This is a genomic window from Vibrio sp. 1978 (assembly GCF_033344345.1).
In genome coordinates, this window is sequence record NZ_JAWPOP010000008.1 from 57672 (window position 1) to 173014 (window position 115343).

The 115343-nt window shown below is 45.2% G+C and carries 121 protein-coding genes, 1 pseudogene and 1 riboswitch (1 of these 123 only partly in view); of the genes and pseudogenes, 76 read left to right on the forward strand and 46 right to left on the reverse strand.

Features of this window, described 5'->3' with window-relative positions; translation table 11 throughout:
• Positions 1-527 precede the first annotated feature (527 nt).
• The 6 genes and pseudogenes from R8N49_RS10045 to galU all read left to right on the forward strand — a co-directional run bounded on the left by R8N49_RS10045 (position 528) and on the right by galU (position 7465).
• Positions 528-698: a hypothetical protein gene (locus R8N49_RS10045; RefSeq protein WP_005397970.1), complete on the forward strand. Its 171-nt coding sequence runs from the start codon at positions 528-530 to the stop codon at positions 696-698.
• Positions 698-1093 (forward strand): type II toxin-antitoxin system death-on-curing family toxin, encoded by a 396-nt coding sequence (locus R8N49_RS10050; protein ID WP_213916540.1) that lies wholly within the window; start codon positions 698-700, stop codon positions 1091-1093. The genes R8N49_RS10045 and R8N49_RS10050 overlap by 1 nt, the downstream gene beginning before the upstream one ends.
• A gap of 721 nt (positions 1094-1814) precedes the next feature.
• Positions 1815-2234, forward strand: a pseudogene (locus R8N49_RS10055) (IS110 family transposase); the annotation flags it as partial.
• Between the two features lie 920 nt (positions 2235-3154).
• Entirely contained in the window at positions 3155-5254 is a 2100-nt protein-coding gene (locus R8N49_RS10060) for a YjbH domain-containing protein (protein ID WP_412034901.1), read from the forward strand.
• A 97-nt stretch (positions 5255-5351) separates the two neighbouring features.
• The gene (locus R8N49_RS10065; protein WP_005397963.1) at positions 5352-6518 is read left to right on the forward strand and encodes a nucleotide sugar dehydrogenase; all 1167 of its coding nucleotides are present in this window, start codon (positions 5352-5354) and stop codon (positions 6516-6518) included.
• Positions 6519-6586: 68 nt separating this feature from the next.
• Entirely contained in the window at positions 6587-7465 is an 879-nt protein-coding gene (galU, locus tag R8N49_RS10070; protein WP_203346702.1) for a UTP--glucose-1-phosphate uridylyltransferase GalU, read from the forward strand.
• A 97-nt stretch (positions 7466-7562) separates the two neighbouring features.
• Here galU and tpiA read toward each other — a convergent pair whose 3' ends face one another.
• Positions 7563-8333 carry a triose-phosphate isomerase gene (gene tpiA / locus R8N49_RS10075; protein WP_005384863.1) on the reverse strand — a complete coding sequence of 257 codons (771 nt, stop codon included), beginning with the start codon at positions 8331-8333 and terminating at the stop codon, positions 7563-7565.
• Between the two features lie 269 nt (positions 8334-8602).
• Between tpiA and R8N49_RS10080 the strand changes: the two genes are divergently transcribed.
• Complete coding sequence (locus R8N49_RS10080) at positions 8603-8950, forward strand: 5-carboxymethyl-2-hydroxymuconate Delta-isomerase (protein WP_005397960.1); 348 nt, start codon at positions 8603-8605, stop codon at positions 8948-8950.
• A gap of 217 nt (positions 8951-9167) precedes the next feature.
• Complete coding sequence (locus R8N49_RS10085) at positions 9168-9590, forward strand: DUF805 domain-containing protein (RefSeq protein ID WP_005397959.1); 423 nt, start codon at positions 9168-9170, stop codon at positions 9588-9590.
• Between the two features lie 314 nt (positions 9591-9904).
• On the opposite strand, the gene R8N49_RS10090 is transcribed toward R8N49_RS10085, so the two are convergent.
• Entirely contained in the window at positions 9905-11047 is a 1143-nt protein-coding gene (locus tag R8N49_RS10090) for an RNA-guided endonuclease TnpB family protein (protein ID WP_065274108.1), read from the reverse strand.
• Positions 11048-11103: 56 nt separating this feature from the next.
• Between R8N49_RS10090 and tnpA the strand changes: the two genes are divergently transcribed.
• Both tnpA and R8N49_RS31010 read left to right on the forward strand, forming a co-directional pair.
• On the forward strand, positions 11104-11532 hold the full coding sequence (tnpA, locus tag R8N49_RS10095) for an IS200/IS605 family transposase (RefSeq protein ID WP_065274109.1): 429 nt from the start codon (positions 11104-11106) through the stop codon (positions 11530-11532).
• Positions 11533-11592: 60 nt separating this feature from the next.
• Positions 11593-11763, forward strand: a complete 171-nt coding sequence (locus R8N49_RS31010; RefSeq protein WP_335673593.1) for a hypothetical protein — start codon at positions 11593-11595, stop codon at positions 11761-11763.
• Here the strand turns inward: R8N49_RS31010 and R8N49_RS10100 are convergent.
• From R8N49_RS10100 to glpX, 3 genes are all read right to left on the reverse strand, one after another.
• Positions 11757-12107: a DUF3135 domain-containing protein gene (locus R8N49_RS10100; protein ID WP_065274110.1), complete on the reverse strand. Its 351-nt coding sequence runs from the start codon at positions 12105-12107 to the stop codon at positions 11757-11759. The two genes, R8N49_RS31010 and R8N49_RS10100, sit on opposite strands and share 7 nt — an antisense overlap.
• 160 nt (positions 12108-12267) lie before the next feature.
• A complete protein-coding gene (locus R8N49_RS10105; RefSeq protein WP_065274111.1) occupies positions 12268-12888 on the reverse strand; it encodes a helix-turn-helix transcriptional regulator in 621 nt (206 codons plus the stop codon).
• A gap of 534 nt (positions 12889-13422) precedes the next feature.
• Entirely contained in the window at positions 13423-14430 is a 1008-nt protein-coding gene (gene glpX, locus R8N49_RS10110; protein WP_005397956.1) for a class II fructose-bisphosphatase, read from the reverse strand.
• Positions 14431-14778: 348 nt separating this feature from the next.
• Between glpX and zapB the strand changes: the two genes are divergently transcribed.
• Positions 14779-15021, forward strand: a complete 243-nt coding sequence (zapB, locus tag R8N49_RS10115) for a cell division protein ZapB (protein ID WP_005379536.1) — start codon at positions 14779-14781, stop codon at positions 15019-15021.
• A gap of 135 nt (positions 15022-15156) precedes the next feature.
• Here zapB and rraA read toward each other — a convergent pair whose 3' ends face one another.
• The 7 genes from rraA to priA all read right to left on the reverse strand — a co-directional run bounded on the left by rraA (position 15157) and on the right by priA (position 23462).
• Positions 15157-15663: a ribonuclease E activity regulator RraA gene (rraA, locus tag R8N49_RS10120; protein ID WP_182019201.1), complete on the reverse strand. Its 507-nt coding sequence runs from the start codon at positions 15661-15663 to the stop codon at positions 15157-15159.
• 76 nt (positions 15664-15739) lie between these two features.
• Positions 15740-16657, reverse strand: coding sequence for a 1,4-dihydroxy-2-naphthoate polyprenyltransferase (locus R8N49_RS10125; protein ID WP_005397953.1), 918 nt, complete (start codon positions 16655-16657; stop codon positions 15740-15742).
• 472 nt (positions 16658-17129) lie between these two features.
• Positions 17130-18461 carry an HslU--HslV peptidase ATPase subunit gene (gene hslU / locus R8N49_RS10130; RefSeq protein WP_005397950.1) on the reverse strand — a complete coding sequence of 444 codons (1332 nt, stop codon included), beginning with the start codon at positions 18459-18461 and terminating at the stop codon, positions 17130-17132.
• A 23-nt stretch (positions 18462-18484) separates the two neighbouring features.
• Entirely contained in the window at positions 18485-19036 is a 552-nt protein-coding gene (hslV, locus tag R8N49_RS10135; RefSeq protein ID WP_005383176.1) for an ATP-dependent protease subunit HslV, read from the reverse strand.
• A gap of 115 nt (positions 19037-19151) precedes the next feature.
• The gene (ftsN, locus tag R8N49_RS10140; protein WP_017820300.1) at positions 19152-19700 is read right to left on the reverse strand and encodes a cell division protein FtsN; all 549 of its coding nucleotides are present in this window, start codon (positions 19698-19700) and stop codon (positions 19152-19154) included.
• A gap of 225 nt (positions 19701-19925) precedes the next feature.
• The gene (gene cytR, locus R8N49_RS10145) at positions 19926-20954 is read right to left on the reverse strand and encodes a DNA-binding transcriptional regulator CytR (RefSeq protein WP_254901949.1); all 1029 of its coding nucleotides are present in this window, start codon (positions 20952-20954) and stop codon (positions 19926-19928) included.
• A 303-nt stretch (positions 20955-21257) separates the two neighbouring features.
• On the reverse strand, positions 21258-23462 hold the full coding sequence (priA, locus tag R8N49_RS10150; protein ID WP_169628328.1) for a primosomal protein N': 2205 nt from the start codon (positions 23460-23462) through the stop codon (positions 21258-21260).
• A gap of 296 nt (positions 23463-23758) precedes the next feature.
• Here priA and rpmE point away from each other — a divergent pair, with 296 nt between their 5' ends.
• From rpmE to rplQ, 29 genes are all read left to right on the forward strand, one after another.
• The gene (gene rpmE / locus R8N49_RS10155) at positions 23759-23980 is read left to right on the forward strand and encodes a 50S ribosomal protein L31 (protein ID WP_005379546.1); all 222 of its coding nucleotides are present in this window, start codon (positions 23759-23761) and stop codon (positions 23978-23980) included.
• 455 nt (positions 23981-24435) lie between these two features.
• Positions 24436-24747: a 30S ribosomal protein S10 gene (gene rpsJ / locus R8N49_RS10160; RefSeq protein WP_004410492.1), complete on the forward strand. Its 312-nt coding sequence runs from the start codon at positions 24436-24438 to the stop codon at positions 24745-24747.
• Positions 24748-24761: 14 nt separating this feature from the next.
• Entirely contained in the window at positions 24762-25391 is a 630-nt protein-coding gene (rplC, locus tag R8N49_RS10165) for a 50S ribosomal protein L3 (RefSeq protein WP_005379555.1), read from the forward strand.
• A gap of 17 nt (positions 25392-25408) precedes the next feature.
• Positions 25409-26011 (forward strand): 50S ribosomal protein L4, encoded by a 603-nt coding sequence (gene rplD, locus R8N49_RS10170; protein WP_005379556.1) that lies wholly within the window; start codon positions 25409-25411, stop codon positions 26009-26011.
• A complete protein-coding gene (gene rplW, locus R8N49_RS10175; protein WP_004398471.1) occupies positions 26008-26310 on the forward strand; it encodes a 50S ribosomal protein L23 in 303 nt (100 codons plus the stop codon). Before rplD ends, rplW begins: the two co-directional genes overlap by 4 nt.
• A gap of 15 nt (positions 26311-26325) precedes the next feature.
• A complete protein-coding gene (rplB, locus tag R8N49_RS10180) occupies positions 26326-27150 on the forward strand; it encodes a 50S ribosomal protein L2 (RefSeq protein WP_005383168.1) in 825 nt (274 codons plus the stop codon).
• Positions 27151-27171: 21 nt separating this feature from the next.
• Positions 27172-27450: a 30S ribosomal protein S19 gene (gene rpsS, locus R8N49_RS10185; protein WP_004394525.1), complete on the forward strand. Its 279-nt coding sequence runs from the start codon at positions 27172-27174 to the stop codon at positions 27448-27450.
• 10 nt (positions 27451-27460) lie between these two features.
• Entirely contained in the window at positions 27461-27793 is a 333-nt protein-coding gene (rplV, locus tag R8N49_RS10190; protein WP_005383164.1) for a 50S ribosomal protein L22, read from the forward strand.
• An 18-nt stretch (positions 27794-27811) separates the two neighbouring features.
• A complete protein-coding gene (gene rpsC, locus R8N49_RS10195; RefSeq protein ID WP_005383161.1) occupies positions 27812-28510 on the forward strand; it encodes a 30S ribosomal protein S3 in 699 nt (232 codons plus the stop codon).
• 11 nt (positions 28511-28521) lie between these two features.
• On the forward strand, positions 28522-28932 hold the full coding sequence (gene rplP, locus R8N49_RS10200) for a 50S ribosomal protein L16 (protein WP_005379577.1): 411 nt from the start codon (positions 28522-28524) through the stop codon (positions 28930-28932).
• Entirely contained in the window at positions 28932-29123 is a 192-nt protein-coding gene (gene rpmC / locus R8N49_RS10205; protein WP_005379576.1) for a 50S ribosomal protein L29, read from the forward strand. Before rplP ends, rpmC begins: the two co-directional genes overlap by 1 nt.
• Complete coding sequence (gene rpsQ, locus R8N49_RS10210; protein WP_005379575.1) at positions 29123-29377, forward strand: 30S ribosomal protein S17; 255 nt, start codon at positions 29123-29125, stop codon at positions 29375-29377. Before rpmC ends, rpsQ begins: the two co-directional genes overlap by 1 nt.
• Before the next feature lie 162 nt (positions 29378-29539).
• A complete protein-coding gene (rplN, locus tag R8N49_RS10215) occupies positions 29540-29911 on the forward strand; it encodes a 50S ribosomal protein L14 (protein WP_004410450.1) in 372 nt (123 codons plus the stop codon).
• Positions 29912-29924: 13 nt separating this feature from the next.
• Positions 29925-30242 carry a 50S ribosomal protein L24 gene (gene rplX, locus R8N49_RS10220; RefSeq protein ID WP_005379574.1) on the forward strand — a complete coding sequence of 106 codons (318 nt, stop codon included), beginning with the start codon at positions 29925-29927 and terminating at the stop codon, positions 30240-30242.
• A 23-nt stretch (positions 30243-30265) separates the two neighbouring features.
• Positions 30266-30805 carry a 50S ribosomal protein L5 gene (gene rplE / locus R8N49_RS10225; RefSeq protein ID WP_005379573.1) on the forward strand — a complete coding sequence of 180 codons (540 nt, stop codon included), beginning with the start codon at positions 30266-30268 and terminating at the stop codon, positions 30803-30805.
• A gap of 17 nt (positions 30806-30822) precedes the next feature.
• Positions 30823-31128 carry a 30S ribosomal protein S14 gene (rpsN, locus tag R8N49_RS10230; protein ID WP_004410442.1) on the forward strand — a complete coding sequence of 102 codons (306 nt, stop codon included), beginning with the start codon at positions 30823-30825 and terminating at the stop codon, positions 31126-31128.
• A gap of 29 nt (positions 31129-31157) precedes the next feature.
• Positions 31158-31550 (forward strand): 30S ribosomal protein S8, encoded by a 393-nt coding sequence (gene rpsH / locus R8N49_RS10235; protein WP_005379572.1) that lies wholly within the window; start codon positions 31158-31160, stop codon positions 31548-31550.
• A 13-nt stretch (positions 31551-31563) separates the two neighbouring features.
• Entirely contained in the window at positions 31564-32097 is a 534-nt protein-coding gene (rplF, locus tag R8N49_RS10240; RefSeq protein WP_005379570.1) for a 50S ribosomal protein L6, read from the forward strand.
• A 9-nt stretch (positions 32098-32106) separates the two neighbouring features.
• On the forward strand, positions 32107-32460 hold the full coding sequence (gene rplR, locus R8N49_RS10245; RefSeq protein ID WP_005379568.1) for a 50S ribosomal protein L18: 354 nt from the start codon (positions 32107-32109) through the stop codon (positions 32458-32460).
• Positions 32461-32474: 14 nt separating this feature from the next.
• Entirely contained in the window at positions 32475-32978 is a 504-nt protein-coding gene (gene rpsE, locus R8N49_RS10250) for a 30S ribosomal protein S5 (protein WP_004745894.1), read from the forward strand.
• A gap of 7 nt (positions 32979-32985) precedes the next feature.
• Complete coding sequence (rpmD, locus tag R8N49_RS10255) at positions 32986-33162, forward strand: 50S ribosomal protein L30 (protein WP_005379565.1); 177 nt, start codon at positions 32986-32988, stop codon at positions 33160-33162.
• 5 nt (positions 33163-33167) lie between these two features.
• Complete coding sequence (gene rplO / locus R8N49_RS10260; protein WP_005383155.1) at positions 33168-33602, forward strand: 50S ribosomal protein L15; 435 nt, start codon at positions 33168-33170, stop codon at positions 33600-33602.
• Between the two features lie 20 nt (positions 33603-33622).
• Positions 33623-34957: a preprotein translocase subunit SecY gene (gene secY, locus R8N49_RS10265; protein WP_005379562.1), complete on the forward strand. Its 1335-nt coding sequence runs from the start codon at positions 33623-33625 to the stop codon at positions 34955-34957.
• 38 nt (positions 34958-34995) lie between these two features.
• A complete protein-coding gene (gene rpmJ, locus R8N49_RS10270; RefSeq protein ID WP_000868186.1) occupies positions 34996-35109 on the forward strand; it encodes a 50S ribosomal protein L36 in 114 nt (37 codons plus the stop codon).
• Positions 35110-35258: 149 nt separating this feature from the next.
• Positions 35259-35615 carry a 30S ribosomal protein S13 gene (gene rpsM, locus R8N49_RS10275; RefSeq protein ID WP_005383154.1) on the forward strand — a complete coding sequence of 119 codons (357 nt, stop codon included), beginning with the start codon at positions 35259-35261 and terminating at the stop codon, positions 35613-35615.
• A gap of 18 nt (positions 35616-35633) precedes the next feature.
• Positions 35634-36023 carry a 30S ribosomal protein S11 gene (gene rpsK, locus R8N49_RS10280; protein ID WP_001118870.1) on the forward strand — a complete coding sequence of 130 codons (390 nt, stop codon included), beginning with the start codon at positions 35634-35636 and terminating at the stop codon, positions 36021-36023.
• 27 nt (positions 36024-36050) lie between these two features.
• Positions 36051-36671: a 30S ribosomal protein S4 gene (rpsD, locus tag R8N49_RS10285; protein WP_005383146.1), complete on the forward strand. Its 621-nt coding sequence runs from the start codon at positions 36051-36053 to the stop codon at positions 36669-36671.
• A gap of 24 nt (positions 36672-36695) precedes the next feature.
• On the forward strand, positions 36696-37688 hold the full coding sequence (locus R8N49_RS10290; RefSeq protein ID WP_005383143.1) for a DNA-directed RNA polymerase subunit alpha: 993 nt from the start codon (positions 36696-36698) through the stop codon (positions 37686-37688).
• A 26-nt stretch (positions 37689-37714) separates the two neighbouring features.
• The gene (rplQ, locus tag R8N49_RS10295; RefSeq protein ID WP_005383141.1) at positions 37715-38095 is read left to right on the forward strand and encodes a 50S ribosomal protein L17; all 381 of its coding nucleotides are present in this window, start codon (positions 37715-37717) and stop codon (positions 38093-38095) included.
• Between the two features lie 135 nt (positions 38096-38230).
• On the opposite strand, the gene R8N49_RS10300 is transcribed toward rplQ, so the two are convergent.
• Together R8N49_RS10300 and R8N49_RS10305 are read right to left on the reverse strand one after the other, a co-directional pair.
• Complete coding sequence (locus R8N49_RS10300; protein ID WP_017820297.1) at positions 38231-38710, reverse strand: DUF2780 domain-containing protein; 480 nt, start codon at positions 38708-38710, stop codon at positions 38231-38233.
• A gap of 153 nt (positions 38711-38863) precedes the next feature.
• On the reverse strand, positions 38864-39484 hold the full coding sequence (locus R8N49_RS10305) for an FKBP-type peptidyl-prolyl cis-trans isomerase (RefSeq protein ID WP_005383137.1): 621 nt from the start codon (positions 39482-39484) through the stop codon (positions 38864-38866).
• Positions 39485-39716: 232 nt separating this feature from the next.
• Here R8N49_RS10305 and R8N49_RS10310 point away from each other — a divergent pair, with 232 nt between their 5' ends.
• Positions 39717-40313 carry a LysM-like peptidoglycan-binding domain-containing protein gene (locus tag R8N49_RS10310; protein WP_017820296.1) on the forward strand — a complete coding sequence of 199 codons (597 nt, stop codon included), beginning with the start codon at positions 39717-39719 and terminating at the stop codon, positions 40311-40313.
• A gap of 91 nt (positions 40314-40404) precedes the next feature.
• Here the strand turns inward: R8N49_RS10310 and R8N49_RS10315 are convergent, their stop codons facing one another.
• Positions 40405-40866, reverse strand: coding sequence for a GNAT family N-acetyltransferase (locus tag R8N49_RS10315; protein WP_017820295.1), 462 nt, complete (start codon positions 40864-40866; stop codon positions 40405-40407).
• 142 nt (positions 40867-41008) lie between these two features.
• On the opposite strand from R8N49_RS10315, the gene dbpA reads away from it, so the two are divergent.
• Positions 41009-42388: an ATP-dependent RNA helicase DbpA gene (gene dbpA, locus R8N49_RS10320; protein ID WP_318189961.1), complete on the forward strand. Its 1380-nt coding sequence runs from the start codon at positions 41009-41011 to the stop codon at positions 42386-42388.
• Between the two features lie 54 nt (positions 42389-42442).
• Here the strand turns inward: dbpA and R8N49_RS10325 are convergent, their stop codons facing one another.
• Together R8N49_RS10325 and cpdB are read right to left on the reverse strand one after the other, a co-directional pair.
• The gene (locus tag R8N49_RS10325; RefSeq protein ID WP_213961923.1) at positions 42443-43021 is read right to left on the reverse strand and encodes a Crp/Fnr family transcriptional regulator; all 579 of its coding nucleotides are present in this window, start codon (positions 43019-43021) and stop codon (positions 42443-42445) included.
• Positions 43022-43118: 97 nt separating this feature from the next.
• A complete protein-coding gene (gene cpdB, locus R8N49_RS10330) occupies positions 43119-45080 on the reverse strand; it encodes a 2',3'-cyclic-nucleotide 2'-phosphodiesterase (RefSeq protein WP_213961922.1) in 1962 nt (653 codons plus the stop codon).
• A 275-nt stretch (positions 45081-45355) separates the two neighbouring features.
• On the opposite strand from cpdB, the gene cobA reads away from it, so the two are divergent.
• The 5 genes from cobA to cysC all read left to right on the forward strand — a co-directional run bounded on the left by cobA (position 45356) and on the right by cysC (position 51266).
• Positions 45356-46231 (forward strand): uroporphyrinogen-III C-methyltransferase, encoded by an 876-nt coding sequence (gene cobA / locus R8N49_RS10335; protein ID WP_031780800.1) that lies wholly within the window; start codon positions 45356-45358, stop codon positions 46229-46231.
• Positions 46232-46290: 59 nt separating this feature from the next.
• Entirely contained in the window at positions 46291-47199 is a 909-nt protein-coding gene (cysD, locus tag R8N49_RS10340) for a sulfate adenylyltransferase subunit CysD (protein WP_005379592.1), read from the forward strand.
• Positions 47200-47217: 18 nt separating this feature from the next.
• Positions 47218-48648, forward strand: a complete 1431-nt coding sequence (cysN, locus tag R8N49_RS10345; RefSeq protein WP_005379594.1) for a sulfate adenylyltransferase subunit CysN — start codon at positions 47218-47220, stop codon at positions 48646-48648.
• A 251-nt stretch (positions 48649-48899) separates the two neighbouring features.
• Positions 48900-50624 (forward strand): SLC13 family permease, encoded by a 1725-nt coding sequence (locus tag R8N49_RS10350; RefSeq protein WP_005379596.1) that lies wholly within the window; start codon positions 48900-48902, stop codon positions 50622-50624.
• 24 nt (positions 50625-50648) lie between these two features.
• A complete protein-coding gene (gene cysC, locus R8N49_RS10355) occupies positions 50649-51266 on the forward strand; it encodes an adenylyl-sulfate kinase (protein WP_005379598.1) in 618 nt (205 codons plus the stop codon).
• Between the two features lie 89 nt (positions 51267-51355).
• On the opposite strand, the gene R8N49_RS10360 is transcribed toward cysC, so the two are convergent.
• The 7 genes from R8N49_RS10360 to R8N49_RS10390 form a co-directional block, all read right to left on the reverse strand.
• Positions 51356-52261, reverse strand: a complete 906-nt coding sequence (locus R8N49_RS10360; RefSeq protein WP_005379599.1) for a TIGR03899 family protein — start codon at positions 52259-52261, stop codon at positions 51356-51358.
• A 322-nt stretch (positions 52262-52583) separates the two neighbouring features.
• Positions 52584-53078, reverse strand: coding sequence for a DUF3299 domain-containing protein (locus R8N49_RS10365; protein WP_005379600.1), 495 nt, complete (start codon positions 53076-53078; stop codon positions 52584-52586).
• 4 nt (positions 53079-53082) lie between these two features.
• Complete coding sequence (locus tag R8N49_RS10370; RefSeq protein ID WP_318189962.1) at positions 53083-54342, reverse strand: ABC transporter permease; 1260 nt, start codon at positions 54340-54342, stop codon at positions 53083-53085.
• Positions 54339-55067: an ABC transporter ATP-binding protein gene (locus tag R8N49_RS10375; RefSeq protein ID WP_033906015.1), complete on the reverse strand. Its 729-nt coding sequence runs from the start codon at positions 55065-55067 to the stop codon at positions 54339-54341. The genes R8N49_RS10370 and R8N49_RS10375 overlap by 4 nt, the downstream gene beginning before the upstream one ends.
• A gap of 52 nt (positions 55068-55119) precedes the next feature.
• A complete protein-coding gene (gene zrgA, locus R8N49_RS10380) occupies positions 55120-55773 on the reverse strand; it encodes a zinc uptake protein ZrgA (protein WP_017633449.1) in 654 nt (217 codons plus the stop codon).
• A gap of 134 nt (positions 55774-55907) precedes the next feature.
• The gene (locus R8N49_RS10385; RefSeq protein WP_171342796.1) at positions 55908-56207 is read right to left on the reverse strand and encodes a DUF2607 family protein; all 300 of its coding nucleotides are present in this window, start codon (positions 56205-56207) and stop codon (positions 55908-55910) included.
• A 226-nt stretch (positions 56208-56433) separates the two neighbouring features.
• The gene (locus R8N49_RS10390; protein WP_005383122.1) at positions 56434-56985 is read right to left on the reverse strand and encodes a YtfJ family protein; all 552 of its coding nucleotides are present in this window, start codon (positions 56983-56985) and stop codon (positions 56434-56436) included.
• Positions 56986-57200: 215 nt separating this feature from the next.
• On the opposite strand from R8N49_RS10390, the gene R8N49_RS10395 reads away from it, so the two are divergent.
• A complete protein-coding gene (locus R8N49_RS10395; protein ID WP_005379612.1) occupies positions 57201-57401 on the forward strand; it encodes a DUF1107 domain-containing protein in 201 nt (66 codons plus the stop codon).
• Positions 57402-57471: 70 nt separating this feature from the next.
• On the opposite strand, the gene msrA is transcribed toward R8N49_RS10395, so the two are convergent.
• Positions 57472-58110 (reverse strand): peptide-methionine (S)-S-oxide reductase MsrA, encoded by a 639-nt coding sequence (gene msrA / locus R8N49_RS10400; protein ID WP_017820282.1) that lies wholly within the window; start codon positions 58108-58110, stop codon positions 57472-57474.
• A gap of 167 nt (positions 58111-58277) precedes the next feature.
• Here msrA and R8N49_RS10405 point away from each other — a divergent pair, with 167 nt between their 5' ends.
• From R8N49_RS10405 to R8N49_RS10420, 4 genes are read left to right on the forward strand one after another with little or no spacing between them, the layout of a single operon-like run.
• The gene (locus R8N49_RS10405) at positions 58278-59990 is read left to right on the forward strand and encodes an autotransporter assembly complex protein TamA (protein ID WP_005383121.1); all 1713 of its coding nucleotides are present in this window, start codon (positions 58278-58280) and stop codon (positions 59988-59990) included.
• Entirely contained in the window at positions 59987-63751 is a 3765-nt protein-coding gene (locus tag R8N49_RS10410) for a translocation/assembly module TamB domain-containing protein (protein ID WP_318189963.1), read from the forward strand. Before R8N49_RS10405 ends, R8N49_RS10410 begins: the two co-directional genes overlap by 4 nt.
• Positions 63752-63795: 44 nt before the next feature.
• On the forward strand, positions 63796-64143 hold the full coding sequence (locus R8N49_RS10415) for a gamma-glutamylcyclotransferase (protein ID WP_005379626.1): 348 nt from the start codon (positions 63796-63798) through the stop codon (positions 64141-64143).
• 49 nt (positions 64144-64192) lie between these two features.
• Positions 64193-64555 carry a DUF2799 domain-containing protein gene (locus R8N49_RS10420; RefSeq protein WP_005379633.1) on the forward strand — a complete coding sequence of 121 codons (363 nt, stop codon included), beginning with the start codon at positions 64193-64195 and terminating at the stop codon, positions 64553-64555.
• Between the two features lie 73 nt (positions 64556-64628).
• Here the strand turns inward: R8N49_RS10420 and ppa are convergent, their stop codons facing one another.
• Both ppa and fbp read right to left on the reverse strand, forming a co-directional pair.
• Entirely contained in the window at positions 64629-65159 is a 531-nt protein-coding gene (ppa, locus tag R8N49_RS10425; RefSeq protein ID WP_005379635.1) for an inorganic diphosphatase, read from the reverse strand.
• A 127-nt stretch (positions 65160-65286) separates the two neighbouring features.
• Entirely contained in the window at positions 65287-66303 is a 1017-nt protein-coding gene (gene fbp / locus R8N49_RS10430) for a class 1 fructose-bisphosphatase (protein WP_005383114.1), read from the reverse strand.
• 312 nt (positions 66304-66615) lie between these two features.
• Between fbp and mpl the strand changes: the two genes are divergently transcribed.
• From mpl to thiQ, 5 genes are all read left to right on the forward strand, one after another.
• A complete protein-coding gene (mpl, locus tag R8N49_RS10435) occupies positions 66616-67974 on the forward strand; it encodes a UDP-N-acetylmuramate:L-alanyl-gamma-D-glutamyl-meso-diaminopimelate ligase (RefSeq protein ID WP_017820280.1) in 1359 nt (452 codons plus the stop codon).
• Between the two features lie 5 nt (positions 67975-67979).
• Positions 67980-68618 (forward strand): flavin prenyltransferase UbiX, encoded by a 639-nt coding sequence (locus R8N49_RS10440; protein ID WP_017820279.1) that lies wholly within the window; start codon positions 67980-67982, stop codon positions 68616-68618.
• A 37-nt stretch (positions 68619-68655) separates the two neighbouring features.
• Positions 68656-68792, forward strand: a riboswitch (TPP riboswitch).
• Positions 68793-68864: 72 nt separating this feature from the next.
• Positions 68865-69857: a thiamine ABC transporter substrate binding subunit gene (gene thiB / locus R8N49_RS10445; RefSeq protein ID WP_213869771.1), complete on the forward strand. Its 993-nt coding sequence runs from the start codon at positions 68865-68867 to the stop codon at positions 69855-69857.
• Between the two features lie 41 nt (positions 69858-69898).
• Positions 69899-71485, forward strand: coding sequence for a thiamine/thiamine pyrophosphate ABC transporter permease ThiP (gene thiP, locus R8N49_RS10450; RefSeq protein ID WP_017820277.1), 1587 nt, complete (start codon positions 69899-69901; stop codon positions 71483-71485).
• On the forward strand, positions 71485-72189 hold the full coding sequence (gene thiQ / locus R8N49_RS10455; RefSeq protein WP_005379648.1) for a thiamine ABC transporter ATP-binding protein: 705 nt from the start codon (positions 71485-71487) through the stop codon (positions 72187-72189). Before thiP ends, thiQ begins: the two co-directional genes overlap by 1 nt.
• 18 nt (positions 72190-72207) lie before the next feature.
• Here thiQ and R8N49_RS10460 read toward each other — a convergent pair whose 3' ends face one another.
• Complete coding sequence (locus R8N49_RS10460; RefSeq protein WP_005379650.1) at positions 72208-73155, reverse strand: LysR family transcriptional regulator; 948 nt, start codon at positions 73153-73155, stop codon at positions 72208-72210.
• Between the two features lie 92 nt (positions 73156-73247).
• Here R8N49_RS10460 and R8N49_RS10465 point away from each other — a divergent pair, with 92 nt between their 5' ends.
• Entirely contained in the window at positions 73248-74324 is a 1077-nt protein-coding gene (locus R8N49_RS10465; RefSeq protein WP_054579269.1) for an alkene reductase, read from the forward strand.
• Positions 74325-74387: 63 nt separating this feature from the next.
• On the opposite strand, the gene R8N49_RS10470 is transcribed toward R8N49_RS10465, so the two are convergent.
• From R8N49_RS10470 to argR, 4 genes are all read right to left on the reverse strand, one after another.
• Positions 74388-74825, reverse strand: coding sequence for a universal stress protein (locus R8N49_RS10470; protein WP_005379654.1), 438 nt, complete (start codon positions 74823-74825; stop codon positions 74388-74390).
• A gap of 45 nt (positions 74826-74870) precedes the next feature.
• The gene (locus R8N49_RS10475) at positions 74871-77450 is read right to left on the reverse strand and encodes a TRAP transporter permease (RefSeq protein ID WP_318189964.1); all 2580 of its coding nucleotides are present in this window, start codon (positions 77448-77450) and stop codon (positions 74871-74873) included.
• 291 nt (positions 77451-77741) lie between these two features.
• Positions 77742-78710, reverse strand: a complete 969-nt coding sequence (locus R8N49_RS10480; protein ID WP_005379657.1) for a TAXI family TRAP transporter solute-binding subunit — start codon at positions 78708-78710, stop codon at positions 77742-77744.
• Between the two features lie 405 nt (positions 78711-79115).
• Complete coding sequence (argR, locus tag R8N49_RS10485; protein ID WP_005379659.1) at positions 79116-79586, reverse strand: transcriptional regulator ArgR; 471 nt, start codon at positions 79584-79586, stop codon at positions 79116-79118.
• Between the two features lie 359 nt (positions 79587-79945).
• Between argR and mdh the strand changes: the two genes are divergently transcribed.
• Both mdh and R8N49_RS10495 read left to right on the forward strand, forming a co-directional pair.
• Positions 79946-80881 (forward strand): malate dehydrogenase, encoded by a 936-nt coding sequence (gene mdh / locus R8N49_RS10490; protein ID WP_005379660.1) that lies wholly within the window; start codon positions 79946-79948, stop codon positions 80879-80881.
• Positions 80882-80994: 113 nt separating this feature from the next.
• Positions 80995-81186 (forward strand): hypothetical protein, encoded by a 192-nt coding sequence (locus tag R8N49_RS10495; protein ID WP_005379661.1) that lies wholly within the window; start codon positions 80995-80997, stop codon positions 81184-81186.
• Between the two features lie 93 nt (positions 81187-81279).
• Here R8N49_RS10495 and ispB read toward each other — a convergent pair whose 3' ends face one another.
• On the reverse strand, positions 81280-82251 hold the full coding sequence (gene ispB, locus R8N49_RS10500; protein WP_064353590.1) for an octaprenyl diphosphate synthase: 972 nt from the start codon (positions 82249-82251) through the stop codon (positions 81280-81282).
• 256 nt (positions 82252-82507) lie between these two features.
• Here ispB and rplU point away from each other — a divergent pair, with 256 nt between their 5' ends.
• The 6 genes from rplU (at position 82508) to folA (ending at position 86444) form a co-directional block, all read left to right on the forward strand.
• Positions 82508-82819: a 50S ribosomal protein L21 gene (gene rplU / locus R8N49_RS10505; protein WP_005383096.1), complete on the forward strand. Its 312-nt coding sequence runs from the start codon at positions 82508-82510 to the stop codon at positions 82817-82819.
• A 20-nt stretch (positions 82820-82839) separates the two neighbouring features.
• Positions 82840-83097 carry a 50S ribosomal protein L27 gene (gene rpmA, locus R8N49_RS10510; protein WP_005383095.1) on the forward strand — a complete coding sequence of 86 codons (258 nt, stop codon included), beginning with the start codon at positions 82840-82842 and terminating at the stop codon, positions 83095-83097.
• A 212-nt stretch (positions 83098-83309) separates the two neighbouring features.
• Positions 83310-84485: an Obg family GTPase CgtA gene (cgtA, locus tag R8N49_RS10515; RefSeq protein WP_005383091.1), complete on the forward strand. Its 1176-nt coding sequence runs from the start codon at positions 83310-83312 to the stop codon at positions 84483-84485.
• 196 nt (positions 84486-84681) lie between these two features.
• Positions 84682-85482, forward strand: a complete 801-nt coding sequence (locus R8N49_RS10520) for a threonine/serine exporter family protein (protein WP_005379664.1) — start codon at positions 84682-84684, stop codon at positions 85480-85482.
• Positions 85482-85955 (forward strand): threonine/serine exporter family protein, encoded by a 474-nt coding sequence (locus R8N49_RS10525; RefSeq protein WP_005379665.1) that lies wholly within the window; start codon positions 85482-85484, stop codon positions 85953-85955. The genes R8N49_RS10520 and R8N49_RS10525 overlap by 1 nt, the downstream gene beginning before the upstream one ends.
• 9 nt (positions 85956-85964) lie before the next feature.
• The gene (folA, locus tag R8N49_RS10530; protein WP_025768369.1) at positions 85965-86444 is read left to right on the forward strand and encodes a type 3 dihydrofolate reductase; all 480 of its coding nucleotides are present in this window, start codon (positions 85965-85967) and stop codon (positions 86442-86444) included.
• 257 nt (positions 86445-86701) lie between these two features.
• Here folA and apaH read toward each other — a convergent pair whose 3' ends face one another.
• From apaH to lptD, 6 genes are all read right to left on the reverse strand, one after another.
• The gene (gene apaH, locus R8N49_RS10535; RefSeq protein WP_025768370.1) at positions 86702-87508 is read right to left on the reverse strand and encodes a bis(5'-nucleosyl)-tetraphosphatase (symmetrical) ApaH; all 807 of its coding nucleotides are present in this window, start codon (positions 87506-87508) and stop codon (positions 86702-86704) included.
• A 15-nt stretch (positions 87509-87523) separates the two neighbouring features.
• Positions 87524-87904: a Co2+/Mg2+ efflux protein ApaG gene (apaG, locus tag R8N49_RS10540; RefSeq protein ID WP_318189965.1), complete on the reverse strand. Its 381-nt coding sequence runs from the start codon at positions 87902-87904 to the stop codon at positions 87524-87526.
• Between the two features lie 75 nt (positions 87905-87979).
• Positions 87980-88789 (reverse strand): 16S rRNA (adenine(1518)-N(6)/adenine(1519)-N(6))-dimethyltransferase RsmA, encoded by an 810-nt coding sequence (gene rsmA / locus R8N49_RS10545; protein ID WP_005379669.1) that lies wholly within the window; start codon positions 88787-88789, stop codon positions 87980-87982.
• Positions 88786-89784 carry a 4-hydroxythreonine-4-phosphate dehydrogenase PdxA gene (gene pdxA / locus R8N49_RS10550; RefSeq protein ID WP_005379670.1) on the reverse strand — a complete coding sequence of 333 codons (999 nt, stop codon included), beginning with the start codon at positions 89782-89784 and terminating at the stop codon, positions 88786-88788. Before pdxA ends, rsmA begins: the two co-directional genes overlap by 4 nt.
• Entirely contained in the window at positions 89774-91057 is a 1284-nt protein-coding gene (gene surA / locus R8N49_RS10555; protein ID WP_005379672.1) for a peptidylprolyl isomerase SurA, read from the reverse strand. Before surA ends, pdxA begins: the two co-directional genes overlap by 11 nt.
• Before the next feature lie 59 nt (positions 91058-91116).
• Complete coding sequence (gene lptD / locus R8N49_RS10560) at positions 91117-93462, reverse strand: LPS assembly protein LptD (protein WP_213904793.1); 2346 nt, start codon at positions 93460-93462, stop codon at positions 91117-91119.
• 266 nt (positions 93463-93728) lie between these two features.
• On the opposite strand from lptD, the gene djlA reads away from it, so the two are divergent.
• Positions 93729-94583, forward strand: a complete 855-nt coding sequence (gene djlA / locus R8N49_RS10565; RefSeq protein ID WP_005383076.1) for a co-chaperone DjlA — start codon at positions 93729-93731, stop codon at positions 94581-94583.
• 142 nt (positions 94584-94725) lie between these two features.
• On the opposite strand, the gene R8N49_RS10570 is transcribed toward djlA, so the two are convergent.
• From R8N49_RS10570 to leuA, 5 genes are all read right to left on the reverse strand, one after another.
• The gene (locus R8N49_RS10570; protein ID WP_005383074.1) at positions 94726-95508 is read right to left on the reverse strand and encodes a DUF547 domain-containing protein; all 783 of its coding nucleotides are present in this window, start codon (positions 95506-95508) and stop codon (positions 94726-94728) included.
• Between the two features lie 335 nt (positions 95509-95843).
• Positions 95844-96446, reverse strand: coding sequence for a 3-isopropylmalate dehydratase small subunit (leuD, locus tag R8N49_RS10575; protein ID WP_005383071.1), 603 nt, complete (start codon positions 96444-96446; stop codon positions 95844-95846).
• Positions 96447-96457: 11 nt separating this feature from the next.
• Positions 96458-97858 carry a 3-isopropylmalate dehydratase large subunit gene (gene leuC, locus R8N49_RS10580; RefSeq protein ID WP_213915181.1) on the reverse strand — a complete coding sequence of 467 codons (1401 nt, stop codon included), beginning with the start codon at positions 97856-97858 and terminating at the stop codon, positions 96458-96460.
• Between the two features lie 185 nt (positions 97859-98043).
• Complete coding sequence (leuB, locus tag R8N49_RS10585) at positions 98044-99135, reverse strand: 3-isopropylmalate dehydrogenase (protein WP_054574254.1); 1092 nt, start codon at positions 99133-99135, stop codon at positions 98044-98046.
• Between the two features lie 82 nt (positions 99136-99217).
• A complete protein-coding gene (gene leuA / locus R8N49_RS10590) occupies positions 99218-100765 on the reverse strand; it encodes a 2-isopropylmalate synthase (protein WP_005379685.1) in 1548 nt (515 codons plus the stop codon).
• A 519-nt stretch (positions 100766-101284) separates the two neighbouring features.
• Here leuA and R8N49_RS10595 point away from each other — a divergent pair.
• The 8 genes from R8N49_RS10595 (at position 101285) to R8N49_RS10630 (ending at position 112111) form a co-directional block, all read left to right on the forward strand.
• Positions 101285-102082 carry an SH3 domain-containing protein gene (locus R8N49_RS10595; RefSeq protein ID WP_054574255.1) on the forward strand — a complete coding sequence of 266 codons (798 nt, stop codon included), beginning with the start codon at positions 101285-101287 and terminating at the stop codon, positions 102080-102082.
• A gap of 152 nt (positions 102083-102234) precedes the next feature.
• Complete coding sequence (locus tag R8N49_RS10600; RefSeq protein WP_005379690.1) at positions 102235-102783, forward strand: phosphatase PAP2 family protein; 549 nt, start codon at positions 102235-102237, stop codon at positions 102781-102783.
• A 3-nt stretch (positions 102784-102786) separates the two neighbouring features.
• Positions 102787-103833: an MJ1255/VC2487 family glycosyltransferase gene (locus R8N49_RS10605; protein WP_318189966.1), complete on the forward strand. Its 1047-nt coding sequence runs from the start codon at positions 102787-102789 to the stop codon at positions 103831-103833.
• 555 nt (positions 103834-104388) lie between these two features.
• On the forward strand, positions 104389-105348 hold the full coding sequence (calR, locus tag R8N49_RS10610; RefSeq protein ID WP_005379693.1) for a LysR family transcriptional regulator CalR: 960 nt from the start codon (positions 104389-104391) through the stop codon (positions 105346-105348).
• 293 nt (positions 105349-105641) lie between these two features.
• Positions 105642-107450, forward strand: coding sequence for an AMP-dependent synthetase/ligase (locus R8N49_RS10615; RefSeq protein WP_005379694.1), 1809 nt, complete (start codon positions 105642-105644; stop codon positions 107448-107450).
• Between the two features lie 449 nt (positions 107451-107899).
• Entirely contained in the window at positions 107900-109624 is a 1725-nt protein-coding gene (locus R8N49_RS10620) for an acetolactate synthase 3 large subunit (protein ID WP_005379695.1), read from the forward strand.
• A 1-nt stretch (position 109625) separates the two neighbouring features.
• Entirely contained in the window at positions 109626-110120 is a 495-nt protein-coding gene (gene ilvN / locus R8N49_RS10625; protein ID WP_005379697.1) for an acetolactate synthase small subunit, read from the forward strand.
• Between the two features lie 110 nt (positions 110121-110230).
• Positions 110231-112111 carry a GGDEF domain-containing protein gene (locus tag R8N49_RS10630; RefSeq protein ID WP_005379698.1) on the forward strand — a complete coding sequence of 627 codons (1881 nt, stop codon included), beginning with the start codon at positions 110231-110233 and terminating at the stop codon, positions 112109-112111.
• A gap of 54 nt (positions 112112-112165) precedes the next feature.
• On the opposite strand, the gene R8N49_RS10635 is transcribed toward R8N49_RS10630, so the two are convergent.
• Positions 112166-112852, reverse strand: a complete 687-nt coding sequence (locus R8N49_RS10635) for a GntR family transcriptional regulator (RefSeq protein WP_318189967.1) — start codon at positions 112850-112852, stop codon at positions 112166-112168.
• A gap of 160 nt (positions 112853-113012) precedes the next feature.
• Positions 113013-114425: a pyruvate kinase PykF gene (gene pykF, locus R8N49_RS10640; RefSeq protein ID WP_005392243.1), complete on the reverse strand. Its 1413-nt coding sequence runs from the start codon at positions 114423-114425 to the stop codon at positions 113013-113015.
• A 433-nt stretch (positions 114426-114858) separates the two neighbouring features.
• Between pykF and R8N49_RS10645 the strand changes: the two genes are divergently transcribed.
• Positions 114859-115343, forward strand: the 5' portion of a protein-coding gene (locus R8N49_RS10645) for a DeoR/GlpR family DNA-binding transcription regulator (protein WP_005379701.1). The gene runs 277 nt beyond the window's last position; 485 of the gene's 762 nt are visible here — the first part of the coding sequence; its start codon is at positions 114859-114861; the stop codon falls past the right edge of the window.

Below are 115343 nucleotides of genomic sequence, written 5' to 3' on the forward strand. Positions count from 1 at the left end.
GTGAACGATGGACACAGGAAATGCGTTGGAAGGCGCAGACTCAGAAGAGCCATATTTTCCCATGTAACCGAAATTAAGGGGGTAGTAAATACAGTTATACGCCATATAACTATCCACTAACTTTATCGGCAACGGCCCCACTCCTCAGCTTAGCAGTGACAAAAGACACGCGGCCACCTCAGTCATTTCATGGCACAACGGTCTCATTTGGCCGCTGTTAGACAACATCCCATCTCAGGCGAAACAGGATTGAGTGGGTAATGATTTGATTTTTATTGGTTTTCAGGTTTTATCGTAACTATTCCAATAGACCGCACTCTTTTTATTTTAATTTAAGTTCCTGTTTCTATAGATTTTAATTTGATCGAAAACGTCTCATTTTCGTGATCCTTTCGATCAACTGTCTCAGGTGATTTTTTATACCATGCTATCTTGGCGATGGTTAAGTAGGGTTAAAAAGCCTTAGGGCATCGAAGGAAAAACGGTAGTATAATGAAGAGATAGAAGTCGTATGGAGAGAAGGTTTCATGAGCAAAGACTTGTCAGCCTATGGAGTGCCACAGGTAAAAAGACCGAAAGTAAAAGCGACCAAGCAGTTAGACTTGAGTGGGATGCAGGGGCGTCAAATTGTGCGTTCTGAAGCCAAGTTAGCGCTAAGAACGCATCGTAAGACATTCACGAAATTAGCGGATATGTGATGGATATCATCTGTTTTCCATTCGAGCGAGTGATTGAAATAAATTCGTTTATTTTAGCGACTGAGCCAGGTATGCAGGGAGAGGTGGATATACCAAAGCTGCAAGGTGCATTGGGTCGAATTGACAATGCGATCGCGTATGATGGTCTGGAAGATGTCTTTGATATTGCATCAAAGTATGCGGCAAGTATTGCCATCGCTCACGCCCTACCTGATGCAAATAAACGCACGGGGCTGATGGTCGCGCTTGAATACTTATCACTTAATGAGTTTGAAATTGTCATCGACAACGCCTTACTTGCTGATGCCGTCAGAGATCTTTTGCTTGGTGTATTAACCGAAGCGGATTTCGCGGATATTTTGTATGCACAATACGCGGCGGGGCTTGAGTGTTGAGTCAGAATTGATCCTGAGGAGATCGTTGATATTGAACTTCATCGCAGGAGCAAGGCAGATATTTTTTAGTTCACTCCCAATAACGGCACAATCGGTGCCCATCGCCTCTGAGCCCAGGCCATCCCTGATCTTAGCCTGAGCACGTGCCGACCTCATCGCATCGGTGGCAAGGTGAACCCAAAATAGGGGCTGACTTTGCGTTTTGGCAAACCGAACCCAAAATAAGGCCTGACTCTGCGGTCTGACAAACTGAACCCAAAAATAGGGCGGACTTTCACTCTCTAGAGGTATTCGTCTCTACCAAATTTCACTCTTTATTGGGGTTAACGTATACATTGTTGATATTTTGCTCGTATTTTTTGCTGGCGATCCGTGGCGAAACGTCGTGTGAGAACTCTATCCTCGGAAAAGGGGGCGATACGGGAACCGAACTTTGGCGCCAATATCCCTTGAAACATCAGCGTATGGGAACTGCACATTGCGCTCACTATCGATCGACGGTACAGGAAATGCGGGCTAATTAAGTTTGTCGTGACGAAGACTGTAGCAACAAGTTGTCAAGATCCCCCTCTGTTTACCCAGGATGGTAATGAATATCGTCAGGGGGACAGTAAAGCGAACAGTGGCGATAACCTAAGGCTTTGATGTGATGGACGCACCTCCCTTCTAGCACCGTTGTATCAAACTAATGGTGCAACCAGTAAGAGCAGGAGTAATCATCATGTCTATTAAAGTTGTCGGTATCGATATAGCCAAAAACCTCTTTCAAGTATGCGTGTTGAGTTCTGATGGACAAATCTTGTCAAACCGAAAGGTAAAGCGTGACAAGCTTCTTGATACAGTCCGGCAATTACCAGAGAAAACGGCTATTGCGATGGAATCATGCGCAACTTCGCATCATTGGGGCAGAATATTTCAAGAGCTTGGACATAGCGTAGCTCTTATCCCAGCTCAGCATGTAAAGCCATTTGTTGGGCGGCAAAAGAACGATGCTAATGATGCGAGAGCAATTTGCGAAGCATTTTCTAGGCCTGATATTCATTTTGTTCCTGTTAAGTCTGTTGAACAACAAGACCTCAAAGCTATACGCAGTGTCCGTAAACGCTTGGTGGAGAACAGAACTGCCTTGTCGAAACAGATCGGAACGCTCCGCAATCGGGATGAAAATATCGGGTGACATTGCTTGATTAGGTTCTGATGGTGTCAACCGAGGAGAGCCTCACACGCGAGCTATCGCTCGGTTTTAACGTCGAACTCGGGGGAAACCAGCTTAAACTCATCACGACGCAAAGAGTAGCGAAGTTGTGATGAAAGTGTCCGTTGTTGCAGTGCTTGGTTGAGGGACGAGGTATAGAACTCATAACGGTTCCGTCTCGCTTTCTTCGCTTGCTACATCGCGGTATCGGCATTTTTAATAGAGCCTCTTTGTTGCCGCCGTAGTGCGGATAGATACTGATGCCAACGCTGGCCGTGAGAAATACATCTTCATGGCAGAGGGCAAGGCTTTGGCGAAACGTTCGAACTACTTTATTTGCAACGATGTGAACGTCGTCCGTGCATTAGAACCCGTGCTGCTCCCAACAAATTGAACCTTCAAGTCTTAAGCGGTGTTACGAAAAATGAGGTATTCACATACTTATTTAGCATCCTCAATGGAGATGGAGTGAGAAGAAAGTTCGTAATTTGTGATGAGGCGCCGAATTGAAATTCTAACTGATCTAGTAAAGATAGGTTAGCATGACATCGATATCACTTGAGTTTGCTCCATATCATCTGATCTAACGCACTCAGTTCACGGTGAGCGAACATCAAAGCCGCTCTCAGCATAAAATAATGTAGCAATATGTGTATTGGAAGAGCTAGGTTTAGTAGGTAAATATGTCTCTTTCGAGGCTATTTGTGTGGAAGTTTTTATTCAAGCTTGGTTGTTAGCTTTGGGTAGACGGCGCATTAATTAAAATGAAACTTGATGCAAATGTAAAGTTAATGAAAAATAAGTAGTTTAATAGAGGTGCTTAGGCTCCTTGTTACGTATTTGAAACTTCAGTAGTGGCATGATCAATGATAAAAATGATAACTGTGGGGGCTGTGGCGTGTTCATTGCCTTTTTATGTAGGGGCAGCAAAGGGAACTGAACAGTTAGAGCGCTTACCCTCTAATCAGAGCTTTACTGGGTTAACGTTGACACCTAATGCTCAGTCGTTAAATTTCGGTGACTTTTCTTTCACCTATGCACAAGGTTTACCATGGCGAGAGCGGATCAACGAGCTAGATTCACTTAAGTTCTCGCTTGGGGTACTCGAGGGCTTGGAAGCACATGCACGTATAGTGACTGAAACTTATCACTGTAGAGGTTTTTTGGAAGCGGGATGTGGGATCCGCGACCTATCGATGTCATTTAAATATCAGTTACCCAATTGGTTGAATGTCGATAGTTTTAACCTTGCCGTTGGTGTTCAGGATCTAGGAGGAGCGGCCAACCATTTCCAGACGAATTATGTGGTTGGTGATTATACAACCCATTTTGCTCCATTACGTTTTTCTGCTGGTTATAGTATTTCAGATATCGAGCTAGGAGTCATGGATGGGGTATTTGGCGGTGTGGAATATCAGCCATTTCGTTTCATGCAACTCACAGCGGAATATGATGCTGTCGAGTTTAACTCTTCAGTGAAATTTTTTACACCAAAAGGAGTGTTGCCACATGACATAGCTGCTTCACTCAGCTATCAGCTGTATTCAGGGCATGATTCTGACGAGGCGACGGTGTGGAATGCCGCTTTTTCAATCCCTCTCATATCTGATTACACACGCTCAGTTAGCTTTTATGAAAATGATATGTCTTTGATGGATAAGCTGTTTGTCGAGCAGAAGAAGTTTCAAGATGCTTCAATCTCCACTTTGGTGAGTGCGTTAAAAAATGAAGGCTTCGTTAATGTTCAAGTTGGCGTATCAAATGACAAAGTTGTGGTGGCTTTAGAGAACCGTCGATACAACCATAATCAAGTTGACGGACTAGGTGTGGCTCTGGGGATTGTGTCGAGTCATTTAGGTCAAAATGCGGCGCAAGATATTGGCGCTGCATCGGATCAATTTGAACTTGTGATGCTTGCCAACCAAAAACCAGTGGTCAGTGTTTTATCTAACTCTAACTGTTACCAAAGTTTTGTCAATGGCAGCGCAGTTTGTGATGACATTCAGTTTATCACGCGCGATTTGCCGGAAAGATTAGACATGGTTGATTGGAAAACAGAGCGAGTTAATTCAGGCACTTTAGATTCGCAGATCGTACTTTCTCCTATGGTAAGGCATGGTTTTGCAACCGAGTACGGTGTGTATGATTACTCTTTTGCTATGTCTAGCAACTTATACACCTACCTATGGTCTGGCGCCGCAATTGATGTTCGTCATATTTTACCTTTAGCAGAAAGTGATGATTTTGAAGAGGGTGGGTATTTCGAAGACAGCGTATACGAGAACGAGATTGAGCGTGCAATGGTACATCAGTTCTTCCGTTTGCCATATGTCGATATAGCTAACCAGGTCTCTCTAGGCTTGGTTAAATCGGACTATATCGGTGCGCGTAGTGAATCAGCTTGGTTCTCTCAATCGGGCAACCATTGGTTGGGATTAGAGATGAGCTATTTCCAACATCAAGACGAAAAAGACAAAAATGGTTATGCGAACCTAGATCGCCAAACCTTTTTAACTCGTTACACATTCTCTATGCCAGAGTGGGATTGGCAGTTTAACGCAACTGCTGGCGAGTTTTGGAAAGGGGATGTTGGCGCAAAATTCACGACATCACATTGGTTTGAAGACATAGAAATATCCGCAAGTTATCAGGTGACAAAGTTTAACGATACAGACGAAGAGCAGTTTGTCACTGTGTCGGTAAAGCTGCCATTAACGCCATGGCGTGATATGTCGCCGGGAGTGATACAAGTTCGTGGTAACGAGGCTTATGATTTCAACGTTACGACACGGGTTGGTAATGATGCTAACCATTTAGCGGCAGGCCAGGGTGATGAACTCGTAATGGATAATAGTATGCTTCGTCGCTACTTTAACCGAGGCCGTTATGGTCAAGAGTACTTTGAGCAGAACAAGCTGCGTATCCGCAACGCTTATTTGCGTTACTTGGGTACTCAATTGAATTAAGTTGTGTTGCTAGTTAGGCTTTGAGTTAATCACTGTACTCTACCGAGAGTGCAGGTGTTTTGATATGCTAGCGTCAGTTAAATAATAGGAAATAAAAATGAAAATTGCTGTAGCAGGCACGGGCTACGTCGGTTTGTCCAATGCCATGTTATTGTCACAAAACCATGAGGTTGTGGCGGTTGATATTATCCAAGAAAAAGTGGACTTGTTGAACGACAAGAAGTCTCCAATTGTTGATGCGGAAATCGAACATTTTCTTGCAAACAAAGAGCTCAACTTTGTCGCGACGCTAGATAAAGAGCTGGCTTACAAAGGCGCAGAGTTTGTTGTTATTGCCACACCAACGGATTATGACCCTCAAACGAACTACTTTAATACTTCTTCAGTTGAAGCAGTGATTAAAGATGTGATGGCAATTAATCCAGATGCGGTTATGGTGATTAAGTCGACTGTACCTGTGGGTTATACTGCGCGTATTAAAGAGGAGCTCGGTTGTCAGAATGTTATGTTCTCTCCAGAGTTTCTTCGTGAAGGTAAAGCTCTTTACGATAACCTACACCCGTCTCGCATTATCGTTGGTGAGCGTAGCGAACGTGCAGAGAAGTTCGCTAATCTTTTAGTTGAAGGTGCGGTAAAAGAAGACATCTCGGTTTTGTTTACTGACTCTACAGAAGCCGAAGCGGTTAAGTTGTTCTCAAACACATATCTTGCGATGCGCGTGGCTTACTTCAATGAACTGGATTCTTATGCTGAAGCACATAACCTTGATGCGCGCCAAATTATTGAAGGTGTAGGCTTAGACCCTCGTATTGGCAATCACTACAACAATCCGTCATTCGGTTATGGTGGTTACTGCTTACCAAAAGATACAAAGCAATTGTTAGCAAACTACCAAGAAGTTCCTAATAACATTATTGGTGCAATCGTTGATGCGAACCGCACTCGTAAAGATTTTGTCGCAGAGTCTATTCTCAAGCGAGAACCAAAAGTTGTGGGCATTTACCGCTTAATTATGAAGGCTGGCTCAGACAATTTCCGCGCTTCGTCTATTCAAGGCATTATGAAGCGTATTAAGGCAAAAGGTATCGAAGTCGTGGTGTATGAGCCAGTACTTAAGGAAGATGAGTTCTTCCACTCTGCCGTTATCCGCGATATTGAAGAGTTCAAACAAATGTCAGATGTCATTGTTTCTAACCGCATGGTTGAGGAACTTGCTGATGTGGCTGATAAAGTTTACACCCGTGACCTGTTTGGTAGCGATTAATTAGTCTTTATATTCAAAATAATGTAATAGGCTCCCTCAGAGGAGCCTTTTTTTAGTTGGTAATGGTTATGATTAAAAAATGTTTATTCCCTGCAGCGGGTTACGGCACACGTTTCCTTCCTGCAACTAAGTCGATGCCGAAAGAAATGATGCCAGTGGTGAACAAGCCATTGATTGAATACGGTGTTGAAGAAGCGATTGAAGCCGGCATGGACGGGATGTGCATCGTCACCGGTCGTGGTAAGCACTCGTTAATGGATCACTTTGATAAAAACTACGAGCTAGAGCATCAAATTAGCGGTACAAGTAAAGAAGCGCTGCTTGATGATATTCGTTCTTTGATTGATTCTGCGAGTTACACTTACATCCGTCAGCGCGAAATGAAAGGCTTAGGTCACGCTATTCTTACGGGACGTGAACTGGTCGGTGATGAACCGTTTGCAGTTGTGCTCGCGGATGACCTTTGTGTGAATGAGGACCAAGGCGTTCTAGCGCAAATGGTTGAGCTGTACAAACAGTTCCGCTGTTCAATCGTTGCGGTACAAGAAGTGCCGGAATCAGAAACGCATAAATACGGTGTGATTGCTGGCGAGATGATCAAAGATGATATCTTCCGCATTGATAACATGGTTGAAAAGCCAGAACCAGGCACTGCACCTAGCAATCTAGCGATTATTGGTCGCTACATTCTGACACCTGATATCTTTGAACTGATTGAAAATACAGTGCCAGGTAAAGGTGGTGAGATTCAAATCACCGATGCGCTGATGCAACAAGCTCAATCTGGTTGTGTTTTGGCATACAAATTTAAAGGTCAGCGCTTTGATTGCGGTAGCGTAGAAGGCTACATTGAAGCCACAAATTACTGCTACGAGAACCTTTATAAGAAAGATTCCAGTGCGGAGCTCGCGAAAAAGCCAACCGTGAAAATTGCTGAGCCAGCGTAAATCGGAACTTCCTATTAGGTACTCCGACGGTACAACACAAACAAAAAGGGATGCATGATGCATCCCTTTGTTATTTCGACTCTGAGTTAAAACGAGATTAAGCTTTTGCTTTAGCCGCTGCTTTAGCGATTGCTGCGAAGCTTTTCGCGTCTAGAGAAGCGCCGCCAACTAGAGCACCGTCGATGTCTGGTTGTGAGAAGTAAGCTTCAGCGTTTTCTGGCTTAACAGAGCCGCCGTATTGGATGATTACTTGTGCTGCAACTGCTTCGTCTTTCGCTGCGATTAGTGCGCGGATAGAAGCGTGGATGCGTTGTGCATCTTCAGCTGTTGCTGCTTTACCAGTACCGATAGCCCAGATTGGTTCGTAAGCGATGATTGCGCCGTTTAGAGCTTCAACACCGTAAGTGTCGATAACTGCGTTGATTTGACGTGCACATACAGCTTCAGTTTCGCCAGCTTCGTTTTGCGCTTCAGATTCACCGATACAGAAAACAGGAGTTAGGCCGTTTTCTTTTAGGAAGTTGAATTTCTTCGCGATGAACTCGTCAGATTCGTTGTGGTATTCACGACGCTCTGAGTGACCGATGATGATGTGAGTAGCACCGAAATCTTTCAGCATTTCTGGAGACATATCGCCAGTGAACGCACCGCTGTTGTTTAGGTCAGTGTTTTGAGCACCTAGGATGATCTTGTTACCGCCTTCAGCGATTACGCGCTCTGCTAGGTCGATGTAAAGTGCTGGTGGAGCGACTGCTACGTCAACACCTTCAACGCCTTCAAGCTCAGCGTTAAGACCAGTTAGCAGCTCAGTTACCATTGCTTTGCTACCGTTTAGTTTCCAGTTACCCATCACTACAGGACGACGCATAGGAATATCTCCCTTATCTTTAATGTAAATAGTCAATTAATGTAAAAAATCTACGTAGGAATATAACAGAATAATGTGAACAGATCATGATTGGCGTCATGTCTTGTCCGGCTTTCTTTACTGATTCGACCAAGCAGCGATCCTGTTCTTTTTGTCAAAAGCAATCGATTGGTGATCACGTAGACAGAATGATAGTTCATTCCTCGGAAATTGCTGCTGAGATTGGTATTACTACGCGCTGGAATTAATTGTTGTAGAAAGGAATCAAAATGCCAAATCTCGTTTTAGAGTATTCAAACTCGGTGGAAGAACGCGTCAATGTTCAGGGATTGCTGGAGGATTTACATAAAACGGCGTTAGAGAGTGGTCTTTTTGAACTCGCGTCAGTGAAATCTAGAACGCTCCGGTGCCACAATTGGTTAATTGGGGAAGAGGGCGATAGCCTCGACTTTATCCATATCAACTTTGATTTGTTATCTGGTCGTTCCCAAGAGCAGAAGCGAGAACTGTCACGAGCCTTGATGGCGACTCTTCAAGAGCAAGCCAGTCACGTGCACAGCTTAACGGTCAACATCCGAGACATGGATGTAGACAGTTTCCAGAAGGTAGTGAATTAGGTTGAACAGAGTTTCTTGAGAATAACGAGTAGGGTTACGCATCGTGAGGTACAAGGAAACTGAAAGCTAATAGGCCTTATCGAGTGTTTGTCGTTGCTTCAGCTTAGCCTCGCTCTGCTTGTTGTAACGCCGCTGTTGGCGCTTACACTGCAGGTGTACTTTCCAAACCATATCGACTCGGCTAATCTATAACCTTTCTATTTTGGGGTAAAATTTGATGTCGACTAAAGAGTTACTGTTTTCTTTTCAAGGACGTATAAACCGTAAAACCTACTGGATTTGGAACGTCATTTACTATGTCTCTATTCTAGGTTTTGGTGCTGGAATCAGTAAGCTATTTCCTACTTTCTCCTATTTACTTCTCCCTATTTTCTTGGTGATTTTGTTAATCCCTGATTTGGCGATCACCACCAAGCGTTGGCATGACCGCAACAAATCAATCTATTGGCTAGCACTGAATATTCCGCTGATTATCGGACGAATCGCTACGCCAATGACTAGCCCTGTTGCACAAGAGCCGTCGACACCGCAAATGTTCGTTGCATCCATTTCTCTGATTTGTGGTTTATGGATTCTAGTTGAATGTGGCTTATTAAAAGGAACATCAGGACCAAACCAATATGGCCCTGAGCCGGAGTAATCGCTTTAAGTAACGTGCTCGCTGAAAGTAGATTCTGAGTCTCGCTAAGGCTCGCTAGAATGACTAACTCCTTTGCTCTAGAGCTTGTTATAGTGACGGTCATTCTGAACAACGAGGTACGAGTGTGATTCAGAATCTACGCACAGAGCGGTCCGAGTTTGGACTGAGCGAGTGAATTACAATGGAAAAGTAACAGCGAATCATGAAGGAGAATGAATCATCGATAGGACACCTTGCGTTTATATCGTGACTTCTCACCGCCTTATCAGGCGATGCTTCTTATTTCGTTAGCCGTTGCTCGATAGTATCGAGACTTACGCAGCTTCCATAAGCAGAAACGACCGTCCAGCCGCCTTTAATTCTAGAATGCCTTTATCACGAATATTGAGGGCGGCATTTAAGTCGCGATCAATATCCGTTGTACCGCAAGATGGGCAATCCCATTTGCGAACCGATAAGGGCATGTCTTCCATTTTATGACCGCAACAGTGGCATGTCTTAGAACTGGCGTACCACTGGTCTAGCTTTACTAGGTGCTTACCTTGCTCTTTCAGTTTGTATTCCAGTTTCGCAACAAAGCTATGCCATGAGGCATCAGCGATATGTTTCGCTAGTTTGCGGCTTTTCATCATATTTGCTGATTTCAATGTCTCAACTATCACCGCTTGGTTTTCGTCAACGAGAGTTCGAGAGAGTTTGTGTTGAAAATCAGCGCGAGCATTCGCTACCTTTTCATGGCATTTAGCTACAAGTATTCGAGCTTTTGCGCGATTAGCACTGCCTTTTGCTTTTCTGGATAGCTGACGCTGCTTACGTCTGAGATTCTTCTCTGCGCGTTTTACAAATCTTGGGTTAGCTGTCTTTCTGCCGTTTGACTCAATCGCAAAATGAGACAATCCCAGATCGACACCTGTCACTGTTCTTACCGTGTGGAGTGGTGTTAAGGCTTCTACTCCATCATCCGCAAGGATTGATGCGTAGAACTTGCCTGTCTTGCTCAGGCTCACTGTGATGCTTTTAACCACACCTTCAATCTCACGGTGAACATTCGCCTCGATAGGTTTCATTTTGGGAAGCTTAATTGATCCATCAAGTACCTTTACACCCACACAGTGATAGCTCGACTGCTTGCCATGTCTACGTTTGAATTGTGGATACTTGGCTTTCAACTTCGGATTAAAGAAGTTATCGAAGGCTTGGTGAAGATTGATCACTGATTGCTGTAAGGCGATTGAATCATATTCCTTCAACCATTGATATTTGCGGGATTTCTTGGCAACGGCAAGCAGTGGTTTTATATCCTTTTTTGGATTCAGTGTGACACCATGCTTGCGGTACATGTGCGATTTTAAATGCAGAGCTTTGTTATACGCAAAACGCACGGCGCCAAACTGAGCGATTAAAAACTCAGCTTGTTCTTGCGTTGGGTAAATGCGTATTTTTGTTGCTCTTAACATTTCAGTGCTCACATGTATAATTTATTTATATTATTGTCTTATGCGGATATTGTAAAGTGAGTGCGCACAACAAAGAGTTACTTCAAGACTACCTCAGAAAAAGGCACAGCGTGAGCAAATTGGTTGTTCATCTGGTATTTACAACGAAGTACAGACGCAAGTTGTTTACTGGAGTTATGATTGAACAGTTAAGGGAAGCTTTTGAGTCAGCGTGTGTAAAACTCGAATGTGAATTGATAGAAATGGATGGTGAACAGGATCATGTTCATTTACTGATCTCATACCCTCCAAAACTTTCAATCAGCGTAATGGTTAACAACTTAAAAGCAGTTTCATCTCGTATGCTACGACTACAAAACACACACCTTACAAGGCAGAGTAAAACCTCCGCCCTATGGTCTCGTTCATACTTTGCTTGTACTGCTGGCGGTGCGACTATTGAAACATTAAAAGCTTATGTGGAAAGTCAGTCCACCCCAGATTAAGACGCTATCGCGTCTTACGCCTTATATCCCCGCCCTCATCGGGCGAGGGTTTACGGCGAAATTGCTAAGAAATACAACGTTCATAAGCTCGTTTACTTTGAGTTATTCGAAGATATGGCAACTGCCATAACCCGAGAAAAGCAGCTCAAGCAGTGGAAGCGTGAGTGGAAGTTAGACCTGGTAAGAGAAACGAACCCTAACTTTCTCGATCTATCTACAGAGTATCAGTAAAAATCATCCCTACCTTTAAATGCCTCTAAGCTAACCACATCCGCTTTTTGAGTCGGTGCCGTTTCCCCTTGTAGCGCCGCTCTGAACTTCACGACCTGTTTTTGTAATTCGTTCATCAATACCACATTGGTGTGGTGAGGGTTTTTACACGCACTGATGACCCTATCGATGTGGCTTTGCTGAGCCCACAGTCTTTCTTGCATGTTTTCTGATGCACTTTCGATCATCTCTTTTGCCATTTCATGACGAAATTGCTCAAAAGCTTCTGGGTCTCGCTCAGCCATTCGAACCATTTCATCGAATGGCGGAAGCGTTTGAGAAGGGGAGTGACGTAGAGTAGACATCGATGCTCTCCAAATCCTTATGGAAATTGCCTTTAGTTACTAAAAGCCTATACCACTAGAAAGAGGTGAGAGGATGAATTCTTCAGCCGTCTCACTTATAAGAGAAGCTTTCAGGCGTTAGATTGAATAAGTGCGGCATGTCGATGTTTGGTTGTGGTGGTTACTGCAGTTGTTGGATGCGGTAAACGCAGCGTCTTTGGCCACTAATGATGTGTTCGGTACGCTCTACTTTGGTGTCACGTCCAAGTAAAGACTGAAAGACACTTAATTCTGATTGGCACAAGCTTGGGCAGCGAGTTGCGGCTTTACAAATCGGACAGTGATTTTCGATCAAGATAAATCCGTTCTCATCTTGCTCAAGCTCGGTCATATAGCCTTCTTGTTCTCTGAGTGTCACAAGAGTTTCTAGTTTGCTTTGCAGAGAGTTGCATTGCTCAAGGTGCTGACGATAACTTTGTAACGTGAGTTTTTCTCTTTCCGATGTGACTTTGTCCAGTCCATCTTTGCCAAAAATGTGTTCGACAGCTTCTATAAATTGAATGGTCAACTCACCGTGACGGTCAGCAAATTGCTCATGACCTTTTTGAGTGAGAGACCAATGACGAGCAGGGCGACCTACTTTGACTTTGACGTCATGAATAGACAGGATGCCATCATCTTCTAAACTCTGCAGGTGCTGACGCGCCCCCATGGTTGTCATACCTAGCTCAGAAGAGAGTTGTTTTGCAGTGACGGAACCATCACGCTTAACGATTTGCAATATCCTATCTACGGTCTTCATATACCCACCATTTATACGTCAGTACATATTATGCGCGACAGGGTTAGTAAAGAAAAGTGTTGACTTAGTTTGAGTGGGGATCTGTTGGGTCTATGTTCATGCGAACCAATATATATCGCCACTCTGAACAGCGAGAAACGAGTGTGCTTCAGAATCTATCGTTCGGTTGTGCAATGGTTATGGTTATGGTGAGAGGGAGAGAATAGGAGTTTGCTGTTATTAGATTCTTAGTCTCGCTGGAGCTCGCTAGAATGACGAGTTCTTTTGATTTAGAGCTTATTAAAGTCACCGTCATTCTAAACAACGAGGAACGAGTGTGATTCAGAATCTATCGTCCGGCTGTGTAGGAGTTATGGTGAGAGGGAGAGAATAGGAGTTTGCTTGTTACTGGATTTTTTAGTCTCGCTGGAGCTCGCGAGAGTGACGAACTCTTTTGATTTAGCGCTTGCTGTGGTAACCGTCATTTTGAACAGCGAGGAACGAGTGTGAGAAAGAAAGGCTCCAACTCAGATTGGCTAGAGCCTCGAGAAATGCTTAAAGAATAATATCACGCACTTCTGGATCTTTACGATCTAGGTAGTGAGTCGACTTAATGCGACGAATAGTACGGCATCGACCACGCACGAGCAGCGTTTCTGTGGTTGCGATATTGCCTTGGCGAGAGATGCCTTCCAGCAAGTCACCTTTAGTGATGCCTGTAGCTGAAAATACCACATTGTCGCTACGAGCCATGTCTTCCATTTTGAGGACAACATTCGCTTTTACGCCCATTTCATCGCAGCGTTTTAGTTCGTCTGCGCCGTAAATGCGGTTTTCTTCAGTATCGCCTTTTACTTCGTGACGCGGAAGTAGACGACCGTGCATGTCACCGTCTAGCGCTCGAATCACCGCGGCTGATACGACCCCTTCTGGCGCGCCGCCAATACAGTACATCATGTCCACTTCACTGTCTGGCATACAAGTCAGAATAGAGGCAGCCACGTCACCATCAGGCACCGCAAAGACACGTACGCCCATTGCTTGCATTTCTGCAATAACGTCATCGTGGCGAGGTTTCGCAAGGGTAATAACGACTAAGGTATCAAGTGGTTTGTTCAGGGCTTTTGCTACGTTCTCTAGGTTCTCTTTTAACGGCTTTTCTAAATCAATTGCGCCTTTTGCACCAGGGCCAACAACCAGTTTTTCCATGTACATATCTGGCGCTTTAAGAAAGCTGCCTTTCTCACCTGCGGCAAGTACGGCTAGTGCGTTGGATTGCCCCATTGCGGTCATGCGAGTCCCTTCAATCGGGTCGACTGCAATATCCACTTCATCACCACCAATACCCACTTGCTCACCAATGTATAGCATTGGCGCATCATCGATTTCACCCTCACCAATGACAATTTCACCACTGATATCTGTTTTGTTCAGTAGGATGCGCATAACTTCAACAGCTGCGCCATCGGCTGCATTTTTATCGCCACGGCCAAGCCATTTGTAACCAGCCAAAGCTGCACCTTCAGTCACACGGGAAAATGCCATTGCTAAATCGCGTTTCATGATGTCTCCAAGTAAGCAAGAGGGAAGAAGAATTTGCGCGGCGATTCTATCACAACGTAGGGTAAACGTTTGCCTTTTTGCGGAGCTTTTACTTTATCTAACTTGAATTTGATCAATACTTAGGGCGATTTTCAGCGTGGGGAGAGGCAAAATCCTTGCTCAAAAATGCTTCGGCGATAAGAAAAGTCAGCGTTTAGTGAGATTGCGCCGATTTTTTGACCGAATGATGCGAAATATCGAATATAGTGAGTGTTTCTCATCGCGACGCTGAGTAGAATGAACCTTATATAGGTTAGGTGTGCATCAATCTCGCACATCGTCCCAACGGAATAACATAGGTAGGCCAAGATGTCTTTTGAAGTACTAGAACAACTAGAATCTAAAATTCAAACTGCAGTTGACACAATCACTCTTCTTCAGATGGAAGTCGAAGAGCTGAAAGAAGATAAAGCAAAACTTGCGGAAGAAGCGAACGAGCTTCGCTCTCAACGTGAAGAGCTAGAGCAAAAAGCACAGCAAGCACAACAAGAGCACGCGCAATGGCAAGAGCGCATTCGTGCACTACTTGGCAAAATGGACGAAGTGGAATAATTCGGCTTCTTCATTCCAAATTAAAAACACCCGCGTTAAGCGGGTGTTTGTGTTTTGGGCAAGTTGAAAATCGTTAGGACAAGCTCGATGCTGATAGCCAAGACAAGGTCCTATAACTTAGGTACCTAAGACCCGTTATTCTTCTTCATCCAACTCTAAATCAATATTCAATGGCTCAGGCGACAGGATAATTCCGGTGCTATCGGCATAAATATAATCTTCAGGTAAAAAGCTGACGCCGCCAAAGTTGACTGGTACATCCAATTCGCCATTACCCTGGCTGGTCGCTCCAACAGGAATAGAGGCGAGGGCTTGAATGCCTAAGTTCATATCTTCAAGTTCATCTACTTCACGAACACAGCCGTAAACGACAATGCCTTCCCACTCGTTTTCTTCCGCAATAGTTGCGATTTCTGCATCGATAAGGGCTTTACGTAGGGAACCGCCACCGTCAATTAACAAAACGCGACCAAGTCCATCTTGCTCTAATGTCTCGCGGATCAACGAATTATCTTCAAAACACTTGATGGTGGTGATTTGCCCGGCAAATGAAGCGCGACCGCCAAAATTACTGAACATTGGTTCAACCACATCTACCTGATCGAGGTAGATATCACAGAGTGCTGAGGTATTGTATTCCATAGCGTACCTTTCTAAACAGAAATTGGTTGTCTTTGAGTATATCTAGGCATTAAGTCAATGCAATGACAATCCTTTTTTAACTTACTAGAGTTTGAGCTACCACAATTGTTGCAAACAAAACGTTGGTGACTAAAGAGCATTTCACGATGACTGGCATCATTGGTGCTATCTGAGCGGGCTTTTGTGTATGCCAAACCGCTTTGCCATGATCGGCCACGAAATAAATACTAAGTAAAAATGGCAAGCTAATCCAAACGGGTTTGTCTTGAATTAACAAGTAAGCCGCAAAGGCAAGAATAGCACCGCCAAGTAAAACAAAGTGGTACTGCTTGGCTTTGCGTTGACCCAATCGCACTGCGACTGTGCGTTTACCACACTCTCGGTCGTTCTCGATATCACGCATATTGTTGATGTTGAGTACTGCAACAGCGAGTAAACCGCAGCCTAAAGCAGGTAAGAATAGCGTGGTGTCTACGTGACCGGTATGCAAGAAGTAGGTACCGGATACGCCGAGTAAACCAAAAAACAAGAAAACTGAAATATCGCCAAGCCCCACGTAACCGTATGGCTTGCTACCCATGGTGTAAGCAATCGCCGCTAGGATGGCTAAAATTCCCAGTCCGATAAACGTCACAATGCTTTCCAGTGAGCTTAGTGAATAAAAAACTAACACTAAGCCAGAAATGGCGGTCAGAACGATGTTAAAGATAATCGCCTGTTTCATCTGTTTCGCACTTACCGCGCCAGACTGCATCGCTCGTAATGGGCCAAGGCGTTTGTCGTTATCTGTACCTTGAACGGCATCGCCATAGTCGTTTGCCAGGTTGGACAGAATTTGCAGTAACGTCGCGGTTACGAAAGCCATGATGGCAATTGTCAGTGAAAAATGACCCGCCGAGTAGGCGAGTACACTACCCGTTAAGATAGAGACTAATGCCAGAGGTAGTGTTTTTGGGCGAGCGGCTTCAAGCCAGATCTGTAAAGATTGTTTCATGGAAATTTCGTGCTAGTAACCAATGTGCCCAGTATAAGCACAAAGAGGCAGATACGCTATTGACCTAAAACAACTCAACTAGAAGTCAAAGGGTGAAGTAGAAGGAAAGCAGTTTCGATATTTGAGGCAATAAAATAGCCCTCTTTTTGGAAAGTGAAGGGTACGGAGAACACTGCTATTAGATTCTTAGTCTCGCTTGAGCTCGCTAGAATGACCAGGCCTTTGATTTAGCTGTTGTCAAAGTAACCGTCATTCTGAATAACGAGGAACGAGGTGGTTCAGAATCTATCATCCGATTGTGTGGTGGTTAAGGTTAGTGGGAAAGAATAGGGTGTGCTGTTACTAGATTCTTAGTCTCGCTTGAGCTCGCTAGAATGACGAGATCTTTTGATTTAGGCGTAGTCAAAGTCACCGCCATTCTAAACAAAAAGCCCAGAAACAAGGCTCTGGGCTTTGGTGGGATAGATTACGATTAAAGAATAAAGCGGCTTAGATCTTCATCTTCAATCGTGTCGCCTAGGCGCTCTTTCACATAAGCGGAATCAATAACGAATTTAGCGCCAGATTGCTCTGCTGCATCGTAAGAGATTTCATCCATTAAGCGTTCCATAACGGTGTGTAAGCGACGAGCACCGATGTTTTCTGTGCTTTCGTTGACCGTCCATGCCGCTTCCGCGATTTGCGTGATGCCGTCTTCTGTGAATTCGATGTCCACATCTTCCGTTTTCATCAATGCAACGTACTGCTCTGTTAGAGAGGCTTTTGGTTCTGTCAGAATGCGTTTGAAGTCGTTGCTGCTTAGTGCTTCTAGCTCAACACGAATTGGTAGACGGCCTTGCAATTCTGGGATCAAGTCAGATGGTTTTGCCACTTGGAATGCACCAGATGCAACAAACAGAATGTGGTCTGTTTTTACCATGCCGTGCTTGGTTGATACCGTGCTGCCTTCAATCAATGGAAGTAGGTCGCGCTGAACACCTTCGCGTGAAACGTCTGGGCCTGAGCTCTCGCCGCGTTTACAGATCTTGTCGATCTCATCGATAAATACGATGCCGTTGTTTTCAACGTTGAAAATCGCTGCTTCTTTTAGCTCTTCTTGGTTTACCAGTTTCGCCGCTTCTTCTTCCGCTAACGCTTTCATTGCGTCTTTGATTTTCAGCTTACGTTTTTTCTTAGTGTCGCCTGCCAGGTTTTGGAACATGCCTTGCAGCTGGTTAGTCATCTCTTCCATACCAGGAGGCGCCATGATCTCTACGCCCATCTGCGGTGCGGCTACGTCGATTTCAATTTCTTTATCGTCTAGTTGGCCTTCACGCAGTTTCTTACGGAAGATCTGGCGAGTGTGAGAAGACTCTTCCGTTTGCTCTGCTTGACCCCAGCTATCACGTGCTGGTGGCAGTAGCGCATCAAGAATGCGTTCTTCCGCTTGCTCTTCTGCGCGGAATTTCACTTTCTCCATCGCTTGTTGATGCGTCATTTTCACAGCGACATCGGTTAGGTCACGGATGATGGTTTCAACTTCTTTACCAACGTAACCCACTTCGGTGAATTTTGTCGCTTCAACTTTGATGAAAGGGGCATTTGCCAGTTTTGCTAGGCGTCGTGCGATTTCAGTCTTACCAACACCAGTAGGGCCAATCATCAAGATGTTTTTTGGCGTCACTTCGGCACGCAAGCTTTCTTCAAGCTGCATGCGGCGCCAGCGGTTACGCAGTGCAATCGCAACCGAACGTTTGGCTTTTTCTTGACCGATAATGTGGCGGTTCAATTCATGAACGATTTCGCGAGGCGTCATTTCAGACATATTCTTTCCTTACTTCGTTACGATTACGCGGTTGGTTTTTCAGGCTCTACTGTTGAGTCTAGCTCTTCTACCGTGTGGTGATGGTTAGTGAAGACACAAATATCACCCGCGATATTGAGAGCTTTTTCCGCGATCTCACGAGCATCTAGATCTGTGTTTTCTAGTAGGGCGGTTGCGGCAGCTTGTGCGTAAGCACCACCAGAGCCAATCGCAATCAGGTCATGTTCTGGCTGTACGACATCACCATTACCGGTAATGATTAACGATGCGGTTTCGTCGGCAACGGCAAGTAAGGCTTCGAGCTTGCGCAAAGCACGATCGCTACGCCAGTCTTTAGCTAGCTCAACTGCCGCTTTGGTTAGGTGACCTTGGTGCATTTGCAGTTTGCTTTCGAAGCGCTCAAAAAGGGTGAAGGCATCCGCAGTACCGCCGGCAAAGCCCGCTAGTACTTGGTTGTTGTACAGGCGGCGAACTTTGCGCGCATTACCTTTCATTACGGTATTGCCTAGAGATACTTGGCCATCACCCGCGATGACGACTTTATTATTTCGACGTACAGATACAATGGTAGTCACAGTCGACCTCTTGATTATTTCTCTTTGGATTTAATTCAGTATATGGGGGAGGAGAAATGGGGATTCAAGGGGGCAAAAAGAAAGGCCCTAGGATCTTAGCTCCTAGGGCCTGAGTTTAAAGATTTTCTTTCCAAATCGCACACGGCTCGATTTTCGCGCGTTGCAGTTTATGACGGTCACGTTCTGCATCACGTTTGAACTTATACGGACCTAGCACCACGCGATACCATGAACTGCCTTCTTTCTTACGAATCTTGCTCGACATCCCTTGGAACGCGATTGCAAGCTTACGCTCTTCGGCTTGTGCCTGGGTTTTGTACGCGCCACACTGCATGATGTAAGGAATTTTAGAAACTTCAATTTCTTTGGCCACAACTTCAACTTCACGTTTCGGTAGTGACTCAACATATTCCCATTTTTCTTCTGGTGGTGGCGGCAAGTCTTTTTTCGGCTTTGGTTTGCTTACAGTGGTTGTTGGCTGCTTCACGACTGGTTGTTTAGGTTCTGGGTCGCTACTCAAAAGGTAAAGACCATAGCCAAAACCGCCCACGAGCAAGATAGCGAGCAGGCCACTGCGCCAAGGTTTTTTTCTTCTCGGCGGCTGTTTTTTTGTCGACTTTTTTGGGGCGCCTCGCCCCCGTCTTACATAATCTCTATTTGCCACGGTTATTTCTGGTCATCAAGGATTCTTGCAAATATGTTAATCCAGAACGAGTTGAGAAAACACCCTATTGATAGAATCTTGATAGCTAAAGCGCGACAACGCCCGAGTGTAGGAGTGTGTTTCCGTTCTCGCTTACATTTATTCAGGGATACACAAAAAGCAGGAGGGGTAAATAAAAAAGCGGCGCCTTAGCACCGCTTTGGGGATGAATACCTAATCTTTAGGTTAAGGGCGCTGTGGTGGCGCTGCACTTCCACGAATGACGAGATTAGTTTCAAGCAGACGCGAGCCTGAATGCACGTCGTGGCCTTTTAACATCTCGAGCATCATTAGCATCGCTTGTCGACCAATCTCATAGCGAGGTTGAGAGATGGTGGTCAACGGTGGATCGCAGTACTGAGCGAAGTTAATGTCATCAAAGCCCACAACAGAGAGATCTTGCGGTACTCGTAAGCCAAGCTTTTTCGCTTCTTGAATTGCGCCGATGGCCATTGTGTCACAGTGACAGAAAATAGCCGTTGGTGGTTCTGGCAATTCGAGCAGTTTACGAACGGCTTTTGCTCCGCCATCAAAAGAGAACTCAGTAATGACACTATATTGTGGATCTTTATTGATGCCGGCACGGCGCAGGGCTTGTTGGTAGCCTTGCTGGCGGAACTGACACAATATTGCTGTATCTGGTCCAGAGATTTGAGCAATGCGTTTATGACCTAATTGGGTCAGGTAATTCACCGCTTCAAATGCAGAGGTCAGGTTATCAATATGTACTGTCGGAAGCTCGAGTTCAGGCGCAAATTCACACGCCATTACCATCGGAGGTAAGTTCTTTTGCTCTGGCTTACTGACATCGAATGGTAGATCTGTACCAAGCAGTAGCATTCCATCTGCCTGCTTAGTAAATACGAGGTTAACGAAAGAGCTTTCGCGTTTCTTCTGTTGTCCGCTATCGCCCAGCAGGACTAGATAGCCATGTTCCATGGCTGCATCTTCAATACCGCGAATAATTTCAGAAAAATAAGGATCACAGATGTCGGGAACGATAGTAACAATGGTTTTTGATTCGTTTCTACGTAAGTTACGCGCTAATGAGTTTGGAGAATAACCCGCTTCAAGTACGGCATCTTCTACTCTCTTTCTTGTAGAAGAAGAGACTTTCTCTGGATTCATTAAGGCTCGAGATACCGTAGCCGTAGACACTCCCGCAAGCTGGGCAACATCCTTCATTGTCGCCATAGTTTTTAACCTCTCATTTATTTTTTGCCAAGATGACGTTATTCCGGTTTGAAATCAGAGTAATCAAACCGAGTTAGAGCTGTATTTGCTCTTCGCTCAGTTCGTGTTAACGAGTGGGAAAATGGATTCTTCACCGCGATATCAATTTGTGGGAATAGTCATTGTTTTAATCTAAGCCTGTGCAAACAAGTCACTTTAGACTTTTCTAATTTGGATAGTCTATTCATTTCTAAAGTGAAAGTTACGGTCTGTTTAACAAAAATTGTAATCTTGGTGTGATTCTGGTCACATTAAATGGTAATTCATTACATAGTTAAACGTTTGCTAGCTGAGATCTTGTGGTTCTATGTCTAAATTCCAGCGTACTTTCTTAGCATTTGGCAACAACTCAATAGCAGGTTTGGCACTGGTTAATAACTTTTGCATCAATGAACGATGCTGAGTTTGCAGTAATAGTTGCCAACGGTATTTACCAGCCCGCTTGGCCAAAGGTGAAGGAGTAGGGCCTAACACCATGCAGGAATCATCGAACAGAGGGTGTGACTCTAACGTAAAGCGAACCTGACGCAGGAAGTCTTCAACTACCTCACTTTGGTTCGCCTCTGCTTTAAACAGAGTCAAGAAACTATAAGGCGGAAGCTGAGCCAGTTTGCGTTCTTCCAGAGCAGTCATAGCAAAGTGGCGATAGTCTTTTTGAAGCAGGGCCTGCAGCAAGCTGTGCTCAGGATGGTGGGTTTGTAGGATAACCTCGCCAGGTTTACTTGCGCGGCCGGCACGACCTGCGACCTGAATAAACAACTGCGCTAGTCGCTCGGAAGCGCGGAAGTCACTACTATAGAGAGAGCCATCAACATCCAAAAGAGCAACGAGCGTTACATTTGGAAAATGGTGCCCCTTAGCCAGCATTTGGGTGCCAATCAGAATTTGATGTTCACCTTTGCGAATCGATTCAAGGGCATCTTCCAAACTACCTTTGCGACGTGTGCTGTCTCTGTCGATGCGAATGGCGTTGTATTCTGGAAATAACTGAGCCAATTGTTGTTCGAGTTGTTCCGTTCCTACGCCGACGGTAACCAATTGGGTTGAACCACACCCCTGACATTGATGAATCACCGGTTGTTGTGAGCCGCAGTGATGGCAGCGTATTTCGTTGCTGTAATGGTGGAACGTATAGTACGCATCACAGCGTTTACATTCTGCAATCCAACCGCATTCATGGCACATCAAAGCGGGCGAAAAGCCTCGACGGTTAAGAAACAACATTACTTGATTGCCCGCTTTTAAATGCTTGCGCATCTCGGCAATCAGTTGGGCAGATAAGCCACTTTCTAAATACTGACCTTTTACATCTAACACTTTATTAGTGGTTGGCACGGCAGAGCCAGCTCGTTGGGTTAGTGTTAAATGGTGATATTTGCCTGACAAGGCATTGTGCAATGTCTCCAGTGCAGGTGTGGCTGAGCCCAGAACAATCGGAACTTGTTCTTTATGAGCGCGCATTACAGCAACATCGCGTGCATGATAACGCAAGCTATCTTGCTGTTTGTAAGAGGTGTCATGTTCCTCGTCCACAATGATAATCCCGAGATCAGCAAAAGGCGCGAGTAGGGCAGAGCGTGTGCCGATAATGATTCCGGCCGCTTTGTCGCGTGCAGAAAGCCACGCATTCAGACGCTCCGTCTCGTTTAACCCGGAGTGGATGACGTCAACTGGCACATTAAAACGGCGTTTAAAGCGGTTGATGGTTTGGGGCGTTAAGCCAATCTCTGGTACTAAAACCAAGGCTTGTTTACCTTTCTCTAAGACCGGCTTGATCAGGTTGAGGTACACTTCTGTCTTACCTGAGCCCGTGACGCCTTCTAATAAATAGGAGGCAAAACCTGTTTGGCTATTTACACTCGCAATAGCCAGCGCTTGTTCGTGGTTGAGCTTTGGCTTTTCGACGTCGCATTCAACGTGCTGTCCCCACTGGGTGATTACAGGCTTTTTCTCGATACGTTCAATCCAGCCTTTCTCTTCTAAAGACTTTAGTACTGTTGAGGCTATCTCTTGGTCGACAAATTCCTGGTGAGGCAAAGCGCCGTTAACCAACATTTGCAAGACCTTCTGTTGTTTGACCGCTCGACGATCAAGCCCTTGCATCAGCTTGTCTTTACCGGATTCGGTAATTTGCCACTCTTGTAGCGTCGCAAAATCTGCAGGCTTTCCTTTACGTAGAGCTGCTGGCATCGCATTGTGTAGCGTATCTCCAAGTGGGTATTGGTAGAACTGGCTGCACCAAGTCAGCAACGAATAAAGCTTTTCAGACCATATCGGCTGAGAATCAAGAACTGCTTTGATTGGCTTGAGTTGATCTTTGGGAAAGTCCGAGTGATTAACCATCGCGGTGACGATGCCAACTAACGTTTGGCGTCCAAAAGGTACGGAAACGCGTCCACCAATGATCGGAAACAGGTGCCCCGGAATGGCGTAATCAAATTGTTTGTCGAGCGGAACGGGTAATGCCACTCTAGCAATGGTTGGACGCATAAATTCTTAGCTATTAAAAAAGAGGGAAAGGAAATGAGAGTCTATTAAAATCGGTATGGAAATTCGAGTAAAGCAATGCGATTCAGCGTGAATCGTGCCTCTATGATTAGTCTGGCTAAAAAAGTGGCGAAAAAGTTGCCAAATGTGTTGATCCGAGCAATGTGATTCTTTACTATATCGCGCCTTGAGATATGGCTTCGGCAATTAGTTGATGCGGTATCCCATTTTATTATTAATTGCGTGTGGTGTGCGGCTTAGATTCGTATAGCGACACGGCCTACTATTGAGGTTATCCCATGAAAGCTGGTATCCACCCAGAATACAAAGCAGTAAAAGCGACTTGTTCTTGCGGCAACTCTTTTGAGTTCAACTCTACTCTAGGTAAAGAGTCTATCCACCTAGACGTATGTGACAAGTGTCACCCATTCTACACTGGTAAGCAACGTATCGTTGATACAGGCGGCCGTGTTGATCGCTTCAACAAGCGTTTCGGTGCACTATCAAGCGGTAAGAAATAATAGCAGCCGCTATTACGATTACAGTTTAGAAAAGGGCGCTTCGGCGTCCTTTTTGTTTAATGGCTACCAAGCGAAGAGGGATGTATGGGGTTTGGAATATTCCCGATTATTTTTCACTCAGCGCTTGCAACCTAAAGTGTGATCTGTATAATGCAGCGCACTGGTTAAGCCAGTTGTGAACCAATGAGCAGTGAGGAGCGAGCAAATCTAAGGATTTGCAAGGTAATGTATACTCAGCTTATGTTCGCGGTTAATACAATTAGCTATCTTTTCTTCGGAAAAACTATCCTCAAAGGTGACTTTGGCATATAGGGATAGTTAATCGAAAATTAACTGACAATGCGTCCTAATCTTGGATGCTACGGTTTCACATAAATCAATCGGCATTCTCTCGTCTTGACGAGTTTGAGTGGCGATATTGTTTGTGTAATTTATTAAATTTGGAGCTCTGTCTCATGCAGAACCAACGTATCCGTATCCGCCTAAAAGCTTTCGATTACAAACTAATCGATGCTTCTACAGCGGAAATCGTTGAAACAGCTAAGCGCACTGGCGCACAGGTTCGTGGTCCAATCCCACTGCCAACTCGTAAAGAGCGTTTCACAGTTCTTATCTCTCCACACGTTAACAAGAAAGCACGTGACCAGTACGAAATCCGTACTCACAAGCGTCTAATCGACATCGTTGAGCCAACAGACAAGACTGTTGATGCTCTAATGCGTCTAGACCTTGCTGCGGGCGTTGACGTTCAAATTAGCCTAGGTTAAGGGAGATTAGAAGTATGATTGGTCTAATCGGTCGTAAAGTGGGCATGACCCGCGTATTTACTGAAGAAGGCGTTTCTATCCCAGTAACAGTTGTTGAGGTTGAAGCTAACCGTGTTTCTCAAGTGAAAACTCTTGAAACTGACGGCTACGCAGCAATCCAGGTTACAGCTGGTTCTAAGAAAGCTAACCGTGTAAACAAAGCTGAAGCAGGTCACTTTGCTAAAGCTGGCGTTGAAGCTGGTCGCGGTCTTTGGGAATTCCGTTTAGAAAACGGCGAAGAGTTCGAAGTTGGTTCAGAACTAACTGTTGAACTATTCAACGAAACTAAGAAAGTAGACGTTACTGGTACATCTAAGGGTAAAGGTTTCCAAGGCGCTGTTAAGCGTTGGAACTTCCGTACTCAAGATATGACTCACGGTAACTCATTGTCTCACCGTGCTCCTGGTTCTATCGGTCAATGTCAGACTCCAGGTCGCGTATTTAAAGGCAAGAAAATGGCAGGTCACATGGGTGCTGAGCGTGTAACGACTCAAAACCTAGAGATCGTACGTGTTGACGCTGAGCGCAACCTGCTTCTTATTAAAGGTGCAGTCCCAGGCGCAACTGGCGGCAACGTGATCGTTAAACCAGCTGTTAAAGCATAACGTCTCAGGAGTAAGTAATGGAACTAATGGTTAAAGGTGCCGATGCACTAACTGTTTCCGAAACTACTTTCGGACGTGAGTTTAACGAAGCTCTTGTACACCAAGTAGTTGTTGCGTACGCAGCAGGTGCTCGTCAAGGTACTCGTGCTCAAAAAACACGTTCAGAAGTTTCTGGCGGTGGCGCTAAGCCATGGCGTCAAAAAGGTACTGGCCGTGCGCGTGCTGGTACAATCCGTAGCCCAATCTGGCGTACAGGTGGTGTTACTTTTGCTGCGAAACCACAAGATCACAGCCAAAAAGTAAACAAAAAAATGTACCGTGGTGCTATGAAGAGCATTCTTTCTGAGCTTGTTCGTCAAGAGCGTCTAATCGTTGTTGATAACTTCTCAGTTGAAGCACCAAAGACTAAAGAGCTAGTTGCTAAGCTTAAAGAGCTTGAGCTAACTGACGCTCTAATCGTGACTAGCGAAGTAGATGAGAATCTATTCCTAGCTGCTCGTAACCTATACAAAGTTGACGCACGTGATGTTGCTGGTATCGATCCAGTATCTCTAATCGCGTTTGACAAAGTTGTAATGACTGCAGAAGCAGTTAAGCAAGTAGAGGAAATGCTAGCATGATCACTGAAGAGCGTATCCTAAAAGTTCTACGTGCACCGCACATCTCTGAAAAAGCAACTATGGCAGCTGAGAAAGCGAACACTATCGTTTTCAAAGTAGCTAAAGATGCGACTAAAAAAGAGATCAAAGCAGCTGTAGAAAAGCTATTTGAAGTTGAAGTTAAGTCTGTAAATACTCTTATCACTAAGGGTAAGACCAAACGTCAAGGTCTACGCCAAGGTCGCCGCAGCGACGTTAAGAAAGCGTACGTTACTTTGAAAGAAGGTCAAGATCTTGACTTCGTTGGCGGCGCGGAATAACAGGAGTAGTTAAAAATGGCTATTGTTAAATGTAAGCCGACTTCCCCTGGTCGTCGTCACGTTGTTAAAGTTGTTAACGCTGACCTACACAAGGGCAAGCCATACGCACCTCTTCTAGAGAAAAACTCTAAGAACGGTGGTCGTAACAACAAGGGTCGTATCACAGTACGTCACATCGGCGGTGGTCACAAGCATCACTACCGTGTAGTTGACTTCAAACGTACTAAAGATGGTATTCCAGCGACAGTTGAGCGTCTTGAATACGATCCAAACCGTAGCGCAAACATTGCTCTAGTTCTTTACAAAGACGGTGAGCGTCGCTACATCCTAGCACCTAAAGGTGTTGTAGCTGGTGATGTTATTCAGTCTGGTGTTGATGCACCAATCAAAGCTGGTAACACTCTACCAATGCGTAATATCCCAGTAGGTTCAACAGTACATAACGTTGAACTTAAGCCTGGTAAAGGTGGTCAGCTAGCTCGTTCGGCTGGTGCTTACGCTCAAATCGTTGCTCGCGACGGTGCGTACGTAACTATCCGTCTACGTTCTGGCGAGATGCGCAAAGTTCTTTCTGAAGGCCGTGCAACAATCGGTGAAGTTGGTAACTCTGAGCACATGCTACGTGAACTTGGTAAAGCAGGTGCATCACGCCATCGCGGTATCCGTCCAACGGTTCGTGGTGTTGTAATGAACCCGATTGACCACCCACATGGTGGTGGTGAAGGCCGTACTTCTGGTGGTCGTCACCCAGTATCTCCTTGGGGTATGCCTACTAAAGGCTTCAAGACTCGTAAGAACAAACGCACTGACAAGTACATCGTACGTCGTCGTAACAAGTAATCTATATAAAGAGGAATCGCCATGCCACGTTCTCTCAAGAAAGGTCCTTTTATTGACCTACACTTGCTGAAGAAGGTAGAGAAAGCGGTGGAAAGCGGAGACAAAAAGCCTATTAAGACTTGGTCCCGTCGTTCAATGATCATCCCTACGATGATCGGTTTGACCATCGCTGTCCATAATGGTCGTCAGCACGTACCAGTATTTGTAACTGATGAAATGATCGGTCACAAACTGGGTGAATTCGCACCAACACGCACTTACCGCGGTCACGCTGCGGATAAGAAAGCTAAGAAGCGCTAAGGAGTAGATAATGGAAGCAATTGCTAAACATAACTTTGCTCGCATTTCGCCTCAGAAAGCTCGCTTAGTTGCGGATCTAATCCGTGGTAAATCTGTTGACCAAGCTCTAGAAATCCTAACGTTCAGCAACAAAAAAGCTGCTGCACTAGTTAAGAAAGTTCTAGAGTCTGCTATCGCTAACGCGGAGCACAACGAAGGTGCAGATATTGACGATCTGAATGTCGCAAAAATCTTTGTAGATGAAGGCCCAACCATGAAGCGTATTATGCCTCGTGCTAAAGGTCGTGCGGATCGTATCTTGAAGCGTTCAAGCCACATCACTGTTGTTGTAGCAGATCGCTAGAGACTAGGAGAGTAAGCAATGGGTCAAAAAGTACATCCAAATGGTATTCGTCTAGGCATCGTTAAGCCTTGGAATGCTACATGGTTTGCTAACACCAAAGATTTCGCTGACAACCTAGACGGCGACTTCAAGGTACGTCAGTTCCTTACAAGTGAACTGAAAAAAGCGTCTCTATCACGTATCGTTATCGAGCGTCCTGCTAAGAGCATCCGTGTGACTATTCACACTGCTCGTCCAGGCGTTGTTATCGGTAAGAAAGGTGAAGACGTTGAGAAGCTACGCGCAGCTGTAGCTAAAATTGCAGGTGTACCAGCGCAAATTAACATCGCTGAAGTACGTAAGCCTGAACTAGATGCGCAACTTGTTGGTGATAGCATCGCGTCTCAGCTAGAGCGTCGTGTTATGTTCCGTCGTGCTATGAAGCGCGCAGTACAAAACGCAATGCGCCTAGGCGCTAAAGGTATCAAAGTGGAAGTAAGCGGTCGTCTAGGCGGCGCTGAAATCGCACGTTCAGAGTGGTACCGTGAAGGCCGTGTGCCTCTACACACTCTACGTGCTGACATTGATTACGCAACTTCTTCGGCTCACACTCAATACGGTGTGATCGGCATTAAAACTTGGATCTTCAAAGGTGAAATCCTAGGTGGTATGCCAGCAGCTAACGCTGTAGAGCCTAAAGGCGACAAGCCTAAGAAGCAGCGTAAAGGCCGTAAGTAAGGAGTCGACAGATGCTACAACCTAAACGTACTAAGTTCCGTAAGGTTCAGACTGGTCGTAACCGTGGTCTAGCTAAAGGTACTGATGTAAGCTTCGGCGAATTCGGTCTTAAAGCTGTTGGCCGTGGTCGTCTAACTGCTCGTCAAATCGAAGCGGCACGTCGTGCAATGACACGTCACGTTAAGCGTCAAGGTAAAATCTGGATCCGTGTGTTCCCAGACAAACCAATCACAGAAAAACCACTTGAAGTTCGTCAAGGTAAGGGTAAAGGTAACGTTGAGTACTGGGTAGCCCAAATCCAACCTGGTAAGGTTATGTACGAAATGGGTGGTGTACCTGAAGAATTGGCACGTGAAGCGTTCCGTCTTGCGGCACGTAAACTGCCTTTCAAAACTACATTTGTAACTAAGCAGGTGATGTGATGAAAGCACAAGATCTACGCGAGAAAAGCGTTGAAGAGCTTAACGCTGAGCTAATGAATTTGCTACGCGAACAGTTCAACTTGCGCATGCAAGCTGCGACTGGTCAACTACAGCAAACTCATACTCTGAAAGCTGTACGCCGTGATATCGCACGTGTGAAAACTGTTTTGACTGAGAAGGCAGGCGCATAATGAGCGAAGTAAAACGTACTCAACAAGGTCGTGTTGTTAGCGACAAGATGGACAAGTCTATCACTGTTGCTATCGAACGTTTCGTAAAACACCCAATCTACGGTAAATACGTAAAACGTACGACTAAAGTACACGCACATGACGAGAACAACGAGTGTGGCCTAGGCGACACAGTTGAAATCGCAGAGTGTCGTCCACTGTCTAAGACTAAGTCTTGGACTTTGGTAAAAGTTCTAGAAAAGGCGAAGATTTAATCTCGTTAATTCTATGAAACTAAAGCGGCTCCAAAATATTTTTGGAGCCGTTTATTTTTTGACTACCCAATCACAAAAAAGGGTGGTACAATTCGCGTCCCTTTTAAAGAGGCAGCCCGACCCGTGATGGGTCTAGTTATTAATATTTAGCGGAGCACTAACATGATCCAAATGCAAAGTATGCTGGACGCAGCTGATAACTCAGGCGCACGCAGCGTAATGTGTATTAAGGTTCTGGGTGGCTCTCACCGCCGTTATGCACATATCGGTGACGTCATCAAAGTTACTGTGAAGGAAGCAATCCCTCGCGGTAAAGTTAAAAAAGGTGATGTTCTGAAGGCGGTGGTAGTGCGCACCCGTAAAGGCGTACGTCGTCCTGACGGTTCTGTCATTCGCTTCGACCGAAATGCTTGCGTATTGCTAAACGACAATACTGAGCAACCAATCGGTACACGTATCTTTGGTCCTGTGACACGCGAACTTCGTGGCGATAAGTTCATGAAGATCGTTTCACTGGCTCCAGAAGTTCTGTAAGGAGCACGTAGAAATGGCAGCTAAAATCCGTCGTAATGACGAAGTAATCGTTCTTGCTGGTAAAGACAAAGGCAAGAAAGGTAAAGTAACTAAGGTTCTAGCAACTGGTAAAGTTATCGTTGAAGGTATCAACCTAGTTAAGAAACATCAGAAACCTGTTCCAGCTATGGGTATCCAAGGCGGTATCGTAGAGCAAGAAGCAGCTATCGACGTTTCTAACGTGGCTATCTTTAACGCAGCTACTGGTAAAGCTGACCGTATCGGTTTCCGTTTTGAAGACGGCAAAAAAGTTCGTTTCTTCAAGTCTAACGGCGAAACCGTTTCTAACTAATAGAAGTAATTTGGAGTTCTACTATGGCGAAACTGCATGATTACTACAAGTCGTCTGTAGTCGCTGAACTGACCAAACAGTTCGGTTACACAAGCGTCATGCAAGTCCCTAGAATCGAGAAAATCACCCTAAACATGGGTGTTGGTGAAGCAATCAACGATAAGAAACTGCTAGAAAATGCAGCGTCTGATATGGCAACGATCTCTGGTCAAAAGCCACTTATCACAAAAGCGCGCAAATCTGTTGCAGGTTTCAAAATCCGTGAAGGCTACCCTATCGGTTGTAAAGTAACCTTGCGTGGCGAACGTATGTGGGATTTTCTTGAGCGTTTAATTAACATCGCTCTTCCACGTGTACGTGACTTCCGTGGTGTTAGCGCTAAGTCTTTTGACGGTCGCGGTAACTACAGCATGGGCGTTCGCGAGCAAATCATCTTCCCGGAAATCGACTTTGATAAAGTTGATCGAGTACGCGGTCTAGACATCACTATTACGACGTCTGCTGGTACTGATGAGGAAGGCCGTGCTCTGCTGGCTGCCTTTAACTTCCCATTCCGTAAGTAAGGTGAAGGGTTACTGTTATGGCTAAAAATTCAATGAAAGCACGTGAAGCAAAACGTGCGAAGCTAGTAGCTAAGTTCGCTGAAAAGCGTGCTGCGCTAAAAGCTATCATCAGCGATGTAAACGCATCTGAAGAAGATCGTTGGAACGCGGTTCTTACACTGCAATCTCTTCCACGTGATTCAAGTGCATCACGTCAGCGCAACCGTTGCAACCAAACTGGTCGTCCACACGGTTACCTACGTAAGTTCGGTCTAAGCCGTATTAAGGTTCGTGAAGCTTGCATGAAAGGCGAGATTCCGGGTCTTCGTAAGGCTAGCTGGTAATTGCCACTTAATCATTTGGAGTAAATCATATGAGCATGCAAGATCCGATTTCGGATATGCTGACCCGTGTTCGTAACGGTCAGGCAGCAAACAAAGTTGCTGTAAAAATGCCTTCTTCAAAGCTTAAAGTTGCAATTGCTGCACTACTAAAAGCTGAAGGTTACATCGTTGACTTCGCTGTTGAAGGCGAAGCAAAACCTGAGCTAGAAGTTACACTTAAGTACTTCCAAGCTAAACCAGTAATCGAGCAACTTAAACGTGTTTCTCGTCCAGGTCTACGTGTTTACAAGAAGAAAGATGAACTTCCTTCTGTAATGGGTGGTCTTGGTATTGCTATCGTTTCTACTTCCAAGGGTCTTATGTCAGACCGCGCTGCACGTAAAGCAGGTCTTGGTGGTGAAATCATCGCTTACGTAGCTTAATAAGGAGTAGACTATGTCTCGTGTTGCAAAAGCACCTGTCGCTATTCCAGCTGGCGTAGAGGTGAAACTAAACGGCCAAGAAATCACTGTAAAAGGTGCGAAAGGCGAACTAACTCGCGTTCTTAACAACGCAGTTGTAATCGCTCAGGAAGAAAATAACCTGACTTTCGGTCCTAAAGAAGGTGTTGCTAACGCATGGGCTCAAGCAGGTACTGCTCGCGCTCTAGTTAACAACATGGTTGTTGGTGTTACTGAAGGCTTTACTAAGAAGCTAACTCTTAAAGGTGTAGGTTACCGTGCTGCTATCAAAGGCAACGCTGTAGGTCTAACACTAGGCTTCTCACACCCAGTTGAGCACGAGTTGCCAGCGGGTATTAAAGCTGAATGTCCAAGCCAAACTGAAATCGTGATCACTGGTGCTGACAAGCAACTAGTTGGTCAAGTTGCGGCTGACATTCGTTCTTACCGTGAGCCTGAGCCATACAAAGGCAAAGGTGTTCGTTACGCAGATGAAAATGTGCGTACTAAAGAAGCTAAGAAGAAGTAAGGTAACACTATGGATAAGAAAGCATCTCGCATCCGTCGTGCTACACGTGCACGTCGTAAGATTGCAGAACTGGGTGCGACTCGCCTAGTTGTACACCGTACTCCTCGTCACGTGTACGCACAGGTTATCGCGGCTAACGGCTCTGAGGTTATCGCAGCAGCTTCTACTGTAGAAAAAGCGATCCGTGAGCAAGTGAAATACACTGGTAACGTTGATGCAGCTAAAGCAGTGGGTAAAGCTATTGCTGAGCGCGCTCTAGAGAAGGGCGTAACTGCAGTTGCATTTGATCGTTCTGGTTTCCAATACCACGGTCGAGTAGCGGCGCTAGCAGAATCTGCTCGCGAAGCTGGTCTGAAATTCTAAGGTAGGGTTGGAAGATGGCTAAAGAACAACAAGTTCAAGCGAATGATTTGCAAGAAAAGCTAATCGCAGTTAACCGTGTTTCTAAAACGGTTAAAGGTGGTCGAATCATGAGCTTCACTGCACTAACAGTAGTTGGTGACGGTAACGGTCGTGTAGGTTTCGGTTACGGCAAAGCTCGTGAAGTACCTGCAGCGATTCAAAAAGCAATGGAAAAAGCGCGTCGTAACATGACTACGATCGCTCTAAACGAAGGCACTCTTCACCACCCAGTGAAAGGTCGCCATTCGGGCTCTAAAGTTTACATGCAGCCTGCTGCAGAAGGTACTGGTGTTATCGCAGGTGGTGCGATGCGTGCAGTACTAGAAGTTGCTGGTGTACACAACGTACTATCTAAAGCGTACGGTTCTACGAACCCTATCAACATCGTTCGTGCAACGATCGATGCACTAGGTAGCATGAAGTCACCAGAAATGGTTGCTGCTAAACGTGGTCTAACTGTTGAATCTATTTCGGAGTAAGAACACCATGGCAACTATTAAAGTAACTCAAACTAAAAGCTCAATTGGTCGTCTGCCAAAGCACAAAGCTACTTTGCGCGGTCTAGGTCTTCGTAAAATCAACCACACAGTAGAACTTGAAGATACTCCGTGTATTCGCGGTATGATCAACAAGGTTTACTACATGGTTAAAGTTGAGGAGTAATCAGAATGCGTTTGAATACTCTAGCACCGGCTGCTGGCGCGAAAACTTCTGCGAAGCGAGTAGGTCGTGGTATCGGTTCAGGCCTAGGTAAAACTGGTGGCCGTGGTCACAAAGGTCAAAAATCACGTTCTGGCGGCAGTGTTCGTCCAGGTTTCGAAGGCGGTCAGATGCCTCTGAAACAACGTCTACCAAAATTCGGTTTCACTTCTCGTAAGAGCCTAGTGTCTGCTGAAGTTCGTCTAGCTGAGCTAGCGAAAGTTTCTGGTGACGTAGTTGATCTAAACAGTCTTAAAGCTGCTAACATCATCACTAAGAACATCGAATTTGTAAAAGTTGTTCTTTCTGGTGAAATCAACAAAGCAGTGACTGTTAAAGGTCTACGTGTGACTAAAGGCGCTAAAGCTGCAATCGAAGCTGCAGGCGGTAAAATCGAGGAATAATCTCGAGGAACGAGGTACAGATGGCTAAGAAACCAGGACAAGATTTTCGTAGTGCTCAGAGCGGCTTAAGTGAACTAAAGTCGCGCTTGTTATTCGTAATTGGTGCACTTTTAGTATTCCGAGCCGGCTCTTTTGTGCCGATTCCTGGTATTGACGCTGCTGTACTTGCCGATTTGTTCGAACAGCAAAAAGGTACCATCGTTGAAATGTTTAACATGTTCTCCGGTGGTGCTCTTGAGCGTGCATCTATATTAGCATTGGGCATCATGCCGTATATTTCGGCATCTATTGTTGTCCAATTGCTAACTGTAGTTCATCCAGCGTTAGCTGAACTCAAAAAAGAGGGTGAAGCAGGCCGTCGTAAGATAAGCCAATACACACGCTACGGCACGCTTGTACTTGCAACCTTCCAAGCTATAGGTATTGCAACTGGCCTACCAAACATGGTCGACAATCTGGTTGTTATCAACCAAACCATGTTTACGCTAATTGCTACCGTAAGTTTAGTAACCGGTACCATGTTCTTGATGTGGTTAGGTGAACAAATTACAGAGCGCGGAATTGGTAACGGTATTTCGATACTGATTTTTGCAGGTATTGTTGCTGGATTGCCTTCTGCAATCGGTCAAACAATCGAGCAAGCGCGTCAAGGTGAATTGCATGTACTTCTTCTGTTGCTAATCGCGGTATTAGCTTTTGCAGTAATTTACTTCGTTGTTTTCATGGAACGTGGTCAACGCCGAATCGTCGTTAACTATGCGAAACGTCAACAAGGTCGTAAAGTATTTGCTGCGCAAAGCTCGCATTTGCCTCTTAAAATTAACATGGCAGGTGTAATTCCAGCGATTTTTGCATCAAGTATTATCTTGTTCCCAGGAACATTGGCTCAGTGGTTTGGTCAAAACGGTGAGAGCAGCGCGTTCGGTTGGTTAACTGACGTGTCTTTGGCTCTTAGCCCAGGTCAACCGTTGTATGTAATGCTTTATGCAGCAGCAATTATCTTCTTCTGTTTCTTCTACACGGCGTTGGTTTTCAACCCGCGTGAAACAGCAGATAACTTGAAGAAGTCTGGTGCATTCGTACCCGGTATCCGCCCAGGTGAGCAGACAGCGAAATACATTGATAAAGTAATGACACGTTTAACCCTTGCTGGTGCACTGTACATTACCTTTATCTGTCTGATTCCCGAGTTCATGATGGTCGCGTGGAACGTACGTTTCTACTTCGGCGGTACATCGCTACTAATCGTAGTTGTTGTAATTATGGACTTTATGGCACAGGTACAGACTCATCTGATGTCTCAACAGTATGATTCTGTGTTGAAGAAAGCGAATCTGAAAGGCTACGGCCGTTAATCCGGCGGTAGACTCAGTTTCATTTACGGAGTTTAGCAATGAAAGTTCGTGCTTCCGTTAAAAAAATCTGCCGTAACTGTAAAGTAATCAAGCGTAACGGTGTCGTTCGCGTGATTTGCAGTGAGCCAAAGCACAAACAGCGCCAAGGCTAATTAGCAGAAATTTTTACTTGAAAATGAAGGTTGGGTCGAGTATATTCCTCGGCCTACCTTTTGCGTGCAAAAGAAGTAGTATTCCGCAGCGTATCCATAACGGGCTTTGCTGCGGCTAATTCTTTTATAGAAACACTTAGGAGTGAATAATGGCCCGTATAGCAGGCATTAACATTCCTGATCAGAAACATGCAGTAATCGCTCTAACAGCGATCTACGGCATCGGTAAGACTCGCTCTCAAGCTATCCTAGCTGAAGTGGGTATTGCTGAAAATGTTAAGATCAGTGAACTAACTGAAGAGCAGATCGATCAACTGCGTGATGGTGTAGCTAAGTACACTGTAGAAGGTGATCTACGTCGTGAAGTATCTATGAACATCAAGCGTCTTATGGACCTTGGCTGTTACCGTGGTCTTCGTCATCGTCGCAGTCTACCACTACGTGGACAGCGTACTAAAACCAACGCTCGCACCCGTAAGGGTCCGCGTAAGCCGATCAAGAAATAATCGGGAAGGTAGAGTACAATGGCTAAACAACCAACTCGCGCTCGTAAGCGCGTACGCAAGCAAGTTGCAGATGGCGTTGCGCACATCCATGCTTCTTTCAATAACACAATCGTAACCATTACTGACCGTCAAGGTAACGCTCTTGCATGGGCTACTGCAGGTGGTTCTGGTTTCCGTGGTTCTCGTAAGTCTACTCCGTTCGCTGCACAGGTTGCTGCTGAGCGTTGTGCTGAAATGGCTAAAGAATACGGCCTAAAGAACTTGGAAGTTATGGTTAAGGGTCCTGGTCCAGGTCGCGAATCTACTGTTCGTGCACTAAACGCCGCTGGTTTCCGCATCACAAACATCGTTGATGCTACACCAATCCCTCATAACGGTTGTCGTCCACCTAAGAAACGTCGCGTATAACGTTTCTAGGACAATTGGAGAAGAATCATGGCAAGATATTTGGGTCCTAAGCTGAAGCTTAGCCGTCGTGAAGGCACTGACTTATTCCTTAAGTCTGGTGTTCGCGCGATCGATACCAAGTGTAAAATTGATAACGCACCAGGTGTACACGGCGCTCGTCGCGGTCGTCTATCTGAGTATGGCGTTCAGCTTCGTGAGAAGCAAAAAGTACGTCGTATGTACGGCGTTCTAGAAAAGCAATTCCGTAACTACTACAAAGAAGCTGCTCGCCTAAAAGGCAACACTGGTGAAAACCTACTTCAGCTTCTTGAAGGTCGTCTTGATAACGTAGTTTACCGCATGGGCTTTGGCGCAACTCGCGCAGAAGCACGTCAGCTAGTTAGCCACAAAGCTATCCTAGTAAACGGTAAAGTTGTAAACGTTCCTTCTTTCAAAGTAGCGGCTAATGACGTTGTTTCTATTCGCGAGAAAGCTAAACAGCAAGCTCGTATCAAAGCAGCTCTAGAAGTTGCTGAACAACGTGAAAAACCAACTTGGATTGAAGTAGATGGTGGCAAGATGGAAGGTACATTCAAGCGTATGCCTGAGCGTTCTGATCTATCAGCTGACATCAACGAACAATTGATCGTCGAGCTTTACTCTAAGTAAGGTTTAAACTAAAGAGAGGACACAATGCAGGGTTCTGTAACAGAATTTCTTAAGCCACGTCTAGTTGACATCGAACAAATCAGCTCGACTCACGCAAAAGTAACTCTTGAGCCATTAGAGCGTGGCTTTGGTCATACTCTGGGTAATGCACTTCGCCGCATCCTTCTATCTTCTATGCCAGGTTGTGCTGTAACAGAAGTAGAAATTGAAGGCGTACTTCATGAGTACAGCACGAAAGAAGGCGTTCAAGAAGATATTCTTGAAATTCTTCTAAACCTTAAAGGTTTGGCTGTGCGCGTTGCCGAAGGCAAAGATGAAGTGTTCATTACTTTGAACAAATCAGGCTCGGGCCCTGTGGTTGCAGGTGACATCACCCATGATGGTGATGTAGAGATCGCTAACCCTGAACACGTAATTTGTCACCTAACGGATGACAACGCTGAGATCGCAATGCGTATCAAAGTTGAACGTGGTCGTGGTTATGTTCCAGCTTCTGCGCGTATCCATAACGAAGAAGACGAGCGTCCTATCGGTCGCCTACTAGTAGATGCTACTTACAGCCCAGTAGACAAAATTGCCTACGCTGTAGAAGCAGCTCGTGTAGAACAGCGTACTGATCTAGACAAGCTTGTTATCGATATGGAAACAAACGGTACTCTAGAACCTGAGGAAGCAATCCGTCGTGCAGCTACAATCCTAGCTGAACAATTGGATGCATTCGTAGATCTTCGTGATGTACGAGTTCCTGAGGAGAAGGAAGAGAAGCCAGAATTCGATCCGATCCTACTGCGTCCTGTAGACGATCTTGAACTAACAGTTCGCTCTGCTAACTGTCTGAAAGCAGAAGCGATTCACTACATCGGTGATCTAGTACAACGTACTGAGGTTGAGCTACTTAAAACGCCTAACCTTGGTAAAAAATCTCTTACTGAGATTAAAGACGTACTTGCGTCACGTGGTCTGTCTCTGGGCATGCGCCTAGAAAACTGGCCACCTGCATCAATCGCTGAAGATTAATCGATACTAGTTAGAAGGATTAGGTCATGCGCCATCGTAAGAGTGGTCGTCAACTCAACCGCAACAGCTCACATCGCAAAGCGATGTTCAGCAACATGGCTAGCTCTCTAGTACGTCATGAAGTTATCAAGACTACTTTGCCAAAAGCAAAAGAGCTACGTCGCGTAGTTGAGCCTTTGATTACACTAGCTAAGACTGACAGTGTTGCTAACCGTCGTCTAGCATTTGCACGTACTCGTGACAACGAAGTAGTTGCAAAACTATTTAACGAACTAGGTCCACGTTTTGCTGCTCGTCAGGGCGGTTACACTCGTATCCTAAAAGCTGGCTTCCGTGCTGGTGATAAAGCTCCAATGGCTTACATTGAGCTTGTAGATCGCCCAGCTGCTGAAGAAGCTGCTGAGTAATCAGTTCGTAAGAACGAGAAAGCCGAGCATTAGCTCGGCTTTTTTGTATCTGTAATTCAGTAAACCTTTATATCCAGCCTGCATTTATTTCAACCCATGCAGACTGGCAATTTAAAAAGTGATTATCACTTGCGCTTATTTACTAGTATTCCACAACCCGCCCAACGAACTTAGAAGCCCTTCGCTAGCGCCTTGCTTGTTCAAGTAATCCAAGATTACTGGAGCAAACTGACTGATCATAGATGGGTCTAAACCTAACGTATCGAATGCACTTTTTACTGCACTGATATTCTCAATATTTCCTAGTAAGCTTTGTGCCCCTTGCAAGTTTGAAAGTCCAGGAATCAAAGACTGTAATTCACTACTATTTTCTTGCGAAAGCTGGCTTTGAGCCAAAGCGAGTAGCGCACCACTGCCTCCGGCTGCTTGCTCAGTGGATACTGGTAATTGGCTAGTTAGCATGTCTGTTAATGGAGATGACTCGGTGTTCAAGCTGCTGCCGACCATGTCCATCAGGCCACTTTCTTTACTTTTTTGAGTGACTGAATCTAAGAATGCGTGCGCACTACCAATGTTGATTGATAGGAGTGCTAGAGTTAGGAGTGTTTTACGCATAGTACCTCCAAAGGTTGAGCGTTTTTTAAAAGTGATTTTATTTTTAAAGGCTATCAGAGTGAAAGGTTCAGAGGTGAGAAAGTTTATTCAGTTTAGACAAAAAAACGGCGCTAGTGCGCCGTTTTATTTAATCATAATTGAAAATGGTTTCAATTAGATAATATCTAATAGTTCTACTTCGAAAACTAAAGCTGCAAATGGAGGGATAGCCGCACCAGCGCCACGCTCACCGTACGCAAGATCTTGTGGTACGTATAGCTTCCACTTAGAGCCAACAGGCATTAGTTGTAGTGCCTCTACCCAACCTTTGATTACACCTGTAACAGGGAATTCAGCAGGTTGACCGCGAGATACAGAGCTATCGAATACAGTACCGTCAGTTAGCTCACCGTGGTAGTGAACGCGAACTGAGCTTTCTGCTGTAGGAACTGCACCAGTACCTTCAGAAATGATTTCGTACTGAAGACCAGAGTCTAGAACGTTAACTTCAGGTCGTAGAGCGTTGTCTTTTAGGAACGCTTCGCCTTCTGCTGCCGCAATTTTTGCTGCTTCTTGGCGAGCTGTTTCTGCACGAGTGTGAAGTTCTTGTAGTGCTTTGTTGATTTCATCAATTTCGATTGATGGCATGTCACCAGTTAGTGCTGTTGCAATACCCGCTGCGATAGCATCAACGCTAAGACCTTCAAGACCAGAGCCTGCAAGTTGCTGACCCATTTGCAGACCAATGCCGTAGCTTGCTTTTTGTTCTGCAGTTTCAAATTTAATTTCAGACATGAATGTCGCTCTTATTAGGAGTGATAAAGGTAACAGGATATCAGTTTCGAGCTTAGGTTTAAATGATTGCGACTGAATGCTTAATTGAGGCGGCCAGGTTGTGACTTATCTCTTACTCCAAGTGAAATTTCTGCTAATTTAATCCCAATTCCATTTTAGTTTGGTGAAAAACATATACTCTCCGCGTCGGTATTTTTATACTGACCGTAGAAGTATTAAGGGACTCATTACAATGAATCGTCGCAGAAAGAAAAAGCAGCAAGTCGACTATGTCGAATTGGTTAAACAAAAATTCGCTGCTATCGACTGGAAGCAGCCGTTCAACAAAGAGCAATGGTTGGAGCGTATACAGCCTGTTAAGCAGTTTTGGTTGCGTCTGCCTAAATTTCATCAGCGTGCTTTGATGGTCTTAGTGCCATTGATTCTGGTACTCCTTGTTATTCCTTTGCCAAATAAAACAGATCAACCAGTTGAGCAGACTGAGGTCGATCATCAACGCGTAGCGATTGAGCTGAACGCGCAGAGTTTAAGCCAGCAGAGAACCTCTCAGAACTCTGGACCGAAATCTGAAGACTGGAAAGAGTACACGGTTAAAAATGGTGATACATTAGCGCAGGTTTTCAGAAGTAATCAGCTCTCTATGGCGGATCTTAGCGCTCTGGTCAAAATAGAAGGCAGTGATAAGCCGCTAAGCCAAATAAAGCAGGGACAGTTGATTCGCTTTAAGCTTAGTGACGAAGGCGAGTTAGATATGCTACAGCTGGAAAAAAGCGGGCGGTCCGTTATGTTTTTCCGTTTGTCGGATGGGACCTTTGGGCGTAACAAGTAAACGCTTCAAATGAAAAGACGCGAATATATCGCGTCTTTTTAGTTAGTTTTTTAATTCGATTAGTTTTCATAGTAACCAATCGAATTGAAACTTATAGCGCTACGGATTCTTTCCGCATATCCACATGAGGGATACCATCTTCAAGGTAGCACTCTGAGATAACCTTGAATCCATGACTTGCATAAAACTGGATAAGGTGTTCTTGAGCACCTATATCTATTGTCTGCCCTGGCCATAATGTTTCGCATTGTGCCAATGCCTTGTCCAATAACTTATGACCTAAGCCACCGCCTCGCGCGGTCTGCTTTGTCACCACTCGACCAATACTCACATTGTCATACGTAGTGCCTGCGGGCAGTAATCGTGCGCAAGCAACCAGTTCATCACCGTGATAGCCTATTAGATGATAAACGCCTTCGAGTGTGTCCTTACCATCAAGTTCAGGATAAGGGCAGGTTTGTTCAACAACGAATACATCCACACGCAATTTCATCATTTCATACAGCTGTGTGGTTGTTAGCTGAGCAAAGGGCAAAGTAATCCAAGTGAGCATGTTGTCATCCGTAATGAGAATAGAGTGACTGACTTTACTTTGTTTTGAGCTCATACTCATTAACAAAGGTTAATTAGCACTGGTTTTCCCACCAAATCTGGTGATAATGTGCCCTCTTTCCATCTCACCTGAGGATATCCCCGTGAGCAAACAAACATTCGATCAAGTAGGGCTTAACCCAGCGTTACTTGCCACACTTGATTCCCTGAACTATACCCACATGACGCCAATTCAAGCTTTGAGCTTGCCTGCAATCCTAAAACATCGTGATGTCATCGGGCAGGGTAAAACGGGCTCAGGTAAAACCGCTGCATTTGGTTTAGGGGTTTTATCGAACCTCAACGTCAAACGCTTTCGTGTCCAGTCATTAGTATTGTGTCCAACGCGTGAGCTTGCAGACCAAGTAGCGAAGGAAATTCGTACTTTAGGTCGCGGCATTCATAATATTAAAGTGCTTACTCTCTGCGGTGGGATGCCTATGGGGCCACAAATTGGTTCGCTGGAGCATGGTGCGCATATCCTAGTTGGTACTCCTGGTCGTATTTTGGATCACCTTGAAAAAGACCGAATTGATCTTAGCGAACTGAATACCTTGGTGCTAGATGAAGCTGATCGCATGTTGGACATGGGTTTCCAAGACGCATTAGATGCAATCATCGATGCAGCGCCAAAGCAGCGTCAAACTCTACTTTTCAGTGCTACTTTTCCAGAAAAAATTGAGCAAATTGCGCAGCGTATAATGCAGACACCGGAAGTGATTAAGGTGGAATCGACGCATGATACCTCAAGCATTGCGCAGTACTTCTATAAAGTTGAAGGCTCGGAAGCACGTGATGAAGCGTTGGCGAATTTGCTGCTGACTCACCAACCAGAGTCCGCGGTGGTTTTTTGTAATACCAAAAAAGAAGTTCAAAGTGTCGCAGATGAGTTGCATCACAAAGGATTCAGCGTTATCGATATCCATGGGGACTTAGAGCAGCGTGAACGCGACCAAGCATTGGTGCAGTTTGCTAACAAGAGTGTGTCTATCCTTGTTGCAACAGACGTTGCGGCGCGTGGTTTGGACGTTGATAATCTTGACGCTGTCTTTAACTTTGAGCTATCGCGCGATCCTGAGGTTCATGTGCACCGTATTGGTCGTACAGGTCGTGCGGGTAGTAAAGGTTTAGCGTTCAGCTTTTTTGGTGAGAAAGACGGTTTACGTGTAGCTCGTATTGAAGAATACCTAGAGATGGACGTGGTACCAGCAACATTGCCTGCCAAATCAAATCAGCAGCCATACCAAGCGAAAATGGTGACGATTAACATTGATGGCGGTAAGAAACAGAAAGTACGACCGGGTGATATTTTAGGTTGTCTGACAGGAAAAAATGGTATTCCAGGCTCTCAAGTCGGAAAGATCCATTTGTTCCCTGTGCGCGCTTATGTTGCCGTCGAAAAGTCTGTGGCTAAAAAGGCTCTACAAACCATTAGTAACGGCAAGATGAAAGGGCGCCAGTTCCGGGCGCGAATTCTTAAATAGCTCAAATAGCATAGAAAAAGCTCTTCGTTTGAAGAGCTTTTTTCTTTTTTGAGTTTATTTGAGAGTGTGATCTTTGGTTAAGCGCGCTTTGATTCGGCTCAAACTGATTGGCGTAATGCCGAGGTAGGCCGCAATTTGACTATCGGTAATACGTTGCTTTAAATCTGGGTAATGAGCGCAAAATAATTGATATCGTTCTTCTGGAGAGTAGAGCAACATAAAGCGTTCTTTATTCTCTTTATTAACCAGTTGGTTTTCGAGTAGCTTTAAGTAAATGGCGTGCTTTTCTGCTCGCCAGTGATGCAACATTTCAATTGGCAAGCAAAATAGCTGACAAGCGCTCAGCGTTTCCAATAAGTAAGGCGAAGGTTGGTCCTTTATTATGCTCTCAAACCCGATAACCCAGTCCTTCTCCCAATAAAATTCTTTACTGAATTCTTTGCCGTGCTCCGTGAGATAGCTTGCGTGGCATAACCCCTCAATGATGAAGTAAAGGTGTGAGCTCAACTCCCCTTGGTGATTAAGAATGTGGCGTGTAGGCAGTTCGAGCAACTCACCATTTTCAATAAGTTGGTTTGCTTCTGTCTCTAAAAAGCCATGTTTGACTAAGTCTGAAAAAAGATCGCTGTGCATGTGATAACTCGGAAACGGTTTTCTTTATTTTAACGGGTTTTATTGATAACAAAAAAGCGGCTCATGAGAGCCGCTTAGTGTTGTTGTCAAATCAACCTTATTTATTCAGACCGATTTGATAAATTGCGAAACCAATGTCGTCTGTTGACACGCGTTTCATTGGGTATTGTCCTTTCTCTTTGATGAACTGCGCCGCTTTATCGCTAGGGGAGGTTTCGAAACGAATATCTAGCTTGTTATCGGACTTAATCGGTGCGAAAGACCAGTTGTTGTCAGCGCTTGGTGTCACTTCTCCTTTTTCTTCACTCACGCGAGAAATATAAGTGGCGACGACAGAGCGGTTTTCATCTGGTGCGTCAAACGCAATGAAATCTGGGCCTGTACCAGGGAAAGTATTGCTATATGCACGGTAGTTATTGGTTGCGATGATGAAATCTTGCTTCGGATTGACAGGCTTACCATTGAACGTCAGATTCACAATGCGCTGAGAATCTGGATTAATCACTTTACAATCCGCATCGTACTTCGGCGGTTGGGTAACGTCGATTTGGTAGTTAACCCCATCAATAACATCGAAGTTGTACGTACGGAAATTATCCCAATCAATCAAAGATTGCGGTTTAGGATTGTTGATGTCGATGTGGTTGAATTGACCCGCACTGCACTCTAGCCATTCGCGAACTTCTTTACCTTTCACTTTCATCGCAACCAAGGTGTTTGGGTATAAGTAAAGATCGGCCGCATTACGGAAGGTGAGCTGACCGGATTCTACTTCTGTAAAGTTATTCGGATCGTTCTTACGACCGCCGACTTTAAATGGTGCTGCCGCACTCAGTACTGGAATGTCAGAAAGGTCTGGGTCGCCTTGAATAAAGCGTTCTACGTAGTCTTTCTGAGCAAGGTTAACGATTTGAATGGTGGGGTCGTCCTGCACTAATGCCAAGAAGCTGTACATGACATCATTTGCTTTGCCGATTGGTTGGTTTACAAATTCACGAGTGCCTTTGTGATCATCTTCTAACGCTTTCACAATATCTTCATCGGCTTTAGCTAATGACTTCTTATTTACTTTATCGAAGATAGGGCGTGCTTCTGCTTGGCCTTCGACGACTTGCCATCTGCCGTCTTTCTCTTTCAGCATCAAATCCATCACACCTACGTGACTTCCCCAGCGACCCGGCATCACGGACGTTACACCATTGATGGTCCCTTTATCTATATCAACACCAGGTAGGTTTGCGAAGTCTTTCCCTGGGAAGACTGCGTGAGAGTGGCCAAAAGCAATTGCATCAATACCTTCAACTTCTGTGAGGTAGTAAACAGAGTTTTCAGCGCCTAGCTTGTATGGATCAGTAGAAATGCCCGAGTGTGGAATCGCCACAATCACGTCTGCGCCTTCTTTCTTCATTTGAGGAATCAGTTTCTCTGCTGTTTCCTTAATGTCTTTAGCAAAGACTTTGCCTTCTAAGTTCTTCTTATCCCACACCATAATTTGTGGTGGTACAAAGCCGATGTAACCCACTTTTATTTGATGCGCTTCGCCGTTTGTGTCTTTAAATGTGTGAGTTTTGATGAGGTAAGGCTTGAAGTAATGCTCACCGGTTTGTTTATCAAATACGTTTGCATTGATGTAAGGGAAGTTTGCACCCTTCAACGTCGTTTGTAGGAAATCTAAGCCATAGTTGAACTCATGATTGCCAATGTTGCCCACATCGTAGTCTAGCTGGTTCATCGCTTTGTAGACTGGGTGCACGTCGCCGGGATTAATCCCCTTTGCCGCCATGTAATCGCCCATTGGGCTGCCCTGAATTAAATCACCGTTATCTACTAGTACCGTGTTTTCTGTCTCGGACTTAGCTTGTTTCACTATTGTCGCTGCGCGACTTAAACCGATTTGCTGTGATGGTTGGTCTTTGTAGTAATCGTAATCCATCACGTTGGTGTGAATGTCGGTGGTTTCGATAATACGAAGCTTGATGGTATCGGCCATTGTTGGGCCAGCAAGCGTTAGCATGCCACTTAATACTGCGAGGGAAATAGGATGAACTGCCACTTTCATTTGGTGCTCCAATTCAATGATAAGGGGAAATCGTACTGCGTAATGTATCAAACACAGATGCAACTCGATGATAAAGATACAGAAAACTGTGAACATTAATCAGTTTACTGAACCTTATTCATATTAACCGCCGACTTTTTCACGCTTTTGAATGAGACCAAACAAAAACTTCTTAGCAGATTTTTGAATAAAAAATGAAATTTTAGAATTTCAGGTAATATAAACGCCCCGCCATAATGCTTGCATAACGATATCAATGGACGATGAGCAAGCACATGGCAACGAACGATTCAGTCACTTCTTTTCCTAAACCAAAGCCCCGGTTAGTTTCTGACAACCCAGTCGCTGGTGTTACTCGTTTTGCAAAGCAATCGCTACAGCCTGGTGAAGTCGCCTTAGTAGGTGCAGGACCAGGTGATCCTGAACTTCTGACGGTGAAAGCACTGAACTGCTTGCAGCAAGCTGACGTGGTTTTGTACGACTACTTGGTGTCTGAAGAAATCATGGCATTGATTCCAAGCGATACGATTTTGGTGTGCGTTGGGAAGCGAGCTGGGCATCACAGTGTGCCGCAGGAGAAGACGAATCAGCTTTTGGTGGATTTTGCCAAGCAGGGCTACAAAGTAGTGCGCATTAAAGGTGGGGATCCGTTTGTATTTGGTCGTGGTGGTGAAGAGTTAGAAGTGCTTGCTGATGCCGGCGTTCGTTTTCAAGTTGTCCCTGGCATTACCGCAGCAGCTGGCGCAACCGCTTATGCTGGTATTCCACTGACTCATCGTGATTATGCGCAATCGGCCATCTTTGTGACTGGCCACTTGAAAGAAGAAAGTGATGAGATGGATTGGTCCACGTTGGCGCGTGGGAATCAGACTTTAGTGATCTACATGGGGCTGATGAAATCACACTATATTCAGAATCAACTCATTAAGCATGGCCGTTCAGCGTCGACTCCGATTGCCATTATTGAGCGTGGCACGCAGATTCAACAAAAAGTATTTACGGGAGAACTCTCCCAACTCTCTGATTTATCGAAGGAAGCACAATCGCCATCTTTGATTGTTGTCGGAGAGGTAGTGCGGCTGTCTCAAAAGTTAGACTGGTTTTTGTCTAGTACTGAATTCAACAAAAGTGCTATTGCCAACTCCATATAATTTCAGACCAAAGATTAGAGACGTAATGCGCCTTCAAGCTTAAAAAGGAAATACAAAACATGGACCAACAACGTTTAACTCACCTTAAACAACTCGAAGCGGAGAGTATCCACATCATCCGTGAAGTTGCGGCTGAGTTTGATAACCCAGTCATGATGTATTCGATTGGTAAAGACTCATCAGTGATGCTGCACCTTGCGCGTAAAGCTTTTTACCCAGGTAAGATTCCATTTCCATTGCTGCATGTTGACACCGATTGGAAGTTCCGCGAGATGATTGAATTTCGTGATCGCACCGCGGCCAAATACGGTTTTGAGCTTTTGGTACATAAGAATCCAGAAGGTCTAGCCATGGGCTGTAGTCCGTTTGTTCATGGTTCTTCTAAGCACACTGACATCATGAAGACTCAAGGCTTAAAACAAGCGCTGAACAAGTACGGTTTTGATGCGGCCTTTGGTGGTGCGCGCCGCGACGAAGAGAAATCACGGGCGAAAGAGCGCGTGTATTCATTCCGCGATAAGAACCATACATGGGATCCTAAAAACCAACGTCCTGAGCTATGGAAGACGTACAACGGCCAGGTCAATAAGGGTGAGAGCATTCGTGTATTCCCGCTGTCTAACTGGACTGAGCTTGATATCTGGCAATACATCTATTTAGAAAACATCGAGATCGTGCCGCTTTACCTCGCGGACAAACGCCCAGTTGTTGAACGCGATGGCATGCTGATCATGGTTGATGATGATCGTATGGAGCTTCAACCGGGTGAAGTGATTGAAGAGAAGAGTGTGCGCTTCCGTACCCTTGGTTGTTATCCATTGACTGGGGCCATCGAGTCTGAAGCAAACACTTTAACTGGCATTATCGAAGAGATGCTGGTGGCAACGTCGAGTGAGCGCCAAGGCCGAGCGATCGACCACGATCAGTCAGGATCGATGGAGCTTAAGAAACGTCAAGGTTACTTCTAAAGGATCTAAGGAAAGATAATGAACAGTGCAGTTGAAGCTCAATTAGCCGAGCTTGGTATCGAAGGCTATTTAACACAACACCAGTACAAGTCGTTACTTAGATTCTTGACTTGTGGCTCGGTGGATGACGGTAAAAGTACATTAATCGGTCGCTTACTCCATGACTCAAAACAAATTTATGAAGATCAGCTAGCGGCAGTGCACTCAGACAGCCAACGTGTGGGTACCACGGGTGAAAAGCCTGACCTTGCGTTGTTGGTCGATGGCTTACAAGCTGAGCGTGAGCAGGGGATCACGATTGATGTGGCTTACCGCTATTTCTCGACGCAGAAACGTAAATTCATCATTGCAGATACTCCTGGACACGAGCAGTACACACGTAACATGGCTACAGGTGCATCGACATGTGACTTAGCTGTGATTCTGGTTGATGCACGTAAGGGCATTCTCGATCAAACTCGTCGTCACTCTTTCATTTCCAACCTGTTGGGCTTGAAGCACTTTGTTGTGGCGATCAACAAGATGGACTTAGTGGATTACTCGCAAGAGCGCTTTGAAGAGATCCGCGACGAGTATTTGAAGTTCTCTGAGAATCTGACAGGGGATATTGATATTCAAATCATCCCGATCTCAGCGCTTGAAGGGGACAATGTGGTGGATAAAGGCCAAAACCTGACTTGGTTTAAAGGCCCATCATTGCTTGAGCTTCTTGAAACGGTCGATGTGGATCAAGAAAAAGGCGCGGGTGAATTCCGCTTCCCTGTGCAATACGTTAATCGTCCTAACCTCGATTTCCGTGGTTTTGCGGGGACCATTTCTTCTGGTTCGATCAAAGTCGGTGATGCCATTAAAGCATTGCCATCGGGTAAAACGTCAACTGTGGCACGTATTGTGACCTTTGATGGTGATATCGAAGAAGCTCGTGCCGGATTAGCTGTCACTCTGACGCTAAGCGATGAGATCGATATTAGCCGTGGCGACTTAATTGTTCTAGATAATGCTCAAGTGGAAACCACAAACCATTTGCTTGCCGATGTGGTGTGGATGACAGAGCAACCCCTGCAACCGGGTCGTGACTATGACATCAAAATCGCAGGTAAGAAAACCGTAGGTCATGTTGAAGCGATTCGTCATCAATATGACATTAATAATCTCTCGACTCATAGCTCGGCAGAGCTGCCATTGAATGGTATTGGTTTGTGTGAATGGTCTCTTAATGAGTCAGTCGCGCTGGACAATTATCAAGACTGTGCAGATACCGGTGGCTTTATCATTATCGATCGTCTGACGAACGTGACGGTTGGTGCCGGCATGGTTAAAGAGAGCCTCGCCGTGGTTGAGCGCGATTTGACGGACATCTCTGCGTTTGAAGTTGAGCTTAATGCGCTTGTCCGTAAACACTTCCCACACTGGGAAGCAAAAGACGTCAGCCAGTTGCTGAAAAAGTAACTGGCTCACCCAAGTACGATAATTTCAGACACTGTCTGCTGCTGTACTTGGGGCGTCGCTACCTAACTGAATTGCGAAATGTCGTTAGGTATTCTCCTAATACCAGAATGCTTCGGTGGAGCCCAAGAAAACCGAGCATTCTGATGTTCTTTTCGCTTGCGCTGATTTTTGTCTGTTTACTCGTTTGTCGGTGTCTCATGGATAAATGAGTCGTTGTTGTGCCCTTTGGGGCTATTTGGTAAGGAAAGGCTATGTGGGAACAAGGGTTTGTGTTAGCGATTTTGCTTGGCATTATCACTTGCTTGCTTGTCACGAAAATTAAGCCTAGTTATGTCTTTGCGGGTGCCGCTTTTATTGCATTCATGGCTGGGATGATGGATTCAGCCACTATCGCATCCAATTTTACCAACTCTTCATTGTTAACCCTGGTTCTATTGATTCTTGCATCCTGTGCTCTAGAAAAAACACTGCTGATCAGTTGGGTGAGCCGAAGTATCTCTGAGGGCCAGTTAGGCAGCGTGATTGCTAAGCTCGGTGTGTCGACCGCCTTGCTTTCTTCATTTACGAATAATACCGCTGTGGTTGTCTCATTGATTGGGGCGATTAAGCGTAATCAGCAGCATGCACCTTCGAAATTACTTATTCCCTTGTCTTACGCCGCCATTTTTGGTGGCACGTTAACTTTGATTGGTACGTCGACTAACTTAATCATCAACAGCTTTGTCGAAGACGCAGGCTTACCGAGCCTGAGCTTTTTTACACCCACGATGATAGGTTTGGCTGTGCTGGTGGGAGGGATGCTGATTCTTATCCCGCTCAGCTACTTGCTACCGAATTATGATGATCAAAACCAAGAAGATTTACCTTACTTTCTTGAGTCTCGCGTTGAGCCAGGCTCACCGTTAGTTGGGCGTACGATCAGCGAGAATAATTTACGTGCGCTGCGCAAACTGTTTCTTGCAGAAGTGGTGCGCGATGGTGTTACTGTTTCTTCTGTGGGACCGGATTTTGTGCTCAATGCAAAAGACCGCCTGTTATTTTGTGGCGATGTTGAGAGCGTCGCGACCCTGCAAGAAATTCCGGGCCTCAAGTTGTTTGGTCAGCAGCACTTAAATGGGCAAAACTTTATCGAAGTTGTGGTGAGCTCGTCGGCGACGTTTTGCTACAAAACCCTCAAAGAGAGCCGATTCCGCGACCGATTCGATGCCGTTGTTGTGGCGATTCGCCGAGGCCACGAACGCCTAGAAGGTGGCTTGGGTAGCATTACCTTAGCGCCAGGGGACACGTTAGTTCTGGTTCCAGGCAAGCGTTTTGAGTCTGAACGCCGAGCTCATCGTAAAGAGTTTGTTTTAGTGCATGACTTGGACTCTAGCGCTCGGCTTGATACTAATAAGTCTTCCATTGTATTACTGGGCTTTGCAGCCGTAATTGGATGCGCTCTATTAGAGTTAGTACCGATTATTAAAGGTCTAGCTGCGTACCTTATCGCGCTTATTGCGTTTGGTATTGTGCAGATTTCAGAACTGCGCCGCCGTTTTCCGATTGATATCGTCGTGATTGTCGGTTCCGCTTTGTCTATTGCTCAACTGATGATCTCTTCTGGATTGTCAGAAAGAATGGGAGTGATGTTTATTGAAGCGTTTAATGGCTGGGGAGTATTTGGTGCCTTGGTGGCGACTTATATCATGACATTGGTACTCACTGAATTGGTGACAAACAATGCCGCGGCTGCGCTTTCTTTTCCTATCGGCTATAGCATGGCGGTGGGTTATGGCGTGGATCCGATGCCATTCATCATGGCGGTTTTGTTCGGCGCGAGTGCGAGCTTTATCTCTCCCTACGGTTACCAAACTAACCTGCTGGTGTACAGCGTAGGAAATTACAAATTGACCGACTACGTGAGAATTGGAGTGCCAATTTCGATTGTGTACTCTGTATTAGTACTTACTTTGATCCCGGTCTTTTTCCCGTTTTAATTCCGATATTTACAAGGATACGTTATGACTGCCGAAACGACGGTAAAAGATGAAAACATTGTTTGGCACCAGCATTCGGTTGATAAACAGTTTCGTGCTGAATTAAAGAAGCAAAAACCTGCCGTATTGTGGTTCACTGGTTTATCTGGAGCGGGTAAATCAACCGTAGCTGGGGCGTTGGAAAATCGCCTTGCAGCATTGGGTTACCACACCTATTTATTGGATGGTGACAATGTACGACATGGTTTGTGTAGCGATTTAGGTTTTTCTGAACAGGACCGTCGCGAGAACATTCGTCGCATTGGTGAACTGGCGAAGTTGATGGCAGATGCGGGTTTAATTGTTCTGTCGGCGTTTATTTCACCGCATCGTGCAGAGCGGAAGTTAGTGCGCGATTTATTGCCAGAAGGCGAGTTTATCGAAGTGTATGTCAATGCATCTCTAGAGGTTTGCGAAGGTCGAGATCCTAAGGGTTTATACCGTAAAGCCCGTGCGGGAGAGATTCCTAATTTCACTGGTATTGATTCGGAATATCAAGCGCCAGAGAACCCTGAAATCGATTTGCCCGCGGGAGAAAAGAGTGTCGATGAGCTGGTGGATTTGTGCTTAATCGATCTTAAACAACGCGGTGTGATTCGATAAAAAAGCATTTAGATCATAGGTGACCTAAAGCTCTTTGAGCAGCTTGAGAAGTATTTGGATCATAGGTGAACAAATGCTTCTCAAGCTGGCTAGACGGTATGATGAACCGTACTTTTAGCTTCACTATGGACACTAAACCTATGATTTAACAGTGCAAGCATTTGATCGTAGTATTCGGCATGTGGTTTGTTTCCGAGTAAGGTACAGAGCTCATTACCTGTCGGTGTGAAGCGGTAATATAAAAGGCGGACACCTTTGCTGTTTACGTTCAGTGATAAGTTTTTACCTTGGTAGGTGAGGACCAACGGTGTCTCGATACTAATTTCGCCAGATTCAAGTTCGGCACTGTGCAGCAGCCCTAATTCAATTAAGAGCAACAAGCTTGAATACGGCAGTTGAAAACTTCCCATATTTAGGCTGTTAGCGACGTCTCGCTTGCCGAAGCTAAATATGCCTCCTTGCGCTTTGTAACCAATCAGCAGTTTTCTGCTGTGATCCCCTCCAAAACTGCACGCTAAAGAGGCGGCTCTTTGCAGAGTTTGTGCTTCCTTTGGTGACATATCCTTGAGGGTTTTCAACGCTTTCATGGACGTTGAACCCGGATTGGTCACTTCACGCTTCATCACTTGAGCCCATAGCTTTTGCATCGCGCTGTTATGGATGTCTTGAGCCATCTCAAAAAATCGATGCAACCAATCTTGGTCTGGCTCTCCCGCTGTCTCATCTCGGCATGAACTGTGCGCTAATTTTAAAATCTGTTCTAAGTTTTTTTGTCGCTGTTCTTGGCGTCTTTGCTCTCGCAATTGGGCTCTTTCAAACGCAGATTTGGCTGGCGGTTCGGTTTGCAGTAAGGCGTCAAGACCGTGTATTTGGGCTATGGTTTTTACCTTACTAGCACTGTCTTTTATGTAGCCTTGTTTCTTTTCTTGTTGCGTATTTTTTTTTGTGTCTGACTGATGTTCGATGACAACAGGTTGCTTTGTCGGGTCTGCCATTCGTTTTCCTACCAAGAACTGCGCGGTTCGCACGTTTAAATTTACACCTTATCTGACCAAGCGACCAGACAGGAGTTCTCAGTTTTTGAACGAATAGGGCTATTCAAAATGATAATGAGTTGTTAAAATTGTTATCGTTATTTTGGAGGGGCTATGAAGTTCTCAGAAGCAGGTAAACTCAAAAAGCACCTGTCGATAGCGTTTCTTTTGGTTATTTATGTGGGCGTATTAGCGTATTTATCTCGTTATATCGTGTAGCACAAAGCTAAAAAAGGCGCCAGTGTGACGCCTTAGGTGTAGCGAGGCTTATCGACGACTTAAATTACATATCGTCGTAGGCTTCTATTTCTGATCCCTCAATAACGTAAGCCGTTTCTGCCAGTTCGTGGTTTATCGTCTCGGTTTTCAACGTTCCAACCACATATATAACATCCCACAACTCTTGAACAGGCGCGCCTTTCGGAAACTTCACGTAAATGATCTGGTTTGGAGGCGGTGGTGGCACGTGAATACAAGCTCCAAAATATGGCACCAATAAAAATTCGGTGACGGTATCGGCATCACCTTCAAGTGGGATAACAAACCCTGGAATTTTAACTTGGCTTCCGTTCAGTTCTGGTCGAACGTTACCAATCTTGGACTGCTGGGCTGCGCCACCACTGTGATCAGATGCAGGCATGCCTATACTGTCGAACAATTTACGCTCTTTTTCTGGAACAAGGTCAATCCAGTCAAGCTTTAATGGTTCTTCGCTGGCCATAACAGGCGCTGTGAATGCGACGACCAGCAAGCAACTTGCGAGTATTTTTTTCCACATTTTATTAAATCCTTATTGTCATTCCGTCACTCAGTGACTGTCGGTAGGCGCGGAGTGCGGGAATGAAACCAATCACAATACCAGCGCATTGTACGAAACCTAATAGCATCCACTCATAAGTAGATAAGATGCTTAAGGTGAGATGTATTCCATAGTGCTGTTGGATGATCGGCTGCGCGATAGCCAGAATGGCATACAGCCCAGTAACGCCAGTAATAATACCAGCAGCAGTGAGCAAGCTAGCTTCACTAATTAATAGTGAGAAAACATGACGAGGCCTTGCTCCCATGGCTCGCAAAATCGCCATTTCACGGCGGCGTTCCTGTAGGCTAGTTAATAGACTGCTTAACATACCTAACAACCCTGCGATCACGACAAAACCAGATACTGCCATTAGGGCTTGCTCTGCAACCGACATCATTCCCCATAACTCATGCAACGCAACGCCGGGCATAATGGCGCTGAGCGGCTCTTTGGGGTAGGTGTTAATTTGTCTTTGCAGGGCGAAAGTTTGAATACGAGATTTCAAACCAACGAGCATAGCGGTAATTTGTTTGGGCTGAAAGTCTCTGTTTTTGAGATCTTGTGCCTTGGGTGTCGGGCCCAAACGCGCACCACTTTCCCATCCGACGTGAATGGCTTCGATGGCTTCCAATGATACATGGACAGTTTTGTCGACTGGTGTTCCTGTAGGTGCAAGGATACCGACAACTTTAAATGGCAGATTGTCATGACGGCTAAAGCCAACGTCGCTAATGCCGTGGGCAATGATGATTTCGCTACCGATATCATAACCAAGTTGTTTAGCGACATCAGAACCTAGCACGGTTTCAAATAAACCATTGAATTCTCTACCCTTGCTAAATGTTAGTGGTTGCTTACTTCCAAACTTGTAATGCTCAAAGTAACTGTGATTGGTTCCCATAACTCGGAAGCCTTTATGCGAGTCGCCAAGCGAGATTGGAATAGCCCAATCGACTGAACGATGGTTGGCAAACTCTTGGTAGCTTTTCCAATCGATGTTGTTGGTCGCATTACCAATACGAAACACAGAATAGAGCAATAGGTTCACTTGCCCAGAGCGTCCACCAATAATGAGGTCAGTGCCTGAAATTGTATTGGCGAAGCTATCCTTGGCTTGAGTTCGGATACGCTCGACGCCCAAGAGGAGTAACACTGAAATCGCAACGGTCATGATGGTTAGAATTGCCGTCGCTTTGCGGTTCATCAAGCTTTTCCAGGCGAGCTTTACTACAGCACTCATGATATGGCTCCTAGGCTAGATACTTGATTAATGTCGGGTAGATTGAGCGTGCGATCGAATAAGGGTTCGAGTGTTGGGTCGTGGCTAACGAATACCAGTGTGGCATTGGCTTGATTCGCTTGCTCCATAAGGAGCTCAATAAATGCTTTACGATTGTCATAGTCTAAAGCTGAGGTTGGTTCGTCAGCGATCACTAACTCTGGATGTCCTATCAGAGCTCGAGCCGCAGCCACACGTTGTTGTTGACCAATACTCAATTCAGAGACAGGGCGTGTATGAAGCTCGTTTGGCAAGTGCAGTCGTTCTAGTAGGGCCTGAGCCTGTTCATTTAACGCTTGAGATGAGGCACCTAAATGGGCACGGTCACGTCGTATTTTACTGAACTGACATGGCAATAATACGTTTTCAAGTACGTTAAGGTACGGCAATAAATTGAACTGTTGAAAGATGTAGCCAATATGATTGGCGCGAAAGCGGTCTCTCTGACTGGCACTTAAACTAGCAAGGTCAGTATCGAGAACAGATAGAGAGCCTGAAGTTAATGTGTTAATCCCCGTCAACAAAGCGAGCAAGGTCGATTTACCGCAGCCACTTGGACCTTTGATAAACACATGCTCGCCTTGTGTAATGTGTAATTTGGGGATGTGGATGGTTGGGTTGGTTGAACCGGGCCAGAAAAATTGGGCATCCTCTAGCTCGACAACATTTGGTGTGGTTTCAGTCATATTAAATCACCAAAGCTGTGGCGTGTAAGTGGGTACTTACACGCCACTCGTGTTATTTGATTACGATTTGGGTGTTATCTTTGCTTAATTTAATTGCTGATTGCATGGTATCAGTGAATATATTGACGCTGATGGACTCTGTAGTTGGGAATTGGTTAAACCAATCGGTTTGGATTTGGCTAAGCTGATTAACTTGTTCGCAATTGAAGCGATATTGCACCGAAAATTCACCGTGACCGCCATGATCGTGCGCCTCATCATGAGCGTCATGGTGGTCATGTTTATCATGATGTTCATTATGATCATGGTGTTCGTGCCCTTCATGATCGTGATGTGCATGGTCATCATGGTCGTGCTCACTATGATCATGTTCCTCATGAGTTTCGCTTAGGTTGTGGCTCACGTAAGCTTCTTCAATATTACAATCAGCTTGTGAGTTAATAGCGAACAATGCGTTGCTGTCTTCGAGTGTAGCGACGGCTTGTTTAAGCGCTTGCTCTTGTTGCGCGTTTTCTGGAGCATGTTCGAAACCCACAACATCAGCTCCAGGAGCTGTGATCTCTACTAACAGATCTTTGCCATCTTGGGCGATATTAAACTCGACGTGACCATGCACATGAGCACCATGCTGGCGGTATTCGTTTGCATTCGCTGCTGTCGATAAAGTGAGGCCAATAGCAAGGGCTAAAACGTGTTTTGATGACATTGTATTTTTCCTAATTTTACTGGCATTAACCAAAGGCGGTATTGCTCAGATTCGAGTTTCACTAAGTTATTGTTCCCTGACACACTAGGTGCGGAAATGAACTCAATAATTTTGAGTGTGGAATAGTTTGGAAATTAAGCAAAATAAGGAGGGGCACGAGCAGCGCCAAGAACTTCTTCGCCGTACACGAGATGCAAAAAAACATGATGATGCTGGGCGCGCGTAAAAGTCGGTGTAGAGAGGGTAGGTTGTACCTTTGCTATACCGTGCTGAACACCAGAAAATAATTGGCAATGATGATGGGTATGATGGTCGGGCGTCAGATCGACTTGATGAAGTACAACCGCAAAGTTCCAAGCGATCAGCAACGCAATACTGAAAAATAAAGCAGTGCGATACCAATATCTTAGTGTTTTTTGCTGGTGGTGGTACATCTGAGCTCCTCTTACCGACTGTTATAATATAACACCCATAATGAATAAAAGTTCACTCTTTTGTTGGCTAGCAGAAAAATTTAACTCCACACATGCGTGCCGAAAAATATTGGTAATACTCTCTGTGGAAGTGTCGCACTTATAAAGAGCAGAGTTATCACTGCCCATGCTTCTAATCAAATTCATATAGCTCCTTACAACAAGAATAAGGAGCCATTCAATGAAGCTAGATGTTCTGTTTAATAAGCTCAATGACTTTTGTTATCTCATCTTGCTCAAGTGCGCCCTCTTTGACAAACAGAACTTTGCCCGTTTTGTCTTGAACAATAATGGCCGAGCTTTCTTCTTTCAGGTCCCAAGTATTAGCAACTACGCCATTTTCATCAAGAACCATGGATGACCAAGGAAACTCTTTTTTGCTGTCTTGAGCTGAAGACTTCACGAAAGAGCCTGTCCCCCAAATTGCATCATCTTGGTTGATGATAGTCGTCGTCTGGTAGCTTTCTTGTGGAAAATTTGCCGCTGTTATTGCCGACATTAAAGGGGCATTCATCTCTTTTGAACTGCTACGGCCTGCGATGGCTTGAATAACACGAACTTTGCCTTGCATATGTTGAGTTGCCCAGGGTTGGTATGCAACGCCTTCTCCTTGTAAAACAATCTCGCCGTAAGCGGCAACATTGACAGGAGGAACGCTTTTACCCACTGACAAGTTGTGTGCAAAGGTCAAGCTTGGCGTTAAGGCCAGTAGTAGAGGTAGGAGAGTCTTAGTTTTCATATTGTTATATTCCGTACGAGGTTTGGAAGCTTCCAGTATATATCCAGATCTTAGAAATTTGTAGGACCGTTGATAACATTTATTTAACGTATGGAGTGGTGTAATCTTGCGTTATATTTAGAATTTGCTAAAATGATTTCCGTCGCAAATTGCGCATTAAGATTGCAGAGGAAAAATAAGCAATCCGTGTTTTCTCAAAGGAATTGAGGTGAGTTATGCTACGTGAGTTTGCTGTATATCGACCATTACAAGTGGCCCGTTTTGTTAAAACGTTGTTCAAAGGTCAGTTTTTTATTGTTGGGGTTGGCTGTTTTCAGTTCGACAATGGCAAAGTGTTACTACCTGACGTCAACGATCATAAAAGGCTCACCATCTTTAAAGAAGTCAACCAAGTGATAGCATCATTATCGGCTTAGTTAGCTTGGTACCCACTTAGATTTAGAAAAGAGCGACCATATCGGTCGCTCTTTTTGTTGCTGGTTAGGTTTATCCTTGGAGGCTTGGTGGGAAGCAAACTCCCGTTCCTCCGATGCCACAGTAACCATCAGGGTTTTTCGCCAAATATTGCTGGTGGTAGGTTTCCGCAAAGTAATACGGACCTGCTGGTTGTATTTCGGTGGTGATGTTCGCGCGTTGCTCTTCTTGCAGTGCTTGCTGATACAAGAGTTTCGATTTCTCTGCGCTCTCGAGTTGCCCCGTCGAATAAGTGTAAATTGCAGAACGATATTGAGTACCTAAGTCGTTACCTTGACGCATTCCCTGAGTTGGGTCGTGTTTTTCCCAAAAAACAGCCAGTAGCTTTTCTAATGAGATGACGCGTTCATCGAAAACGACTCGTACGACTTCTGTATGACCCGTTTTACCTGTACAGACCTCTTCATACGTGGGATTGGGTGTGTACCCCCCAGCGTAACCGACCGAAGTAGATACAACGCCGTCGAGTTGCCAAAATACGCGCTCAGCGCCCCAAAAACAGCCCATTCCGAGCAAAATCTGCTGTTGGTGTGACGCAAGAGGCGCCTTTAGGTTAGATTTATTTACAAAATGATGATCGTCAATCTGCATTGGTTGATCTCTACCTGGCAAGGCATCTTCTATACTGATCAATGTTTGTTTGTTGAGCATGGTATTTGTCCTTCAATACGTGTCTTAAATTTGCGAACTTTTTCATTTCGTCTGTATCTGATGCTGTGATGACATAGACCGCGTTAAACCTATTAATATTACAGACTTAGAATCTAATTGGCGTTATCATTATTTACGTTTACTTAACCTCATTCAGCCATAAAAGCATGATAAAAAAAGCTCTCCCCACCATTGTTGGCCTGTTTGCCTTTTCTCATGGTGCCTATGCCGATGTTTCTTTGACTTTGAAAGGCATTGATGGCGCTTTAGAAGAGAATGTCAGTGCGTATCTATCATCTATTCCAGAGAAGGATTACTCCACTTCTCTGCGTTTTCAAGCGAGATTAGATCAAAGTATCACTGAAGCGCTTAACGCGCTTGGGTATTATCATGCAAAAATTTCATACTCTATTCCTGAAGCGAATGATGAGTTAATTGTGCTCATCAAGCCGGGCTTGCCAGTGAAAGTGAAAGTCATGGATGTGGTCATCACTGGAGAGGCCAAGGACGATGAAGAATTTGCAAAACTTATTGAGCGCTCTCCGCTCAAAGTTGGCCAAGTTTTGAATCAAGGCCAATACGACAGCCTTAAGTCAGGCATTCGTAACTTGGCGCTTCAGCGTGGTTACTTCAATGGTGAGTTTACGCTAAGTCGATTAGAGGTTATCCCTGATCTGAACGAAGCTAATGTCCGTTTGCACTACAGCAGTGGAATACGTTTCAATTTTGGCGACGTTTCTTTTATTGGCAACCACATCTGGGAAGACCGTGTCGCATCACTACAACCTTTTAAAGAAGGGGACCCATACAACGTTTCGAAGCTGGGCGAGTTTAACCAGAAGCTATCAAATACGGAGTGGTTTTCCTCAGTTTTTGTTGAGCCTGAATTGGATAGGCTTGATGATGGCCGAGACTTGCCAATTAAAGTGTCTTTATCTCCTGCTTCTAAGAATCAGATCGAGACGGGTATTGGTTACTCAACGGATGTCGGCGTTCGAGGAACGTTGAAGTGGAAGAAACCTTGGGTGAGCTCCCGAGGACACAGTTTCAACACTGCTTTATCCCTATCTAAGCCAGAGCAAACCGTGACTGCTTCTTACAAAATTCCTTTAGAAGATGTCGCTAACGATTATTATCAAGTTCAATATGGGCTTAAAAACCTAGACAACCGTGACACGCAGAGTATCGAGTCTAACCTTGCAGTGGAGCGTCATTGGTTAGCAGACGGTGGTTGGCATAATACCGTTTATGTTCGTCATTTGTACGAGAGCTTTACGCAAGGTTTACAAGATGATGAATTCAACTTCGTACTTCCAGGTGCGACATTTTCTCGGACTAGGGTTCGAGGGGGCAATATGCCAATGTGGGGAGACAAGCAAAGCATCACTATTGAGTATGGTGATACCGCTATGCTTTCTGAAACTAGAGTGCTCCGCTTAATTGGCTCGACTTCTTGGATTCGTGGTATTGGAGAGAATCATCGTGGTTTGTTCCGCTTAGAAGGTGGTGCGAATATTACCGATGAACTTGAAAAACTATCACCGTCGCTGCGTTTCTTCGCTGGTGGTGACAATAATATTCGTGGTTACGGCTATGAATCTATTTCACCTGTGGATGAGAGTGGCGCCCTGACGGGGGGTAAATACATTGTTAGCAGTACATTAGAATACCAATATCGTGTTTATGGAAACTGGTGGGCTGCAACGTTTTACGATATTGGTGATGCGTTTAATGAAACACCAGATTGGAAATCAGGTGCTGGTGTTGGTATCCGCTGGGCGTCTCCGGTGGGCCCTGTTAGTTTTGATTTTGCATGGGGGTTGGATGCAAAACCAGAACGAGAGTTTCGTATCCACTTCTCATTGGGGCCTGAGCTATGATCAAAATGATGTTTAAGTGGACCAAATGGCTGTCGCTCAGTTTGATTGGTCTATTGCTGTTGCTCATCATTATTGTCGCGACAGTTTTATTTACCCACCCAGGCCTCAAATTTGCCTTGTGGGGAGCCGAAAAAGCACTACCACAATTGCAGATTGAAAAAGTGCAGGGTTCATTGTTTCCTCGCTTCGAACTGCATAACGTCAGTTTTGTCGATGAGTCTTTGAATATCGACGCCAAAGTCGAGCGTTTAGCTTTGGCAGTGAACTTCCGCTGTTTCTTTGACCCTAAGGTCTGTGTCGATGAGTTAAGACTGCAGGGGCTTGACTTTAAGATGCCAGAGCTACCGCCAGCAAGCGAGGAGCAAGAGGAAACGCCACCACTGCGTTCTATCAGTACGCCAGTGCCAATTTTTGTTAATAAAGTCAGCTTTAATGACATCAATGTCAATGTGCTGGGCAATCAAATTGATTGGCAAACATTCTCGACCGCTTTGTCGATGCAGGGTGATCGTTTGGTGATCGCACCTACCGCGTTGAAAGACATTAATGTGGCTTTAGCACCAAGTGAGGCTAAACCTGAAGCGGCTGCCGAGGAGCCGAAAGAAACTGACGTTACGCCGCAAGATATTGTGTTACCCGAAGTATGGATTCCACTGACGGTTGAAGCGCGTCGTCTTGATATTCACAATTTCAAACTGGCGGGTGAAACGCCAGTGATCGTCAATCATCTTGGTTTGGTTGCAAGAGCAGGCGGTGAACGTGTTGATGTCAAAACGTTAGAGCTCGACATGCCAGAAGTGGAAGGCAAGTTGAGCACACAAGTGACGCTTTCTTCTGATTACCCTATCAAAGCGCAATTGGACGCGTTAGTGAAGCAAGCGGATGCGAAGGGACAAAAACTGTCGCTTTCGGTGTCGGGTTCGGTTGGTGATTTGTCACTAAATGCTACGCTTTCTGAGCTTGTACAAGCGGAGATCAAAGGTGATATTCAACCGCTTAAAACACAGTTGCCGTTTGATGTCGCGATTAAAAATGTACAGGCGCAATGGCCGCTATTTGGACAAAGCGATTACCAGGTTTCTGTACCAAGCTTGGTGGCAAAAGGCTCACTTGATGGCTACGAAGTCGCATTAGAAACCAAAGCTTCGGGCAAAGATATTCCCGCCGTTGATGTCGCACTAAACGGCAAAGGTACGCTAGAGCAAATTGACCTCGAAAGCCTTGTAGTGAAAACCTTAGGGGGCGAACTCTCTGGGAAAGTCATGGCCAATTGGGCCGCGCCAATCAACTGGCAAGCTGACTTGAACCTGAAAAACATTCAACCAGGTTTACAATGGAAAGAAGCTGAAGGGGATATCAGCGGTAACCTTTCGACTTCGGGGTCGTTAACAGAGCAAGGCGGTTGGCAAGTCAGTTTGCCTAAGTTAGACATTGACGGCATTTTGCGAGGGTATCCGCTGAATGTTGAAGGGCAACTTGAAGCGTCTGATAAAAACGGCAAAGGCGACGACATCCAACTTACCACTCAGGGTTTAGCGCTTTCTCATGGTCCAAACCAACTCAGTGCAAAGGGTAAGATCGATAAGCAAATTCTGATGGATGTTGAGGTTAACTTCCCTGACTTTGCGAAAAGTGTTCCGGATCTTGCAGGTAAAATGCAAGGTAAAGTCGCACTACGTGGTAGCTTGAAAGAACCAGACATCAATCTTGATCTCGCTTTAAATCAGATAAACTGGCAGCAACAGGCGAACGTAGAAACGATCACCTTAAAGGGTGATGTGAAGCCTCTGCCAGCACCAAAAGCGAACATAAGCCTAATTGCGAACAACATTACCTATGACGACATAAAAGTTGATAGTGCTGACCTTGAAGTCTCTGGGGATGAAAAACTGCATCAACTGACGCTCGATGTAGTGTCTGACCTGGTGTCGACCAGTTTAGAAATTGAAGGGACATTCCAGCAGAAACCAGAAATGATTTGGAATGGGGCGCTGCGCCGCTTGACGCTGAGCTCGCAACAAGGCCCGTGGGCGTTGCAAAAATCGACCACGGTGAAGGTCAATATCGACAAACAGATCGCGAACGTTCAAGCGCATTGTTGGTTGCAAGCGGAGTCGAGCGTATGTCTAACCGAAGACATTAGTGTCGGTAAGAGTGGCCAGGCGAAGTTAGCCATCAATGATTTTGATTTTGACCAAATCAAACAATTCCTGCCGCCAGAAACCAAGCTGCAAGGCTCGGTTAATGCACAGGCTTTTGCTAAATGGGCACCAGAGAAAAAGCCTGAAGTAACCTTAAGTGTCAATATGCCAAAAGGTCAAGTTGAACAAGCGCTTGAACAGCCAATTAAAGTCGGTTGGGAAAGCTTCAACTTTAAAGCAGCATTAGCGAAAGACAAGCTTGATGCCGAGTGGCTATTTGATGTGAAAGATAACGGTGACTTGTCTGGTAAGGTTTCTTTACTGAATGTCTCGTCTGAAAAGCCCACTATTGATGGTAAGGTTTCACTCTCTACGTTCCACTTGGACTTCTTGGCACCGTTGATTGGTGAGTACAGCTTGTTTAAAGCAAACATGAATACTGACCTAGCGATATCAGGTGACGTTATGCATCCGAAGGTGAACGGTCAGTTCTTGATTGACCAAATGAAGCTACAGGGTGAAGTCACACCGATAGATATAAACTCAGGGCAGGTCGTCATCAACTTTAAAGGTCATCAAGCGGACTTGAATGCCGGAATTTTAACCCCGGATGGTGAGTTGAACGTTACCGGTGATGCCGACTGGCAGGACTTACAGAACTGGCGCACTAAAGCGCGTGTATTTGCTAAAGAGCTCAATGTTGATTTGCCTCCAATGGTAAAAATCAAGGTTGAGCCTGACATGACAATAGATGTGACCCCTCAGCTTGCGAAAATTGAGGGTGATATTAATTTGCCATGGGGAAGAATTGTCGTCGAAGAGCTTCCACCAAGTGCGGTAGGTGTATCGAGTGATACCGTTATTCTCGATAAAAACTTGCAACCAGTGGACGATGTGGCTGCGATGCCGTTTGATGTGGAAACGAACATCAACATTAAAATTGGTGATGACTTCCAACTTGCCGCTTTTGGCTTAAAAGGTGGGTTGAAAGGGAACCTAAACGTGACACAAAAAGACAAAGGTCCTTTCATCGTTGGTGAAGTGAATGTTGTTGACGGTTCTTATCGTTCGTTTGGTCAGGACTTATTGATTAAAGAAGGTAAGATCCTGATGAATGGTCCACCAGATCAACCTTACTTGTCTATCAAAGCGATTCGTAATCCAGACAATACCCAAGATGATGTCATTGCGGGGGTACAAGTGTCGGGCCCAGCATCTGATCCGAGTATAGAAATTTTCTCAGAGCCCGCGATGAACCAAGCCAATGCACTTTCTTATCTACTTCGTGGTCAAGATATTGATGGTGAAGCCGGTGGTAATGCAATGACGACTACCTTAATTGGTTTAAGCTTGGCGAAGAGTGGTCGTGTGGTTGGTGAAATCGGTGAAGCCTTTGGCGTACAAGATTTACAGCTGGACACTGCTGGGTCGGGCGATGATTCGCAAGTGACGGTGAGTGGTTATATTCTGCCAGGTTTGCAGGTGAAATATGGTGTCGGCATCTTTAACTCCCTAGGTGAGTTCACTGTGCGTTACCGATTGATGCAAGACTTGTATTTAGAAGCGGTATCTGGTGTAGATAGCGCCGTTGACCTACTCTATCAGTTTGAGTTCGATTAAAGTGCTTTAACCTAAGCATACACAGTCATGACTAAGGAGTGGTTATGCAGCATTTGATTTTTGTCTACGGCACGTTACGCAAGGGAGAGTACAACCATCAGTATTTGCGCTCGGCGCAGTTTCTTGGTTTACATGAAACGGATGCTCAATTTGCAATGTATGACTTAGGCCCTTATCCAGCGTTGTCTGATGGGCAACGCTCGATTCAAGGTGAGGTGTACCTGATTGACAGTGAAACCTTATCTGAGCTAGATAGGTTAGAAGATGTGCCAGTGGAGTATCGCCGAGAGAGCATCGTCACGCCGTTTGGCCAAGCTTGGATCTACTTATATCAAGATACTGAGCAATTAACCGAAGAAATCGCTTCCGGAGATTGGTGTCAAAAGGTGTGAGCTATACTGACATTATCAATAGCAACGAGCTAAACACTAAGGAGTCACGATGAAAACATTCGTAATTGGATCAATGGCGTTGCTTCTTGCTGCATGCGCACAAACAACACTACCGACTTCGAATAATGTGACCGATTGGCAAGTGTTTGGTAAGCAGTCAGCTTTAGATGGATTACGGGAGTTATCTGAGGAGCGAATTGCGAAGCTGGATGATGTTAACCATGCGACGGCAGAACTGATAATGGCTTATCAAGCGGGTTACCAGCAAGGCAAGCAAGAGTATTGCGAGCAAAGTGCTTATATGCTCGGTGTTATCGGGCGGCCGTATTTTGGCATTTGTGATGATGTTGACCCCTTCTTTCAACATGACTACGACGCTGGACGAATGTCTTCAGCAGGCGCACCTATCTAGTTGACACAGGTAAGATGAAAGCAAAAGAGCTGCCCTAGAGCAGCTCTTGTTAATTTTGTATCAGCAGTGATGCTTATTTTTTCTGAGCTCGCTCGTAAGATTCTAGGATTTCAGCTTTGGCGGCAGCAACATCTGCCCAACCATCCACTTTCACCCATTTGCCTGCTTCAAGCTCTTTGTAACGCTCAAAGAATTGCGTGATCTGCGCTTTCAGTAGTTCTGGGATATCGTCCACATCTTGGATGTGCTCGTACTCTTTCGAGATTTTTGAGTGGGGAACCGCAAACACTTTTGCATCTTCACCCGATTCATCTGTCATCTTCAAAACGCCAACAGGACGGCAGCGAATGACTGAACCTGGCATGAGTGGGTATGGTGTTGGTACCAATACGTCGACTGGGTCGCCATCAAGAGACAGGGTATTGTTCACGTAGCCATAGTTGCATGGGTAGAACATTGGTGCAGACATGAAACGGTCGACAAATACAGCACCAGAGTCTTTATCTACTTCGTACTTGATTGGATCTGCATTTGCAGGAATTTCGATCACGACATAGATATCTTCAGGCAGCGACTTGCCTGCTGGTACATGGTTTAAGCTCATTAGAATATTCCTTTTCATTAACGATGAGTCACACAAAAGCGGCTTCATCTGATGATAAATTCGCGTTTCACTTTAGCGACAAAAACGCGGCAGGTAAACACCTGCCGCGTTGGACAAAGGTCTGAAATTATTCTTCGTCGCGGTGCAGTTCAAGGAACTCTTCAACTTTGCGAACCATGTTCTTCGAACCCACAAAGAAAGGTACACGCTGGTGCAACTCAGTAGGCTTGATGTCCATAATGCGATTCACGCCGTCCGATGCAATGCCGCCAGCTTGCTCAATGAGGAATGCCATAGGGTTACATTCGTAAAGCAGGCGTAGCTTGCCTTGTGGGTGGCTTTGTGTGCTTGGGTAAAGGTAGATACCACCTTTCAGTAGGTTGCGGTGGAAATCAGCAACCAGCGAGCCAATGTAGCGAGAAGTGTATGGGCGACCGTCTTCTGGCACGTTTTCTTGGCAGTACTTGATGTACTTCTTCACCCCTTGAGGGAAACGAATGTAATTACCTTCGTTGATGGAGTAGATCTTACCATCATCAGGAATCATCATGTTTTCATGAGAAAGACAGAAGCTGCCGATAGATGGGTCGTAAGTAAAGCCGTTTACGCCGTTACCAGTTGTGTATACCAACATGGTGGAGGAGCCGTAAATTACGTAGCCCGCAGCCACTTGTTTGTGACCAGGTTGTAGGAAGTCTTCTTCAGTTGGTGGAGTACCGATTGGAGAAACACGACGGTAAATCGAGAAGATAGTACCAACAGAGACGTTCACATCGATGTTAGAAGAACCATCAAGTGGGTCCATCAGTACTACATATTTGGCGTTTTGGTTGAGTTCTTTATTGAACGCAACTGCTTCGTCTTCTTCTTCACTGGCAACGCCACACACTTGATCACGAGCTTCAAGCGCGGCTTTGAACTTATCGTTCGCGTAAACATCGAGCTTTTGCTGATCTTCACCTTGGACATTTTCCGTGCCTACAGCACCAGTGATATCACCGAGACCCGCTGCGTTGATTTCGCGGTTAACGATTTTTGCAGCTAAACGAATGGAGGCTAAAAGGGATGATAGATCACCGCTAGCGTGGGGGAAATCCGCTTGTTTTTCGACAATGAACTCGCCTAGGGTGCGCAGTCCTGACATGGTTAATCCTTACATTTTCATTTCATTGGGGGTAGTGCGCAAGTGAGCATCTCTTTATGGATGTTAAACGATTGCGCTGGATGTAAGTTTAAGTCGCAGATCTTTTTAATGGTAATGAAGTAACTGTTTGAGATCTCAATTTATTTGTAGACTTGTTTGAGGGATTCATCAGTAAGCAAGAGGTTGTACAGTCTGTGTTCAACCTTGTCATATTTGTGAAAGGGACTGCAAGAAGAAGGCTAAAGTCACTCGCTTTTCAGGCGGTAATCGCGATAATGAAAGCATTAAAAAACGCATTACAAGGTTTAGTTTATGCACATTCATATCTTGGGTATCTGTGGCACATTTATGGGCGGCGCAGCGATTCTAGCGCGCCAATTAGGACATAAAGTCACTGGTTCTGATGCCAACGTTTATCCGCCAATGAGCACACTGCTTGAGTCTCAAGGTATTGAAATTATTGAAGGCTTTGACCCGTCTCAACTCGACCCTCAACCAGATCTTGTGGTGATTGGTAATGCGATGAGCCGTGGCAACCCTTGTGTCGAGCATGTGCTCAACACTAACATGCGTTACACCTCTGGCCCGCAGTGGCTCAACGAGTTTTTGCTGCATGATCGTTGGGTATTGGCGGTATCTGGTACACATGGGAAAACGACCACGTCGAGCATGCTTGCCTGGATACTTGAAGATTGTGGTTATCAACCGGGTTTCTTAGTCGGTGGGGTACTCGGTAACTTCGGAGTGTCTGCTCGTTTGGGTGAAAGCATGTTTTTTGTCGTTGAAGCCGACGAATATGACAGTGCTTTTTTCGATAAGCGTTCTAAGTTTGTGCATTACCATCCTCGCACTTTAATCATGAATAACCTTGAGTTCGATCATGCTGATATCTTCGATGATCTAGAAGCGATCAAGCGCCAATTCCATCATTTAGTGCGAACTGTACCGGGCAATGGATTGATCTTAGCGCCGAGGAAAGATCAAGCGTTAGCGGATGTATTAGAGCGTGGCTGCTGGACTGAAAAACAGTTCTCTGGTGAGAATGGTGACTGGCAAGCGCACAAATTAGTGCTTGATGGCTCAAAATTTGACGTTGCGTTGCAAGGCGAGAAGGTTGGTACCGTCGAATGGAATTTGGTGGGTGACCACAATGTGGATAATGCGCTGATGGCAATCGCTGCTGCACGACATGTTGGAGTCACTCCGGATCTTGCTTGCCAGGCATTAGGGCGTTTCATCAATACCAAGCGCCGTTTAGAGCTGAAAGGTGAAGAACAAGGTGTGACGGTTTACGATGATTTTGCGCATCACCCAACGGCAATTGAACTTACTGTCGGTGGTTTGCGTAACAAGGTAGGTGAAAAACGCATCCTTGCTGTGTTAGAGCCGCGGTCTGCCACCATGAAGCGTGGTGTACACAAAAACACACTTGCAGAGTCACTACACAGTGCAGATGAAGTCTTCTTGTTCCAGCCAGATAATATCGAGTGGTCTGTGCAAGACATTGCCGACCAATGCAAACAGCCAGCGTTTGTCGATGCGGATATAGATAACTTTGTAGCCAAGATCGTCGAACGTGCGCGACCAGGTGACCAAATTCTAGTCATGAGCAACGGTGGCTTTGGTGGTATTCACGGAAAACTTCTTGAGCAGTTAAAACAAAAAGCCTGATTGATATGCAAAACAAAACACAACCCTCTCACAAAAAAGCCATCACGTTGGCATTAACGGGGGCTTCTGGTGCTCCCTACGGCCTTCGTCTTTTAGAATGCTTGGTTGCGGCGGATTATCATGTCTACGTTCTGATTTCTTCGGCGGCTCGTGTCGTGATGGCAACCGAACACAACCTTAAGCTGCCAAGTGGGCCAGAAGCCGCAAAGCAAGCGTTGGTAGAGCACCTGAACTGCAATCCAAATAACATCACCGTTTGCGGTAAAGACGATTGGTTCTCGCCGGTTGCGTCTGGTTCTGCTGCACCTAAGCAAATGGTGGTTTGCCCATGCTCAGCAGGAAGCGTTGCAGCCATAGCACACGGTATGTCGGACAACTTGATCGAACGGGCCGCTGATGTAGTAATGAAAGAGCGCGGGCAGCTGTTGCTCGTGGTTCGCGAAACACCATTTTCAACGCTACATCTGGAGAACATGCACAAACTGTCGCAAATGGGCGTCACCATCATGCCAGCAGCTCCGGGCTTCTACCATCAGCCAAAGAGCATTGAAGACTTAGTGGATTTTATGGTGGCAAGAATTCTTGACCACTTAGGTATTGAGCAAGGTTTGGTGCCTCGTTGGGGTTATGACCAGCGCTCGTGAGCTGATTGTGTAACCACTCAAATACCTTTACAATCCATCCAACTCATCGGGGAGCAAACCCATTTAGCATTGAGTCAATCAATGCATTGGGGCGCTGAGACCTAAGTGTTTAACTAGGGACCCGTATTACCTGAACCAGATAATGCTGGCGTAGGAATTGAGTCTGGATATTGGAAATCCTTAATAGCCGCCTCAAACCCTGTGCCGCTCAACTTATTTCTCTGAAATACTCATGGAGAGCGAGCAGTGAAAACCACTCTAAATCTGATTGCCTTAGCTGCAATCACCTCTACTTCAGCGTTTGCCGCTGAAAACACATTAACCATCTATACCTACGACTCTTTTGCCGCAGATTGGGGGCCGGGTCCTAAAATCGAGCAAGCTTTTGAAGCAAAATGTGGCTGTGACGTTAACTTCGTGGCATTAGACGATGGTGTGTCGATCCTGAATCGTCTTCGTCTTGAAGGCGGTAATAGCAAAGCCGACATCGTGTTAGGTTTGGATAACAATCTGATGGCAGAAGCGAAGAAAACCGGTCTGCTTGCCGAGCACAATGTGGATACGGCTAACACAGTGTTACCAAACGGTTGGAGTGACACGACGTTTGTACCGTACGATTACGGCTACTTCGCGTTTGTGTACAACAAAGAGAAACTGGCTAATCCGCCGAAAAGCATGAAAGAGCTGGTGGAAACGCGCGACGATCTGAAAGTGATTTACCAAGATCCGCGGACTTCAACGCCGGGCCAAGGCTTAATGCTATGGATGAAATCTATTTATGGCGACGATGTGACGCAAGCGTGGCAGAAGCTAGCGAGCAAAACCGTAACGGTCACGAAAGGTTGGTCTGAGGCGTATTCTATGTTCCTCAATGGTGAGTCCGATTTAGTGCTTTCTTACACCACTTCACCTGCGTACCACTTAATTGCGGAAAACGATTCGAAGTTTGCTACGGCGAATTTTGCTGAAGGCCACTACATGCAAGTTGAAGTAGCCGCCAAAGTGAAAGGGGCAAAAAATTCAGAACTTGCTGATCAATTTATGAGTTTCATTTTAAGTGATGAGTTCCAATCGGCGATGCCAACGGGTAACTGGATGTACCCAGTCACTGACGTTGAGTTACCTAAAGGTTTTGAAACTTTGAGTGTTCCAAGCAAGTCGTTGAGCTTTAGTGCTGATGAAGTGGCAAAAATGCGTAAGTCTTGGATTCGCGAATGGCAAAGCGCATTGACGTTTTAGCTGACGTTTCCATCCTCATCTGAATGAGATAGGTTTTACCTTTGAATTCTGTTCCAAAAATAGGTTTAGGGGTCGCGATGATCATCGCGACCTTTGTTATTTCTGCCCTAGGTGCTTTGATTGTTCAAGCCCCTTCACTTGATGTGTCTGTGGTATGGGGCGACCCGTACTATCAACATGTCACCAAGTTCAGTTTCTACCAAGCGTTTCTTTCCACATTGCTCAGTGTTGGCTTTGCCATTCCAGTAGCGCACGCACTTTCGCGTCGCCAATTTATTGGTAAATCATTACTGCTTAAGCTGTTTGCATCGACACTGGTTTTGCCGGTTTTGGTTGGTGTTTTTGGGCTGTTAGCGATTTATGGCAACAGTGGTTTGTTGGCGCAGTGGTTGCAAAGTTTCGACACTAAACTGCCATTCTCTATTTACGGTTTGAACGGCATTTTACTCGCCCATGTGTTCTTTAATTTACCTTACGCGGCACGATTGCTTCTGCAAGCCTTGGAGTCTATTCCTGCCGAGCAGCATAAGCTTTGCGCGCATCTTGGGATGAGCCATTGGGATAAGTTTCGTTGGGTAGAATGGCCGCGTTTAAGGCAGCAGCTTCCCCACGTTTGTGGGTTGGTGTTTATGTTGTGCTTTACCAGTTTTGCCACTGTAATGGCGTTGGGGGGCGGGCCAAAATCCACCACCATTGAATTGGCCATTTACCAAGCGATTAAGTTTGATTTTGATTTACAAGCTGGGGCGTTATTGGCGCTGTGGCAGATGCTGTTATGTGGACTGCTTGCTATTGGAGTGCAGAAGTTAACAAGGCCTGTTTCTATCAGTGCTGGAAGCACATCGGTACAGCAATATTTAACGAAGGATCATGGGTGGTCAAAAGCTTGGGATAGCTTTTGGATCATAGGTGCCTTTTTACTGGTAATACCGCCGTTATTGATGGTGTTACTGAGTGGCATCAACCAACAAGTTTGGACAGTATTAACCGATGAGCGTTTTTGGTCTGCGCTATTGAACTCCCTCAAAGTCGCCTGTGTCGCTAGCGCGCTTGCGGTCGCTGCAGGGGTGTCCATACTATTGACCAGTCGCCGTTGGCGGTTGCAGTACAAAAACACGCGAGCCGATCAGATTGAGTTAATCGGCACCGTTATTTTGGTGACTCCAGGTCTGGTGATTAGCACCGGTTTATTCTTACTACTGCGCGCATTTACCGATGTTTTTAGCTTGGCATTTTTTGTCGTGATTTTGGTGAACGGTTTGATGGCTTTGCCTTACGTGATCAAAACGCTAGCGCAGCCAATGCTGCACATTGAACAACAGTATCAGTATGTATGTGCCAGCTTAGGCATGCGTGGCTGGCAACGGTTTAAAGTGGTGGAGTGGCAGGCGCTACGCAAGCCGTTTGCACATGCGTTTGCGATCAGCTTTATGTTTGCAATAGGGGATTTAAGTGCCATAGCACTGTTTGGTGGACAAGAGTTTCGTACCTTACCTCTGTATTTGTTCCAGTTGCTTGGCAGTTATCAGATGGACGCAGCTGCGGTGGTATCGGTGACCCTATTGTTGTTGAGTGTGGGCTGTTTTGCCTTGATTGAGAAAGTATTGAAAACGAAGGAGAGAGCGTAATGTTAGTGTTGGATGATGTGCAGTACACCTACCAACGTGAACTGTTTCGTTTTGACTTAACGATTGAGCAAGGACAGATTGTGTCGCTGATGGGACCAAGTGGGGCAGGGAAGTCAACCTTGCTGGCGTTGGTGGCAGGATTCATCCATCCTGACCGTGGTGATATTTGTGTTGATGGTGAGTCCATTGTGCGTAAAGAGCCTTATCTGCGTCCGTTCTCTATGTTGTTCCAAGAGCACAATTTGTTTGCTCACTTATCGGTGCGTGACAACATCGGTTTGGGCTTACACCCAGGGCTAAAGCTTACGGTGGACCAAAATCGTCAGATTGAACAAGCCGCGCAGCAAGTTGGTGTTGCAGAGTACCTCGACCGTTTGCCAGAGCATCTTTCTGGTGGCCAGCGTCAACGTGTTGCCTTAGCGCGTTGTTTTGTTCAGCCTCATCCCATGTGGCTATTGGATGAGCCGTTCTCGGCGCTTGATCCGGTGTTGCGTGAAGAGATGCTGAGCTTGGTAAAAAAACTCGCAGCAGAGCGGGGAATAACTGTATTGATGGTCACGCACCATTTAAGCGATGCCAAAGCGATTGCCAGCCACTTTGTGTTTGTGGCAGATGGTAAAGTGGAAGCCGCGGGTGATATGTCTGCATTGAGTGAACAGCATGCTAGTGAGAAGCTTGCGGCATTTATCCGAGCAGCATGCTAGTGCCTGATAGTTGCTAGGTTATGCTTCTCCGCAACACAAACCATGCCGAGGGCCAAATTCAAATTGAGATCTTAAGCTCATGATATGGTCAATCATTGCTTGTACACGCCGTGGGCGGTTTGCTCCAGGACGATACACTAAATAAATAGGCATTGGTACCGTGTGCCATTGCGGTAACACTCTGACTAAGGTGCCACTTTCTAGCTCTTGCGTCATGTTCTGCACAGGTAAGTTCGCGATGCCTAGTCCTTTAAGTGCGCCTTTCAATATTGCTTCTACAGTTGTACTTGAGAAGTTACTGGTTATTGAAACATTGACGGTATTATCGTGTGAGATCAGCGTCCAAGGTCCTATTTCTGAAACATATTGATACCTCAAACAGTTATGTTTTGTCAGGTCTTCTGGTGTTTCAGGTACGCCGAACTCAGCTAAATACTCAGGGCTAGCAGCCAGGACTCGAGTGGTATAGCCTAATTTTTTCGCGATTAATCGATCATCAACTATCTGACCGACTCTAATTGCCATATCAAAGCCGTGTGAAAACAGATCAACAAAATCGTTCGATGCTTCTAACGCAATTTGTACTTTTGGCCATTGTTTTAAAAATGGCAAAAAGATGTGCTCCGCCATATACGCATCCAACGCTGGTGGCGCGGAAATACGCAGCCGGCCTTGGATCTGTTGTTCCATCTCCTGAACGTCATGGCCAATTGAGTGGAATTCCTCAACTAAGCTTGCAGCACGCTCTAAAACCATTTGGCCAGCTTCGGTGATCACTAACTTTCGGGTTGTGCGCTCTAGCAGTTTGGCTTCAAAGTGTTGTTCGAGTTTGGTTATGGCTTTGCTAACAGTAGATTTTGGTAGGTTTAACTCCAGTGCGCACTTGGTTAAGCTCAGTAGTCGACAGCTTGTGACAAAGATAGAAAGCGTTCTAAAGTCAATTGTTTCTAAATTGCGAACAATCACTTTCAATTATCCATATTGTTTCAATATTAATCTGATTATAGTCTGGCACCTCATCCTTAGCCATCAAGTTATTGTCATTTGAGGTAAACAACATGTCCAACTCTGTAGACTTATTTTCTCCTATCGAACTCGGTCAATTAGCATTAGATAACCGTGCCATTATGGCGCCTTTAACGCGAGCTCGTGCTGGTGCGGACCATATTCCTAATGACCTTATGGTTGAATACTACGCTCAACGTGCGAGTGCCGGACTTATCATTGCTGAATGCACCATGGTGATGGAAGGTACGTCTGCTTTCATGGCAGAGCCGGGCATTTACAGCGAAGAGCAAATCGCAGCTTGGAAAAAGGTAACGGATGCGGTTCATGAGAGAGGCGGTAAGATTGTACTGCAAATTTGGCATGCGGGACGAGCTTGTCATCCTGATCTGAATGAAGGAAAAACACCTGTAGCGGCGAGCGCATTGGCCATTCGTGATGAATTAGTCCATACCCCTTCGGGTAAGCAAGCATATACGGTACCACGAGCACTCGAAGTGGATGAGATAGCTTCCATTGTTGCGGCGTTTAAACAAGGTGCAGAAAACGCCAAGAAAGCCGGCTTTGATGGGGTCGAGATACATGGCGCCAATGGTTATCTTATTGATAACTTCCTTCGTGACGGTTCAAATTTACGTACCGATGAATACGGTGGCTCGGTTGAAAATCGTGCTCGATTTTTACTTGAGATAGTGAAAGAAGTCGTTGAGGTGTGGGGACCTGGAAGAGTCGGTCTGCGTACATCTCCGCTAAATGGATTTAATGACATGAAAGACAGTGATCCAGTTGGCTTGGTGCGTTACTTAGCAGAGCAACTTAATTCTTTCGATCTTGCTTATTGGCACGTGATGCGTGCGGATCTGAAAGGCGTACAAAAAGCAGATGTTCTCAAGCCAGCACGCGAAAACTATAAAGGTCACTTAATGGCGAACGTGGGCTACAGTGCACAAGAAGCGGCAACAGCAATTGCAGAAAACAAAGTTGATGTGGTCGCATTTGGCGTTCCCTTTATCGCAAACCCAGATTTAGTTGAGCGATTTAAGAAAAATGCACCTCTTAATGAGGCGAAACCAGAACACTTTTATTTGGGTGGAGCAGAAGGTTATACCGATTACCCAGTGATGGCATAACCCTTACTTGTTTAATATAAAAAGGACGCTAATGTTAGCGTCCTTTTTCGTTTCTGTATTTACTTAGCCTTGCGGTTTTACGACCATCACATTGATTGGAGAATATTCCACAACCTTACTCGCGACAGAGCCAAGCATTACTTTATTGATTTTAGAGCGCTTGTGACTTGGCATAATGATGAGATCAGCGCCTAAACGTTCTGCATAATCAAGAATGGTCGCGTAGGCCTTGCCTTCAGCAACATGCACTTGGTAAACCACATCTTCAGCAATATGCTCATTAGCGAAAGTTTTTAGTTGCTGCTTCACGTCTTGCTTCATTTTGGCCGCAGCATCTTTCGGAAAGTATGTGGCAACCATCGACATGTGAATACCAGGTAGTACCGTCAGAAGATGGATTTGAGCATTTGCTTGCTTTGCCTGCCAAACCGCTAGTTCAACCGCTCGGTCTGAAAAGCCTTGGTCATTTAGATCAACCGGAACAAGAATTTGTTTGTACATTCAATGTCTCTCATTAAGGCCCCTTTATCCTCGGGGCCAAATCGGTTATGCGCTCAATTGTTCCTTACGAGCACGACGTTTTTGGTTCATTGCAAGCACCAGCAAAATCATTAAGCATGGTACAAACACCCACTCTTTCATCGGACGGTCTGCATCCTGGATAACCCACTTGATTTCCCAATCAAAGTCGATACCTGCGGACTCTGCTGGACTACCAAATTCAACCATATCGACAATCATTTTGTTGTCACTTTCGGTCAGCATTAGACCCATAGATGAAATACGTGCGTCTGCTGTTGTCGCACTGTCTTCGAATGGAAGACGAACCGTTTTCTCAATGTAGTCGCCCTCAAGGTTTTCACCGGCAACACGTAACTCCAATGATTCTCCTACATTTAGTGTTTCCGTGATTTGAGCTACCTCAACGCCAGGAGAAAGAACTTTCGCTGGGTACAGCATGTCCCACCAAAAACCTGGACGGAAAAACGAAAATGTCAGTACTAATAATAGGACTGTTTCCCACCACTTGTTACGCGTGAACCACCACCCTTGAGTTGCCGCAGAGAATATCAGCATTGCAATGATCGATGAGATGACCGTGAGTGCCAAATGCCACCAAGAGTCGATCCCCATTAACAATAGTTGGGTATTGAACACAAACATGAACGGCAAAATAGCGGTTCGAATATCGTAAGTAAAACCTTGGATACCGGTACGAATTGGATCTGATTTCGCAATTGCTGCTGCTGCAAAAGCCGCAAGACCTACTGGTGGGGTATCGTCGGCCAAAATACCAAAGTAGAAAACGAACAAGTGCACCGCTATCAACGGAATAATCAAGCCATGCGCCGCGCCGAGCGTAACAATAACCGGCGCCATTAGCGTAGAGACCACGATGTAGTTCGCCGTTGTTGGCAGACCCATCCCCAGAACCAAGCTAATGATGGCGGTAAACAGCAGCATAAGAATGATGCTGCCACCAGAGATAAACTCGACGAAGTCGGTCATCACTAGGCCGATACCCGTTAGTGTAACAACACCAACAACGGTGCCCGCTGCCGCGGTTGCAACGCCGATACCGATCATATTGCGCGCACCAGAAACTAAGCTCTCGGCAAGATCGACAAAGCCATCTTTGGTTTGCTGAAGCATGTCACCTTGCTTTGACAGCAGTGCAATCAACGGACGTTGAGTCAGCAAAATGAAAATCATGAACACCGTTGCCCAGAATGCCGAAAGGCCAGGTGAGAAACGTTCGACAGTCAAACACCAAACCAATACGACGATAGGGAGTAGGTAGTGCAAGCCTGACTTAACGGTTGGGCCAGGATCAGGTACTTCTGTTAATTCTGCATCAATCTCAATTGCGCCATCTTGCACGTGATTTGCTGAGACTTTCACCAACCCAATGTACGCGATTAATAGTGCGACGGTAACAATTGGTGTCGCGGCATCACCAAAGACGTCCTTTGTCCAACCCACTCCGTAGTAAACCAATGCGCTGATCACACACAATCCTAAGATTGTGCCAGTAAAGGACAGCAGACTTTGTACTAGTGTTGGGTTGTGGCGACGAGGAAGGCCTGTCATGCCTGCTTTACATGCTTCAAGGTGAACAATGTAAATTAAAGCAATATAAGAGATTAGCGCTGGAAGTAGGGCGGCTTTAATCACCTCAACGTAGGAGATACCGACGTATTCCACCATCAAAAATGCTGCTGCACCCATGATTGGCGGTGTTAACTGACCATTGGTTGAAGCCGCTACCTCTACCGCACCCGCTTTTGTGCCGGGAAAGCCAACACGCTTCATCAGTGGAATCGTAAAGGTGCCAGTTGTTACTACGTTTGCGATTGAAGAACCAGAAACCAGACCAGATAAACCTGATGCAACAACGGCCGCTTTAGCTGGACCACCTTTCATATGGCCAAGTAACGAGAAGGCAACTTTAATGAAGTAAGCACCAGCACCAGCGCGTTCCAGCATTGCTCCAAACAATACAAACAAGAAGACAAAAGAGGTAGAAACACCTAGCGCAACCCCAAATACGCCTTCTGTTGTTAGCCACAAGTGAGACATGGCCTTGTTCAAGCTTGCCCCTTTGTGTGCGATAACGTCAGGCATGTAAGGGCCTGCAAAGGTGTAAGTAAGGAAAACAGCAGCCACGACCATTAATGGTGGACCAAGAGCTCGGCGTGTTGCTTCTAAAAGGAGGATCATACCGATAACAGCAACAACGATATCAACCGTTGTCGGTGCGCCTGAGCGTCCCGCTAGCTCGGTATAAAAAAGGTATATATAGGCTGCTGAAAAGCTGCCAGCCAACGCGAGTATCCAATCAACAAGAGGGATATGATCGCGAGGAGAGTTCTTCATCGCTGGATAAGCAGTGAAAGCCAAAAAGATCGCGAAAGTAAGGTGGATAGATCGCGCTTCCGTGTCGTTCAGTACGCCAAAATTGAAAATAAATGGTAACGGGGATGCGTACCATAATTGAAATAGTGACCAACACAGAGGAACAAACCAAAGGATTCGTCCTTGCATTCCCGAAGGGCTACGTGCACCTGTGTCTGCCTGAGCCACCATTTCTTGCACATCTTGTGACGGAGCTTGATTCGTCGCCATGTACTTTTTCCTTATTATTGATGGTCCTGTCTGATTTTTATCGAGAACCACACTTCGCCTCTATCAGTGTAGTGAATGGAGCGAAGTTTGCTTTCGAGTATTTTGCTGCCTGAACTCAAAGTGTTGATTGTTGGATACTCTGTTAGGCGGCGTTTAAGTTTTCTTGGGTATGAGCTCGCAGTTTTCAGAAGAAAACTGGCGAATGAAGCATACAGTTAGAACGTGCTACAACCTGTATGCTCAAACAGGCAGAAAATATTCTTTCCTGCCTGTATGTAGAGTCTGAGGAAATTACTTAATTAGACCCATTTCTTTGTAGTATTTTTCTGCACCTGGGTGAAGAGGAATAGAAAGACCAGCTTTCACCATGTCTTCTTTCTTCAAGTTTGCGAATGCAGGGTGTAGACGCTTGAAGGTATCAAAGTTTTCAAACACAGCTTTTGCCACGTTGTAAGCGACATCGTCTGAAACATCAGAGGTCGTTACCATTGTTGCTGCAACACCAAAGCTGTTTACGTCTTTGTCTGTACCGCGGTACATACCAGCCGGTACTGAGCTAAAGGCGTAGTATGGGTTGTCGGCAACAATTTTATCGATTTTAGGGCCTGTTGCTGAAACTAGCTTCGCATCACATGATGTGGTTGCTTCTTTGATTGAACCGTTCGGGTGGCCGACCATGTAAATGAAGGCGTCAATTTTGTTATCACAAAGTGCCTGAGAGCGTTCAGAGCCTTTTAGCTCAGACGCCAATTTGAAGCTGTCGTTTGTCCAACCCATCGCTTCCATGACAACGCCCATCGTTGCACGGTCACCAGAGCCTGGATTACCGATGTTTACGCGCTTACCTTTCAGGTCTTCAACGTTTTCAATACCTGAATCTGCACGCGCAATGATGTTGAAAGGTTCTGTATGAAGAGAGAACATTGCGCGTAGCTTCTTGTACGGGCCTTGTTCTTCAAACTTGCTCGTACCGTTGTAGCCGTGGTACTGCCAATCCGATTGCACGATACCAAAATCTAATTCGCCTGCACGGATAGTGTTAACGTTGTAAATTGAGCCACCAGTCGATTCTACTGAACAACGGATGTTGTGGTCTTTACGACCTTTATTTACCAACTTACAGATAGCACCACCAGTTGGGTAGTAAACACCAGTCACAGAGCCAGTACCGATGGTAATAAACTCTTGAGCGTTAACTGCGCCTGCGCCCATTACGGCTGCAGCGATAGCGCCTACTTTGAGAAGTTTGTTAAATGCCATGAATTTCCCTTCCTTATATTCATTATTTACCCGGAAATAACCATAAATCACTTCTGGAGTTTCCTATTTGGAAACGGCACCTTTTTCAATCCAATCGTTTGAAAAAGCGAGCGAATCATAACAAAAAATTGGCAGAAAATTATCCAATTGTTAAATGTTATAGTTGATAAGTCTGAATTTTGTATCAGGGGATAGGATTCAATTTGTGATTTAATTCTTTTTATAACAATTACTTAATTAACGTTTAGTGACTGAAATGAAAAAGATCAATTGCGTGATGTTAATCACAAAACGGATGGTTAAAGAATGAGCGGAGTAAGCAAAAAATTTACATAAATTATGGGCTACAAAATGAGACTTCTTTTATAACCCACAATGAGTTAGCTGATTGAAGCTTTATAGAACTTAACCAGTATATTCGAACAGCTCGCACACTGATTTGAAGAGTTGCTCAGTCGTAATTGCCATGGTTGGCGTAATGAAAATGGTATCGTCACCCGCGACAACACCAAGAATACCTTCGGATTTACCGAGTGAATCAAGCAAGCGAGCAATCAACTGCGCTGCACCTGGGCCGGTGTGAATTACTACTAACGCTGCGTTACGATCGATGTCTAGTACCAGTTCACGCAGAGAGCTGCTGACTGTTGGGACACCTAGCTCAGCAGGAAGACAGTAAACCATTTCCATTTTTGCATTGCGCGTACGGACGGCGCCAAATTTAGTCAGCATACGTGAGACTTTAGATTGGTTGATACTCTCAAACCCTTGCTGTTTGAGTGCGTCAACAATCTCGCCCTGTGAGCCAAAGCTTTCTTCTTTTAACAGGGCTTTAAAGGCGCGAACTAAGTTGTCTTGTTTTTCTGAATTGCGCATAGTCATTACAAATCTCTTATTACGGGTAAGCAATTTTGCATATTCTCGCATATATATTCAGGCGGTGCCAAAGAGTCCCAGGATTATGTTAGATGCGTCACTGTAAACTATATACCACATAGAATTCTTTAGCGCGCTGAAGTAGGGCTGTATCTGTTTTCTTGAATTCCTTGTCATTTCAACAGAATAAAAGAATAATCCAAGCCCCATTTGTAGCACGGTAACAGCGAGTTGCGCGAGGTCGCAAAGCTAGCGTTAATTGATTGTAATCAAGTTGTGATTCCGATAGCTTTATTTAAGTTGGTTACAAACTACCCTACGAATACGTTTATAAGAGAAATACTCTCAAGGAGAACTACATGAAAGTAGCCGTTATTGGTGCCGCTGGTGGCATCGGTCAAGCCCTGGCCCTTCTACTTAAGAACCGTCTTCCTGCTGGTTCTGATTTAGCCCTATATGATATTGCTCCAGTAACTCCTGGTGTGGCCGCTGATCTTAGCCACATCCCTACGCCAGTTTCTATCAAAGGTTACGCTGGTGAAGATCCTACTCCAGCACTAGAAGGCGCGGATGTTGTGCTAATTTCTGCTGGTGTTGCGCGTAAGCCAGGTATGGATCGTGCGGATCTATTTAATGTAAACGCTGGTATCGTTAAATCGCTAGCGGAGAAGATTGCGGTTGTTTGTCCGAAAGCTTGTGTTGGTATCATCACAAACCCTGTAAATACAACAGTGCCAATTGCTGCTGAAGTTCTTAAAAAAGCGGGTGTTTATGATAAGCGTCGTCTATTTGGTGTAACAACGTTGGATGTTATCCGTTCAGAAACGTTTGTTGCTGAGCTAAAAGACAAAGATCCAGGTGACGTTCGCGTGCCAGTAATTGGTGGTCACTCTGGCGTAACGATCTTACCTCTACTGTCTCAAGTAGAAGGTGTTGAGTTTACAGCTGAAGAAGTAGAAGCATTAACGAAACGTATTCAAAATGCAGGTACTGAAGTTGTAGAAGCGAAAGCGGGTGGTGGTAGTGCAACATTATCAATGGGCCAAGCTGCATGTCGCTTTGGTCTGTCTCTGGTTCGTGCTCTTCAAGGTGAAGAAGGCGTAGTTGAGTGCGCTTACGTTGAAGGCGACGGCGAACACGCGACTTACTTCGCGCAACCTGTAAAACTGGGTAAAGAAGGCGTTGAAGAAGTACTAAGCTACGGCAAACTCAGCGATTACGAAAAGTCTGCATTAGACGGTATGCTAGAAACACTAAATGGCGACATCAACATTGGTGTTGAATTCGCAAAGTAACCTAGAAAGCCTATATAAGAAGAAAGCCGATCATTTTGATCGGCTTTTTTGATCCTTGATTTCTCAACTTCGTAAAAATGGTCGAACAAAACCACGTAGTGAAGGAGAAGATGATGGAAGCGAGTCGAATCCGTAAAGGCATGGTTGTTGAGTGCCAACAAGGCGTCGGTACGATATTAGTGGTCGACCATGAAGCAGAGACGGTATTGTTGTCCAAACAAGGGACTGAACAGCAACTCGCCGTTAGCTTTGATGAAATAGAAGATGATCCACAACTGCATGGCGGTAGTGACAGATATTACTAGCGCCCCGGGCGTCGTCATTAGGTATCAAACGTAAAAAAGGAAGAGCGTGCTCTTCCTTTTCGCTATAAGCCTTGCGTTACGGGTAGCTATTGATTACTTCGTGCGTTGTACTGCGACATGAGCCAGAGTAACAAGCGCTTGTTTGTATTCAGACTCTGGCAACACTGATAGTTCTGCGATTGCTTTGTCTGCTTCTTCTAGAGCTTTTTGCGTTGTGTATTCCAGAGAGCCTGCTTCTTTCATGACCGCAAGAATTTCTTCTAAGCGCTCCATTCCATTCGCTTTCTCAATCGCTTCACGAATCATGATGGCGTTTTCTGGTGTGGTATTACGCATAGCATGGAGTAGAGGTAAAGTTGGCTTGCCTTCGGCCAAGTCATCACCCACATTTTTACCCATGTCTTCGCCATCAGAAGTGTAATCCATGACGTCATCAATGAGCTGAAACGCAGTGCCTAGATACTTACCGTAATTTTGCATTGCGATTTCAACATGCTCAGGAGCATCATTTAAGATTGCACCGATTTGAGTTGCGGATTCAAATAAGCGCGCAGTCTTAGAGTAGATGACTTGCATGTAGCTTTCTTCTGTCGTGTCAGGGTCGTTACAGTTCATCAACTGCTGTACTTCACCTTCGGCGATCACGTTTACGGCATTGCTCATTAGTTTAAGGATCTTCATGGATCCTAGTTCTGTCATCATCTGAAATGAGCGTGTATAGATAAAGTCCCCAACTAATACGCTAGCCGCATTGCCAAATGCTGCATTCGCAGTGGCTTTACCACGGCGCATGTCTGATTCATCTACCACGTCATCATGCAGCAAAGTCGCTGTATGGATGAACTCAATAAACGCAGCTGCCATTGTATGACCATTGCCTTGGTAACCAAGTGCGCGGGCTGACAGTATCGCTAAAAGCGGTCTTAGACGTTTGCCTCCACCACTCACGATATAAAAACCGAGCTGGTTGATTAAAGAGACATCAGAATTAAGTTGGGCTTGAATTGTTTCATTCACTTTTGCCATGTCATCGGCAGTAAGCGCTTGGATAGTTTTAAAATCCATCGTATATCCGGCTGAAGTTAGACCCTGCAAGGCTTATTCGATTTATATAATTGTCGAATAATACACTAAAAAACGTTGATTAATACATTACTAAAGGGCATGATTGCCGCACTTTTCTTTGGCGATTAGCTTTTCGCCAATTTTTTCAAAATATGGCTTGTCATAGGAGCATCTATTCTGTAGAATCTGCGCCCTATTGATGATTAGTTTAGCGCACACCCTCAAGAAAGGCTGTGCGGAAAAAGCGGAGTAAAATATGTACGCTGTTTTCCAATCTGGTGGTAAACAACACCGTGTAAGCGAAGGTCAAACTCTTCGTTTAGAGAAATTAGACGTTGAAACTGGTGCAACTGTAGAATTTGATAAAGTTCTTCTTGTTGCTAACGGCGAAGACATCAAAGTTGGTGCTCCTCTTGTAGAGGGCGGCAAAATTGTTGCTGAAGTTGTACAACACGGTCGTGGCGATAAAGTTAAAATCGTTAAGTTCCGTCGTCGTAAGCACTCTCGTAAGCAACAGGGTCACCGTCAGTGGTTCACTGAAGTGAAGATCACTGGTATCAACGCTTAATCTATTAGGAGAGTTTAACAATGGCACACAAAAAAGCTGGTGGTTCTACTCGTAACGGCCGCGATTCAGAAAGCAAACGTCTAGGTGTTAAGCGTTTCGGTGGTGAATCTGTACTTGCAGGTAACATCATCGTTCGTCAACGTGGTACTAAGTTCCACGCTGGTAACAACGTAGGTATCGGTAAAGACCACACTCTATTCGCTCTTACTGAAGGTAAAGTGAAGTTCGAAGTGAAAGGTCCTAAGAACCGTAAGTTTGTAAGCATCGAAGCTGAGTAATTAGGTTTTTAACCAAATTACTTAATAGCTTTAAGCTGAATTCAAAAGCCCTGCCGAATCGGCGGGGTTTTTTATTTGTGGCAGTCGACATATCGAAGTTTCTCGCTAAGATCCTAAGCGATTTGAATCTGGGAGCTTAGATCTGTCATCTGCTAAAATTGTCGGATGACATAGTAAGATTTAATCCACGCACGAAGTAGTCGGAGTAAAAGATGAAGTTCGTAGATGAAGCGGTAGTAAAAGTTCAGGCTGGTGATGGCGGTAGTGGCGTTGTCAGTTTCTGGCGTGAAAAATTCATCACTAAAGGTGGCCCTGATGGCGGTGATGGCGGTGACGGTGGTGATGTTTATATCCAAGCTGATGAAAACCTAAATACCCTGATTGATTACCGTTTCCAGCGCTTCTACGAAGCTGAGCGTGGTGAAAACGGTCGCGGTGGTAACTGTACAGGTAAGCGTGGTAAAGACATTGTTCTTCGTGTACCTGTGGGTACGCGCGCTGTGGATATCCACACAAATGAAATCGTGGCGGAAGTTGCTGAACACGGTAAGAAAGTGATGATCGCAAAAGGCGGTTGGCACGGTCTAGGTAACACGCGTTTCAAATCTTCAGTAAACCGCGCGCCTCGTCAGAGAACATTGGGTACAAAGGGTGAAGTACGCGAAATTCGCCTTGAGCTATTGCTTCTTGCTGATGTGGGTATGCTTGGTCTACCTAATGCTGGTAAATCAACCTTTATCCGCGCAGTATCAGCAGCAAAACCGAAAGTCGCTGATTACCCATTCACGACTTTGATCCCAAGCTTGGGTGTCGTAAGTGTCGTACCAGAGAAAAGTTTTGTTGTTGCAGACATCCCTGGTTTGATCGAGGGTGCAGCAGATGGCGCTGGCCTTGGTATTCGATTCTTGAAGCACTTAGAGCGTTGTCGAGTGTTGCTGCACATGATCGATATTATGCCAATTGATCAGTCCGATCCGGTGCAAAATGCATTGACGATCATTGATGAACTAGAACAATACAGCGAAAAACTGGCAAGTAAGCCGCGCTGGTTAGTGTTCAACAAAGTTGATCTAATGCCTGAAGAAGAAGCGAATGAGAAGATCCAAGAAATCTTAGACGCACTAGGTTGGGAAGACGAGTACTTTAAGATCTCGGCGATCAATCGTAACGGTACTAAAGAGCTTTGTTACAAACTGGCTGACTTTATGGATAACCTACCTCGCGAAGAGGAAGAAGTGGCTGAAGAAGATAAAGTTAACTTCATGTGGGATGATTACCATAAAGATGCGATGGCGGGTAAAGACGTTATCACTGAAGATGACGACGACGATTGGGATGACTGGGACGATGAAGAAGATGACGGTCACGTTGTCTACGTTCGTGACTAATCAGAACGGTCAAACAATGCCTGTTTGCCTATAATTCATTAAGCCGCAATTATCTATTGCGGCTTTTTTTGTATCTAAATCATATTTAGGTGATGTGATTTACGGCACAATAACTGATACGTCGTGTTTTTTTGAGGGTTAGTTTGGCCCTCGCGCGTATGAATGAGTAACACCCTAAAAGGAATTAGACTTATTTATGACTCTAGAAACCATACCGCCTAGAGAGTTGGCGGTATCTACTCAACGATCGATTTCTCGTCTTGTCGCCCAAGCCGGACAAATGCTACTTGCTCATGGTGCTGAAAGTACTCTTGTGAGCGATATTATGCGTCGTATTGGCCTTGCTTGTGGGGTGAATGAAGTTGCGGTAGCACTATCAGCTAATGCATTGGTTGTGACGACGGTAATGGATGGGCATTGCATCACCACCACCCGAAGCTGCGCTGATCGTGGCATCAATATGCGCGTTATTACGCAAATTCAACGAATCTGTATCATGATGGAACGTGGTTTGCTCGATTCAACCATGGCGCAGAAAAAGCTGAACGCTATCAGTCCAGAGCGTTATAACCGCTGGTTGGTGGTGTTTATGATTGGCTTGTCTTGTGCGGCATTCAGTCATCTAGCTGGTGGTGATTGGGGAGTCTTCATCATGACCTTTTTAGCTTCAGCTGGTGGCATGATCGTTCGCCAAGAAATTGGTCATCGTCATTTCAACCCTCTATTGAACTTTGCTGCGACCGCTTTTGTGACTACCTTAATTTCAGCACAGGCGGAAATTTACCAAATCGGTAATCTACCTACCGTAGCAATGGCATCGTCGGTATTAATGCTTGTACCTGGTTTCCCACTCATTAACTCTGTCGCAGATATGTTGAAAGGCCACATTAATATGGGCATTGCTCGATTTGTGATGGCTAGTTTACTAACGTTGGCGACATGTTTGGGGATCGTTGCTGCGATGAGTGTAACTGGAATTTGGGGGTGGGCTATCTAATGAGTTTATTTGATTTGATGTTTGGCCTTTTGAATGACATGTTTTTTGCGGCGATTCCCGCCGTAGGATTTGCATTGGTTTTTAACGTACCACAAAGAGCTTTAGTTTATTGCGCTGTTGGTGGCGCGATTGGTCATGGTAGCCGCTACTTGATGATGCAGTTTGGCATTCCTATTGAGTGGGCAACCTTTTTTGCTGCGACGTTAGTTGGGATGATTGGTGTGTACTGGTCTCACCGTTTTCTCGCGCATCCAAAAGTGTTTACTGTGGCTGCTTTGATCCCGATGGTGCCGGGTGTGTTTGCGTACAAAGCAATGATCGCTATGGTAGAGATCAATCATGTTGGCTACTCACCCGAGCTTGTCGCAACCTGTATGGAAAACTTTCTTAAGGCCATGTTTATTATTGCAGGTTTAGCTGTTGGTCTTGCGGTTCCAGGGCTGTTATTCTATCGCCGCAGACCAATTGTATAAGGACCTAACATGATCATTAGTATGATTGCCGCGATGGCCGACAATCGCATCATTGGCAAAGACAATCAAATGCCTTGGCACCTTCCCGCTGATTTTGCTTGGTTTAAGCGTTGTACCATGGGTAAACCGGTTATTATGGGACGTAAAACGTACGAGTCTATTGGTCGCCCTTTACCAGGTCGCTTGAATATTGTTATTAGCCGTGATGAGACACTAAAGATCGAAGGCGTCACTACCGTAACATCGATTGAGCAAGCTTTGGACGTGGCTGGTGACGTGGAAGAAGTGATGATCATTGGTGGTGGTGCGATTTACGCATCTTGTCTGCCGATGGCCAATAAACTGTATGTAACACACATTGAAGCGGCCATTGATGGTGATACTCAGTTCCCAGATTGGGGAGACGAGTTTAAGGAAACTTACTCAGAAATGTATCAAGCCGATGAGAAGAACGCCTACAACATGCGTTTTACGGTGTTAGAGAAGTAATTCGAGATTAAAACGGGGTAATGCCGTTCGTATAGCAGCGAGCGGTCATCCCAACCTACCGTCATCCTGAAAAGCGACGAACGAGCGAGGTTCAGGATCCTCTATACGAGTACTTTGTTGTCAAAGGTATTTCTATCTATTCGCAGCGCGAGGATATTAGATTCCTCGTCTCGTTAAGGCTCGTTGGAATGACCCTACAGGAGGTGTTAAGTGACAAGTATTCTTCCTACTATGGATTATCGACTGTTATTCAGTGTTTAACTTAACGCATCCTGAGTAAAAATTTTCTTATCTTCCCAACGGATCATGGTCAGGCTTCCGCCCCAAACGCAGCCAGTATCTAGCCCGATGACTTCGTTGTTCATATAGCCTTGTAGTGCTGCCCAGTGCCCAAAGAGCACCGCTTTATTTAAGTGAATACGTTTGGGCACATCAAACCATGGAATAAGTTTGTTACCGGAAACTTGTTGCGGTGGCAATTTACAATCCATATCCAAACGACCATCAGGGAAACAAAAGCGCATCCGCGTAAAAGCATTGATAATATAACGGTATCGGTCCAAACCCTGTAGAGAGTCATCCCAGGAATCAGGTTGATTGCTGTACATGTTTTTTAATAGCCAAGGCAACTCTTCACTTTGGATGATGCGCTCAACTTCACGGGCACACTTTCTCGCTGTTTTTAGATTCCACTGCGGTGATATGCCAGCGTGACACATCACGAACTCGTCATGCTCGGCCAATAGAGGTTGCTGAGCTAGCCATGTCAGTAGTTCCTCTTTGTCAGGGGCCGTGAAAATAGGTGCGGTTTTATCTTTGTCTTTGACCTTTTTTATCCCGTGAGCCACTGCGAGAAGGTGAAGGTCGTGATTACCAAGCACCACGATTGCGTTTGCGCCAAGTGACTTCACAAAGCGTAACGTTTCTAGTGATTTAGGCCCTCTGGCGACCAAATCACCAGCAAGCCAAAGTTGGTCTTTTTTCGCAGAGAAAGATACTTTTTCTAGTAGTCGCTGCAATTCATCAAAACAGCCTTGGATGTCACCAACAATATAGGTAGCCACTGAATCTCCAATTTACTAATTTAAAACATTTGGAACAGCCAAGCGAAATGGTTCGATTTCGGTGATGAACTCTTGCCCTTTCTCATCCAGCATTTTGTAGTGTCCTTGCATAACGCCGACAGGGGTTTCTAACGCGGTTCCGCTACTGTACGTGTATTCATCATTGCTTGGAATAAAGGGCTGCTGGCCTACAACTCCGTCACCTTCAACCGTCATTTGCTTGCCGTTCGAGTCTGTGATTAGCCAGCGGCGGCTCACTAACTGTGCGGTTTGCTGGCTAAGGTTTTTGATGGTGATGATATAAGCGAAAACGTAGCGTTGTAGCTCTGGGTTGGACTGTTCTTCGATGTATTTGGTGTGAACTTGAATTTTGATGCAAGGTTGAATGACGTCCATGTGCACTCCTCAGAAACGTAATATCCCAATAATAATAAGCCAAACCTACAAGGGTTTGGCTCATTGTTTGAGTTCTTAGTGCTGCGGGTTATCCGCAAGCCAGTTCGCCATTGCGACGAATTGTTCTAGCGTCAGGTTCTCTGGACGCATGCTTGGATTAACACCTAGCTCTTCTAGTACTTCTGTGCTTAACAACGATTTGTAGCAGTTACGAACGGTTTTACGACGTTGGTTAAAGCCTTCACGACAAACGCGATCGAGCAAACGCAGATCTTTTGCCGGGCATGGCAGCTCTTCGTAAGGCACTAAACGAACAACGGCAGAATCCACTTTCGGTGGTGGAACGAATGCCGTTGGCGGTACTTCCAGTACCGGTACCACTTTACAGTAGTACTGAGCCATTACCGTTAAACGGCCGTAAGCTTTGCTGCCAGGGCCGGCTGCTAAGCGGTTTACCACTTCTTTTTGCAGCATAAAGTGCATGTCTTGAATGTCTTTATGGAACTCAAAAAGGTGGAACATCAATGGTGTAGAGATGTTGTATGGCAAGTTACCAAAAATGCGCAGCTTGTTGTTTGGCTTCACTAGTTGAGTGAAGTCAAAACGCATAGCGTCACCCTCATGGATGGTCAACTTATCTGCCAGTTCAGGGTGAGTACGTAGGCGTTCCGCCAGATCGCGGTCTAATTCGATAACTGTGAACTTATCTACTTCACGACCTACCGGCTCAGTGATTGCACCAAGACCAGGACCGATTTCAACCAGGTTTTGACCTGGTTTTGGGTTAATCGCTGATACGATCCCATCAATAATGTATGGATCGTTCAGGAAGTTTTGACCAAAACGTTTACGCGCTTTGTGTCCTAAATGGACATCATTTCTCATTGTTTCTTCTCTACCAAATCTATCGCATGCGTGAGCGCTGTTCGGAAACTCCCTGTATCCGCTTGACCTGTCCCTGCCAGATCTAATGCAGTACCGTGGTCCACCGATGTTCTAATAAAAGGTAGACCAAGAGTAATGTTTACTGAACGACCAAAGCCTTTGTATTTTAATACTGGCAATACTTGATCATGGTACATGCCTAAAACAGCATCAGCATCATTTAAATATTTTTCATTGAAAATGGTATCAGCCGGCAGAGGGCCGATCAGGTTGATACCTTTTTCTTGTCGAATTTTTTCCAGTGTCGGAGTGATGGTTTCGATCTCTTCACGACCTAAGCAGCCATCTTCGCCAGCATGAGGGTTAAGCCCGCAAACGTAGATGTTTGGTTGTGCGATAGCAAACTTTTCTACAAGGTCTTTATGAAGAATATCGATGATTTTTTCTAATCGCTCTTCGGTGACAGCTTTGGACACATAAGCTAAAGGAATATGTGTTGTAACCAGCGCCACGCGTAGTCCTTCCGTTGCTAGCATCATTACAACTAGCGGCGTTTGTGACTTCTCGGCGAAAAATTCAGTATGACCACTGAATGCAACACCTGCGCGATTAATCACCCCCTTATGAACAGGGCCGGTGACAATAGCATCAAATTCATCATTCATACAGCCTAAAGCCGCTCTTTCTAGCGTTTTTAGTACATAGTGGCCATTCGCTTCATTGAGCTCACCTGCGACCGCAGGTTCCGATATTTGGATATGGTCAACGATAAGCGTGCCCGCTTTTTGTGCTTTAGGTGCTTCTTCTGGATTGTAATCAGACAGTTGGACTTCGATGCCAAGCTGCTTGGCTCGCTCCATCAGCATATTCTTATCGGCACAGACGACAATTTGGTGCGCCCAATCTTCTTTCGATAGGGCAAGCACTAAGTCTGGGCCGATACCCGCAGGTTCCCCTGCGGTTACGACAATTCTACGAATTGTATTAGTTGTCATTGTTGTCATCCACGATTTCAACAAACGCACTTGCGCGTAGCTCTTGCATCCATGCGCCCGCTTCTTCATTAAATTTACGATTAAATAGAATACGGTAAGCTTTGTTCTTCATCGCTGAGTCAGTGCGGTCAACTTGGCGACGATCCAACACTTCAACGATATGCCAGCCGTGAACGGTTTTGAACGGTTCGCTGATTGAGCCAACTGGCAGAGTTTCTACTTGGTGCTTAAATTCTGGCACGTAAAGATCTGGTGTTTGATAACCTAGTTCACCGTCTTGTGCTGCCGAGCCAGGATCTTGACTGTATTGTGTTGCCAATTGAGCGAACGTTGCTTCACCGGCTTTGATGCGGCGTACAAATTCATTCAGTTGCTTCTTCGCCCCTTCGTCGCTCAGAATCACGGTTGGTTTAATCAAAATATGACGCGCATTTACTTCCGTTACCGCAACCGTTTCTAGGCCTTTTACATCCTCTATTTTTAGGATGTGGAAACCAACGCCACTACGGAAAGGACCAATAATGCTGCCTTTGTTTTGCATCTTGATCTGATCAGCAAAGATGGTTGGCATCTCTTCTTTACGCATCCAGCCCCAGTCACCACCTTGTAAAGCTTTAGGACCTTTTGAGTAGGTGTAGGCCATCTCCGTAAAGTCTGCACCTTCGTTTAGCTTTTTCGCGAGCGCTTTAGCTTCTGCTTCTACAGCTGACTTTTCTTTATCGTCAGAGAAGCGCAGTTGAATGTGTCCAATTTTGTATTGAACAGTCGCATTGGTTTCTTGTGATAGTTGCTCAGCAAGGCTATCGACCTCTGCTGGAAGGATATTAATACGGCGACGAACCAGTGCATTGCGAGCTTCTGATGCGGCGATTTCCTTACGAATTTGTTCGCGGAATTCTGGGTAACTTAAACCTTCACTTTCTACAGAAGCAGCGAGTTGTTCTACCGATTGCTCATTATTACGTGCGATCTCTGCAATCGCTTGGTTTAAACGGTTGTCGTCAATACGCACACCAATACGGTCTGCTTCTTGGCCTTGCAACGTATCAATGATAAGTTTTTCAACGACTTGTTCTTTTAACACGCTGGTAGAAGGTAAGCTCTTTCCACTTTGACGAGCGTTGGCTTGCAGCGTTTTCATCGCTGTTTCGATGTCGCTTTGTAGAACTACACCGTCATTCACGATGACCGCAACCTTATCGATCTCTACTGGTGCTGCAACCGCTCCGCAAGAGAGTAGGGTCGTGAATAAGATTGATTTCCAAATTTTCATTTAAAATTCCGTCAGTATTTTTGAATAGGCGTCTTATTCATTTAAGACGCCTATTTTGATTAATTGTTCAGATAGAATGGGCGGCCGTACTTAATCGCGTTGTCAGAACCATCCAGCTCTTTGACAGCAGTGTCTTCACGCTGGTTGGTCGCAAAGCCTTGAATACCGAAGTTAACGCTGAAGTTATTTTCGTATTCAGGTGATGCCCCGGTGCTGCCGATAGCTTGGTCTTCCCAACCAAGCAATTGGTTTGAGTAAGTGACGCCAATGTACCAACAGTCAGATTGGTAACGTAGGCTCGCTAACCATTCTAGGTCCGCATTTTCATTGAGGTCGTAGTAGTATTGACCACTCGCAGACCAGTTCGGGTTGAACTCGTAGGCCGCTACAATACCTGCTTGAGAAATACCTTTACGAGTAATTGTGTCTAGGTTTTCGAGAATGATCGTATCTTCGATGTATTCACGCGTAACGTAGCGATAGTTACCCTGAATAAAGCCGCCGTTGAATTGGTATTCCAAGGTACTGTTTGCCAACTGCATGGAGCTCAAATCAATATCGTATTGAATTCCACCGTGATAGAACAAGTAATCGTTGTAGTTGAAATCAGCTTCAATCGCCCATGATGAGTAATTGGTTGTCTCATCCGGAAGATTTGGGCTGTTGCTCAGTTTGGTCTTTTTATCGAAGTAGTAAATCTGACCAAATGAAACGTTAAGACGCTCTTTATAGTCATCATCAAAGAAGCGAGTACTCGCACCGTAGCTTAACTGGTTCGCCGAGGCGATTTTATCAATGCCACTGTACTTACGACTGCGGAATAGCCCGTAGTAGTCGGTTTGTAGCAAGGTGGTATCGTAGTTGTAGATGTTGGTTTGATCTTCTTCAGGTACGTACAAGTACTGCAGCTGAGGCTCCAGTGTTTGGGTGTAGCCCTTGATCCAGCTTGTATCTCGCTCTAAGTAAAGTTGCGCATGCGTACGGAACTCAGGAATAACACGAGAAACTTCATCATCCAACTGGTTTTGCAAGTTTACATCAGTCAAACCCGTTAAGTCTTGAGAGTAATACGTAGAGAGCACACGCGCTTCTGTTGTCCACGTTGCCCATGAGTTTGAGAGTGGTAATGTAAGCCCTGGTTCAATGTGAACACGGGTCGCATTTGGTCGCGCAGCATCGCTGGTATCGAAGCGGCTCACTTGGCTCTTCACGTCAAAGTTAAGGTAGTCTCCCCACAACGGCGTGTAGTAGTTCAAGTCTAACTGAGGAAGCAGGCGATAAGGGCGGTTCTCTTCTTTCAATAAGATTTGGAAGTCACGAACGGTTAACGAGGCATCCCAGAAGTCAGAACGATATTGTACTTGTCCTTCTTGAACCAGTTGACCATCTTCACGGTTACCAATGTCGGAGTCGAGATCGAGGAAGTAATCAATATCACTCACTTTTGAGTAATCGACTTTGACTATCCACTGTTTATTGATGATACCGTCGTGTTTAACTTGGTAGCCCCAACGAGACTCGTCCTGATATTTGCGATCACTATTGAGGTATTCGCCTTTGATTTCTCCACTTCCCCAACCATCTGTTAGGTAGCGGAAATCAGTATCGAGTTTTGTACCACGTTGCTGCATATAGAGCGTGGTGAGTGTCATGTCATATTGAGGCGCGATGTTCCAATAGAATGGCACCTCGACTTCCATACCATCACTAGAACCGTACGATAAAGAAGGGAAGAGGAAACCCGTTTTACGCGTATCTCCAATTGGCATGGTTAGATACGGCACATAGAAAACAGGCACATCTAACACTTCAAATCGAGGGTGGTGCAGCGTCGCTGTCTCTTCATCTTGGTCAACATCGATGCCTGACGCAACCAATCGCCATGAATTATCGCCTTGAGGGCACGATGTGATAGAGCCGTCTTCGAGTTCATAAACCGACTGACCTGTGCGAGCGATATAGGCTGCAGTGCCTCGGCCTTGTTGGCAAAGGAACTGATAATCGGTGTTCTCAAGTGAAAACGTATCTTGATTAATGTCGTTAGTAACACGATCAGATCGAGCTTTGACTTGGCCGTCATTGAAAGTCACGTTGCCTTCGGCAACCACGACGTTGTCTTGTTGGTGCAGCGTTACGCTATCTGCGGTAATTTTCTTCTGGCCTTGGGTGACTTGTACATTACCTGAGTACTGAGCTTTGTCACCATTGATGGCTTGCAGGGTGTCAGCTTCTACCACTACTGGGGTATTAAGAGCGTCCTCCTCGCCACTTGTATCGACCAAACATTGATCTGTGGCGGGCATTTCCTGCACACTATCATGGATATTCGCTTCAGCTTGAGTGGTGGGTACAAACAAGGCGGTGCTGATAGAGGCCGCTAAAAATGTGCGGGAGAAATGTTGCATTGAATTGAACTTTCCTGTGTCACTACTACTCGATGGCTATAGGGCTTGTTGTACCCTAGCGTAATAGCCAAATGAATCAACTATAGTCGCATTTATCCCAGCGTATTGATTCACTGTGGCATAATGACGACAAAATAGCTGCAAAGATAAGCAGGCGAAATGGCCTAGCCGAAATAAAACTAATTCCATTATCATAAAGGAAATCGTTGCATCCGGCACTATAAGACCGCCGTCGTCGATAAAAATTCATTGATAGAGAACACATAATGCATATTTTTGGCAAAATTCTGGGTGCCTTTTTTGGCTTGTTACTTGGCGGGCCGCTAGGTTTACTCTTTGGCTTATTTATTGGCCATCAATTCGATAAAGCACGTCGCTTGAGTCAAGCCGGGTTCTCTACTGGCGGCTTTGGAAAAGGGCCAAGTCAAGCTCAGCGCCAAGAAGAGTTTTTTAAAGCGGCGTTTGCGGTAATGGGACATGTGGCAAAAGCGAAAGGCCAAGTCACCAAAGAGGAAATCCAACTGGCTTCAGCCATGATGGACCGCATGAATTTGCATGGCGAACAGCGTCGCGCAGCGCAAGACGCGTTTCGTGAAGGTAAAGACAGCGACTTTCCGTTAGAAGATGTTCTTGTTCGTGTGAAAATTTCGACAGCTGGTCGCTTTGACTTGTTGCAATTTTTCTTAGAGCTGCAAATCTCGGCGGCCTTTGCAGATGGCTCGATCCACCCGAGTGAACGAAATGTACTACACAAGATTGCACGTGGTTTGGGTTTCTCTTCTGAGCAATTAGAGCGTCGTTTGCAAATGCAAGAAGCCGCATTTCGTTTCCAAAGCCAGGGCGGTTTTCATGGTCAGCATCAAGGCCAATCTTCAGGTGGTAGCTGGCAACAAGCTTCACAAGCGGATCAGTTGGCCGACGCGTACAAAATTCTGGATGTGTCTTCAGATGCAGACAGTAAAACCGTTAAGCGTGCTTATCGTAAACTGATGAACGAGCATCACCCGGACAAATTGATGGCTAAAGGCTTACCACCAGAGATGATGAACGTCGCGAAAGAGAAATCTCAAGAGATTCAAAACGCTTACGATCTTATTAAGAAGGTTAAAGGCTTTAAGTAGTCGGACGTTTTCTATCAAACATTTGGATGTAAAAAAGGGCACTCAGTGCCCTTTTTTTTCATGTCTTAGTCTTTGAGTTGCCGGTGTCTTTAGCTTTTGGCCTATTATGTCCCTAATGCTAATTGACCTCACATCCCCCAGTTTAGTTGGCTTGATTCAAGTCCCAATCGTATTCGTATTTCACTTTGCCAGAGAAGTTTTTGTATTGCGGTGCGTACTTTGCGATGTGTTTGAAGATTTGTTTTTCTCCACCAAAGTCCGTTGCAAACCAATCATAAATAGAAGACAGCTGTGCCGTGTTACCTTGGATAGATACGCCTTTGCTGCTGTTGATAAATGTTTTGGCGGCACTATCCAGTAGAGCTTGCGTGTTGTCAGCAGTGAATGCTTGAGATTGCAGATTAGGGCATCCTAGGCTGGCACAGTTAACCGCGTAATGCGTTCTTGGGTCATTCCAAATTGGACGCAAAATTCGATGTTCAATATCGTTTAAAGTTAGATCCTTCCCATTGACCACGACCACATCGTCTCCCCAAGGACCAAAGCTAAATAAACCACCTAGCTTGGTGATTGATTCGACTGGATAGTTATCCAAAATAAGATCTACCGTGATGGCGTTGTAAAGGTTTACCCAATAGGCATATTGCTCTGCTTGGTTGTATTGTAGAGGGTCTAGTTTTGCCAAACGCTGGATGTATTGTTTCAGCTTAGTTTTATCGACAGAGGAGACTTGGCTATAACGAAACAAGGTATTCTCGCCTTGTTCAACTAAATAAGTATCGAGCAGTTGTTGCCATTCTTGATGAGAAATTTGGGTTTGGTTGGCTTGATTCGATTGTTTCCAATATGGCCATAAGTCGGATTTAGGCGCGGACAATGTCGAGAAAGAAACCAGAGCACACAACAGCAATAACAGACGCTTCATAGAGATACCTTTGAATGAGATATTGTTGATAGTGTAGACCAGTTTAGTGCTTGTTTTCTTTCAGTAATCAGTGGCCTTTATTCGCTGTCATTCCGAGGAGCATAAGCGATATCAGGAATCTAATACCCACAAACTCTTGAGTAAAGACAGTATGAATCTGTACAGTGCGCTCTGGTAGTCGATCCTGAATCACGCTCCTTCGTCGCTGTTCAGGATGACGAATTTCAACAGAGGCGTTCGGTATTCTGTAAGCAAAGCGATATGAGATCAGTCACCCAAAACAAATCAAGGGCCGACAATTGCCAGCCCTTGATTTGTGTATTTACTAACGCGTCTTAACGCAAGAAGCTTGGAATATTCGCTTCGTACTCAGCAATCTTATCTTCGTGTTGAAGGGTTAGGCCAATGTTGTCCAAACCGTTTAGCAAGCAATGACGACGGAACGAATCGATTTCAAAACCATATTCTTTGCCGTTGGCACGAACGACATTCGCTTCTAGGTCGACCTCGACTTCTGCACCTTCATTTGCCTCAACAAACTGGAAGATTTCATCCACTTCTTGTTCAGTCAAACGAACTGGCACCATTTGGTTGTTGATCGAGTTGCCGTAAAAAATATCGGCAAAGCTTGGTGCGATCATCGCTTTGATGCCGTAATCCGCTAGTGCCCACGGTGCGTGCTCACGAGAAGAACCACAACCGAAGTTTTCACGAGCCAGCAAGATAGACGCGCCTTGGTAGCGAGGTGCGTTCATCACGAACTCTGGATTTGGCTGTTCGCCAGCATCGTCTAGGAAGCGCCAGTCATGGAATAGGTGCTTACCAAACCCTAGGCGGGAGACCTTTTGTAGGAACTGCTTTGGAATGATGGCATCAGTATCAACGTTCGCTGCATCTAGAGGAACAACTAAGCCTGTGTGTTGTTTAAAGCCTGACATTGGTTTGCTCCTTAGTCTAGTTCACGAATATCTACAAAGTGACCAGCAATTGCTGCTGCCGCTGCCATCGCAGGGCTCACTAGGTGGGTACGGCCATCACGACCTTGGCGGCCTTCAAAGTTACGGTTTGAAGTAGACGCACAACGTTCATGTGGGCCCAAACGGTCATTGTTCATTGCTAGACACATCGAGCAACCTGGTAGGCGCCACTCAAAGCCCGCTTCTTTAAAGATAACGTCCAAGCCTTCCGCTTCTGCTTGCGCTTTTACTTGCTCAGAGCCAGGAACGATCAGCGCTTGAACGTGAGGCGCGACTTTGCGACCTTTCGCTACTTCAGCGGCTGCGCGCATGTCTTCGATACGTGAGTTAGTACAAGAACCAACGAAGACTTTATCGACGTTGTAATCAGACAATGACTTGCCCGCTTCTAGACCCATGTAAGACAATGCTTTTTCTGCCGAGGCTTTTTCTACTGGGTCCGCAAAGCTCTCTGGTGCTGGGATCGGCTGGTCTACCGCGATTACTTGACCTGGGTTTGTGCCCCAAGTGACTTGTGGTTTGATGTCTGCACCGTTCAGCGTTACTACGGCATCAAACTGAGCATCATCGTCAGTTTTTAACGTCTTCCAGTATTCTACTGCTGCATCAAAGTCCGCACCTTGAGGGGAGAATTTACGGCCTTTAATGTATTCGAATGTGGTTTCATCTGGTGCAATCAAACCGGCTTTTGCACCTAACTCAATCGCCATATTACATACGGTCATACGACCTTCCATTGAAAGGTCAGTGATCGCTTCACCACAGAATTCAACTACGTAACCGGTACCGCCTGCTGCTGTGGTTTCACCGATGATGGCTAGCACAATGTCTTTCGCAGTAATGCCCGGAGCTACTTTGCCTTTCACTTCGATCTTCATCGTTTTAGCGCGCGCTTGTTTTAGCGTTTGAGTTGCTAATACGTGCTCAACTTCAGATGTACCAATACCAAAAGCGAGAGAACCGAACGCACCGTGTGTAGCCGTGTGCGAGTCACCACAAACAATGGTCATTCCCGGTAGGGTAATACCAAGCTCTGGGCCCATAACGTGCACAATACCTTGGTATTTGTGGTTAATGTCGTAAAGCGTAACACCAAACTCTTCACAGTTTTTCGATAGCGTTTCCATCTGGATACGTGCCATCTCACCCGATGCGTTGATGTCTTTGGTGGTTGTTGAAACGTTGTGGTCCATGGTGGCAAAAGTTTTGCTGACCTGACGCACTTTACGACCTTTTTCACGCAAGCCGTCAAATGCTTGCGGAGACGTCACTTCATGTACCAAGTGACGGTCGATGTACAAGATTGGGTTTTCCCCTTCTGCTGCGACGGCAACGTGTGCGTCGTAGACTTTTTCGTATAATGTTTTGCCCATTGTTTGCTTCCTTTCCTCGTCGCCTTTGCCGCAATAACTGCGTTAGCGGCACCCATTTATCCAGTTATTTAGCGAACTAAACGCCTTAATATAAATGGGCTTGCTGCCTTGCTATTGCACCAATGACTTAGAGGAAAGCCATTGGTTGACCGAGGATTTAGTATTTATTATTAATCTGTTTTGTATTAAGAGTTTAAGATGTACTCAGCGATCTTATCGCCCATCTCAGACGTCGAAAGTGCTGGGTTGTCACCAGCAAGGTCACCCGTTAGCTCACCCGCTGATAGTGCTTTTGAAACTGCCGTTTCGATGTCTTGTGCCGCCGTTTCTTCACCTAGGCTATAACGCAGCATCAGTGCAGCAGATAGGATTTGTGCCACTGGGTTAGCGATGTTCTTACCTGCGATATCTGGTGCACTGCCGCCTGCTGGCTCGTACAGACCGAATTTGCTTTCGTTTAGACTTGCTGACGGCAACATGCCCATAGAGCCAGTGATCATCGCGCACTCATCAGAAATGATGTCGCCGAAGATGTTTGAACACAGCATCACGTCGAACTGTGCTGGGTCTTTGATAAGCTGCATAGTCGCGTTATCAATGTACATGTGTGACAACTCGACATCTGGGTAGTCTTTTGCGGTTTCTTCGACTACTTCACGCCATAAGATAGAGCTTTGTAGAACGTTCGCTTTGTCGATAGAGCACACTTTCTTGCGACGTAGACGAGCAGATTCAAAAGCGATTTTTGCAATACGTTCGATCTCAAAGCGGTGGTACACCTCAGTATCAAATGCTTTTTCTGTTGCGCCTTCACCTTCACGACCTTTCGGTTGGCCGAAGTAGATACCACCCGTCAGTTCACGGACTACCACGATGTCAAAGCCGCGACCCGAGATGTCTGCACGTAGCGGTGAGAAAGCTTCAAGACCTGAGTGAATTTGCGCTGGACGTAAGTTACAGAACAGTTGGAAGTGTTTGCGTAGTGGCAGTAGGGCACCGCGTTCAGGTTGGTCATTTGGTGGTAAGTGCTCCCACTTAGGGCCGCCAACCGAGCCGAATAGGACTGCATCAGACTCTTCACATGCTTTTATTGTGCTCTCTGGAAGTGGGCAACCGTGATTGTCGATCGCGATACCACCTACATCATGCTCGTCACGCTCAAACGCAATACCATGTTTCTTTTCGATTGCATCCAATACTTTATGTGCCTGCGCCATTACTTCCGGGCCAATGCCGTCACCGGGTAGGACGGCAATTTTGTACGATTTGTCTGTCATGTTAATCCTTTAAGTTTTCTAATTTTGAGCTTAATTATTTCAACGAGCGTGTTCTTTCCTGAGCCGTGTAGCCCGGTTGTTATTACACAGTCGCAATCTTTTTCTGCTTCATTTCTTCGATTTTATCTGCACGATGAATGCTGTTAATAACGTGCAATAATGCTTGGCCGGAAGCCTCAACGATGTCGGTGGAAACACCCGTACCGTGGTATTTGCGACCTTTGTAGTTGGCAATGATGTCTGCTTGACCCAAACCATCTTCACCTTCACCTTTCGCGGTTAGGTCGAATTTATCCAGAACGATGTCGTAGCCTGTCACGCGGTAGATACATTGGTATAGCGCATCAACTGGGCCATTACCGACCGCTGCTTCACACATTTCTTCATCACCGCATTGCATTTTGATGCTGGTGGTAGCCATTACGCTGCCAGACTGCACGCTTAGGTAGCTCAATTTGTAGAAGTCATCTTCTTCACGCAAGTTCGAGAAGTGCATTAGGGCTTCTAGGTCGTAATCGAACACTTGGCCTTTGCGGTCAGCAAGTTTCAAGAAATCCGCATACAGTGCGTCTAGGTTGTACTCGTCTTCGTTGTAACCCATGGTGTCCATATGGCTCTTCACGGCAGCGCGACCGCTGCGGCTGGTTAGGTTCAGAGCTTGGTTTTTTAGGCCAATAGACTCAGGGGTCATGATTTCGTAGGTATTCTTATTCTTCAACATGCCATCTTGGTGGATGCCTGAAGAGTGGCTAAACGCATTTGCACCCACAATTGCTTTGTTGCTTTGAATAGGCATATTGCATAGCTGGCTAACCAACTTACTGGTGCGGTGAATTTCATCATGCTTAATGCCAGTGTGAACGCCCAAAAACTCTTGACGAGTCTTGATGATCATTGCGATCTCTTCAAGTGAACAGTTACCCGCTCGCTCTCCAATGCCATTGATCGTGCCTTCTATCTGACGTGCGCCAGCTTGAACGGCGGCAATAGAGTTGGCAACTGACATCCCCAAATCGTCGTGACAGTGAACGGAGATGATCGCTTTATCAATGTTCGGAACGCGGTTAAATAGGGTTTCAATAATCCCACCAAACTCACTTGGTACCGTGTAGCCAACGGTATCTGGAATGTTGATTGTACTCGCACCTGCATTGATGGCGGCTTCTACCATGCGACATAGGTTGTCGATTGGAGTACGACCTGCATCTTCACAAGAAAACTCGACATCATCAGTGTAGTTACGCGCATGTTTAACGGCGTTGACTGCCATTTCTAGTACATCGTCGTAGCTGCGGCGTAGTTTGTCTTCTACGTGAATGGTGGAAGTGGCTAAAAACGTGTGGATACGGAATTGGTCAGCCACTTTTAATGCTTCAGCGGCAGCATCAATGTCTTTCGCAACGGCACGCGAAAGGGCACAAACTCGACTGTTTTTTATGTTTTTTGCGATGGTTTGTACAGACTCGAAATCACCTGGTGAAGAGATTGGGAAGCCAGCTTCGATAACATCAACGCCGAGTCTTTCCAGCGCATAGGCAATCTGCAGTTTTTCTTTAACCGTCAAGCTTGCTGACAACGCTTGCTCGCCATCACGCAATGTGGTGTCGAATATAATGACCTGATCGTTCATGTTTGCTTCCTTCCTGATTTCTGCACTTTCGCGCAAGTGAATCGTTTACTTCCAGTATTTAGATATAAAAAAACCCGCATTCTCATGCGGGTTCTTAGAAATTGGTGTGGTTATTTTTCTTCCACAGCCTACCCGCGCGAACTGGTCACGATCAGGAGGAGGCTAAGCAGGATAGAAAAATGAGCTGACATAGTTGTTAAGCTTTCCACATAATTAAGTTAACAAATTAGTACCGCACTCCATGAAGCGCGTCAACCCTAAAGTCGATTTTTTATTCATATCGGATGAGTCTTTTCGTTTGCTTGAAAAAAATGATGCACTAAGTGAAACAACATGATGCGATAGAAACGTGCTAGAAGAAGTAAGTTCTCATCAAGTTTGCGACGTTTCATTACCAAAACAAGCATCGGGATTGCGACTTGTCACACAAAGGTCCGAATTGTTTGGCAAAAGTTTTGAATGACCATTTATAGTAGTGCAGTTGCACTAGGTAAAAGAAATATAAGGGTTAGGGAAAGAATGAGGTTAACAAAACAATTTGGACGTTCGGCCATAGTATTTACTCTGGTCAGCTTGTCGGGTTGTCAGCTGTTTCAATCGCAGACCTATGTGGAAGTGGCTTCCCCCGTTGTTATGAATGATCACTCACAGAGCGTCATGGTCATCAATGATCAAATGGATCGATTTTTGAGTTATGAAGGACGCGAATCGTTCTTGAATCAGATGCTTGTTGCCCTTGAGTCTGACAGCCGAAATAAGTTTAAAGGTAAAGATCCGGAAACGTATTCTTGGTGGAAGATCCGTGTCCAGCCTAGTGAGAAACAGCAAGCGGAAGTTTTCCGACCAACCACTGAAGGTGTCGATACCTCAAACCCAGTAGAGTTTATGGATGTCTCTTACCGCTCTAAGACCACATTAAACCTACGCTCCAAACCGAGTCTTGAAGGGGCAAAGCTTGGCGTATTATCGAAAGGGGAAGTCTTTAATGTGCTAGCAAAAGTGGTTGATCAACCTTGGTTTCTCGTTGAACAGAAAGGAGTGATAAAAGGTTATGTCCATAAGGATTATGCGCGCAGCAATGTGATAAATCGTGACATTTTATCTACTCAGCCTAACCCTCTACTAGAGCCTAACTCGAGTAAAACGGAGCAAACGAGTATAGAGCATGAACTGTCGGGAAACTATACTTGCCGCTCACTGAGCTATGAGCTAACAAAAGATGGTGACATGACGACAGGCTCTTTGCGCGCCTGCCGCAAGAAGAGAAAAGTCTGGTATATAGACACCCCTCAACCGCAACCATCAAACCCTTCTTAATGTTCTATTTTTATGGTTATGCCCAATAGATAAATCGTTGGGCACACCTTAATTTGGCCTTTGTCATTAATTGTCCAAACTCCCGTCATGCTGTTGTCACCTAAACCTCCTACTTTTCACAAAAAGGCGTTGTCAAAGTAAGGAAAGGTCACATGAGAACCATAGAGACAATTACACAGCCAATTGCAACCATTGCTAAGTTTGATTTAGCGCTCTCTAGTGTTTGTCTTAAGCACCGTTTTAATCAACAAGTCGCCAATATCAGTAAAGGAGTTTCCCACAGTGGTGACGGGCATCTTTACTTGGTGTTGGGGTTATTAGCTTGGTATTTAGATAAGGAGCAAGGAGTCTGGTTTTTACTGGCGGGTTTACTTGCTTTTGCTATCGAGCTACCAATTTATTGGACGCTGAAAAATAGTTTTAAGCGTCGTCGCCCTGAAGAGCTTAGTGCACTCCTTCCTGCTTTTATTACCCCCTCTGATCGCTATAGTCTTCCTTCAGGACACACTGCCGCTGCGTTTGTCATGGCGACGCTGATTGATCATTTCTATCCGAGCCTAGGCGTTGCTGCATTCTTTTGGGCAAGTTTAATCGGAACCGCGCGAATCTTATTGGGTGTGCACTTTTTTACCGATGTCATCATTGGTGCACTGCTTGGCAGTCTTTGTGGTGGATTAGCGATTGCGATGTTAGGAGGCTAATTGATGAAAATCTTGTACGGTGTTCAAGGGACAGGAAACGGACATATTGCACGCGCAAGGGCGATGAGTCATGCGTTTAAAGAGCACGATGTTGAGGTCGACTTTTTGTTTTCTGGGCGAGCGCCGGAAAAATACTTTTCAATGGAAGCATTTGGCGATTACCAGACTCGCCGAGGCTTCACCTTTATTACCGAAAAAGGCTCTGTAAACTACGCGAAAACAGCATTGAATAACAATTTGGTGCAGTTTTTCAAAGAAGTTAAGCAACTCGATCTATCGTCCTACGATCTTATCATTAATGATTTCGAACCTGTGACTGCGTGGGCAGCGAGACAACAAAATAAGCCTTCTATTGGTATCAGCCACCAAAATGCTTTCCGTTATCCGGTGCCACTAAAGGGAGCAAGTTGGTTAGATAAATCCGTCATTGAATACTTTGCGCCTTCTCAACACCACCTTGGTTTGCATTGGCATCATTTTGATCAACCTTTGTTACCACCGATAGTGCATACCGTCGATAGCCAAGCAGAAAACGACGACTTCGTGTTGGTGTATCTACCGTTCGAATCGATTGAAGATATCTCGGACTTATTGTTCCACTTTAATCAACAAGCGTTTATCTGTTATCACCCGGATGTGATCGAATGTGAGCAGGTAGAAAACATAGAACTGCGCCCTTTATGCCACAGCAACTTCCAGCATCATTTGCATCGCTGTAGTGGTGTCATTGCTAATGGTGGGTTTGAGCTTCCTTCAGAAGCCTTGTCTTTGGGGAAAAAATTGTTACTAAAGCCACTCGCGGGTCAATTCGAGCAGCAGAGCAATGTTGCGACCTTAGAAGATTTAGGGCTTGCGATGTCGATGGAGAGCTTAGACATTTCCGCAGTACGCCAGTGGCTAAAGGAGCAACAAGCCGAAAGTGTGAAATACCCAGATGTTGCTCAGGCTATTGTTCATTGGGTACTGCAAGGTGCATGGGATTCAAAAGCAGAGTTATCCAGACAGCTGTGGGAGCAGGTTGATTTTCCAAATTACGTGTCGAACATTTAAGTACGTTGTTCTAAGTACATTGTTCCTTCCATTTTTGACACGATTTTGTTGCAGCCTTTCTGTTTGGAAGGCTGCATTTTTATTCTTCCTCTCTCATTTCTATTCAGTGTGTATTTGCTGATAATTTGACTGATAAGTGCAAAATTCAATCAGAGATATAGCTGTCATCTGTTGTTCTTATTCCAACTAATAACTGAGCTAAATGCATGCTTGTGTTGACCGCCTGTCCTATCAATTTGCTAAATACGTCCTCAAAGAATGCATTTTTACGTGTTTTATAGTTTTTTATGTTTTTATCAAGTATTTGTTATTTAACAAATAAATACCTAATTGGCTAAAATTTACTGATTAAATATCAATCTAGTTGCGAAACCGCAATCGATTAGTTGATAGTACAGTTCGAGCCGGAAGTATCCGGACGATAAATATAATAAAAAGTTAGGTTATCTATTCGTAAAATGATTCGAATCCAGCCGCCGTCTTTTGTGCGAGATGGGATTCTATTCGTTATGAATTTAATGAACAAAGTTGACGATTACAAAAGAGGCGCACTCAATGTTAGAGAAGAAAGACGCGATGAGCGCAATTGCTAGCTACCGTATGGAAAGCACTTTGCGTGGTGTAGATTTAAACCTACTGACTGTATTTGATGCTGTAATGCAAGAGCAAAATATTACTCGTGCAGCACATAACCTAGGCATGTCTCAACCGGCAGTAAGTAACGCCGTGGCACGCTTAAAAGTGATGTTTAACGACGAGCTATTCATGCGCCAAGGCCGTGGTATTCAGCCTACGCAACGAGCTCGTCAACTGTTTGGCCCTATTCGCCAAGCACTACAGCTGATTCGCAATGAACTTCCTAGCTCTGTATTCCAACCAGAATCTTCGACTCGCTTATTCAAGCTTGCGATTTGCAGCCCTTGTGACATGCGTTTTGCTCCGAAGATCATGGCAAAAGTGAATCAACAAGCACCAAACGTTCAGCTTCACCTAGATGCAGAATTTGACCGTTTGTTGTCTGAGCGTATGCGCTACCAAGAAATTGATTTCGTGATCGACTACGCTCGTTTTGATGAGCAAGGTTTCTCAAGTACTGAAATCTTCAAAGATGAATTAGTGGTTATCGCATCAAAAACACACCCACGCATTCAAGGTGGTGTGACGGCTGAGCAACTGCTTAACGAAAAGCATGCGAAGTTATCGAAAGTGCATGGCCAACGTAGTTTCTCAGAGCAAGCGTACCGTGAACTGGATTGCCAAGCGGCGTATGAAGGTTCTAGTTTAAGCAACCTACTATACGTGGTGGGTCAATCTGAGCTTGTGACTATTGCACCACGTTGGATGGCGGAAAATGCGGTAAACAGCGATCAACTGCAAATTCTTGATTTCCCATTTGCGAACAAAGAAATCAGCGGCTTCTTAAGCTGGCATGAATCAAGCGAAAAAGATAAAGGCCACATTTGGCTGCGCGATCAACTGATGATCACTTGTGGTGAAGTCGTTGCCGCAAAATAAGATGACGTTTGGTCTTCTCGATTAGACCATATTGGTAATCATCAATTTTTACAATTCATTGGTCCCCGAGCGATTTTTGTCTCTCGGGGCTTTTTGTTTTCGTAATCAACAATCGAAACAGTAAGTTAAATAGAGTAATCATTCAGCAATTTGAGGTACGTTCGCGACGTATAAGTGATAGTTGTCTCTTATTAGTGATAAGTTTGATACTGGTCAGTTGCGTTTTAGCAAGCCGTGAGTACACTTGTTCGCTCAATTAGCTTACGCCTGTAAGCCAAAAGGTAAGTAAAAGAATGGCCAAGTTAGATTTTCATATCGTTAAACGTATTCGTGAACAAATTGCGAACGGTGGTACACGCGTTGCACTCAAGCATAAAGTGGGTGAGGAGTGGCAAGGTATTACGTGGACGCAATTTGGTCAGCAAGTTGATGCTTTATCACTTGCACTTTTGGCTCAGGGATTAGGAGTCCAAGATAAGATCGGCATTTTCTCGAACAACATGCCGCAATGGACGATCGCTGATATCGCAGCACTGCAATTACGCAGCGTGACAGTACCTATTTACCCAACCAATACTGCCGCCCAGTCGGCGTACATCATTAACAATGCAGACGTCAAAGTTCTGTTTGTTGGTGAACAGCCTCAATTTGATGCAGCAGTGAGCATTTTCGACCAGTGCGAACAGTTAGAGCTCATTGTTGCGATGTCTGATGATATAGAACTTGGCGATCATGATTTCGTTATCTCTTGGCAAGCATTTGTTGCCAAAGGCGACGCTACATATCAAGTTGAATTGGACGCGCGTTTAGATCAGGCAAAAGAAGATGATCTACTCACGCTGATCTACACCTCGGGTACAACAGGCCAGCCAAAAGGCGTTATGTTGGACTACGCAAACATTGCGGCGCAATTGGAAGGGCACGATCAGCGCTTGAGCCTTTCTCAAAGTGACGTGTCATTATGTTTCCTTCCGTTGTCACACGTATTTGAGCGCGCTTGGACCTTTTATGTATTGTACAAAGGGGCGACCAACTGCTATTTGCAAGACACCATGCAAGTACGTGATGCACTGAGCCAGGTGCGACCTACCGTGATGTGTGCCGTACCGCGTTTCTATGAGAAGATCTTCTCTGCGATTCACGAGAAAGTGTCTCGCGCGCCGATTCATCGTAAGATCATGTTTACTTGGGCAGTCAACATGGGCGCAAAAATGGCCGCTTGTCATCAAGAAAAACGTCAGCCATCGCTCTTGCTGCGTAAGTCATACGCTTTGGCGGATAAGTTGGTTCTGAGCAAACTGCGTGCGCTACTTGGCGGGCAAATCAACTTTATGCCTTGTGGTGGTGCAAAGCTGGATGAAACCATCGGTCGATTCTTCCATGCGATTGGTATCAACGTTAAGTTGGGCTACGGCATGACTGAAACCACGGCGACAGTATCCTGTTGGGATGATAAATGTTTTAACCCCGACTCTATTGGTATGTCGATGCCTGGCGCACAGGTTAAGATCGGCGAAAACAACGAGATTCTGGTTCGTGGTCCAATGGTGATGCGTGGCTATTACAAAATGCCAGAAGAGACGGAAAAGACCTTTGATGAGCACGGTTTCCTAAAAACGGGCGACGCTGGTTACATTGATGAAAATGGCAACTTGTTCATCACCGATCGTATCAAAGAGTTGATGAAAACTTCAGGTGGTAAATACATCGCTCCACAAATGATTGAAGGTGCGATTGGTAAAGACCACTTCATCGAGCAAATCGCAGTCATTGCGGATACTCGTAAGTTTGTTTCTGCGCTTATCGTGCCTTGTTATGACTCGCTAGAAGAGTACGCGAAAGAGCTGAATATCAAATATCACGATCGCGTTGAGTTGATTAAGCACCACCAGGTGGTCGAAATGCTTGAGAAGCGTGTGAACGATCTTCAAAAAGAGTTGGCAAAGTTTGAACAAGTGAAGAAGTTTAAATTGTTACCAAGAGCTTTCTCTATGGATGATGGTGAGTTAACGCCAACTCAAAAACTTCGTCGTAAAGTCATCAATGACAAATACCAAGATGAAATTGAAGAAATGTATAAGGAAAAGTCGGATAAAAAGTAACTTAAGCTGACTTAGATTTTATATTGATGAAAAAATCCCCAGTGATGTGATCGCGCATTGCTGGGGATTTTTGTTTGTATTGATTTTTTCTGTTCTGCTCGTCAAATAACGCTATTTCGCACCCTGTAGCTAAAAGCTTATGAAATAATGTTCTTTTTTTAAGCGTTAATTTTTTAGGTTGTACTGTGAAATAGGAGATGTGTGGCTGCTATTCCTACTAACATTCTAATTACTAGTATCTTGTTTAAAAAGTAGACCAATCTCTCATTAGACCCTTTGATAATAAAACGTTACATTTGTTGGGTAACCTTGCGGGATGTTATGACGAACGCAAGACATAGCCGAAAACGTGGAAGTATTTCGATTAGGCTACGAATAAGACCTAGACTATGTAAAACCAGACCAATCCGTTGACCTTACGGTGAGGAAACTGGCTAAGGAGAGCAATTATGACAGCAATGTTGTCAGGCGCAGAGATGGTGGTTCAATCTCTGATAGAAGAGCACGTAGAGCAGATCTTTGGCTACCCAGGTGGCTCTGTTTTGGATATCTACGATGCACTGCATGCCAAAACCGATCAAATCAAACACGTACTTGTAAGGCATGAGCAAGCCGCCACTCATATGGCAGATGGTTACGCTCGAGCTACCGGTAAACCGGGTGTCGTACTTGTGTGCTCGGGGCCGGGCGCGACCAATACCATTACGGGTATTGCAACAGCGTATATGGACTCTATCCCAATGATCGTTATCTCGGGTAACGTACCGAATAGCCTAATTGGTAATGATGCTTTCCAAGAGTGTGACATCGTCGGTGTCTCCCGCCCAGTGGTCAAACACAGCTTTTTAGTAAAAAAAGCGGAAGATATTCCTGAAACAATCAAAAAAGCGTTTTATATCGCGACTACAGGTCGACCTGGTCCAGTTGTGATTGATTTGCCAAAAGATGTAATGAACCCGCAAATCAAACTGCCTTATCAATATCCAGAAACGCTTTCAATGCGCTCTTACAAGCCGACAACTTCGGGCCATAAAGGCCAGATTAAAAAAGCGCTTAAATCGCTATTAGAAGCGAAAAAACCAGTGCTTTATATCGGTGGTGGTGCGGTGATTTCTGGCGCCCATGAACATATTTTAGAGCTTTCCGACAAACTGAACCTACCCGTTGTGAGTACTTTGATGGGCTTGGGGGCATTCCCGGGTACACATAAAAACTCACTGGGCATGTTGGGTATGCACGGCACTTACGAAGCTAATATGGCAATGCATGAAGCGGATCTTATTTTTGGTATCGGTGTGCGTTTTGATGACCGTACAACCAACAACCTTGAAAAGTACTGCCCAAACGCAAAAGTGATGCATATTGATATCGATCCGTCATCGATCTCGAAAAACGTGAAAGTGGATTTGCCGATCGTAGGTTCTGCGGAAAAAGTGCTGACAACCATGCTCGGGCTGCTTGCAGAGCAAGGTAGTGGAAATGATCAAGATGCTATCACCGCATGGTGGGATGACATTCAAGTATGGCGTGACCGTAACTGCTTGTCTTATGAAACGTCTCCAGAACGAATCAAGCCACAGCAAGTAATTGAAACGCTGCACAAGCTAACTAATGGTGACGCATATGTGGCGTCTGATGTGGGCCAGCATCAGATGTTTGCGGCGTTGTACTACCCATTCAATAAGCCGCGCCGTTGGATAAACTCTGGTGGTCTTGGCACCATGGGATTTGGTCTTCCGGCTGGCATGGGCGTGAAGTTTGCCATGCCACAAGAAGAGGTCGTGGTTGTGACTGGTGACGGCAGTATTCAGATGAATATTCAAGAATTGTCGACAGCCATGCAATACGACATTCCGGTGAAGATCATCAACCTGAACAACCGATTCTTAGGCATGGTAAAACAGTGGCAAGACATTATTTATCAAGGTCGTCACTCTAATTCTTACATGAGTTCTGTTCCTGACTTTGCAGCGATTGCAGAAGCTTATGGTCACGTCGGTATTCGTATCGAAACGCCTGATCAGCTCGAAGAAGGGCTACAAAAAGCGTTGGATATGAAAGATCGTCTGGTGTTTGTGGACATCAACGTAGACGAAACCGAACACGTATACCCGATGCAAATCAAAGGTGAGGGTATGGATAAAATGTGGCTAAGCAAAACGGAGAGAACTTAATATGAGACACATTATTTCATTGCTATTGGAAAACCAACCGGGTGCGTTGTCTCGTGTTGTTGGTTTGTTCTCTCAACGTGGTTACAACATTGAATCTTTGACGGTATCACCGACTGATGATGAAACCCTGTCGCGAATGAACATTACCACGACATCTGATGAGATGCAGTTGGAACAAATTCAGAAGCAGTTACACAAATTGATCGATGTGCTGAAAGTACAAGAAGTCACCGAGTATGAGCACATTGAGCGTGAACTGATGATGGTGAAAGTGAAAGCCAGTGGTTTTGCGCGAGCAGAAGTGAAGCGGACGGCAGACATCTTCCGTGGCCAGATCGTGGATGTCACGGCTTCCCAATACACCGTACAACTTGCGGGTACGAGTGAAAAGCTAGATGCCTTCATTCAAGCGATATCCGAAGTGACCGAAGTTGTCGAAGTTGCTCGTAGTGGTGTCGTTGGCATTGCGCGAGGAGAGCGAGCTCTCAAACCTTAACTCTCTGATTGCATATAGAAAAGCCACTTAATCTAAGTGGCTTTTTTGTTTAGAAAATAACAATTAATGATATAATTGTCGTTTTAGTAAGCATGATAGGCATTAGACGTGTGAAAGTACCTAAGCGAGTCGGCACCTTATTGGCGACAGCACTATTTTTTAGTGCACTCACTGCCGCTTACTACTATCAGAAATATCTGACGTTGTTAGAAAACAATGTTGAGAACACCGCTCAAGAAGCGTTACATCAATTGGCCTATACTGGCCGTGAATACAGCAATATTCAGGATCAAATCGAAACGATCAGTGACCTACTTGGTCACAGCCAAAGTCTGTATGAATATCTGCGCCAACCTAACCGGGTGAACCGTTCCATCTTAGAAGACATGTGGATCTCGGTCGCAATCAATCAAAAGTTGTATAAGCAAATTCGCTTTCTTGATGTTTCTGGTCGAGAAAAAGTGAGGATTAATTATGAGATTGAAACAGGCGCTGCGTTGCCCGCGATCAAATTGCAAAATAAGTCAGAGCGAGATTACTTTCAATTCGCTAAGAACTTAGACGATGGCGAAATCGCTTCGTGGGGGATAGGTTTAGAACGAGAGTATGGCGAGTTAGTCTATCCCTATAGCCCGTCACTGCGCATTTTGATGCCTATTTCGCTTAACGGAAAGCGCGAAGGGTATCTCGTCCTTAATGTTGATATTGACTATTTATCTTCTCGACTCAACTATTCGTCAGTGCTTGATTTCCATATTGAGCTGATTAAAAGTGACGGATTTTACATTGATAGCCCTAAATCAGCTCGTTTGTATGGCCATATAATTCCCGCTCGCTCTCAATTTAATTTTGGCCGGATGTACCCAAACATTTGGCGTAGTTTAAATTCAAAAGATTCGGGCTATGCTTACAATGGTTCGAATTTGGTCGCGTATCGCACCATCCAGTTTGTTTCTAGCGAACCTCTTCATCTGGTTATTGATCTTACCAATGAGCAGTTATTATCCCGAGCTCAGAGGGATATTGATGACTTAATCCAAGAAGCGTTTTTTGTTCTAAGTTTGGTGCTCGGCTTCACTTTGCCGACGGCAGCCCTTGCTCTGCATTATCGGCGTCATAGTATGGAATCGAAGTTGGCTCGAGCTGCTCTTGATGGTATGACTGCGGTGATGATCTCGGATGCTTCACATAGAATCATCATGGTTAATCAAGAGTTTGAAAACATGATGGGTTACTCAACCAAGCATGCCCAAGGTTGGAGTGCACATCATTTAATTCTCTTACCTGAAGATCTCGAAGCAAACCTGAGTATCTGGAAAACACTGAAGAGTGAACACGTATGGGAAGGGGAGATTCGTTGTCGAACTAAGTTTAATCAAGTCTTTACTGCAATAATGCGTATTCAGGCGAATTTAACCAAATCAGGTAAAGTGAGTTATTACATTACGTCGCTGGTGGATATCTCTGGGCAAAAAGAGTTAGAAGAAAAATTACGAAACCTAAGCGAAAAAGATGGCTTGACGGGGTTGTGGAACCGCCGAAAATTTGAAGAGCAATTGGCGCAATATGCGGGGATTATTGAACGCTATCCTGATAGCCCTCCTGCTTGTTTGGCGTTGTTTGATATTGACCATTTTAAGCGTATTAATGACGAGCTTGGCCACGACGAAGGAGACAAGGTGATTTGTAGTGTCGCAGAAACCCTCCTAGAAGAAGTCCGCAGCACAGACTTTGTATCTCGTGTCGGTGGTGAGGAATTTGCAGTGATTATGCCGCATACAACACTAGAAGAGGCTGAAATTGTATTGAACAGGCTACGTGTCGCGGTTCAAATGCGTAGTGATAGAGGCATTACTGTCAGTGCTGGGTATAGTGATTTAACCTCTGATCGTACAAGAACGTATAAATGTGCTGATATTGCTTTGTATGAGTCAAAAAGTGCAGGGCGTAACTGCGTATCGCTGTGTCATAGTTATGATGATATTGCTTAGCGCTTTTACAAAAACGAATAAACGGGGATAGACCCCGCTTTTTCAGTCTCAGCGTTATTCGCTAGCCAGTATGCGACATTGGTTGTCGATGGCGGCTTCGATACACTGTATTGACTGTCTCAAATAACGCTCTAGATAACCTAAAGCATCCTGACTCTTTTTGTCTAGCGATGCCTTCATCAGTATTTCTTGCTCATCGAGATTACAGTGCCCAGGGTTCCCTGTGCCTAAAATCAGCATCGCGAAGTATTGGTAGCGTTTAATTTGCGTGAGTAGATCGCGGAAAAACCCAAACATATTGACAGAGCCAGCACCTTCAAACAGCGCAGTAAGAAACTGATTTTGGCGCTCTTCCCATTCCCTCCAACAAAAGCTTTCGCCAGGTTTTACTCGGAATAACTTGTGATAAGCAGTTAGTACATCCAGTTCCCATTTTTCATCGCCAATCATGATTGCCTTACTGAGTAAGCATGCGGAGACCATTTGCAGGCTTTCGTACAAGTCATGTAACTCATCTTTACATACAGGTGCAACCCAGCAGCCTTTTTGCGGCTCGAGTTTGACGTATTTGCTCCAAGATAATTGCACCAATGCTTCTCGAATGGGTGACGCTCCTACGTTGTACTTCTCTTTGAGTTCGGCAACCACGAGTTTTTGACCTGGTTTAAGCTCGCCATCGAGAATATCCTGACGGATCATTCTTAATACTTTGTCGGTAAGAGTGGGACTAGACACATACACCTCATAGAAGAAACTTTAATCGTGACGATAAAATTAAACAGTACGAAATTCTGATAGAGGTGAATAATACAATTAGCCTATTATGAGAGCAAGAAAGCCATATAAAAAAGGAGGGCATAAGCCCTCCTTCTCAAGAAACTGAAGTGTTAAAAGTTCAGTCTTATAGTACGTGTACAGAAGCTGTGTTCGTAGTACCTGAAGCAACTAGAGCGCCAGAAACCATAACAACGATATCGCCTTTGTTACCTAGACCTGATTCTAGAGCAAGTTCTTTACCCGCTACGTAGAATGCGTCAGTGCTTTCGATTGAATCAACAACTACAGGAGTAACACCTTTAGTTAGAACTAGCTGTGCAGCAGTTTTCTTGTTAGTTGTTAGCGCTAGGATGTTTGCAGTTGGGAAGTACTTACGTACTGAACGTGCAGACTTACCGCCTTCAGTTGCAACAACGATAAGTGGAGCTGCTAGTTTCTCAGCTGTGTCTACAGCGCCTTTACATACTGCTTCAGTGATGCGAAGACGTGGGCTGTCTAGACGAGAACCTAGTTCAGCTTTTAGCGCTGAGTCAGTACGGTTCGCGATTTGAGCCATGATAGTTACCGCTTCAACAGGGTATTTACCTTTCGCCGTTTCACCAGAAAGCATTACTGCGTCAGTACCGTCCATTACTGCGTTAGCAACGTCGCCTGCTTCCGCACGAGTAGGACGTGGGTTGTTGATCATAGAATCAAGCATTTGAGTTGCAGTGATAACCATCTTACGTGCACGGTTACACTTCTCGATCATCATTTTCTGAGCGAAGATTACTTCTTCAGCTGGGATTTCAACACCTAGGTCACCACGAGCAACCATGATGCCGTCAGAAAGCTCTAGGATCTCGTCGAAGTTATCAACACCTTCTTGGTTTTCGATCTTAGAGATGATGTGGATGTTCTCGCCGCCGTTTGCAGCAAGTACTTCACGGATTTCTTGAACGTCAGACGCTTTACGGATGAAAGAAGCTGCTACGAAGTCAACGCCTTGCTCACAACCAAATTTTAGGTCGTTCTTATCTTTTTCAGATAGTGCAGGTAGGTTTACAGAAACGCCAGGAAGGTTAACACCTTTGTTTTCGCCCAGTGCACCGTTGTTAAGAACTTTACATTTAACTTCAGTTTCAGTCTTAGAGATAACTTCCATCTCGATTAGACCGTCGTCTACTAGGATAGTGTTACCTACGTTTAGGTCTGCTGCGAAACCAGCGTAAGTTACTGCAACTTTATCTTTGTTACCTACAACTGAAGTGTCAGTTGTGAAAGTGAATTCTTGACCTGCTACTAGATCAACATCGTTACCGCCTTCTAGCTTGATAGTGCGGATTTCTGGACCTTTAGTATCTAGAAGAATTGCTAGTGGTTTGCCAGTAGCTTCCATTACTTTACGGAAGTTCGCGATACGAGTGCCGTGTTCTTCGTAGTCACCGTGAGAGAAGTTAAGGCGCATTACGTTCATGCCTGCGTTAACTAGTTCAGTTAGCTTCTCTACAGATTCTGTTTTAGGGCCAATCGTACATACGATTTTGGTCTTTTTCATGGAAGATACTCTCCGGTAAGTATAGTTACAATTTGAAAGTCGGTTATTTACTCTGAAGTCAGGACGTTTTTGATGACATTTAGTACCTGTCACCCACCGTTTTTTCGTCTCATTATTAGAACTTCAGATTCTGAAAGTCTTTCACCAAGTTTAGTCATTTTATGACTAAAAGATCGGCGATTTTGGTTACCTTTTTGTGACTAATCCCACTTTATATGCAGAAAGTTGCAAAAAAATAGCCTTCAATTCTGTAATTTTTTTTCTTTTCGGTGGCGAATTCTACCACTGAATGAATCCAATATCACTGTTTAAGAATTGTCTTAGGACAAGGTTTTATCGAGAAATATTAATTTTTTGGATCGAAATAAATGGACTTAAAAGTTTCGGTTTGACTATAATAAGTTTCACATCGAAACTTAAAGTCAAAACTTAAATGTCGAAACGAAACACTCAATTAAGAAGACACGCCATTTCTAACTTGGTTTCTGAACTAGGAGAAGTCAGCGTTGATGAACTTGCTCAGAAATTCGAAACCTCAGAGGTCACGATTAGAAAGGATTTAGCTTCTTTAGAGAAAAACGGCCAACTTCTACGCCGCTATGGCGGTGCGATTGCTATCCCAAAGGAAGTCATTCACGAAGAATTGGGCGCTAATGTTTCGACTCGAAAGTTAAGCTTAGCAAAAGCAGCAGCATCATTGATTCGCGATCATAATCGCATCGTGATCGACAGTGGCAGCACGACTGCCGCGCTGATTCAACAGTTGAATGACAAACGTGGCTTAGTGGTCATGACCAACTCGTTGCATGTTGCTAACGCCCTAAATGAATTAGAGAGCGAACCGACACTGCTGATGACTGGCGGTACTTGGGATACGCACTCAGAGTCCTTTCAAGGCAAAGTAGCCGAATCTGTATT

Bases quoted from the DNA above. Each gene is read 5' to 3' on its own strand.
- rpmA (WP_005383095.1), top strand. From the start codon at position 82,840: ATGGCACACAAAAAAGCTGGTGGTTCTACTCGTAACGGCCGCGATTCA.
- zapB (WP_005379536.1), top strand. From the start codon at position 14,779: ATGTCTTTTGAAGTACTAGAACAACTAGAATCTAAAATTCAAACTGCA.
- msrA (WP_017820282.1), bottom strand. From the start codon at position 58,110: ATGCTCAACAAACAAACATTGATCAGTATAGAAGATGCCTTGCCAGGT.
- R8N49_RS10305 (WP_005383137.1), bottom strand. From the start codon at position 39,484: ATGTCTGAAATTAAATTTGAAACTGCAGAACAAAAAGCAAGCTACGGC.
- R8N49_RS10615 (WP_005379694.1), top strand. From the start codon at position 105,642: ATGGCCAAGTTAGATTTTCATATCGTTAAACGTATTCGTGAACAAATT.
- R8N49_RS10350 (WP_005379596.1), top strand. From the start codon at position 48,900: ATGTGGGAACAAGGGTTTGTGTTAGCGATTTTGCTTGGCATTATCACT.
- calR (WP_005379693.1), top strand. From the start codon at position 104,389: ATGTTAGAGAAGAAAGACGCGATGAGCGCAATTGCTAGCTACCGTATG.
- rpsD (WP_005383146.1), top strand. From the start codon at position 36,051: ATGGCAAGATATTTGGGTCCTAAGCTGAAGCTTAGCCGTCGTGAAGGC.
- rpsM (WP_005383154.1), top strand. From the start codon at position 35,259: ATGGCCCGTATAGCAGGCATTAACATTCCTGATCAGAAACATGCAGTA.
- cysN (WP_005379594.1), top strand. From the start codon at position 47,218: ATGAACAGTGCAGTTGAAGCTCAATTAGCCGAGCTTGGTATCGAAGGC.
- cysC (WP_005379598.1), top strand. From the start codon at position 50,649: ATGACTGCCGAAACGACGGTAAAAGATGAAAACATTGTTTGGCACCAG.
- rplE (WP_005379573.1), top strand. From the start codon at position 30,266: ATGGCGAAACTGCATGATTACTACAAGTCGTCTGTAGTCGCTGAACTG.
- rraA (WP_182019201.1), bottom strand. From the start codon at position 15,663: ATGGAATACAATACCTCAGCACTCTGTGATATCTACCTCGATCAGGTA.
- R8N49_RS10475 (WP_318189964.1), bottom strand. From the start codon at position 77,450: ATGGCGACGAATCAAGCTCCGTCACAAGATGTGCAAGAAATGGTGGCT.
- R8N49_RS10440 (WP_017820279.1), top strand. From the start codon at position 67,980: ATGCAAAACAAAACACAACCCTCTCACAAAAAAGCCATCACGTTGGCA.
- pykF (WP_005392243.1), bottom strand. From the start codon at position 114,425: ATGAAAAAGACCAAAATCGTATGTACGATTGGCCCTAAAACAGAATCT.
- rplO (WP_005383155.1), top strand. From the start codon at position 33,168: ATGCGTTTGAATACTCTAGCACCGGCTGCTGGCGCGAAAACTTCTGCG.
- R8N49_RS10570 (WP_005383074.1), bottom strand. From the start codon at position 95,508: ATGAAGCGTCTGTTATTGCTGTTGTGTGCTCTGGTTTCTTTCTCGACA.
- mpl (WP_017820280.1), top strand. From the start codon at position 66,616: ATGCACATTCATATCTTGGGTATCTGTGGCACATTTATGGGCGGCGCA.
- R8N49_RS10600 (WP_005379690.1), top strand. From the start codon at position 102,235: ATGAGAACCATAGAGACAATTACACAGCCAATTGCAACCATTGCTAAG.
- djlA (WP_005383076.1), top strand. From the start codon at position 93,729: ATGCATATTTTTGGCAAAATTCTGGGTGCCTTTTTTGGCTTGTTACTT.
- R8N49_RS10370 (WP_318189962.1), bottom strand. From the start codon at position 54,342: ATGAGTGCTGTAGTAAAGCTCGCCTGGAAAAGCTTGATGAACCGCAAA.
- R8N49_RS10385 (WP_171342796.1), bottom strand. From the start codon at position 56,207: ATGTACCACCACCAGCAAAAAACACTAAGATATTGGTATCGCACTGCT.
- glpX (WP_005397956.1), bottom strand. From the start codon at position 14,430: ATGAAACGCGATTTAGCAATGGCATTTTCCCGTGTGACTGAAGGTGCA.
- R8N49_RS10390 (WP_005383122.1), bottom strand. From the start codon at position 56,985: ATGAAAACTAAGACTCTCCTACCTCTACTACTGGCCTTAACGCCAAGC.
- cysD (WP_005379592.1), top strand. From the start codon at position 46,291: ATGGACCAACAACGTTTAACTCACCTTAAACAACTCGAAGCGGAGAGT.
- R8N49_RS10080 (WP_005397960.1), top strand. From the start codon at position 8,603: ATGCCAAATCTCGTTTTAGAGTATTCAAACTCGGTGGAAGAACGCGTC.
- rplB (WP_005383168.1), top strand. From the start codon at position 26,326: ATGGCTATTGTTAAATGTAAGCCGACTTCCCCTGGTCGTCGTCACGTT.
- rplD (WP_005379556.1), top strand. From the start codon at position 25,409: ATGGAACTAATGGTTAAAGGTGCCGATGCACTAACTGTTTCCGAAACT.
- rplN (WP_004410450.1), top strand. From the start codon at position 29,540: ATGATCCAAATGCAAAGTATGCTGGACGCAGCTGATAACTCAGGCGCA.
- R8N49_RS10325 (WP_213961923.1), bottom strand. From the start codon at position 43,021: ATGCACAGCGATCTTTTTTCAGACTTAGTCAAACATGGCTTTTTAGAG.
- R8N49_RS10525 (WP_005379665.1), top strand. From the start codon at position 85,482: ATGAGTTTATTTGATTTGATGTTTGGCCTTTTGAATGACATGTTTTTT.
- rpsH (WP_005379572.1), top strand. From the start codon at position 31,158: ATGAGCATGCAAGATCCGATTTCGGATATGCTGACCCGTGTTCGTAAC.
- ispB (WP_064353590.1), bottom strand. From the start codon at position 82,251: ATGGATTTTAAAACTATCCAAGCGCTTACTGCCGATGACATGGCAAAA.
- leuB (WP_054574254.1), bottom strand. From the start codon at position 99,135: ATGACAGACAAATCGTACAAAATTGCCGTCCTACCCGGTGACGGCATT.
- rpmE (WP_005379546.1), top strand. From the start codon at position 23,759: ATGAAAGCTGGTATCCACCCAGAATACAAAGCAGTAAAAGCGACTTGT.
- R8N49_RS10105 (WP_065274111.1), bottom strand. From the start codon at position 12,888: ATGAAGACCGTAGATAGGATATTGCAAATCGTTAAGCGTGATGGTTCC.
- R8N49_RS10100 (WP_065274110.1), bottom strand. From the start codon at position 12,107: ATGTCTACTCTACGTCACTCCCCTTCTCAAACGCTTCCGCCATTCGAT.
- cobA (WP_031780800.1), top strand. From the start codon at position 45,356: ATGGCAACGAACGATTCAGTCACTTCTTTTCCTAAACCAAAGCCCCGG.
- R8N49_RS10470 (WP_005379654.1), bottom strand. From the start codon at position 74,825: ATGTACAAACAAATTCTTGTTCCGGTTGATCTAAATGACCAAGGCTTT.
- rpmJ (WP_000868186.1), top strand. From the start codon at position 34,996: ATGAAAGTTCGTGCTTCCGTTAAAAAAATCTGCCGTAACTGTAAAGTA.
- tpiA (WP_005384863.1), bottom strand. From the start codon at position 8,333: ATGCGTCGTCCTGTAGTGATGGGTAACTGGAAACTAAACGGTAGCAAA.
- leuD (WP_005383071.1), bottom strand. From the start codon at position 96,446: ATGTCAGGCTTTAAACAACACACAGGCTTAGTTGTTCCTCTAGATGCA.
- surA (WP_005379672.1), bottom strand. From the start codon at position 91,057: ATGAAAATTTGGAAATCAATCTTATTCACGACCCTACTCTCTTGCGGA.
- rplF (WP_005379570.1), top strand. From the start codon at position 31,564: ATGTCTCGTGTTGCAAAAGCACCTGTCGCTATTCCAGCTGGCGTAGAG.
- hslU (WP_005397950.1), bottom strand. From the start codon at position 18,461: ATGTCTGAAATGACGCCTCGCGAAATCGTTCATGAATTGAACCGCCAC.
- secY (WP_005379562.1), top strand. From the start codon at position 33,623: ATGGCTAAGAAACCAGGACAAGATTTTCGTAGTGCTCAGAGCGGCTTA.
- R8N49_RS10520 (WP_005379664.1), top strand. From the start codon at position 84,682: ATGACTCTAGAAACCATACCGCCTAGAGAGTTGGCGGTATCTACTCAA.
- rplC (WP_005379555.1), top strand. From the start codon at position 24,762: ATGATTGGTCTAATCGGTCGTAAAGTGGGCATGACCCGCGTATTTACT.
- R8N49_RS10310 (WP_017820296.1), top strand. From the start codon at position 39,717: ATGAATCGTCGCAGAAAGAAAAAGCAGCAAGTCGACTATGTCGAATTG.
- rplW (WP_004398471.1), top strand. From the start codon at position 26,008: ATGATCACTGAAGAGCGTATCCTAAAAGTTCTACGTGCACCGCACATC.
- R8N49_RS10415 (WP_005379626.1), top strand. From the start codon at position 63,796: ATGCAGCATTTGATTTTTGTCTACGGCACGTTACGCAAGGGAGAGTAC.
- leuC (WP_213915181.1), bottom strand. From the start codon at position 97,858: ATGGGCAAAACATTATACGAAAAAGTCTACGACGCACACGTTGCCGTC.
- ppa (WP_005379635.1), bottom strand. From the start codon at position 65,159: ATGAGCTTAAACCATGTACCAGCAGGCAAGTCGCTGCCTGAAGATATC.
- rplX (WP_005379574.1), top strand. From the start codon at position 29,925: ATGGCAGCTAAAATCCGTCGTAATGACGAAGTAATCGTTCTTGCTGGT.
- R8N49_RS10365 (WP_005379600.1), bottom strand. From the start codon at position 53,078: ATGTGGAAAAAAATACTCGCAAGTTGCTTGCTGGTCGTCGCATTCACA.
- rsmA (WP_005379669.1), bottom strand. From the start codon at position 88,789: ATGAGAAATGATGTCCATTTAGGACACAAAGCGCGTAAACGTTTTGGT.
- zrgA (WP_017633449.1), bottom strand. From the start codon at position 55,773: ATGTCATCAAAACACGTTTTAGCCCTTGCTATTGGCCTCACTTTATCG.
- rpsC (WP_005383161.1), top strand. From the start codon at position 27,812: ATGGGTCAAAAAGTACATCCAAATGGTATTCGTCTAGGCATCGTTAAG.
- ilvN (WP_005379697.1), top strand. From the start codon at position 109,626: ATGAGACACATTATTTCATTGCTATTGGAAAACCAACCGGGTGCGTTG.
- R8N49_RS10090 (WP_065274108.1), bottom strand. From the start codon at position 11,047: ATGTTAAGAGCAACAAAAATACGCATTTACCCAACGCAAGAACAAGCT.
- rpmC (WP_005379576.1), top strand. From the start codon at position 28,932: ATGAAAGCACAAGATCTACGCGAGAAAAGCGTTGAAGAGCTTAACGCT.
- R8N49_RS10405 (WP_005383121.1), top strand. From the start codon at position 58,278: ATGATAAAAAAAGCTCTCCCCACCATTGTTGGCCTGTTTGCCTTTTCT.
- R8N49_RS10050 (WP_213916540.1), top strand. From the start codon at position 698: ATGGATATCATCTGTTTTCCATTCGAGCGAGTGATTGAAATAAATTCG.
- R8N49_RS10495 (WP_005379661.1), top strand. From the start codon at position 80,995: ATGGAAGCGAGTCGAATCCGTAAAGGCATGGTTGTTGAGTGCCAACAA.
- R8N49_RS10395 (WP_005379612.1), top strand. From the start codon at position 57,201: ATGCTACGTGAGTTTGCTGTATATCGACCATTACAAGTGGCCCGTTTT.
- rpsQ (WP_005379575.1), top strand. From the start codon at position 29,123: ATGAGCGAAGTAAAACGTACTCAACAAGGTCGTGTTGTTAGCGACAAG.
- cgtA (WP_005383091.1), top strand. From the start codon at position 83,310: ATGAAGTTCGTAGATGAAGCGGTAGTAAAAGTTCAGGCTGGTGATGGC.
- argR (WP_005379659.1), bottom strand. From the start codon at position 79,586: ATGCGCAATTCAGAAAAACAAGACAACTTAGTTCGCGCCTTTAAAGCC.
- R8N49_RS10045 (WP_005397970.1), top strand. From the start codon at position 528: ATGAGCAAAGACTTGTCAGCCTATGGAGTGCCACAGGTAAAAAGACCG.
- fbp (WP_005383114.1), bottom strand. From the start codon at position 66,303: ATGTCAGGACTGCGCACCCTAGGCGAGTTCATTGTCGAAAAACAAGCG.
- folA (WP_025768369.1), top strand. From the start codon at position 85,965: ATGATCATTAGTATGATTGCCGCGATGGCCGACAATCGCATCATTGGC.
- R8N49_RS10360 (WP_005379599.1), bottom strand. From the start codon at position 52,261: ATGGCAGACCCGACAAAGCAACCTGTTGTCATCGAACATCAGTCAGAC.
- R8N49_RS10420 (WP_005379633.1), top strand. From the start codon at position 64,193: ATGAAAACATTCGTAATTGGATCAATGGCGTTGCTTCTTGCTGCATGC.
- R8N49_RS10060 (WP_412034901.1), top strand. From the start codon at position 3,155: ATGATAAAAATGATAACTGTGGGGGCTGTGGCGTGTTCATTGCCTTTT.
- lptD (WP_213904793.1), bottom strand. From the start codon at position 93,462: ATGCAACATTTCTCCCGCACATTTTTAGCGGCCTCTATCAGCACCGCC.
- rpsN (WP_004410442.1), top strand. From the start codon at position 30,823: ATGGCTAAAAATTCAATGAAAGCACGTGAAGCAAAACGTGCGAAGCTA.
- rpsJ (WP_004410492.1), top strand. From the start codon at position 24,436: ATGCAGAACCAACGTATCCGTATCCGCCTAAAAGCTTTCGATTACAAA.
- rpsE (WP_004745894.1), top strand. From the start codon at position 32,475: ATGGCTAAAGAACAACAAGTTCAAGCGAATGATTTGCAAGAAAAGCTA.
- rpsK (WP_001118870.1), top strand. From the start codon at position 35,634: ATGGCTAAACAACCAACTCGCGCTCGTAAGCGCGTACGCAAGCAAGTT.
- R8N49_RS10595 (WP_054574255.1), top strand. From the start codon at position 101,285: ATGAGGTTAACAAAACAATTTGGACGTTCGGCCATAGTATTTACTCTG.
- rplU (WP_005383096.1), top strand. From the start codon at position 82,508: ATGTACGCTGTTTTCCAATCTGGTGGTAAACAACACCGTGTAAGCGAA.
- R8N49_RS10290 (WP_005383143.1), top strand. From the start codon at position 36,696: ATGCAGGGTTCTGTAACAGAATTTCTTAAGCCACGTCTAGTTGACATC.
- R8N49_RS10315 (WP_017820295.1), bottom strand. From the start codon at position 40,866: ATGCTCACTTGGATTACTTTGCCCTTTGCTCAGCTAACAACCACACAG.
- R8N49_RS10410 (WP_318189963.1), top strand. From the start codon at position 59,987: ATGATCAAAATGATGTTTAAGTGGACCAAATGGCTGTCGCTCAGTTTG.
- R8N49_RS10065 (WP_005397963.1), top strand. From the start codon at position 5,352: ATGAAAATTGCTGTAGCAGGCACGGGCTACGTCGGTTTGTCCAATGCC.
- mdh (WP_005379660.1), top strand. From the start codon at position 79,946: ATGAAAGTAGCCGTTATTGGTGCCGCTGGTGGCATCGGTCAAGCCCTG.
- R8N49_RS10620 (WP_005379695.1), top strand. From the start codon at position 107,900: ATGACAGCAATGTTGTCAGGCGCAGAGATGGTGGTTCAATCTCTGATA.
- rpmD (WP_005379565.1), top strand. From the start codon at position 32,986: ATGGCAACTATTAAAGTAACTCAAACTAAAAGCTCAATTGGTCGTCTG.
- apaG (WP_318189965.1), bottom strand. From the start codon at position 87,904: ATGGACGTCATTCAACCTTGCATCAAAATTCAAGTTCACACCAAATAC.
- R8N49_RS10300 (WP_017820297.1), bottom strand. From the start codon at position 38,710: ATGCGTAAAACACTCCTAACTCTAGCACTCCTATCAATCAACATTGGT.
- rpsS (WP_004394525.1), top strand. From the start codon at position 27,172: ATGCCACGTTCTCTCAAGAAAGGTCCTTTTATTGACCTACACTTGCTG.
- R8N49_RS10480 (WP_005379657.1), bottom strand. From the start codon at position 78,710: ATGGCATTTAACAAACTTCTCAAAGTAGGCGCTATCGCTGCAGCCGTA.
- R8N49_RS10605 (WP_318189966.1), top strand. From the start codon at position 102,787: ATGAAAATCTTGTACGGTGTTCAAGGGACAGGAAACGGACATATTGCA.
- leuA (WP_005379685.1), bottom strand. From the start codon at position 100,765: ATGAACGATCAGGTCATTATATTCGACACCACATTGCGTGATGGCGAG.
- R8N49_RS10465 (WP_054579269.1), top strand. From the start codon at position 73,248: ATGTCCAACTCTGTAGACTTATTTTCTCCTATCGAACTCGGTCAATTA.
- rplQ (WP_005383141.1), top strand. From the start codon at position 37,715: ATGCGCCATCGTAAGAGTGGTCGTCAACTCAACCGCAACAGCTCACAT.
- R8N49_RS10375 (WP_033906015.1), bottom strand. From the start codon at position 55,067: ATGACTGAAACCACACCAAATGTTGTCGAGCTAGAGGATGCCCAATTT.
- cpdB (WP_213961922.1), bottom strand. From the start codon at position 45,080: ATGAAAGTGGCAGTTCATCCTATTTCCCTCGCAGTATTAAGTGGCATG.
- thiQ (WP_005379648.1), top strand. From the start codon at position 71,485: ATGTTAGTGTTGGATGATGTGCAGTACACCTACCAACGTGAACTGTTT.
- rplR (WP_005379568.1), top strand. From the start codon at position 32,107: ATGGATAAGAAAGCATCTCGCATCCGTCGTGCTACACGTGCACGTCGT.
- R8N49_RS10085 (WP_005397959.1), top strand. From the start codon at position 9,168: ATGTCGACTAAAGAGTTACTGTTTTCTTTTCAAGGACGTATAAACCGT.
- rplV (WP_005383164.1), top strand. From the start codon at position 27,461: ATGGAAGCAATTGCTAAACATAACTTTGCTCGCATTTCGCCTCAGAAA.
- R8N49_RS10125 (WP_005397953.1), bottom strand. From the start codon at position 16,657: ATGAAACAATCTTTACAGATCTGGCTTGAAGCCGCTCGCCCAAAAACA.
- priA (WP_169628328.1), bottom strand. From the start codon at position 23,462: ATGCGTCCAACCATTGCTAGAGTGGCATTACCCGTTCCGCTCGACAAA.
- pdxA (WP_005379670.1), bottom strand. From the start codon at position 89,784: ATGACAACTAATACAATTCGTAGAATTGTCGTAACCGCAGGGGAACCT.
- galU (WP_203346702.1), top strand. From the start codon at position 6,587: ATGATTAAAAAATGTTTATTCCCTGCAGCGGGTTACGGCACACGTTTC.
- rplP (WP_005379577.1), top strand. From the start codon at position 28,522: ATGCTACAACCTAAACGTACTAAGTTCCGTAAGGTTCAGACTGGTCGT.